This is a genomic window from Marinomonas sp. UCMA 3892, from assembly GCF_012726345.1.
Lineage (GTDB): Bacteria > Pseudomonadota > Gammaproteobacteria > Pseudomonadales > Marinomonadaceae > Marinomonas.
On record NZ_PTXN01000001.1, the window covers coordinates 226,303 to 339,670 of the forward strand.

Sequence of the window (113,368 nt, forward strand, 5' to 3'; positions counted from 1 at the left end):
AGGAGCGCCATTATGTTTTTCTTTGATGCTTTTTGTTCGACAGAGTCAATTGATCATTTTTTTAACAAAAGAATTGCTCAATGGGTTGGCTTATGGGAAAATGCGCGCCGCTATATCCTCGGTATGGGATTTTTTTGATTCATAAGGAATCATGCTCCGCCTGAGGAAGTGAAACACTTCCAATAATCTTTCTGGATAGCAAAAGGTATTTAATTATGTCTCGCGTATGTCAAGTTACTGGGAAACGTCCTATTACAGGTAACAACGTTTCTCACTCAAAACGCCGTACTAAGCGTCGTTTTCTTCCTAACCTTCATTGGCACCGTTTTTGGGTCGAAGGTGAAAACCGCTACATCCGTTTACGTGTATCTTCTAAAGGTATGCGTATTATCGATAAAAAAGGTATTGAATCAGTTCTTGCTGAAATTCGTGCCAACGGCGAAAAAGTATAAGGATCTGAATCATGGCTTCTAAAGGCGCTCGCGATCTAATTCGCATGGTATCTTCTGCTGGTACTGGTCACTTTTACACAACTGACAAGAACAAGCGAAATACTCCTGACAAACTTGAAATGAAAAAGTTTGATCCAGTTGTACGTAAGCACGTTATGTACAAAGAAGCGAAAATTAAATAATTTTCTTTCTTTGTCAAAAGGAACCGACTCAATGAGTCGGTTTTTTTGTATCTAATAGAAACACTTTGTTCGTTTGGTCAATATTGCTTGTGTATTTACATGAAACTGAATCCCATGAGATGGTGAGATGATCTTTTTTAAGGTTTTACAGGAGATTACTTATGCCTGAGTTACCAGAAGTAGAAACCACCTTACGTGGCATCGAACCCAAATTAGTTGGGCGCTCTCTCGCTAGGGTCGATATCCGTCAGCCAAAGCTGCGCTGGTTAATCACCCCTGAGTTAAGCTCAGAAATGGTAGGTGAGGAAATTACTCATCTTTCTCGTCGTGGTAAATACATTGGCATTCATACGTCAAAAGGCACCTTGATTGTTCATCTTGGTATGTCTGGTAGCTTATATTTTGTGCCAGCCGAGACGCCGCCATTGTTCCATGATCATGTGGATTTTTGTTTTGCGGATGATGATGTGTGGTTGCGGTATACAGATCCTCGTCGCTTTGGTGCCATTCTGTGGACAACGGAAGATTGGCATGAGCATGAGCTAATCAAACACTTAGGCCCAGAGCCTTTGTCTGACATGTTCAATGCGGATATGTTGTATGTCCGAGCGAAAGGTCGCAAGGTTCCAATTAAGACCTTTATTATGGATAGTAAAGTGGTAGTGGGTGTAGGGAATATTTATGCCAATGAAGCCTTATTTAAGGCGGGGATTCGTCCCGATCGTTTGGCGGGTAACATTAGCAAAGCACGTTTGGCTCGCTTAGTTGAGTGCATTAAAGTAGTGCTAGCGGCTGCCATTAAACAGGGCGGAACGACGCTAAAAGACTTTGTTGGCGGTGATGGAAAACCTGGCTATTTTAAACAGGAGTTGGCAGTTTATGGTCGAGCTAATAAAGCTTGTGTCATATGTAGTAAACCACTTAAAGAGATTCGCCAAGCTCAGCGTAGTACTGTTTTTTGTATTAATTGCCAATCTTGACCGATTGTTTAGGTTAGGCATGAGAATTGCTACTCAGTTTGTTGGTTAAGTAAATACTCAGAAAAATTATTTTCGAGTGGGCTTTTTGTAAATACGTAAAAATGTTGCTTAAAATGTGCAGATTACATTGCGGTATTTTGCTAATCGGTTTATTTTTGACCAGTTAGGCAGGGTTTATGGTTGCCTAGATTAAATTACATATATAAGAGGAATTGGAATGAAAGCTGTCTTTCTTGCGTCCGTAACAGCGCTTGCTATCTCATCAACCATGGCTCACGCTGCGACAGAGCCAGCGGTTGTGTATGACCAAGCAGGTAAATTTGATAAGTCTTTTAACGAAGGCGTTTACAATGGCGTGAAAGAATACACGGCTGAGACGGGCATTCAGGTTCGAGAATTTGAACCTAAGAACGAAGCTCAGGTAGAGCAAGGGCTACGCCGCCTTGCTAAACGTGGTTATTCTCCTATCGTTACCGTTGGTTTCAACATGACTTCTGCGGTTGAGAAAGTCGCGAAAGATTTTCCTGAAGTCAACTTCACTATTATAGATGGCGTTATTGATCTTCCAAATGTTCAGTCTGTTGTTTTTAAAGAATACGAAGGCTCGTTCCTTGTTGGTGCTTTGGCTGCAATGGCTTCTAAAACTAATACTGTAAGCTTTGTCGGTGGTATGGATATTCCTCTGATTCGTAAGTTTGCTTGCGGATATGAGCAAGGCGTTAAATACCAATCTTCTAATGCCACTGTTTTGCAGAATATGACAGGCTCTACTGGTGCGGCGTTTAATGACCCAACAAAAGGTTCTGAATTGGCGAAGAGCCAGTTCTCTAAAGGCTCAGATGTTGTGTTTGCGGCTGCAGGTGGTACAGGTATCGGTGTATACCAAGCTGCAAAAGATGAAGGTAAATTGGCAATTGGTGTAGATTCAAACCAAAACCATGTTCAGCCAGGCACCATGCTAACGTCTATGGTTAAGCGCGTAGATCAAGCGGCTTACAAAACGTACAAAGATGCGGCAGCTGGTACTTGGAAACCTGGTTTGGTTGTTTTAGGTTTGGCTGACGGTGGTGTTGATTGGGCTCTAGATGACAACAACGCAAGCTTAATTACAGATGATATGAAAGCGAAAATGAAAGAAATTCGTGCAAAAATCATCAGTGGTGAAATTAAAGTTCACGATTATATGTCAGATAACACTTGTAACTACTAAGTTACATCATAAGACAGTTACTTGCATTGAGCAGGTAACTGTCTTTTTTGTTCTAGTGTGTTCCATTTTAAGCAGATGAATTACTTTTAGATATGACGAATAAAACAATGCCATACGCAATTGAATTGCGAGACATCAGTAAACGTTTTGGTGCGGTTCAGGCCAATAAAGACATTTGCTTACAAGTTCCAGCTGGCACGATTCACGGTATTATCGGTGAAAACGGCGCGGGAAAGTCTACTTTGATGAGTATCATTTATGGCTTTTATGAAGCCGATACGGGTCACATTGAAGTGGATGGTAAGCGCGTTGATATTCGTAGCTCTCAAGATGCTATTAATGCTGGCATAGGTATGGTGCATCAGCATTTTATGCTGGTAGAAAATTTTAGTGTTCTTGAGAACGTGATTCTAGGTGCAGAAGGTGGCGCGGTACTGAAGAATGGTATCGGTCAAGCGCGCGTAGAATTGCAGCGACTAGCTCATGAATACAGTTTGGATATTGATGTAGATGCAATCGTAGAGGAACTTCCGGTTGGTTTACAGCAACGAGTTGAGATCTTAAAAGCGCTATATCGTGGCGCGCGCATCCTTATATTGGATGAGCCCACAGGCGTATTGACACCACAAGAAGCAGATCACCTGTTTCGCATTCTAAAAGCCCTAAAAGATCAGGGCGTTACCGTATTGTTAATCACCCACAAATTACGTGAAATAATGGCTTCCACCGACAATGTGTCGGTGATGCGCCAAGGCGAAATGGTTGCTCATCGAGAAACCGCTCACACCAGTAAGGAAGATCTTGCCGAATTGATGGTGGGCAAAAAAGTCCGTTTAACAGTCGATAAAGATGAAGCTCAACCCAGTGAAGTGCTGTTGTCTGCGCAAAACTTGTCGCAGTTTGACAGCCAAGGCGTTAAACGCTTAAAGAATGTAAGTCTAGAGCTGCGTGCTGGTGAAATTCTGGGTATTGCTGGCGTATCTGGCAATGGGCAGAGTGAATTATTGAATGTCCTATCTGGTATCACACCTATGGACGAGGGCGAGATTCACTTTGCTGGTCAAGTTATCACTGCGAAAGCGCCAAAAAATGCTGCACAAATGCGTGATTTGAAGATGGCTCATGTGCCAGAAGATCGCCACAAAATGGGGTTGGTCACTGGTTTTGAAGCGTATGAAGCTGCTGTGTTGGGCTATCATAATTCGCCTGTTTATAATGGCAAAATTCTAATGAATCGCAAGGTAATGCTCGATGAATGCAATGAGCGCATGGCGGCTTGGGATGTGCGTCCACCGAATCCTCATTTGAAAACGGCGAATTTTTCCGGTGGTAACCAGCAAAAAATAGTTATTGCCCGTGAAGTTGAGCAAAACCCTGAAGTATTATTGATTGGCCAGCCAACTCGTGGCGTTGATATTGGTGCAATTGAAAATATTCACGAACAAATCGTTAAATTAAGAGACTCAGGTAAAGCCATTTTACTTGTGTCCGTTGAGTTGGATGAAATTATGGCACTGAGTGATCGCATCATTGTGATGTTTGACGGTGCGGTTGTCGGTGAGCTTGATGCAAAAGATGCCGATGAACGAACCCTTGGCCTGATGATGGCTAATGCTTTCAATGAAGAGCAAGAAGGGGTGTCCGCATGAGTCAGGCGAAAGTCCCTACTTGGGTAAATATTGCCCTTATTCCTGTGCTAAATATTATGTTGGCTTTCTTGGTTTCTGGATTGGTGATTCTTGCCATTGGTGAAAACCCAATTGAAGCTGCTGGATATCTTATTTATGGCGCTTTTGGTTACGACGAAGGTATTGGTTACACGCTTTACTACGCAACAAACCTTATTTTTACAGGCTTAGCTGTGTCTGTAGCCTTTAAAGGTGGTTTGTTCAATATCGGTGGTGAAGGGCAAGCTTATATTGGTGGTCTAGGTGTTGGTTTGATCTGTTTGTCACTGGATCACACCATGCCATTATATGTGATTGCGCCTTTGGCTGTAATTGGTGCGGCAGTTTTTGGGGCTGCATGGGCCTACATTCCAGCTTATTTACAAGCTCGTCGCGGTAGCCACATTGTTATCACCACTATCATGTTTAACTTTATTGCTTCTTCTTTGATGGTTTACTTGATCGTAAACTGGTTAAAAGAAGATGGCCGTATGGCGCCAAATAGCCGAACTTTTGAAGAAAGTGCTTGGTTGCCTTATTTACATGAACTGCTTTCTCCATTGGGGATCGAAATTGGTGACTCACCGCTGAACCTTGCTTTCATTTGGGCTTTGTTGTGTTGCGTGTTTGTGTGGGGATTGATTTGGCACACCCGTTGGGGTTATCAGCTGCGTACGCTAGGAACTAACCCTACGGCCGCACGTTACGCTGGTATTGATACTGCAAAAGTGACTATTTGGGCTATGTTGATTTCTGGTGGCTTGGCAGGTTTTGTTGGGCTTAACGAAATTATGGGTGTTAACCATAACTTATTGCTTAACTTTACGGCAGGTTACGGTTTTGCTGGTATTGCTGTAGCCTTGATGGGACGTAATCATCCGATTGGTATTATTCTTGCGGCTATTCTATTTGGTGCCTTGTACCAAGGAGGCGCTGAGTTAGCATTTGAAATCCCAACCATTACGCCTGAGATTGTCGTTGTTATTCAAGGTTTAGTGATTCTATTCTCTGGTGCGCTTGAGCATATGTTCAAGGATCGTATCGAAGGCTTTTTTATTCGCAGAGCGGTCGCGTAGGGGAAAACTATGTTTGAAACATTAATACTCATGTTAGACGCGACAATGCGCGTATCCACCCCGCTTATCTTTGCTGCGTTAGCTGGCTTGTATTCTGAACGTGCGGGTATTGTTGATATCGGTCTAGAAGGTAAGATTTTAGGTAGTGCCTTTGCTGCAGCAGCCGCAGCCGCTGTTTTTGGTTCGGCTTGGATAGGTTTGTGCTTTGGCATATTGGCCTCTGTTAGCTTAGCTATGATCCACGGCTTCGCTTGTATTACTCACCGCGGCGATCACATCGTTTCTGGTGTGGCGATTAATACTATTGTGGCGGGCTTGACGGTTACTTTGTCTATGCACTGGTTTGGTATGGGCGGACAAACACCGGCACTGGTTGGTGATGCGCGCTTCTTAGACATTACTTTCCCATTTGCTGATGCAATGGAGAGTGTGCCTGTGATCGGACAAATCTATTCGAATTTGCTTAGCGGTCATAACATTTTGGTTTATTTGGCCTTTGTTATGGTGCCAGTGACCTATTGGATAATTTACAAAACTCGCTTTGGCTTGCGCCTTCGTGCGGTGGGGGAGAACCCTCATGCGGTTGATACGGCTGGCATTTCAGTGTCTTTCATTCGCTACCGCGCTTTGATTATTTGTGGCATTTTATGTGGCCTTGCTGGCGCGTATTTGTCTACAGCCCATAACGCGGGTTTCTTGAAAGACATGAGCGCGGGTAAAGGCTACATGGCATTGGCTGCGCTTATCTTTGGTAAATGGCGTCCAGTTCCAGTATTACTTGCTTGTTTGTTGTTTGGTTTCTTAGACGCTGTTGCGGTTCGTATGCAGGGTGTGGTGATTCCAGGTATTGGTGAAGTACCAGTGCAAGCAATCGAAGTATTGCCTTATGTGTTGACTGTCTTGTTATTGGCAGGTTTCATCGGCAAAGCTGTTGGGCCAAAAGCTATCGGTCGCCCTTACGTGAAAGAACGAGCCTAACATGCCAAATAAGGAGCAAAGCGCTGAATTATTTGCATTGGCTAAAGAAGCGATGAATAAAGCCTATGTGCCTTATTCTCGCTTTCATGTGGGCGCGGCGATTTTAACGGCTGGTGGCAGGATTTATTCTGGTTGCAACGTGGAAAACGCTGCGTTTCCAGAAGGAACCTGTGCGGAAGCGGGCGCGATTGCGTCTATGGTGCTGGGTGGCGATACGCTGATCAAAGATATCTTTGTGATTGGTAAAGGTGAGGAATTGGTAACTCCTTGTGGTGGCTGCCGTCAGAAGATTCGAGAGTTTTCTTCTGTGGATACCATGATTCATATTTGTGGCGCAGAAGGTGTGAGAAAATCCCTCACTATGAACGAGCTGTTACCCTTCTCCTTTGGTCCAGAAAATCTTGACCAGCAAGCCAGTTAGATGTCAGAGCTAAATCATGATTAACAAACCACCTTCGGGTGGTTTTTTCGTTTAGGCGGTCTTATTTGTTGAAAGCCAGCGAGCAAGCATTGGTCCTGCAATTAGTACCAATAGAAAGCGAGCAACCTGCATGGCCATAACAAACGAAACATCGGCATTAGTCGATGCGGCAATAATAGCAACAGAATCAGCCCCGCCTGGGCTGGTGGCAAGGAAAGCCGTGAGCGGGTCGATATCGGCAAAAGTAATCAAAAGCATGGCCAAGCAAGCATTAATCGCAATCAACGCCAGAATTGCACCTAATACATGAGGAAAGACATGCCAAGCGTGCTGCAACACTTGTCGAGTGAAGCGAAAGCCAATCCCCCAACCCAGCATTGCAAAGCTAATCGCCAAGCACCAATGGGGCAGAACAATCGGTAAAATACCGGAGAACTTGATCACCAACCCTACTGCAAGAGAAAGCAGCAAAGGCCCACTTGGTAAGCGCAGTTTTACACCCGCAATGCTCGCTACCAAAATGACTGATAGCGTAATGCCAAAACCAGACCATGACGACACGCCAAGCCAGTCAATCGGTTCAGCTGCAACACCATCGACGTGAAATATCGCCGCAACAATCGTTGCTGCGATAGCGCAGCAAGCCACACGTAAATACTGCATAAAAGCGACCAGTCGCATGTCCGCTCCGTAAGACTCAGACATAATAGTCATTGCGGATGCCGCGCCGGGAGAAGAACCCCAAATGGCAGTGGTGCCGGGCAATAATCCGCTACGACTAAGCAGCCAGCCCAAAAAGCTGGATGCGACAATCGTCGAGACAGTGCCAATTAGAAACAATGGCCATTCCATGGATATTTTCGCAAAGACTGTCAGTGGAAGGCTGTTAGCTATCATCATACCCAAAACACCTTGAGCCATTAAAAACATTGGCTTTGGTAGTTTCATGCCTGCACCGCAGGTGGCTAAAATAATCGCTGTAATCATCGGGCCAAGTAGCAGAGCAGCGGGCAAATTAGCGTATTCAAAACAAACCACTAAAACAAAAGATACCGCTAATAATACGGTTAATCGCCAGGTTGTTGGCCAACGAGAAGGCGTTTTACAAAGTGATAAAAAGCGAGAAGTCATGTCTATCTGTCGAAAAAATCAGTGAGTATTAATGGCGCGAAGCATACCTTAAATGAGCAGATATTATTGGCGTCTCTGGTGATGTTAGCCATACTTGCAACTTATGTTGGTGCATTGCCACGTTGAGAGTTGCTGTAAGCATTCAGACAAAGAATAGAAATATACACCAAAAACCTGACAAGAAGCTGACTGATGTTTCGCAAGGTTGAGTTTGCTAGATGGACGTATCTGTTACTATGGGTTAATAGCATAGCATCTAAAAATCAAAGCGACTTAAAGGAAAAGAAAAAACAATGCGAAAAATTAGCACCTTATGTTGGGTAATCTTGTCTCTTGTTTTAACCGCATGCGCAAGTGGCCCAATCAGTCGCTCCGATTCAGTAGGGTTTGAAGAAAGCGGCGGAGCCAGTTATTACGCCATGAAGTATCAAGGGCGCAAAACGGCTAGCGGAGAATTGTTTGATCAAAAAGCCATGACTGCCGCTCATAAACGATTGCCTTTTGGCTCTAAAGTAAAAGTCACCAATGTCGCCAATGGCAAAAGTGTCGTAGTGCGAGTTAATGACCGTGGACCATTCGTTCGTGGCCGCATTATTGACCTGAGTAAATCGGCTTTTCAGCGCATCGGTAATACTCGAGATGGTGTTATTGAGGTAGAAATAGAAGTACTTCGCTAGGAAGCTTCGTTTCGGCACTTCTCAAGCAAACTCGGTGTCAGCTTAATGCTGGCAATCATTTGACCAAAATCATCTGGATCTCGCTGGATGGTGAATCCTAGATGACGACAGAAGTCGATCATGCGTTTGTTTTCGGCTAAGACAATTCCCTTCATTATGCGAATGCCTTTGTCTGCGGCGACTTGTATTAGTCGTCGCATGAGGTATGAAGCTAAGCCCAAACCTTGGAATTCATCGCCAAGTACCACGGCAAACTCACAACTTTGATCGTCGAAGTTATCTATGTATCGCGCGGTGCCGATCAATAAATCTTGGTCGTCTCGCTGAATCACCGCGAGTAAGGCCATTTCTCGGTCATAGTCGATGTGAGACATGCTGGCAAGCATACGCGGCGTCAGTTCTTCGATATTGGAGATAAAACGAAAGTAGCGAGTCTCGTGAGACATGCTGCGAACAAAATCGGCTAAAATGCCAGAATCTCTCGGTAAAACTGGTCTAACGGTGGCGATCTCGTCATTTTTCAATACTCGCTCCGACACCCATTGTCTTGGGTATGGGTGAATGGCGAGATGTTCATAACGACGCCAATTTTTGCAAAGACGAAGATTGGCCGAGACGTCAGCGTAAACACTCCCACTGTCATGGAGCCTCACATCGGCCATTTCTAGGCTTTCAATTTCAGGTAATTCACACACCATAGAGGATAAGTTGCGCAGTAAACTTTCTAGCTCAAATGACTCTTCACCAGGAAAGGCGCGTTGAATTAAATCTTTCGCCAAAATAGTATTAAGTGGCGGCAAGGCAACGGCTTCAGCTTGTTTGTGTTGCTGGGCACCTTCTAATGACAAACCAATGGCAGGGCCAAATACTTTATCCTGAAATACTCGTAAATGGATTGGCGCGGATAGCTGATTTGAGGCCTGACGGCGAGTAATTAAGCGAATATGAAACAGCTCAAAAATATCTCGTAATGAATCCGTATAAGGTGTTTTTTCAATCTGTTTGAGTTCTTGTTTACGTTCTTGTTTAAAAAGACGATTGAGCGTTTTTGTAGCTTCAGATACATCAATTTTAAAACGAAATGCGTGACTGTCAGGCGATTGTTTGGCGAGTAATTGGTTACGCTGGAATTGCACCAAGAACTGAAAGCCTTCAATCGCTGTTTCTGGGGTACGGAAGGTAGGAATACCGGCTTCGTTAATACGCGTACGCATTTTGGTCATGTTGCCGCCGCCCAGCAAGCACACCATGACGAGCTTTTTCTGCGTGCGATGCAACTTAATGATGAGATCATATAATGAGTCTATGTCGATGAGTGCCGTTGGGCTTAGTGTTAGTAACACAGCACCACAATCTTCACTGTGCAAGGCATCGGCGGCGAGATCGATGAATAGATCTGTGGCGCAACTTGCCCAAACCGTTGTCACCGGGCCAATTCCACCACGACCCGCCATGGTGGATTCCAATCTATTGTGCAGCTCGCCTTGTGGCGTGAGTAGATCAATGCCTAATTCCATTGCGCGCTGCGCTGCGAGTTCCCCCGGCCCCGCGCCGTTTCCAATAATTAACAACGAGCCATCTTTGACCCGACGGGCGTTTGTCATTACCGAGGCGGCCGCAATTAAATCATTCAAGCGTCGTCCACGTACTGCACCGGTTCGGCTGAGTGCTGCGTCGAGGACTCGCTCATCGGCACCGACGGAATGCTCAGTCACGACAGCAACCGGTTTGCTTCGCCCCGTGGCGCGTAAGCTGCTGAGGAAACGTGTCGGGCGACCAATTTTTTGCAAATACATCAAAATAGCCTGACTATCAAAATCAGTGGATAAATAATCCAACACTTGCGACGGCATTACATCGACAGGCGACCCCATAGAAACTACTTGGGAAAATCCGATGCCTTGCCATGTTGCCCAGTCAACAAGGGCACTGGCGACCGTACCAGATTGCGACATTAAGGCTAAACGTCCCGATAATGGTTGAGTTAAACCAAGCCAAGCAAACACGCCTTGTTTCGGCCGACAAATACCAAAACTGTTCGGGCCAAGTAGTCGAACATTGTGTTTGCGCAGCGCTTCAACCAAGGATTCTTGACTGTCACCTGTCCAAGACAACATGAGTAAAGAACCAATGTTTGCAGCGCCACAGGCGGCAATAATGTCTTCCATGGAAGGTTGACATTCTTTTGCAGAATAAGAGCCAACTAACACGGCAAGATCAGGGCTTGTGGTTAATTCGCCGAGCGTTGAAAAAAGCGGGAAAGAGAACTCTGTCGCAGGCTGAACACCAACAAGACTAACCGGACAGGACTTTTTTGTATGAGATAAGGACGTTAACAGTGCCAGCATGAGAGGGTCGTGCGCATCATCGCCAGTGAGCACCACCATCGACTTTGGGGCGAGTAGAGATTGTAATGCGTGTTGGCTCACTTAATTTTCTCCAAAATTTAATTTTGAGGCAGTAGCAACGACTTGAGACTGTATCATAGTCTTGTTAATACGAATTGTAGACCATGGTAGGGTAGACTGTCCTCGTCGTGTATGGCTTGATATCAAACAGTTAAACGTCAGAATAGACAAAAAATAAAAATCGTCAAAAATAAAAAACACTGGAATAAAGATGACAACGGCTTACATCACACACACTTATTGCGACAAGCATGATATGGGAGAAGATCATCCTGAGTCTCCATTGCGCCTTGGTGCGATTCAAAATCGTTTGATCATGGGGCAGTTGATGGATTTTCTACGTCGTTTAGAGTCCGATCCAGCAACTCGAGAGCAATTGCTGCTGGCTCATGATGAAGCCTATGTGGACTCTATTTTTGCGCGAGCGCCGGAAGAAGGTCATGTGGAACTAGAACCAGAAACCTTGATGATGCCACACACGCTAGATGCTGCGCTCTATGCAGCAGGTTCGGTGATTAAAGCAGTAGACTTAGTAATGACTGGCGAAATGGACAACGCCTTTTGCGCGATTCGCCCACCGGGTCATCATGCAGAGTACGACAAAGCTATGGGCTTTTGTTTGTTCAATAACATTGCTGTTGGAACACGTTATGCCATTGAAAAATACGGTTTAGAGCGTGTGGCGATCGTAGATTTTGATGTTCATCACGGTAACGGCACCGAAGACATTTTTAAAGCTGATCCGAAAGTGCTTTATGCTTCCAGCTACCAACATCCGTTTTATCCCTACAGTGATCCTGGTGCTTCCCACGATAATATATTACACATGCCTCTGGAAGCAGGCTCTGGTAGCGAAGCTTTTCAAACCATCATGACTGAGCAGCTGTTGCCAGCGCTGGACACATTCAAGCCGCAGTTGATTATGATTTCAGCAGGCTTTGATGCTCACAAAGAAGACCCAATGGGGCAGCTAAGATTAAGCGAGTCTGATTTTACTTGGATTACCGATCTTTTAATGGACGTGGCTGATCGTTATTGTGGTGGAAACGTAGTATCGGTGTTAGAAGGTGGTTATAACGTAGATGCGTTGGGGCGCGCTGCATTTTGTCATATCAAAAGCTTAATGAGGCTTTGAGGTTTTTGGTTTGATCTTAGGATTGAGTCAAAAGCGCTTTGCCTAGTTGGTGGTTGAACTCGGATAAATTCTTGAGCTTGTGTGCTGCTAGATCAAATTTTTCATGATCAAATTCGTTTGCATGGGGCACTGCAATTGCTTTAATGCCAGCAGCTGATGCAGCTTTTATACCGCCGAGTGAATCCTCAAAAGCAATACACTGATGAGCTTCAATACCAAGTTTCTCCAGTGTTAGCTGGTAAACATCAGGAGCGGGTTTGCCTTGGCTTACTTCATCAGCTGAGCTGTAAGCCATAAAATAGTCTGCAATATTAAGGCGCTGTAACACGCTAGGAATAATATCTTTTGGTGAGTTGGTGGCAAGGCCAATTTTTACTTTGGCTTGTTGTAGTGAGTCGAGTAGGTTATGAACGCCATGCATGGCTTGCCCTTGAGTCTCGATCAAATATTTGACTTGCTCAACGACACGGTTTTCGACTTCCTCAAGAGAGGCATCTTGCCAAGGCTGTTTTGCAAACCAAAATTCAGTAACTTCTCTTGTCGTCATTGCCGCAGTTAGTGTCGCTAACTCGGCCGTAACTTCAACACCAACCGATGAGAACACATCGTATTCCGCTTGCTTCCAGAAAGGTTCAGAATCAATCAGTAATCCATCCATGTCAAAAATGACTGCTTGCATAATTGTTTATCACTTTGCTTTTTTCTTGGTGCTTTATTAAACATGGATAAAGCCTAATTTGAAAGTGCATTAGGCAGCCATAAAGCAATTTCTGGAACTAGGCAAAGTATGAATGCAGCTAAGCACATCAGAAGAAAGAATGGGAAAGCGGCTTTTGCGACTTTGCCTATTTTTTCTCCGGTAAGACCTTGTAGAACAAAGAGGTTAAAGCCAACTGGTGGTGTGATTTGCCCAAGCTCTATGAGTATGACAAGAAATACGCCAAACCAAATGGGATCAAAGCCAGCTTGAATAACTATGGGTAAGGTTATAGGTAAGCTCATTACCGTGATGGAAATACCGTCTAGAAATAAGCCAAGTATTATGTAAAAAATTGCCAGTGCTAAAAGTAAAAAAGCAGGCGTAAGATCCAGGCTTGCAATGTAGCCAGCTAGTTCGGAAGGCAGGTGTAGGAAGCCCATAGCGGTAGATAAAAGCGCAGCAGAAACCAATATGCTGCATACCATGGTAGAGCTTAACAAGGTGGCAATCATTGCCTCTTGTATCATTTTAAAAGATAGCTGACGTTCTTTTATTAAAATAATGACGGTTGCAAATACACCGACAGCGGCGGCTTCTGATGGTGTGGCAATACCTGTATAAATTGCTCCCATTACGATAACTATCAGTGAAATTACGGGTAAAAGCAGAACCAAACTTTCAAGTTTACTGGCGGTATGGGATTGTTCTGGTGGACATAATGAAGGGTTTAATATTGCTCGAAAGATGATGTATCCAGAATAAAGGGCGGCAATCAAAACCCCAGGTAATACACCAGCCATAAAAAGTTTACTGATTGATACCTCTGACTGAATACCATAAACGATCATCACAAGAGACGGCGGAATTAATAGCCCTAAGCTTCCCGCTCCAGCTAAGGAGCCGACGGATAAATTTCTATCATAACCACGTTTTTTAAGTTCCGTCGTGGTTATTTTTCCCACCGTTGCGGTGGTGGCAGCACTTGAACCACTTACCGCAGCAAAAAGAGCACAGCCGAAAACATTCGTGTGAAGTATGCCGCCAGGGATCTTTTTCGTCCAAGGCTCTAATCCGCGAAATAATCTATCTGAGATATCAGACCGAAAGATAAGCTCGCCCATCAGTATAAAAAGCGGGATAGCAGATAGCTCCCAAGAGTTTGCAGATCTAAAAATAATACGACTGAGTATAGCTCCGGAGCGATCTAAACTGACATCGCCAATTAAAATTAGGGATAACAAGGCGACGATAGCTAATCCAGAGAATACCCAAACCCCAAGTCCGAGTACCAAGAGAATTAAAGTAATAACGCCAACGGCAGATAATAGAATTTCCATCTTATTTATTGCTCTCGATATGTGGGACTTGGCGTGTAGATACGAGTACAAGTATTCTGACAAATAGGGTTAAGCACAAAAGAGCTAAGCCAATTAATACCATACCTTCGGGAATCCAAAGAGGTGTTTCTGCTATGGATTCGCTGGTGACATTGCGTTTAAAGCTTCTGGCGACATTGATGTACCAGTAATAGGAAACCCAAAAAAACATAGCGAAAGAAACGAGAGAAATAAGAGAATCTAATATCCAGTGATATTTTTCAGGCAGACGGTCACTTAAAATATTTACCTTTATTAAACCATTTCGTTCTAAGCTATAGCCTAAGCCAAGAAAAGTAATAGTGGCTATAGCGTAACCAACAAATTCATCCAAAACATACGTTGATGTTCCAAATAGTCGTAAGACAATTTCCAACAGTATATGGCACAATAGATAAGCTATAAGTAACATTGCCAAGGCTCCAGACAGCTGATTAAGCCGTCTGGAAATACTGACTAATAGACGGATGATCATTTGTTTTTCTCAAAATCCGCCATGATATCGTTACCTGATTTTCCAGTATCTTTTAGCCATTCTTTTAAAGATGGTTTCGCTGATTCTTGTAGCCAACTAATAAAAGTTTTTGAAAGGTTTTGATGAATAGTTACATTGTTCGCAGCAAGTTCTTTGTAATTATCTGCAACGCGAGTTCTTACAGTTTGCCAGTTGTGTTCATCTGTTAATGCCGCCGCTTTTAAAATAGCGCTTTGTTCCTCACTAGATAAATCATCAAACGCATCTTTGTTCATGTGAACCATGTTCAGAGGGATTGCATATTGAATGGCGCTATAATTATCTAGATGTTCCCAAAATTTACCGCTCGCACCAGCATCGGCTGAGGTAAGTACCGCTTTAATCCCTCCTGTAGACAGTTGAGGAACGACATCTCCCCATGAAAGGCTAATTGGTTCTGCGCCTGCTTCACGTAATGTCAAAGTGCCATTTTTGTCATAGGTACGGATTTTTAAATTGGCGAGTTCTTCTTTTGTAGTAACAGGTTTTTGAGACCAAATGCCGCTCGCTGGCCAAGGGGACGCGTAAAGCAGGATTTGTCCATTTTGAGCAAATACTTTCTGGTAATAAGGTTTGGCAATTTTATAAAGTTGTTCGGCCTGATCTTCATTTTCAACAATAAAAGGCAACGAAGACAATAAAAATATAGGATCAATACCTGCCATACTGCCGGCTAAGGTGTCTGCAATTTGGATCGCGTTATCGGCAACCGCGTAAAAGTTATCCGTAGATTTGAAACCTAAAGATCCCCCCGTATGAAGTGTGATATCTATGTCACCTTTACTAAGCTTAGTGACTTGATCAATGAAATATTTATCACCTTCTGCGTGGATTGAGGTTGCGTTGTACTCATTAGAGAAGTCAAATTTAGCAGCAGCTAATGTGAATGGTGTTTGGGATAAAGCAATAGAAACTAACAATAGACTAGGGTAGCGCATACGACTTTTTCCTTTGAGAAGATTTGTATTTCTACGATCCTAGGCCGCTTACCTATTATTGATGTTTCTTATTGCGGCGAAAGGTTGACGGAAAGCGACAAGATTAACTTAAATGTAAGCTCATTTAAGTATGAGTGGTCTTTATTATCATAATAATACTTCTCTTTCCAACTGTAATATCTAGATTTTTTGTTGCGTCTTTGAATTGCCTTTTATGATATATTTTGATTATCGACCGTATTTATTATTTATCATTTTTACACTTTTCTTGTCGTATATAGTCAATATATTGCCGCAACCAGTCCTCTTACGTTTAGACCTGTCTTTACTATGAAAATGACCAAATTATTTATAAGTAATTTTTCTTAACTTATTTTTTATCTGTTTTATAACGTTTATTTCAGTAAAAAGAAATATAGGCTATGAAAGTTATTTATAAGTGATTTTTCTTAATTCATATGTTTTATAACGTTCAATGAGGTAAGGGAAAATATGAAATCTACAAATTATTTTTTTGTGGTTGTTTTAACTTTTTTGGGGTGGTGTATTTCTTTTCAGGCTCAAGCTGATACAAGAGTGTTGAAGTTTCATAGCGGGTTAGCCCAAACAAGACCGGAAGCTCAATATATAGAAGAGTTCGCCACTCTAGTTAATGAAAAATCTAATGGTTCTCTTCAAGTAGATGTTTATCACTCTGGGTCACTTGGTTTAAAAGAAGCAGATATGCTTCGAATAATGAAGGGTGGCATGGTTGATTTAGCCTTGATGTATGGTGAATATTATAAACGAGATGCGCCAGCTCTAGCATCTGTGTATGCACAAGGGGCTATTACAAAAGCAGAGCAGCATTTAGCATTACTGCCAACTTTGCGCTCAATTTATAGAGATGCCTATGCTAAGTGGGATATTCATACTGTTGGTGGGGTTGTTGCTCCTGTTTTTGATGTGGGTTTGCACTGTAAGGCACCAGTTAACTCTTTAGCAGAATTGAAAGATAAAAAGGTTCGTGTTTGGTCTGGTCATCTTGTTGATACGTTCAAAAAACTAGGGATATCCGCGCAAGTTATTGGCCAGAACGATATGTATCTTGCATTGCAAACAGGTGTTGTTGACTGTGCTTATTACCTTTCAACGGTAGCTAAAACAGTCTCTTTACAGGAAGTGACTAAGTACGAATCTTACCTACATCCTTGGGCAGCGTCTCCATGGATGTTTGGAGTGAGTGATAGAACATGGAAGTCTTTAACTGCAGATCAACAAAAAGCGTTGACCGATGCTGGTGAAGAAATTTGGAAGAAAACCAAATTGCTTGCTGTCGATCCACAACGAGAAGCGGCTGCACGAGAAGAACGTAAATCTTTAGGCATCACAGTTTTAGAGCCATTTAGTGAAAATGATGTGCAAACCTTTGTGGATGCAGCCATGAGTGCTTGGAAAGATATGGCGGAAGCTTCTGGGCCTGAGGGAATGAAGTATTATGAAACTGTCTCTACATTAGCAAAAGAGCAGCAAAAATAATCATTTGAAAGAGGGCACAAATGTGCCCTTTTTTTTTGTATTTACTTAGTACCTTTTGTTGGGAGATACGATGTCTTTTATTTCCAATGTATTTGATCGATTGATACGAGCTATTTTCTATATCGGGGTTATTTCCGGCGGCATTATGGCTGCCTTAATACTTGTTAGTTCGTTACTTCGCTATGTCGTAGGGACGCCTATTTCGTTTTCTGATGAGTTGGCAGGTCTGCTCTTTGTTACTTTGGCTTTTACTACCTTTCCTTTGGTAATGGAGCGTTCAGAACATATACAGCTGTCAATACTAACTGAAAGGTTAAATCATGGCACTCAGCGTGTCTGTCGTATATTCGCTTCATTAATTTTGTTTACTTTCGCAACTGTTTTCATTTATCAGTCTTGGGCGTTCATGGATTTTTCTCGCATGATTACATCACGAACGGATGTCAGCGGCATTCTACTTTGGCCTTGGATGGCTTTAATGCCTATATCAATGGGGCTTTGTATTCTGGTTGAGCTACGGGCTATTTTCCGAATTGTTATTGATAGCCCTATTTCGGAGCATTCACTATGAGTTGGTTGATTTTAGGTTCCAGTTTAGCTGTTTTGTTGGGAAGTGGTGCTATTTTAGGGGCAGCGCTCGGATTAACTGGATTTATTTTGTTGCACTTTCAAGCGGGTGGAGCGAGTGCATTAGCAATTAATTCAGCTTGGAATTTGTTATCAGATTTTACTTTGAGTGCAGTTCCGCTATTCATTATTTTAGGTGATATTTTATTAGCCAGCGGGGTATCTACCCGAGTATATAATGGTTTAGTTCCTTTATTTCGCAATGTGCCTGGGAAGTTACTGCACACAAATATTGCCGTATGTACTTTATTTGGTGCAGTCAGTGGGTCGAGTACATCTACCGCGGCGGCTATAGGATCTGTGAGTTATCCAGAGCTTAGTAAGCGTGGTTATAACTCTAATATGGTGGTAGGAACCCTCGCTGCAGGCGGAACGCTTGGTTTACTTATACCTCCTAGTTTGTCTTTGCTGATTTATGGCGCAACACAAGATGTATCGATTGGCCGTCTTTTTATGGCTGGGTTGATTCCTGGGGCTTTAATCTCATTTGGTTTTTTTGCTTGGATCTATTTTCGATCTAAGTTTGGCAGCCCTGTTACGCCAGAAGAAAAAGAAGAGTTTAGTTGGGGGGATGCTATAAGAGGTTTAGCTCAAGTCTGGCCTTTACCTATACTGATATTTTTTGTTTTGGGGACTATTTATATGGGTATCACAACGCCAACTGAGTCCGCTGCAATGGGCGTTGGTGTTGCCATTATTTTAGGTTTTTTTTGGGGCGATTTAACCGCAAAAAAACTTTGGGAAGCGTTGTGTCGAGCATCAATGATGTTTAGTGCAGTTGCCTTAATATTAGTTGGGACCGTTATTTTAGCCCAAGCGGTTAGCCTACTAGGCTTACCTAGATCTGCGGTTGAAGCGATAAATGATCTAGGGCTGGATAGATATGGCGTACTCGTTATGGTTGTCGTCGTTTATCTTGTTCTTGGGTGTTTTTTTGATGGTATTTCTCTGCTTCTAATGACGCTACCGATTACTTTCCCAATGGTTACTAGTATGGGTTTTGATCCTGTCTGGTTTGGTGTCATTGTTACCTTATTAATGGAGGTGGGTATGATTACCCCTCCTGTTGGACTGAACTTATTTGTTCTGAGTTCCATTACTAAAGGTGAGGTAAGTGTAACCAGTGCCGCAAAAGCCTCTTTACCATATTGGCTTATACTTCTAGTTGCCGTATTTGTATTTACATTATTTCCAAATATTGTCTTGTGGTTACCTAATGCATTGAATTAATTGCATACAAGCTAGCTCACTTGAGACGTACGACGAGAGTCCATTGGCGATTGGCCAAAGAATTTATGAAAAGTACGGCTGAAGTGGGCTGAGCTTACAAAACCGCAAGCGATAGAAATTTCAAAAATACTCAGGTTGGACTGCTGTATTAGTTGACGGGCATGGGTCAACCTGAATTCCATATAATATCGCGCTGGTGTGACACCAACGTTAATTTTAAATAGTCTTTCTATTTGTCGACGAGAGATGCCAATCAGCTTAATAAGTTCATCGATGCTTAATGGATCTTCAATATTATTTTCCATTAATTTTATGGCTTCTTTAATACAATCGGGAGTATGAGTTTCGGACCGCAAAAAGCGGTTAATCGTTTTTTTGTCTGCCTCGCTGGTTCGATCAGAACCAATAACTTCCGCTACGGCTTGTGAGTAATCTGTTCCATAAGAGTCTTTTATAAAGTGGAGCATCATATCTAAGGCTGTATTTGGGCCACAGCATGTGAATAGCAGGCCATTGTCTTCGGTAAAAGAAGAGGTTGATAAATTCAATGTCGGAAAACGTTCTTCCATAATTGCTTTATTGTCTTGGTGTATAGAGAGTGTTCCTCCAGTTTTTATTTGGCTGTCTGCAATATAAAAACTTCCGTTCCATATACCAATGATGGTTGTATGCGACTGGGCGGCCTTGACTAATATTTTGTTCAGCAATGGTTCTGGTCTTAGCGAATTACGAAAGCCACCACAAATCACTAAAATAGACTCTTTGCTTACTTCAATATCTCGTATGTTACCATCTGTTGTTATTTCTATAGAGACATCAGACAGTGCTTTGTTGCTATTTACACCGTATGTTTTGCATTCGTAAATAGGATTGTCATGCACTAGATTTAAGGTCACTAGAGTATCTAAGACAACGGAAAAGGAAGACATGGAAAAGTGGTCTAGTAGTACAAAGTTTGCTTTTTTGGGTTGTATTGAAGACGCTTTAGAGAGGGGAGGGTGAGTAAAAGCAAGATTAGAGCGTTTCAAATGGCTTTGAAAATAGGATGTATTTGTCTTGCTACTTGTTTCTAACATACTTCGATCCCCTTTTGATTTTTTTTATGAACACGATACATTATTTTTTATGCAAATAAAATGCCGTAATTTTTAGGGAGAATTGTTAGTTTTGAGCCATGAATATGGAGAGCGGAGCAGCGAAGGATTGTTATTTTCAATGCGATTGATATAAAAAAGCGACGCAATGTGCATCGCTCTTTTACTTGTTTAAACTACGATTTTTCAGTCAATTTGGTTTTCTCTGTTTCCCAATTCAATAGCACAGGTTGCTGTGCATCATGGGCAAAGAAGTAACCTGCTTTTGGCGTGACGTATAAGGTTTGTCCTTTTTCGAAGCAGTTCTTATCGAACGCCTTGTGAGGCAGATCGATTTCCCATACGTCGTTGCTTTGCCAATCAATCGGAGTCAGTTCTAGGCGAACTTCGGCCCCAATTGGGTTGATGGCAATGACACGCAAAGGCAAGTTGGCTTGAGCGGTTGGCTCTGTAGACACAAAGAATTCATGGGAGCGAATGTACAGTTGGCCGTCTTTCTGTTCTGTACCATTTGGCAGAGCGATACTGGCTTGCTGATTTTGCCATTTGCCGTTTTCCACTTTGCCTTCAAAGACATTGGCATTGCCTAGGAAGTCGAAGACAAATCGGCTGTTAGGTGAGGCATAAAGTGCACCTGGTTGGTCGATCTGTTCTATATGGCCATTACTCATTACGACAACGCGATCAGACAGTTCCAAGGCTTCTTCTTGGTCATGGGTAACGAAGACACTGGTGAAGCCCAGTTCATCGTGCAATCCGCGCAACCAGCGACGCAGCTCTTTACGAACCTTAGCATCCAAAGCACCGAAGGGTTCGTCTAGTAGCAAGACTTCTGGCTGAGTCGCCAAGGCACGTGCCAAAGCAATACGCTGTTTTTGACCACCAGAAAGCTGTGACGGGAAACGGCTGGCAAGATGTTCAAGCTGCACCATTTCCAATAAATGCATGACGCGATTTTTTATTTCAGTCGGGCTTGGGCGTTCCTTACGAGGTAAGACTTCTAAGCCAAAGGCCACATTGTCAGCCACTGTCATGTGACGGAATAAGGCGTAGTTTTGGAACACGAAGCCCACGCGACGATCTCGCACATGCAGGTTAGTCACGTCTCGGTCGCCAAATTGAATGCGGCCAGTGTCTGCGCCTTCAAGCCCTGCGATAATACGTAATAGGGTGGTTTTTCCTGAGCCTGATGGACCAAGCAGACCAATCATTTCGCCTTCGTTGATATCCAATGACAAAGGTGACAAGGCTTGAAACTGCCCAAAGTGTTTGGAAATGTTTTCAATCAAAATGCTCATTGTGTCACCTGTCTTTCTTTTTCAGCTTCAATTTTTAAACTACGTTCCTGACGCCATTCGATGAAGGCTTTCAACAACAAGGTAAGTAGGGCAATCATTGCCAATAGCGAGGCGCTGGCGAACGCCGCAGCGGCTTGGTAATCCTCATATTGCAGCTGAACGTGCAGCGGCAAGGTGTTGGTTTCGCCACGAATATTTCCAGATACCACAGATACCGCGCCAAATTCACCCACAGCACGAGCATTGGTAAGGATGACACCATAAATCAGCGCCCATTTGATATTGGGCAAGGTCACGCGACGGAATAATTGCCAGCCAGAAGCACCCAGAATCACTGCGGCTTCTTCGTCTTCTCGTCCTTGTTGTTGCATCAAGGGAATCAATTCACGGGCGACAAATGGACAAGTAACAAACACGGTGACCATAACGATACCCGGCCAAGCGAACATCAACTGGATATCTTGATCGTACAACCAAGAGCCAATCCAGCCGTTATTGCCGTACAACAATAGATACAATAAACCCGCGACCACAGGGGAAACAGCAAACGGGATATCCATCAGGGTCATCAATATTTTGCGGCCAGGAAACTCAAATCGGGTCACTGCCCACGCTAACATCACGCCGAAGACCAAGTTGATTGGCACGGTTAACGCGGCAACCACAAGCGTTAGACCAATGGCGTGCAAGGTATCGGCTTCAATTAAGCTGTTAAAGTAGTGCGCTGCGCCTTCGACAAAAGCCTGTTGGAAAATGGCAATCAGCGGCACAACTAATAAAATTGCGGTCAAAAATAAGGTAATACCGATTAACAGGCCTTTTACCCAAGGACTGTCGCCAACTCTTAGCTGGTGGCGCTGCCCAGATGATGTTTTAGAAGATGACATAATATTTTCCTAACTGCGTCCATGAAGGCGGCGTAAATAACGCGCTTGCCAGATGTTGATGGCGAACAAGAGGATCAGCGACGCCATCAGCACAACAGACGCAATGGCGCTGGCGGCAGGGAAATCGAACTCTTGTAAGCTAACGAATATCATCAAGGACGTAATTTCGCTGACGTAAGGCATGTTACCCGCGATAAAAATGACCGCGCCAAATTCACCCAAACTACGGGTGAACGACAAGGCAACGCCCGTCATCAATGCTGGCCACAAGGCCGGAAAAATGACGCGACGAAATACCGACCAATCGGAAGCGCCTAATGTCATACCGGCTTCTTCCTCCTCTGGAGATAACTCTTCTAATACTGGTTGAACGGTTCTGACCACAAAAGGAATACTGGTAAATGCCATGGCAAGCACGATACCCCAAGGTGTGTAAGCAACCTTGAGCCCAAGACTTTCGAGTATTTCCCCATACCAGCCGTTTTGCGCATATAAAGTAGCTAAAGTGATACCGGCAACCGCGGTTGGCAAGGCAAAAGGTAAATCTACTAACGCGTCTAGTATACGGCGTCCGGGGAATTCATAACGTACTAATACCCAAGCGAGCAATAAGCCAAAAAAACCGTTAAAAATCGAAGCAAGCAAAGCCGCCCAAAGCGTTACTTTGTAACTGGCAACTACGCGTTCGTCGCTGATTACCTGCCAATATCTGTCCCAGCCCATATCAACGGATTGCATGACTAATCCGCTCATTGGGAGTAACAGAATCAAGCTGATAAACAGCAGGGAGGTTCCCAAGCTTAAACTGAGTCCGGGCAAGACTCGCTTATGGCGAGGTCTGGTATCGGCCGCGCTTAAATGTGTTGCCATGTGTTTGCCTGTATTTTAATAAAATTGTTTCAATGAGCGTTTTGTAGTGAGTACCGAAATCAAGCAATAAACTTATTGCTCAGAGACAGAAAAGCCGGAAACGCAAGCGTATCCGGCTAGTTGTTATCTATTCTGATATTAGCGGCGCTGAAGTTGGTCTAGTTTACCACCATTTGTGAATATTTCTTTAGTAGCTTGTGGCCAACCACCTGCAATATTTTCTACTGTTAATAAGTCCACTTCAGGGAATTTGTCAGCGAACTCTTTTTTCACAACATCGTTGTGTACGCGGTAGTTAAAGCCTGCCAATAAACGTTGAGATTCTTCGCTGTACAAGTAGCTTAGGTATTCACGAGAAACTTCCTCTGTACCGTTTTTCTTCGCGTTTTTTTCTACCACGGCGACTGGGAATTCTGCCAAGATAGAGGTTTTTGGAACAACTACTTCGTATTTGTCTGCGCCATATTGGTTACGAATGTTGTTCACTTCAGATTCGAAAGTAATCAACACATCACCAATACCACGCTCAACGAAAGTTGTGGTCGCACCACGGCCGCCAGTATCAAATACTGAGACGTTTTTTAGAAAAGTACCTAAGAAGTCATCGATCTTAGTTTCGTTGTCTTTACCAAAGGTTTTTTGTGCATAACCGTAAGCTGCTAGAAAGGTGTAACGACCGTTGCCTGATGTTTTAGGGTTTGGGAACACCAATGCCACATTATTACCTGCTAAATCGCCCCAGCTATGAATATTTTTCGGATTACCTTTACGAACTAGGAAGGCAATCGTTGAGTAATAAGGCGAGCTGGCATTTGGAAATTCGTTTTTCCAGTCAGCTGGGATTAACTTGCCTTTGTCATGCAAAACTTGTACGTCGGTGACTTGGTTGAACGTTACTACATCGGCAGATAAGCCATTCATGATGGCATTGGCTTGTTTTGAAGAACCAGCATGAGACTGTTTAATCTCAATGGTTTTGCCCGTTTTTTCTAACCAATGTTTCTCAAAGGTCGGGTTGTAAGTGGCGAACAACTCACGAGCAATATCGTAAGATGTGTTAAGAATAGTTTGATCTGCTGCAGACGCTTGAACGGCTCCGCTCAACAATAATGTACCAATAATAGATTTCAAAAAATGCTGTTTAGATTTCATAGTGCCCTCGTGTGGGAAGCAGTGAATTATATTGACAGCGAGATTACTTAAAAGATTTAGTTATTACAATGTCTGTAAATAAACTTTTTTGGAATATAGATAAGGCGTTTTTTAAAACAGATGTTTTTCAATAACTTGACGAAATGCGTTGTGACTTTTATTACGTTGCTAGAGTTATTGATTGCAGCCAATCCATAAAGACCGTAAGGCGTTTGGTTGGTTGTCTGCGTGATGGATAGAGCAAGGATACCGGCATTGGCTCTGCTTCAGACTTGTCTATCATTACTTACCTTTATTCGTTTAAATAGAACAAAATTATCGATCTTCATTACACTTTTGTTCTGGTGACTTTCTACCTGTGTGAGCCATAATATGAGCACGATTTTATTTGATAATTATTATTACGTTTATTCTTGGAGAGATAATGCTTCTATCACAGTTGCCGAAAGGTACGGTTGCTGAAATTCATTCTGTGTCTCATCCACAAGAAGATATGCAACGTCAGCTTCTAGCATTAGGTTTTGATCCAGGTGAAACCGTGCAGCTGATGACAAAAGCACCATTTGGCCATTCTTTGCAAATAAAGGTTGGCTCTACTTTGGTCGCCATTCATTCTGAAGACGCAAGCTATATTCACCTCTGCGATTAATATTTAGCTTCAACAAGAGATCACCACAAGTATGACATTCCACATCACTTTAGTCGGTAATCCAAATACAGGGAAAACGACTTTATTTAATAAGCTGGCAGGAACTCGGCAAAAAGTAGGCAATTGGGCCGGCGTTACAGTGGATTGTAAGACAGGTTTTTTTAATAGCTCGGATCAGCGTGTAGACATGACAGACTTGCCGGGCATTTACAGTTTGAATAATCAGACTGGCGGTATGGATGAGGTTATTGCGCGACGCTTTTTAACCGAGAGTGATTACGACGTTATTGTCAATGTGGTGGATGCGACCAACTTAAAACGTAACCTTAAATTGACGCAAGAACTTGTCGCCTTGGGGCGTCCAATGTTGATCGTTCTCACCATGACAGATTTGGCTCGCAAGCTGAATATTATGCCGAATCTAGAGATATTATCGAAGAATATCGGCGTGCCAGTCGTTGATGGCCATCAGTTGTCGGTAACAGATTTACAACGCCAACTATTAGTACATTTTCATGCTTTGCCAACGGATCGTGAATTGGCCATGCAACGAAGCCTCAGTGATGAGTATTCCGATTCTTTAAGGGTTCCGAGTGTTGCGCTTTGGTTGTCTAACGTGACCAAAGGACGGGCGCAGGCGAAAAATTTCACTGACAGAATAGATCAAATCGTGCTGCATCCTTGGTTTGGTATTCCGATCTTTTTGTTTGCCATGTACGCCATGTTTGCGGTGGCTATTGGTGTTGGTACCTTATTTATCGACCCCATCGATATGTTTGCAGGCTATTGGTTTGTGACCTTTCCAAGCTACTGGCTAGCGCAGTTAGGCATTCCTCAGTGGATCATTGTCATACTTGCCAATGGCTTAGGCGGTGGTATTCAGCTGGTGGCGAGTTTTATCCCTGTCATTGGTTTCCTCTATTTATGTTTAAGTATCTTGGAAGACAGCGGATACATGGCGCGAGCGGCGTTTATTGTTGATCGTATTATGTCGTCGATTGGTCTGCCCGGTCAGGCGTTTATTCCGTTGCTATTAGGTTTTGGCTGTAATGTGCCGTCTATTATGGCGACGCGAAGTTTGACTAATGTTCGACAACGGATGTTGACCATGGCGATGGCGCCTTTTATGTCTTGTGGTGCGCGTTTGGCCGTGTACGTAATGTTTGTGTCGGTGTTTTTCCGCGAGTACGGTGGACTGCTGGTGTTCGGTTTATACCTGTTTGGTATCATCATGGCAGTTGGCACGGCGTGGATTTTCAGAAAACAACTATTTCGTAATGTACGAGTGAGTGTTTTGATGGAAATGCCCCATTATCATCGTCCACGTTGGAGCAATGTCGGTTTGTCGAGTTGGCATAAAGTGCGCAGCTTTATTCTGCGTGCCGGCAAAACCATAGTGCTTGTTTCAGCGATTCTAACCATTTTGAATTCAGTGCCATCTTGGCGCGCCGCAGACGAAGGCGGCAAGCCTTCCGCCTTGGCTGAAATCGGCCAAGTCATCACGCCTGTGTTTTCTCCGATTGGCATGGGCGATGATAATTGGCCTGCTGCCGTTGGTGTGTTTACTGGCATCTTAGCGAAAGAAGCTGTAGTCGGCACTATGGATGCCTTGTATTCCAATGCCGCAAATAAGCCGAGCAACATTGAATATGAATCTCCAATAAGCAATATCGTCGGCGCTATAACATTGTTAGGTAGTAATCTTGCGGGCATTGTAACGACATTAACTGATCCGCTAGGTTTGACCAGCGTCAGTGAAGCCAAAGGCCAAGCTATGACGCCTGGGCATCGCAACATGATATCTTTATTTGAAGGTTGGAAAGGCGCGTTTTCGTATCTGGTCTTTGTACTACTTTATACACCTTGTGCCGCGACCATTGGCGCCTTGGTAAAAGAAGGCGGAATGCTGTGGTCGAGCGTGGTGGTTGCATGGAGTACCACAGTGGCTTACGTTGCTGCGGTATTCAGCTTTCAGCTATTAACTTTTGGTGATCATCCGGTTAGTTCGTTGGTTACCATTGGTATCGCAGCAGTCTGCTTAATCCTTTTTATTATAGGATTAAAAGTCTGGGTGAAGCCGAGGATAGAAAGCAACATCATAGCTGTTGGATGATTTGATTACTGCTTAAGATAGAGCTTGAGAAAGAGCCCAATAAAGAGCTTAGGTATTAGTGAGGTTGGGTGTGAAGACAACCGCGCAGCTTTTACCTGCTTGCTTGGCAAAGTACATGGCTGTGTCGGCGTCTTTAATAGCCGTTTCTGTATCTAGTTTTTCAAACCCTAAAATGCGGATGCCAATGCTCGCGCCCACATGAAGTTGCTTGTTTTTGAACTTTATGGGCTGCTTGATGATGTGACAAAGTTTGTTGGCGACCTGCATGGCAGAGGCACGTGAAATTTGTTCCTGATTGTCTAAATTGGTTAGCAGAACCATAAACTCATCGCCACCTAAACGCCCAGCACTGTCTTCAGTGCGAACATTATCATTTAAGCGCCGTGCTATTTCGATAAGTACTTCGTCCCCCGCAGCATGTCCTTCAATATCGTTGATTACTTTAAAACCATCTAAATCAATAATTAACACAGCCCCTGATGCTCCGTGACGCTGTGTCTGCGCGATTAATTTTTCTAAAAACAAAGACAAACCACGGCGATTGGCTAATTGCGTGAGAGGATCGGTATGAGCAAGGTGATGGATCTGCGTAATCGCTTGATCGCGAGCCAGAGTAAAAGGGCGTATTACCCAGCAATAAATACACGGTGTAGATAGTATTGATAATAACAAAATATCCAGAAACGCTAACCAATAAAGGCCAATATCTACCTTTAATATGCCCAGCGCTAGCATGATGACAAATTCCCACACCATAATAATCGCAGCAATACGAACGATCACCTGAGTAGTGCTAAGGGAAGGGTATGCACTGTAATCAGAAGGCGGTGGAAGATTCATAAGCGAACATCATATAAAATTTATTAATTCACAGTAATTGAATCTATTGTCTAAATCAGTGGCTCTTCTGTAAGAAAATGTGAAAATAAACAACAAGATAGTGAAGGAGATAAACACATGACTTTAAACACTGCCTTCTTTTTCGATTACTAAAATGCGCGCCTCACCAATGGGGTGCGCAACATGTTCAGTGCCAATTGCAGCATAAAAAATATCGCCTACCGTCATCAGCTGAATATGCTCTTTTCCATCGACTCGATAATGCATATTCACCTTACCATCTAACACCACAAATACTTCTTCACCATCGTTGATGTGCCATTTGTACGGCTGATCTGTCCAGTGCAAGCGGGTGGTAATACCATTCATATTGGCAATGTCCAACGCGCCCCAAGCGCGCTCGGCAGTGAAGTCTTTGGCTTTGATGAATGTCATGAGTTGACCTTGCTGAAGTTGATAAATTGTTTGATAAGTAAAAAGTACAAGCTAGTTAATCGTTAGACAATCGAGAAAGCGATAAAACGTCACTTTGACGATGAAGGTGACGTTTTATCAGGGAGTAGAGGGAATGTGTTGTGAACTTAAGTAATTCAAAGTTTATTCGGGTTTAGCTAAGATTGTCTTTTTATGGTTTTATTAGATAGAAACATTGAATATTAGTCGCCGTCATTTAACAGGATTCTAATTGGAAGCATATCAGACACTGTATCAACCTTTTCAGCCGACATTAACGAGTGTGGGGCAAGGTCACTTTGGCTTGAATCTACAAGTCCATAAGCCTTGCTTGGCATTGTCGGACGATGTTTATGCTTTTGTTGAGGTAAATACGGATCATCCTACTATGTATCCGATTGTTCCAGATGGAACCAATATCCTGTTTTTCTCCATGTGTTCAGAATCATTCGGAGGCACTCAATCCTCTATTTTGGATGTGTCTCTAAATTCTGGAGGAGGACCCTATTTTGGTATTTGGTTCCAACCCGGAAGGTTGCGTCGCTTCTTTAATGTCGATGTTTCAGAAGTCGCCGATCAATTAGTGGGATTGGATTTTTTGGCAAACAGGGTGTTTTTATCATTACAAGAAGGCTTGTATGAGAAAGCGTCTTTTAAAGAGAGAATCGCTTATTGCGAGGGGTTATTGTTAAAGCATACGGCACCTAGAAGCTTCCCTGATAAATTGAAGTACGCCCAGTCTCTTATCTATCGGGAGAGCGGTGTCATCAACATAGCTCAACTAGCAAACGAGGTAGATTGGAGTCATCGACACTTAAATCGACAGTTTTTATTACATACAGGCCTTACTAGCAAAGCGTTCGCCCAGACTGTTCGTATCAATCATTTTCTAAAACGATGCTATCAAGGCACTGGTTCTTATCTACATCATGGGCTAGATCTTGGGTTTTATGATCAGTCGCATATACTGAAAGCCACGGCTCAGCACAGCGTAAAACTGCTTTCTCCAATTTCTCAGCAATTCATGTCCAATTTTTACAATCCTCAACCTTAAGTCACATTCATACTCGCTAAAACTGATTTTTCAAAGTGTGAGGTGACTATGACATTTTCTAATGCCGATATTATTGCTATGTCTAAAGGGCATTTCTTTGGCGAGGGCAACGCGCAACTGCCCAGTGATCAAATGCTAATGATCGATGAGATTTCGCACATTGATGACAAGGGTGGCAAATACAATAAAGGCCTATTAAAGGCGAGTTTGGCGATTCGGCCTGATCATTGGTTTTTTGCCTGTCATTTTCAAGGTGATCCAGTTATGCCGGGATGTTTAGGGTTAGATGCACTTTGGCAACTGTTGGGGGTGTTTTTGGGTTGGTCAGGTTTGCCGGGAAAAGGTCGTGCTTTGGGTGTTGGGAAAGTTCGCTTTACCGGACAGATCTATCCTGATGCAAAGGCTATTGAATACCAAGTGCATATCAAACGCATTATTAAAAAGCCCTTGGGAATGGGTATTGCGGACGGTTTTGTTCTGCTTAATGGTGAAGTGATTTATGAGGCAACGGATTTGAAGGTTGGATTAATAAAAAACTAGGTTAAGTGCGCTGGTATTTAGTATTGACGTTTCTAATCATTTTTTCTCGCGCCTCTTGGCTTGAAACGCCTTTGCCTTCAGTAAACTGTTGCTCTGCTATTTCTATTTCCTCAACAAGTTGCCGTTCATTCTGGATGGCAACAGCTTGTTCTAGCGATTCTTTTAAATCTTCATAGAAGTTCATTTTTAATAATCCTTGATAGCGCTAGTCTTAAACTTGATGCGGGTGTGTTTTTGTCATGGTTGATGATCTTTTAAGCGTTATGCGACATCTTTTGCGGTGTTAAGCTTAGCTCAAATCCACAAGCATGGGCGTATTTTAGTAGCGTCGTCCAGCTTGGGTTGGCGTTGCCGCGTTCCAATCGGCTGATGTTGCTTTTTTGGGTGTGCATGCGTATTGCGAGTTGTTCTTGGGTTAATCCCGCTTGGACGCGCATAGAAAGCAATTGATCGATAAACGCGAACTCATTTTCAAGCAGATCATATTCCGCACGAACCTCTGTGTTGCTCAATGCCCGTTGTTTTAAGTGTTGTAGACTCATGATGACTTAACCTCTCGTTGTCTTGATTTAGCGAGTTCTAGCTCTCTTCTTGGTGTTTTCTGTGACTTTTTCACAAAAGCATGCAATACAAATATTCGTTGGCCTTTTAAGTAGCAGAATAAGCTCCGGCCAATACCTTCCTGCGCTTTGGCTCGAATCTCAAACAAACCATCACCCATTGCCTCTGTATGAGGTGGGCCAAGATGAGCGCCATGTTTTTCCATTAGTTCTAAAAGTTTAATCATCCGTGCTTGGATCTTTGGTGGCATGCTAAGAATAGAGTCCTCTACGCCATCATAAAACTGTATTTTCCAGCTCATGGTTCCCTCCTGGCTGTTATCTTATATGATAACTTCGGTTTTATATTCTTGCCACTAGTTTTTAAATATTGATTTAGGCATTAAAATCAAATACTGTACTAGTACATGAATACAAACCTTCTTGTGAGAGTTGAATCCTATGAAGGACTTGATCCAGTTTTTAACCGAAGTAGACGATGAATCTGTGTTGGAGAAGCGTTTAAAAGTGCTGCTGACACCGAATGAAATCAGTGAAATGGTGAGTCGTTTGAAGATTATTGCCTTGTTAGACGAAGGCGTGCCGCAGCGAGATATTGCGAAACAGTTGGGTGTGGGTATTGCCACTGTGACCCGTGGTTCCCGTGCATTGAAGGAATTAAAAGAGATATGAGTTCATATAATAAAAAGCCGCAGCGCATCACGCTGCCGCGTAAACCTAAGTATGTCACTATCAGTTCCGATTGCGATTTTTTCGATTTGTTTAAAAAGGTCGAGAAGCGTTTTGATAACTGTTTTATGTTGGAATCCCTTGGTGAAGAGAGTTTTATTTCCCGCCATTCGATTATCGGTTTTGATCCTGAGAAATTGATCTGGGCGGAAGGCAAACAGTTGTTTATCCAAGAGCGTGACGGCAGCACTGAGTCTTATGAGTCTGATAATCCGTATTATTTGTTGCGCGAGATTGTGCCGCAAAATATTTTGTCACGAGGATTTGCTGGTGGTTTAACGGGTTATATCGGTTACGACAGCATGAATTATTTCGAGCCAACCTTGGATCTGCAGTCGAGTGAGATGTTCGATGCGTTTCGTTTTGGTTTGTACAAAGATGGCCTGATTCTGGACAAGATGACCGGCGAGGTTTTTTACTTCTATTACGACGACCATTCCACGGGTAATCGTTTGGAATTAGTGAACAATATGATGGCCGAGCCGACGCCAGAAAATGGTCCACTTGTGGTGACGCCTGCGGGCGAGTCCATGACTAAGAGCGATCATGCGGATGCGGTTGCTAAAGTGAAGCAAGATATCATTGAAGGTAAGATCTTTCAGTGCGAAGTGGGCTTTAAAAAATGGTTTGATATGGAAGGTGACACCATTAATTTGTATGAGCAGTTGCGCGAAGTGAACCCATCGCCGCAAATGTATTACATCAAGTTTGGTGAGCAAAAAGTCATTGGCGCTAGCCCTGAGTTGTTGTTCCGTGTACGCCAAGGCGAAATGGAAACCTTCCCTCTCGCAGGTACAGCGAAGCGTGGTAAAGACGCTGCCGAAGATACAGCCTTTGCGCGTGCTTTGTTGAACGATCCAAAAGAAATTGCCGAACACAATATGATTGTCGATCTTCATCGTAACGACATTGGCCGAGTGGCGCGTTTTGGTACAGTGAAAGTGCGTAGTTTGATGGACATTAAACGCTTTAGTCACGTTCAGCACATTTCCAGCGAGATTGTCGGCATCATGGCAGAAGATCACGACATGTTCTCAGCCTTGGCGAGTAACTTCCCCGCAGGAACCTTGACGGGCGCGCCAAAAATCGAAGCCATGAAGATCATCGATGATTTAGAAAACGATGGTCGTGGGCCATACGGTGGTGCGGTTGGACAGTTCTCTTTTAACGGCGATTGTATGTTTGCGATTCCGATTCGTACTGTGTTTGCCAAGGGCAACAAAGCCTATGTGCAAACCTGTGGTGGTAATGTATATGACTCAAACGCCGAAGACGAATACGAAGAAATCCAACGTAAATTTGCTGGCACCAAACGTGTGTTAGACAGCTTCGCACCAAAAGCGAATCAGGAGTAAGGGAAGCATGAAAGTTTATATTATCGACAATTACGATTCCTTCACTTACAACCTGTATCAGTTTATTGGTGAAGTGTTAGAAACTGAGAAAAGCCGTGGCGAGATCGACGCGTTTGAAGTGATCGTAAAACGTAACGACGAAGTGACATTAGACGACATTCGTGCCGCTGCGCCAGATCGCATTATTATTTCTCCAGGACCAGGTTCTCCAGACGACAAGGCGTACTTCGGCGTATGTGCCGACGTCATTCTAGAGTTCGGTAAAACCATTCCATTAATGGGCGTTTGCTTGGGAATGCAGGGAATTTGTCATGTATTTGGTGGCAAAGTCGTGAAAGCGCCCTTGCCAATGCATGGTAAAACTAGCCCGATTACTCACAATGGCGAAGGTATTTTCCATGATATCCCAGACCAACTAGAAGTCATGCGTTATCACTCACTTATTGCCGAAGCAGAAAGTTTCCCAGATGTGCTGGAAGTTACCGCTTCTGTTGGTGAGCTAAAAGAAGCGGACTTCAAAGACATTACCACGATTCATAAAGGCGGCAAGTTTGAACTGATGGGCGTTCGACACAAAGAATACCCAATCCAAGGCATTCAGTTTCACCCAGAGTCTTTCGCTACCGAAGGTGGCAAAGACCTGATCAAAAACTTCTTGTTTCAGGTTTGATGAGTTCGAAAAGACTCGACTCTTGAAGTAATAGAAAAGCAGTGCTCAGTGATGGGCGCTGCTTTTTTTGTTTACAAAATATATTTGTCTCTTTTGAGAGACTGCTCTATAGTTTTACCTATATAAATATCGAGGGGTAAGGATGCCTGAAATCGATGCGTTATTAGGATTGTCGTTTTGCTTATATTTTTTTGATAATCAACAGCACAAGCTACCGCATTTACACGTGAAATATGGTGGTTACGAATTGATTATTGCCATAGAAACCGGTGAATGTTTAGAAGGGTATTTACCTAATAAACAGCGTAAACGTGCTAAAACTCATATCAGTATGTATAGAGAGCAATTTTATGCAGATGTGGAATAAAGCTGTGAAGGGTCAGAATCCGGGGAAATTGGAGGATTTATGTTAAAAATTATTGATGTTGATTGGGTTAAAGATCACACCTTAGCATTAACCTTTAGTGACGGATTTGAAGGTGAGGCAGACTTATCGGATTACTTTTCAAAACCACCATTTGCTAACGTGAAAGACTTTAAACGCTTTGCTTTAACTGCAGATGGAGCCTTGAATTGGAGTGGTAATGAACTGACTGCGAGCACATTACGAAGCATCGTAAAAGGAGCTTATCAAGCTGCTGCTATGCGGTTTGATGTAGAGCAAATGGAAGAGGTGATTAAACAGGCGTCATGGGACTCCATGACAGAAGGTCGCCCAGATATTTTACAGGCCGCTATTCGTTCCTATGTTGAGTTATTTGGGCATGGCGTTGTGATCGCAAGAGCGGGTATTAAAAGCCGAACCAGTGCTTATCGCTCTCTTAAACCTGAAACTAAGCCCAACTTCGCCACCTTGGTACAACTTGCTCATGCAGTGATTGAAATTGCCAAAGAGAGAGTTGGGGAATCGTTGCCAAACTCGGTTACTGTTTCGCATTAATATATTGGCTTCGATAATTTCAGCTTATGAATGAAGGATAAGCAGTGCTCATAGGTGGGTGCTGTTTTTTTTTGAATTGAAAACATAGCTTTAAGCCTATAAATTTGTGGAAGTTAGCCAATCAAAAAAGTCGAGGTGAGTAATGGCTAGAACACTTGATAAATTAATTTCAGATCAGAAGCCTGAAATAGTAAAAAATGCCCGTAAAAAAGCGGATGACATGGTACTTGGTATTCATCTCGCCCAGTTGCGTGAACGCATGCAAATCACTCAAGAGGATATAGCAAACACGCTAGGCGTGAAGCAACCAACGATTGCAGGTATGGAGCGTAAAGGACGAGATGTAAAGCTATCTACCTTAAAACGTTATGTAGAAGGTGCTGGTGGCAAACTAACGTTGGATGTTGAGTTACCAGATGGCAGCCATTATGGTTTTAATTTATAAGACACTGTAACTATAAAGGATTATTTTTAGCATGAATTTTCCTTTTAAACTCAGCCATCTGAACATTGGCTTCTTCGTTCGACACAAATACAGCAAGGCCGTTTTCCATGCGATCGAAAGCTGCGTTAACTTGCTGCATCAACCAAGTATCGTGAGATATTTGGTTATCTTTTTCATCAAGGTCGTATGAGATTATAGAGTTCATTCTTTAGCCTTATAAGGTCCTTTGTCGTATAAATGCTAGTAGGAGACATGACGTATAACAATCAACTCTACTGAATCATTTTTCCATCCATTTAACGACCTATATCAATAAATTCTCTTCAATTGCTGGAGTAACAGATCATCTGTGCTTTAATTTATATATTAGTATTTTCTAATATTTGTTATTGAACTGGCATTGTTGCTGGATAGGAGAGTGAAATGAAGAGTGTTAAATTATGGTTGGGTGGTGTACTTGTCTCTTGGGTGATGGTTTGTTTTCCGTCTATTGCTTCAGCTGAAAGCTATGGTGCTGCTGGCGCGCAGAATGAAGCTGATGATGTGTTGACGTTGGAGTCCATGCTGAGTTATGCCTTGGAAGATGAATATTTAGCGCGAGGAGAATACCAAGAGGTGATTCGTACTTTTGGTGGACAGAAACCTTTTACTAATATCATTAAGGCCGAAGAAAGACATATTTCTTGGTTAGAGCCTTTGTTTCAACGGTATGGCTTCGCCTTGCCAGTGGATCGTGGCGTGGAAAGCGCGGTGATGCCTGCGAGCTATGCCGAGACATTTGCTGTTGGTGTTGCAGCTGAAATCGCGAATATCGAGATGTATGAACGCTTTTTAAAACAAGATTTACCAAGTGATGTGAGAGACGTGTTTATTCGCTTACATGATGCTTCAGAGAATCACTTAGCTGCTTTCCAAAAGTGGCAAAATAAGTTTTAGCCTTTAATCCATTGCCAAGTACGACCAAGCCATTCGTAAAAGGCGCGTTGGCTTTTGTAGGCGGCGGTGGCGTCGATTTGCCAGTCGCTCTTTTCGGAACCCAGATACATGGCGGGAGCCGGAATAATCTTGATGCCAGCTTGTTCGAAGAAGATAGACGCACGTTTTAGATGTGAGGCTTCCGTTACCAAGGCGGCATTTTTCCCTTCTAAATAAGGTTTCATGCTGTTGGCTTCCTCTTCGGTATCTTTTGGTTTTGGAAATATTTTGATCCTTTGTGCTTTTACACCTAGCTCAATTGCCGCGTCTCGCATTTTTTGTGCGTGGCCACCGAAACCAGAAACAAAGAGTTGGGCTGTTGGGTTCGCATTTAATATGCGTATTCCTTCTTCTAATCGGTAAATTGCACTTCTACCAAGTTGCATAACGGCAGGCGTATTAGGAAGGTTTTGATGTCCACTACCAAGAACGACGATCACATCAACCGCTTGCTGGGTATCAAAAATGTGATAGCCGTGTTCTACCGTTGCGATAAGCCGGTCAGCAACAGGATTCCAGCTGGTCAAGCCTAATAAAAGAATGCCGCAGAATAGTAGTAGCTTGGCGAACTTCGGGCATTTCTTCATCAATAACAAGGCTAGACACATGGCCAGCAAAGTGAGGGGAATGGGCATAAGTATCATGCCGATGGTTTTTTTTAGGTAAAAAAGAGCAATGCCCACTGTGTTATATCTCTTTAATCGTGTCATTTTAGAATGCAGCGATGATAAAGGAGTATGGTTTTGCCTTAAAGCTTTAAAGGAATCTATTAAGCTTTGTTTTTTAGATTGTTTTGTCTGTATTATTTTGGCTATCAAAGTTCAAGGTAAGGACACAAGATGTTTTCCATTCGCTCTGCCAATTTTTCACAAGATAATGCACGTGTATTAGCCATTTTTCGTGAATATATCGCGTCGGCACCAGTAAGCTTGGAATATCAGCAGAATGAACAAGAGTTTGTTGCTTTAGACGGTAAATACTCGCTTCCTAATGGTGTGGTTTTACTTATCTGGAAAGATAACGAAGTTGTCGGATGCGGGGCTTTTCGCCGAGTTGATGCGAAAGTTTGCGAAATGAAGCGAGTCTATGTTCGTCCAACAGAACGTGGTCATCAATTAGGCGAGAAATTGGTGAATAAGTTAATGGAGATAGCGAAGGAAAATGGCTATCAGCGCATGTGCCTTGATGTTTTGGCGGACTTTGAAACCGCGAGACGTCTGTACGTTCGTTTGGGTTTTGAACCTTGTGATCCGGTGAGTTACAACCCAATTCCTGGCACGCACTTTTTAGGATGTAATTTATGATGGAAAAGCAAACTAGCCAGTTAAAACCTTTGTCGGTTACGGCATCGCCACAAGAAACCATTTGGTGGTTGCCTCGTCATGAGGAAAAGCTCGCCGAAAAAAATGCTATGGAGCGAGTGGATTTAGTATTCCTTGGGGATTCCATCACGCAAGCTTGGGAGAAAGAAGGCGCGGATGTTTGGCAGGCTTTTTATCAACCAAGGAATGCACTGAATTTGGGGTTCAATGGCGATAAGACCGAGAACGTTTTATGGCGACTTGCCCATGGGGAAGTCGATAATATTCAGCCTAAGTTATTGGTTTTATTAGTTGGTACGAATAACGCAGGTCATTGCATGGACAAAGCAGAAGACACAGCGTTGGGTATTAAGCAGATTTTGTCTGTATTGGCAGAAAAGTTACCGCAGACAAAAGTTCTGCTCTTGGCTATTTTCCCTCGTAGTGCGAAACCAACGCAGAAACTGCGTATGTTGAACAACGAAGTGAATCAGATTATTTGCAGCTATGCAGATGATAAAAAGGTATTTTTCCACGACATTAATCACGTTTTTCTGGATGAAAAAGGTCGCCTAACCAGTAATATCATGAGTGATTTTTTACACCCCAACGCTAGCCAGTATAAAATTTTTGCTGATGCTATAGAGCCTTATATTGTTGAGTTAATGGCAGAAAATTAATTTTATGGTGAAGGTTCTTCGTTTAATTCTACGTATTAATACTGAGACTAGTACGTAGTTTCCGCTTTATAAAGTCGGTATTCGTACGAATTGTTTGCACTTTCTATACGCGCGATTATTAATCCTGCTCGATCTTAAATTATAAAAAATAAGACTACAGGATGATAAAAACAATGAAATCCTTAAAACTCACAACTCTTGTTGCTGCAACCGCAGTAGCATTAAGTGCTTTCTCTTTACCTGCTTTCGCAGCAGAAAAAGTCTACAAATTAAAAATGGCCGAGACTTGGGCAACTAACTTTCCTATCTTTGGTGATGCACCAAGGAACATGGTTCGTATTGCAGAAGAAATGTCTGGTGGCCGTCTTAAAATCACCATCGATTCTGCTAACAAACATAAAGCGCCTTTGGGTGTGTTTGATATGGTGCGTTCTGGTCAGTATGACTTAGGTCACTCCGCGTCTTATTATTGGAAAGGTAAAGTTCCTAATACTGTTTATTTCACCACTATGCCTTTTGGTATGACTGCGCCAGAGCAATACGGCTGGTTCTATTATGGTGATGGTATGAAGTTGATGGAAAAAGTGTATCAACCATTCGGTTTGCTTTCTTTCCCAGGTGGTAATACTGGCGTACAGATGGGCGGTTGGTTCAGAAAAGAGATCAATTCCGTTGAGGACCTACAAGGTCTGAAAATGCGTATTCCAGGTTTTGCCGGTGAAGTGTTAGCAAAACTAGGCGCAAAACCAACCAATATTCCACCAGGCGAGTTATACACAGCACTTGAGCGTAACACGATTGATGCGCTTGAATGGGTAGGGCCATCACTTGATTTGCGTATGGGCTTCCACAAAATTGCGCCTTATTACTACACAGGTTGGCATGAGCCTGCAACGGAACTTCAGTTCCTTGTGAACGAACGGACGTGGAAAAAGTTACCAGACGATCTTCGTGAAATTCTACGCGTAGCGATGAAGGTTTCAGCCTATGATATGTATATTCAGAGCTACCATGAAAGTGGTGTGAACTGGGCGACGATGAAGTCTGAGTACCCAGATATTCAAGTTAAAACCTTTCCTCAACCTGTTTTGAATGCGATGAAAAAAGCCAACGACGAACTTTTGACGGAAGAAGCCGCGAAAGATCCATTAGCGAAAGAAATTATCGATTCTCAGGCTGCGTACATGAAAACAGCACGTGTTTGGTCGAATATCTCCGATCGCGCTTATCTTGAAAGCGTTGACCGTCTAGATCAATAAAACCTCTGACAGGGTGAGTGAGTACTTAGTATGACCTCGCCCTTTGTCTTTTCTAGGAGTTTGTTATGTGGTTAATCGGCCTAGAACGGGGTATCACTCGTTTTTCGAATCTACTGGGTATTATTTCTACCATCTTATTTATTGGCTTGTTGTTTAATGTTTTTTACGACGTTTTGATGCGTTATGCCTTTAACGATGTGTCGATCGGTATGCAGGAGCTGGAGTGGCATTTATATGCTGCGATTTTCTTATTAGGCATTCCTTACGGTATTCAGCATGGTGGTCATGTACGTGTGGATTTGATCTATGAAAATCTATCGATTCGCGGAAAAGCTTGGATCGATTTGTTTGGTTGTGTTGTGTTTCTAATGCCTTTCACCATATTGGTTGGTTATTACGGTGTAGGCTTTTCTTATGAGGCTTTTTCCCTTGGTGAAACCAGTGGCGATCCAGGTGGTTTGCCTTATCGTTGGATCATTAAAGCGGTTATTCCTGTTGCTTTTTTCTCTATGGCAATCAGTGGATTAGGAATGATTATTCGCTGCATCAATGTGCTGCGCGGCGTAAGTGAAGAAGGTTTTTCACATCCGCCTATTCAACATTAATTCTTGTCTCCATTTTAAGCTTGTAGGTTATTTATGATTGGAATAATCATGTTTTTTGTTGCCCTAGTATTGCTTTTACTGGGGTTTCCTGTGGCCTTTACCTTTGGTGGTGTGGCCTTGATTTTCGGTGTCTTTGCCGAAGGTTTTGATATGTTTGCTTTTATGCCGTTCCGCATTCAAAGCTACATGGAAAATACGGTAATGATGGCGGTGCCTTTGTTTGTGTTTATGGGCATCGTGTTGCAAAAGACCAAGCTAGCAGAGCAATTGCTGGAAGCCATGGGTAAACTGTTTGGTGGAGTACGCGGCGGCTTGGCGATTTCTACTATTCTTGTTGGGGCTTTATTAGCGGCATCGACTGGTGTGGTTGGGGCGAGTGTGGTGGCAATGGGGCTGATTTCTTTGCCAGTAATGCTGAAATACAACTACAGCAAGTCTTTAGCCTGCGGCACAATTTGTGCGTCTGGTACCTTGGGGCAAATCATTCCACCATCGATTATTTTGATCATCTTGGGGGATGTTTTGGGTATTCCCGTAGGCGATCTTTTTCATGCGGCTTTGTTTCCCGGCATGATTTTAATTGCTTGCTATATTGTTTATATCTTGATCCTTACCTTTTTAAAACCCGAGCTAGCGCCAGCTATGCCGCAGGATTTAGATAATGAAACACGCGCACAACAAATCCGCAGCGCACTAAAAGCGATTATCCCGCCTTTGGCTTTGGTGTTGATTGTGTTGGGCTCGATCTTTACAGGGATTGCCACACCAACCGAGTCTTCTGCGTTAGGTGGCATGGGCGCGATAGTATTAGCGCTTATTTATCGTCAATTTAGCTGGAAAATGCTCTACGACAGTGGACTGGAAACAGTAAAAGTTACGGCCATGGTATTTGCTATTCTGATGGGCGCAACCGCCTTCTCTATGGCGTTTAGTTACACGGGTGGCGATGCGATTGTCGAAGAGGTTTTACTGAATCTTCCTGGTGAAAAATGGGGCTTTATTATCTTAGCCATGATTGCCATTTTGATCTTAGGTTTCTTTATCGACTTTGTTGAAATCGCATTTATTATTGTGCCTATTTTGGCCCCTGTTGCCGAAGCATTGGGTATCAATATGGTGTGGTTCGCGATTTTGATTGCGATGAATCTACAGACATCCTTTTTAACACCGCCGTTTGGTTTTAGTCTATTCTATTTAAAAGGAGTGGCGCCCAGTTCGATTAGAACAATGGATATTTATAAAGGTGTCATGCCGTTTATATTGATCCAGATCCTCGTTTTGGTCAGTATTATGGTTTTTCCTGAGTTATATGGAATGGACTGATTCTAAGATGGTTTAGACTCTAGTTTAAAAGCGGGTATTGCCCGCTTTTTTGCTATTTTAGGAATACTAAGAACGAGTTAAATATATGATCTTGACAGTATAAAATAATAAAAAAGGTCTTTATCCGTGGGATTAAAAAGTAAAATTATTCTCCTTGCCGTTGCGCCTTTAATTGTCGCGACAGCCATCATTACCTATCTGGGCTTTCAATCTGCTCGCGAATTAGCTTCGCAAGAGCTGTCTATTTATGAATTCAATTTAGTAAATGCTAAAAAGTTGGCGTTGAAGAATCACGTTAATATTGCTATGTCAGCTATTCGTCCAATATTGGAGGATGATCAGCTAAGTGATGCTGAAGCACAAAGTAGAGTGAAAAAAATTCTGGAAGGGTTAAGTTACGAAGATGACGGTTATTTCTTCGCCTATGAAATGTCTGGGATAAATTTAGTCCATCCAACTCAGCCGAATTTTGTCGGTAAAAATTTATGGAACTTCCAGGATCGCACTGGAAACTACTTAATCCAAGGCCTAATTCGCGCGGCTCAGGCGGGTGGTGGTTATCACAGATACATTTGGGAAAAGCCGCCATTAATGAAGCAAGAAGATAAGTTGGGCTATGTAGTCGCTATTGATCGGTGGCATTGGATAATGGGCACCGGACTGTATCTTGATGATATTTACGCAGAGCTAGCCAAAACCAAAGCCACCATGAATGACAATATTCAGCGCAGCTTTTTTACTGTGATTGCTGTGGTTGTAGTAACTGTGGTTTTGGTTATTTTGTTAGGCTTGGCGATTAATCTTCATGAGCACAAATTAGCGGACTCAAGACTAAAAGAACTCGCTCAACGTTTCATGCGTCTGCAAGTTAATGAAAGACGAGGTTTTTCTCGTGAACTTCATGATGGTATTAATCAATTATTGGTAAGCTGTAAGTTTCGTATTGAGTTAGCGGAAAATAAATTAAAGCGCGGGCATGAAAAAGAAGTGATTCATCAGGAATTGGCGAAAGCAGGAGATCTGATTAATCAGACCATCAGTGAGGTGCGACAGATTTCCCATAATTTACGACCAACCTTATTGGATGATTTAGGTTTGGATACGGCGCTTAAAGCCTTGATTGATCAATTTATGGAACGCACTGAAATTCAGGTCACATATAGTTTTGATGTGTCTACTAAGTTACCTGATGAAATAGAGATTGCGGTTTATCGTCTAACTCAAGAGTCGTTAACCAATATTGAAAAGCACGCTCAAGCCAAAAATATTTCACTGCAAGTTTTGCTATCTCATCGACATGTGATGTTTGAGTGTTTGGACGACGGCAAAGGCATCTCGAAAAAATCAGATCTGTGTTCAGGGATTGGTTTGATCAATATGCGCGAGCGGCTTGAACTCATTGGTGGAGACTTCCTTATTGAGTCACAAAAAGACAAGGGCACACGAATTTATGCAATATTGCCAATTTAATAAAAGTGCCTTTTTTAGATACACGTATTGTAGAAAAATTAAGCTAAGTTGAGTTTATTGTGGTGGCAGGATAAACGGTAGTTTAGGTGTATCACCTTTTACTGGACTGAGATAATAGTTTATTGTCACAGGCCATGATCTTAGCTACTAATTGATAAAAATCCATATGACTAATGAACCATTTCGTACGATTTTACTTATTGAAGATGACCTTAAGCTTGCTGAATTAATAACAAGTTATTTAGGTCAGCAAGGTTTTGTCGTTCATCATGCCGATGATGGCCAGAAAGGGCTGGAATTGGCCGAAATAATACAGCTTCAACTCATTATTCTTGACTTGATGTTACCTAATCTTGATGGCTTAACAGTCTGCAGGCGGTTGCAAACTTGGTATCAAGGGGCGCTCTTGATTTTGACAGCCAGCGGGGATGATATGGATCAGGTCGCAGCATTAGAGATGGGGGCTGATGATTTTGTTAATAAGCCTATTCATCCACGGGTATTGCTGGCTAGAGTCAGAGCTCTGTTACGCCGTGATGAAAAAAGAGCAAATCCTTTATCTCAAGCTTCCACAATCAATAATGATCAACTAATTTTCGATAGCCTTAAAATTAATATTGGGCGCAGACAAGTTGAGCTGGCAGGAGAGTTAATCAAACTAACGGAAACAGAGTTTGAGTTATTGTGGTTACTTGCTAGTAACCCTGAGAAAACAGTGTCACGAGATGAAATAAGCCAGTCGTTACGTGGAATTGAATATGATGGTTTAGACCGTTCAATTGATAACAAAATTGTTTCATTGAGAAAAAAGCTAGGTGATACCAATGGGTTACCTCGTAGAATAATTACTGTACGCGGTAAAGGTTATCTTTTTATTACTGATCAGTGGCAAACGAATGACTAAAGACGATCAATTAATACAGACCCATGACAGTGTTATACGGCCTAAGTCTTCTAAACTGGCATCATCTGAATCTAATTTTTTTGGTAAAACCTTACTAAAACAGTTTATTGGCATGTACTTGGCGTTAATAGTTTTGTTTTTTGTTTGTACAACAGGAAACGAAATGTTTTTCAATAGGATTTTTCATGAGGAGCTGAAAGAGGATAAAACTCGTGATTATCAAACTGATTTCATGTTAGTGAAAGCACTTTACCACACTCTTTCTAGTGAAGAGTTGAAAACTTTGCTACAAGATATAAATACCTCTTCGAATATCCCAATAGAAATCATTCCTTTGGAGCAGTTGATACTGACTGAAACTCAGCTTAGCGACCTTCAGCAGGGCATTCCTGTTTGGCCTTCTTCCTCTAAGGATCTTCATTTTCGTCTCATTGCGCCTAATATGGTTGTAAAAATTGGCCCAATGCAAGAGAGCGAAATGGCTAAGTTTATATTGCTGGCTTTTGAATATTTTCCACTGTTTATATTTTTTGGCTTTGCTTTGTTTTGGGTGTTGGGTATGCAATATCGATTAGTGAAGCTAGAGCATGTTGCCAATTCATTTAGTCAGGGGAACTTTGATATTCGGGCACCAGAAGGGGCTTTAGCATTGGGTAACCTTAATGCAACATTTAACTTGATGTCTGAGCGGCTGAAGCGGCTTTTTGAAAGCCAAAGAAATTTAATAAATGCCGTTTCACATGAGCTACGTTCTCCTATTGGGCGCCTTAGATTTCAATTAGAAATGGTTGCTGATACATCGGATAGAAATCTAATAAATCAACACTTGTTAGGCATGAGTGCTGACATAGATGATATGGATCAGATGGTTCATGAACTACTGAGTTATACCAAACTTGAGAATTCAGAGCCGCTACTGAAGCTCGAAAAAATTGATATTGCCGACTGGTTACTGAAACAACAGCGACATCTCGCGACAGAAATTAATACAGAAATAAGCTTGAGCTTGCCAACTAAAGGCTTACTAGTGGAGATGGAGCCACAATTAATGTCGCGATTATTACGTAACTTAGTGAGTAATGCGGACAAATATACTCAAACGACTATAGCAATTGGGGTCAGCATAGAGGATCTACAATATAAGTTATGGGTCGATGATGATGGTCATGGCATTACTGAGGAGCAGGCCGTACACATATTTGAACCTTTTACTCGACTTGACGTGAGTCGTAATCGAGAAACTGGAGGGTATGGTTTAGGTTTGGCTATTGTCGCACAGATAGCCCGCCAGCATAGTGGTAGGGTGAGTGTCCTTCGTAGTGAGTATGGTGGTACCAGAATGTTAGTGACTTGGCCTGTAGGATAGTTTTATTAATCGCTATTGAAATTATGTTATTAAACGTTTTCTAAACATCAAGCTGTGATGAACCTTTGTGAACTCTAAAATGAGTTTTCAAAGATCTGACGACTGGTGCTTATTGTTAGGCTTTATCTACTATTTTGTTATGTCTCGTTGTTCTAATACATAGCGACGACACTGCATTACAATGGAGGGACATTCATAGGACATTAACACGACATAACTAAGGCAACGAATCAGGCATATTTCTATCCATTAAAATGGATATAGAGAAGAGATATGTTAGCCAGTTGTAAATACGTCAGTCAGTTTTTTTTCTTTGCAGTCAGGCTCATGCGGAAGTGGCCATTAGTTGTATTACAACTTCCGAAAAAAATAACTTTAAGTGCCAGTGTTTTTAGTCTTATTTTAGCAGCTATACTGGTGCTATTTTATAATTTTTCACTATGGAAAAATGTATTTAACCTACCTTATTCTATGTCTTTATGGAATATTAGTTTTTTCTTTTCGTTATTTATTCTGCTCGTTGCTTTTATTAACCTGTTGCTGCTTGTTACAACATTTCCATATATTCAAAAGCCTATTGCACTTGTTGTTTTATATTTGGCCGCAGGTGCCAGTTATTTTATGGATACTTATGGTATTTTGATTGACAGGGATATGGTTCAGAATACATTTGAAACTGATGTGTCTGAAGCATCTGAGTTACTATCAATTAGATTCTTCGCCTATATATTTCTTTTTGGCATAGTGCCGTCAGTTATTGTCTGGCAGGTTAGAATTAAACAGAGCTCTGTATCAAAAGAGTTACTTAGCCGGCTAATTAGTGGTGTTTCTAGCCTGTTGGTGATAATTTTGATACTCATGACTTTTTATCAAGATTACTCTTCTTTTTTTCGTAATAATCGTCATTTTAGGCATTTGATAAATCCTATTAATTTTATTTATGCAACGGCGTCTTATGCTTCTAGCGTATTCGGTTCCGAAAAAAATCCGCCAAAAGCCATTGCTTTAGACGCTGAAAAATTAACAATGCTAGCAGCTAACGGAAAGCATAATTTGACTGTCTTGGTCGTTGGTGAAACCGCTCGTGCTGCTAATTTCTCACTCAATGGCTATAGTCGCGAGACTAATCCAAAGCTCGAAAAGCGTGATGTTATCAATTTTACCAATGTATCTTCTTGCGGAACATCAACAGCAGTCTCTGTGCCTTGTATGTTTTCTAAGTTTGAGAGAACAGACTATAGCCCGTCAAAATCAAAAGAATTTGAAGGATTATTAGATGTGCTTGTGCGAGTAGGTGTTTCTGTTTTATGGCGGGAGAATAATTCCGGTTGTAAAGGCGTATGCGATCGGGTTCCAACAGATGAGTTGAGTAAAGAAAATAACGAATTTTGGTGTAATAGTAAGGAGTGTTTCGACGAGATTCTTCTAAATAAACTAGATGAAAAAGTCGCAAGTTTTAATCAAGATGTTTTTATTGTATTACATCAAAAAGGAAGTCATGGACCTGCTTATTATCAACGCTACCCACAAGAATTTGAAAAATTTACCCCCGTATGTAAAACCAATCAATTGCAAACCTGTACACAACAGGAGATTACAAATGCTTATGACAATTCTCTTTTATACACAGATCACTTTTTAAATGAAGTTATTGAGTTTTTAATTAGACAGTCGAAAACTTACAATACATCAATGATATATCTTTCAGATCATGGTGAATCTTTAGGTGAGAATAATATGTATTTGCATGGTGCGCCTTACTTTATAGCACCTTCTGAACAGACACATATTCCATTCCTACTTTGGTTTTCTGAAGAATATCAAGCTGCTAATCGAGTAAGTGTTTCATGTTTGATAGAAAAAAGCGAACAACCTATTTCCCAGGATAATTTGTTTCACTCTGTTTTGGGTATTAACAATATAGAGACGAAAATATATAAGAAAGAGCTAGATATATTTAGCTCTTGCCGTGAGAACTAATTTATGAAATTTAATACGAAAGGAAATGAAGAGATGGAAAATAATGTTCTTAAGTCTAATGGTAGTGGTATAGGAAGAATTATTAAGGCTGGGCGATGTTCTATGCAAGGGTTTAAGGCGGTATACAAATATGAGGCTGCTTTCCGACAGGAATTATTACTAGCCGTCGTTATGTTTCCTGTCAGTTTTTTTGTTGCAACAGACCTCATTCAATTAGCTTTACTTAATGGTGCTATATTGATAGTGCTATTAGTTGAAATAATAAATTCTGCGCTAGAAGCTGTAGTTGATCGAATTGGTTTCGAGTGGCATGAGCTGTCAGGTAGAGCGAAAGATTTAGGTTCTTCGGCCGTTCTTCTTTCATTGGTGTTATATGGCCTTATTTGGATTAGTATTATTTATAAGAACTTTCTAGTAGGAAATTAACAGCTTAATAGTGAGCTAGTATTCAAAGAAATCGGGTGTTTTTCATATCCCGATTTTTTGTTTTTGTGGGTTTTCAGAGTAAAGTGGCGCATTATATTAAGTCTTGAAAAGGCAGAAACTTCGAACATATGCAGTTTTACCTATCAGATAATCGATTATCCTTTCATATTGAAATAATAAAAAGAGTTAACGTATGACAATGTTGCCATCTCTATTACGTGTTTTGCTGGTTGATGATCACACCCTTGTTTTGGATGGTTTGCAGGCTCGTTTGGAGTTGGAAGGCAATATTGACATTATTGCCACTGCATCTAATGGATTGGAAGCGCTGGAAAAAGCTAAGGAAACTGCGATTAAGTCCCCAATATGAGACAATGCCGATCTGACCATTACCTCAAGACCGAATGACATGAATCAGCTTTCCTTCGCCGATACCGAATTTACCAGCAAACGCCGCAAGACTCGCAAAGAGCTCTTCCTTGGTCGGATGAATGAGCTGATTCCATGGCTACAGCTCGAAGCTCAGATTGAGCCGTTTTACCCAAAAGCTGGCAATGGTCGGCGTCCATACCCTCTCGCTACCATGCTACGCATTCACTTTATGCAGAACTGGTACAACATGAGTGATCCAGCGATGGAAGATGCCCTTTACGAGATCACCTCTATGCGGCTGTTTGCTGGCCTATCATTAGAAGGTGCGATCCCAGACCACACGACCATCATGAATTTCCGTCACCTGCTTGAGAAGCATAAGCTGGGTCGTAAACTCTTCAAAGAAGTAAACAAATGGCTGTCTGATTCTGGYACCTACTTTAAAGAAGGGACAATCGTTGATGCGACGATTATTGAGGCAGCAAGTTCCACCAAAAATAAATCTAATGCACGCGATCCCGAAATGCACCAAACGCAAAAGGGAAAACAATGGTTCTTTGGCATGAAAGCTCACATCGGTGTTGATGCAAAGCGTGGGTTAGTTCACAGCTTCACCACGACGCCTGCCAATGATCACGATTTAAACCAGTTGACGGAACTTCTTCATGGCAATGAGTCATTTGTATCGGCGGACTCTGGCTACCGTGGCGTAGAAAAGCGCACAGAAACAAAAGATAAGAATGTCGATTGGTTAGTAGCTGAGATGCCCAGCAAGATACGTGCTTGGAAAAAGCACCCCCGCCTCAACAAGCAGCTGATCMGAACGGAATACTTAAAGGCGAGTATCCGAGCGAAAGTCGAGCACCCGTTTAGAATACTGAAATGCCAGTTTGGGTTCCGCAAAGTCGTCTACAAAGGCCTGTCTAAAAATGACAACAAACTCGCCGTGCTGTTTGCACTTGGAAATTTGTTACGAGTAGATCAGATGATACGTTCTGCACGGGGTTAATCCGTCCAAATAACGGTTGTAAGGTGCTTGAAGTACCTTACAAGTGGGTTAAGTGGTGATTAAATGTCGCTTCTGAGGAAATACTGTCACAAGCTGAAAGTCAGCTAAAAATTGTCTTACTTGTTCGTATGTTCCCTAAAGAGCTGCAACCCGATCTGGTTCTGATGGATGTTTCTATGCCGATATTAAATGGACTAGAAGCCACTAAACGGTTTAAAGCAGAGCAGCCCAATGTCAAAATTTTGATGCTTAGTATGCATAATGACAAAGAGTATATCTTGTCATTAATTCAGTCAGGTGCGAATGGCTATGTATTAAAAGATGTGTCGTCAGAGGAATTGGTGCAAGCGATTAATACAGTCTGCCAAGGTGGCACGTATTTTAGCTCAGGAGCGTCTGATTCGCTGTTTTCATTGGCGGCTTCTCCTAAACAGTCTGATGACTTAACTAAACGAGAAGTGGCTGTGTTGAAAGCACTAGCGGCAGGGTTATCTAATAAAGAAATTGCTCAATTATTGAATATCAGTGTGAGAACTGTTGAAACACATCGACAAAATCTTAAAAACAAGTTGGATATTCATACATCTGCAGGCTTGATAAAATACGCTTTAGCCAATCAGTTAATTGAATAATCAGAGGAATAAGGCAATGGATTTTCGTAAGTATCATGCGCTAGGTAATGTGTATTTAGTCGTGTCGCCAGATGAGTTTCCTGATGAGCCTGCCGCCTTGATCATTAAAAACATTTGCCATAAACATTATGGCGTGGCGTCAGATGGTGTGTTGATTGGTCCATTTTCTTCTAATGTCGCTGACTTTGGTTTACGTATATTTAATCCCGATGCCAGCGAAGCGGAGAAAAGCGGTAACGGCTTGCGGATATTTTGTCGTTCTCTATGGGATCAAGGTTTGGTGAAAGATAAACCTTTTACCATTGAAACCAAAGGTGGTGTGGTCAGGGCACAAGTGTCTGACAATGGACAGCGGGTGGATGTGGAAATGGGTAAGGTGTCTTTTCTTAGCCAAGACATTCCAGTTTGGGGTGAACCTCGCGAAGTCTTGTTAGAAAATCTTAATGTAATGAGCCTGAATCATATTTACAGCGCTGTCACTATTGGCAATCCTCATTGCGTGATTTTGGCCGAGTCGCCAACCGAAATCATGGCAAAAGAATTTGGCCCCTTGATTGAAACACATCCCAACTTTCCTAATCGAACCAATGTGCAATTTATGCAAGTTATTGATCGTAATCATATTGTGATCGAAATCTGGGAGCGAGGAGCAGGTTATACCTTAGCATCTGGCAGTAGCAGTTGCGCCGCTGCCGCAGTGGCGTATAAGTTAGGTTTATGTGACTCGTCTATCAAGGTGATGATGCCAGGTGGTCAGATTGATATTGAAATCAGCGAGGATTTTCGTGTCAGCATGAGCGGCGGTGTCACATCCGTTTGTCACGGCAGCATCTCTACAGAATGCCTGTCTCAGATATTCCACTAGAATCTAAGCCATTAGATTGAGAGCCTTTCACGTCATAACAGAGTAGAGTGGGGGCTTGCGGCAAGACCTGTCGCGGGCTTTTTAGCCTTTTGAGCATATGGGGTTCACTATGCGCGTTCTACTTTTTCCAGCCAGTGTGTTGTATATACTGCTGTCATCTCTTTTTTCCCCTCTTTATGCGGCGGATGATTGGTATCGCCCACCGGTTTCTGTGACTTGGCAGTGGCAACTTGATGGTGTTGTTAATGAAGATTACGACGTAGATTTATATGACATTGATTTGTTTGATTCGCCTGTTGAGCTGATTCAACGTCTACAAGCGTCCGGTAAAAAAGTCATTTGTTATTTTTCAGCGGGTTCATACGAAGATTGGCGGCCTGACGCAGCCAATTTTGCTGCCAAAGATTTGGGGAAAACCTTGAGTGGTTGGGACAATGAGCGCTGGTTAGATATTCGTTCTAGCCAAGTGCGTGATGTCATGATTCGTCGTCTTGATCTAGCCGTCTCAAAAGGATGTGATGGGGTCGAGCCAGATAACGTCGACAGTTACCGAACTAATACCGGTTTTTCATTCCGAGCCAATGATCAATTAGATTACAATCGCTTTTTAGCCGCGCAAGCCCACGCTAGAGGTTTGGCGATAGGTTTGAAAAACGATCCTGATCAGGCACGGGCACTGAGCAGTGACTTTGATTTTGCCATTACAGAGCAATGCTTTGAATATTCCGAATGCCGTTCATATTCAAGTTTTATTAAAGCCGGTAAGCCTGTATTGAATGCGGAATATCGTCGCATTTATGTGGATGATGAATCAGAGCGTAATAGCGTGTGCAAACAATCAGAACGCTTACAGTTCAGTACCTTGGTGCTGCCTAAAGCGCTGGATGACAAGTTTCGTATGAGCTGTTTACCGTAAAAGCTTTGAGCCGTACCTGTATTGTTTGCACTATTGAACAAAATTGACCTTTTAAGAATTGTGTACCTTTCGCATGTTTTTAGCGGGAAGAGCAGAGTATGATTTTGCTAAATAATTTTACCTAAACAGGATTCTTTATGATTCGTCATGTGTTGTTTATTCAATATAAAGCGCAAGCCAGCGAAGCGGATATTGGCACGTCTTTGGCTAACTTCGAAAAAATTAAGAGCAAAATCGATGGCATTGAGTCTGTTGAATGGGGGCTAAATAATAGTCCAGAAGGGCGCAATAAAGAGTATACCCATTGTGTGTTTATGACCTTTGTGGACGAAGCTGCACGTGATGCCTACATTCCTCACCCAGAACACGAAGTATTAAAAGCACAACTAGGGCCGATCTTAGAAGACATTATTGTTTTCGATTACGCGTTATAACGCCTTAGTTTTACTGGCGATAAAACAGAAAAACCGCCTCAAGTAACCTTGAGACGGTTTTTTTATACTTTCACCAACTGGCTAGTAGGGCTTATTTATTTAAGTGAGCCAATAGTTTTTCCGCAACCAATTCTGAGCTGGCAGGGTTTTGACCTGTGATCATCAAACCGTCTTGAACGGCAAATGGTGTCCAGTCTGCTGTGTTTTTGTAATCTGCACCGCGTTTTTTCATTTCATCTTCTAACAAGAAAGGCACAACTTCTGTTAATTGAACCGCTGCTTCTTCGCTGTTAGTGAAGCCTGTCACGGTTTTACCCTTGATGAAGTACTCTCCGTCGGTGTCTTTGATGTTCAAGAACGCGCTTGGTGCGTGGCAAACAGAAGAGATTGGCTTATTCGCTGCGATGAAGCTTTCGATCAAGGCAATGGATTCTTCGTTTTCAGTTAGATCCCAAAGTGGACCGTGGCCGCCTGGATAGAAGATAGCGTCGAAATCGTCTTGTTTCACATCGCTAAGCTTTTGCGTGTTAGCAATAACATCTTGTGCTGCTTGATCTTTGTAGAAGCGTTCAGTTGCTTCGGTTTGCGCATCTGGCGCAGTGCTGTTTGGATCGATTGGCGCTTGTCCGCCTTTTGGTGTAACCACGGTTACTTCTGCGCCAGCATCAAGGAAAGCATAATAAGGTGCGGCGAATTCTTCTACCCAAAAACCTGTTTTGTGACCTGTATCGCCTAAATCTGAATGCGATGTTAGAACGACTAGAATTTTTTTGCTGCTCATAAGAGGCTCCTAAATGTTTGAATGAGTTGTGTTATTAACTTGTGATTAGTCTATCTAATTAATCGAATGAGCATAATGGGGTGAATTTTGACTTCATTAGTCAAATAATTGATACAATAAAAATCTATTCTTATTTACCTTTAGAAAAGAGTCGTCACTATGGAAGTCTCCTTTGAGCAGTTAAAAAGTATGGTGGTGTTTGCCCAAGTGGTGGAGCAAGGCAGTTTGACCGCGGCAGCTAAATTCATGGGGATTTCCCGTGGTGTGGTGAGTTATCACCTGAAAAAGTTAGAAGAGCAGCTTGGCGTAAAACTACTGAATCGTACTACTCGTTCTTTGTCATTGACTGAAACAGGCGAAGCCTATTATCAGCGTTGCCGAGCCATTGCTTTTCAAGCTCATGAAGCGAACCTACAGATAGAAAAAGCCAAGCAAGAGCCAGAAGGGAAATTGAAGATCTCTTGTCCGGTGAATTTGGGCTTGCAGGTGATTGTGCCGGCGCTGAATGAATTTCGAAGGCTTTATCCTTTAATCGAACTGAATGTTTCCCTAAGTGATGAAGTGGTCAATATCATCAAAGACGGTGTTGATCTCGCGATTCGTGGTGCGCCCTTATTAGACTCTGGGTTGCAAGCCAGTAAGCTAAAGACCTTCGAAACTTGTTTATGTGGCTCGCCAGAATATTTTCGTCGTCGCGGCAGGCCAACTAAGCCCGAAGAACTTTATGACCATGATTGGGTGGTGTATACACCAGCGGCAAATACTGTGCATCTTAGCCAAGGTGATAAGTCCTTTAGCTTGTCTGTTCATGGTGGTGTTAGTACCAACAACGCAGCAGCGAGGACGATCTTTTTAGAAGGCGGTAATGGTATAGGGCGCATTCCTATGTACGATGCGCTACCTCGTATCGCCAATGGCAGTTTAGAGCGAATTTTGTCGGATTATAAATGTACGGGAATTGATGTTTACGCGGTTTTTCCTCCAGGAACAGCGGAGTCTAAAAAGTTACGTTTATTGCTGGATTTTCTAAAAGCGTCTTTTGCTCGGTTTTGATGTGCGATGTTTTTCTGTAACAAACCTTGGTCCCCTTTGTTATTTCCTGTGACGTTTATTATGGAATTGTGCGAATCGAGGATCTTCTGTTTTTTATGAATTATCATATAGATAGATGGAATTATTTTAGTGTAAGTAAGGGATCGTTTTTTTTGAATGACAGGAGCCAATTGTGCTCATTAAACATAAATTAATTTTAAATACCGTATTATTGGTTGTGGCGCTTGTCGCCATGTTGGGGCTTTTTTATAGTACGCAGAGTAACCTTGAAAAGCTGAACTATGCCAAGAATCTTGTCGTACACCAACAAGTGAATATGCTGACCTTACGTCGTAATGAAAAAGATTTTCTAGCTCGTCTTGACCTTTCTTATGAAACAAAATTCAACGAGACAATGACTTCTCTTTTTGCGGATCAAACATTACTTGAAAACGTGATGAGTGACTTTGCCATCGATACTGATACTTTGCTGGAGCTCACCGACGATTTTAAAGAATATCAGACAGATTTTACCTCTGTTGTAACGGCATCTAAAGTATTGGGCCTAACACCAGAGACAGGATTACAGGGGGAGCTTCGTGGAGCGGTTCATAATATTGAGAGTGAATTATCTGCTCTGAACCAAGATGCGTTACTTGTGACTATGTTGCAGCTTCGTCGACATGAAAAAGACTTTATGCTGCGTAGTAATCCTAAATATATTGCCTCTTTTAATAAAACCTTAGACCAGTTAGAAAGCAACTTACGCAGTGCTTCATTGCCAGCGGATAAGGTTCAGCTATTAGTGTCTCTTTCTGATCAATATCGAAAAGGTTTTAACCAATATGCGGATGGAAAAAAAGCCTTAGGTTTGAGCAGTAAGGAAGGAAAACTACTGGCCATGCGTGAGTCTATCCATAAAACTGAAACCGCGCTCGATTCATTAGAAGCTCAGCTAACGTCGGTTATTCAAGCTAAAACATCTTTCGCCATGATGATGACAACTATTCTTTGTGGCGTCATCATTGTTGTTGGAGTATTTGTGGCATGGATTATTAATCGTACGATCAATTCGGCATTGAATACTATCCAAACGACGATGCGAGACATTCAAACGACTCACAATATAGGTTTACGCGTCGATTTGCCGGCGAAAGATGAGATTGGTTTTGTGGCTTCCAGTATTAACGACATGTTGACGGATTTTAGTCGTGTCATTGCGAATGCAAATCTTACTGTACAAGAGATGAATACCACCACAATGCAGTTGTCGCAGAACGCAGCCAGAACCTCAGACGATGCACAGAAACAGCGAGCAGAGACCGATATGGTTGCTGTATCGGTCACTGAAATGGTGGGCACAGTGGAAGATATTTCCCGTAGCATGGACATGGCTGCGGCGAAGGCTCATTCAACGCAAGAAAATGCACGACAAGGGCAGTCTAAAGTGAACTCTGCGATTGATCGTATTCGCCAGCTTTCAGACAGACTTGAAGGCTCTGTCGAAACCGTCAGTGCATTAGCAAAAGAAAGCGAAAGCATTGGAACTGTTTTGAACGTTATCCAAGGTATTGCCGAACAGACTAATTTGCTGGCGCTTAATGCCGCGATTGAAGCCGCAAGAGCAGGTGAGCAAGGTCGAGGCTTTGCTGTTGTTGCTGATGAAGTACGTGCCTTAGCAAGTCGAACTCATTCCGCGACAGAAGAGATTTCTGACATCATTGTTACCTTGCAAGAGCGCACCAAGGGCATTGTAGTTCTAATGGAAAATTGCCGTCAGGATGGTGTTCTAAGCCGCGATGAAGCGGCTACTACAGGAACTGTACTTGAGCAGATTATTCTTGATGTAGAAGAAATCTCGGCAATGGCGGGTTCTGTATCAACCGCGATTGAACAGCAGACTATCGCGGCAAACGAAATTAGTAAGAACGTCGACACAATACGTGAAATCACCGAAGACACGTCAGAATCTGTGGCGTTGAACTCTAAGGCGAGTCAGGCTATTGCAGATCAAGCTGAATCGTTGAACCGTAGTATTTCGATTTTTAAAGTGTGATGTAGGTTGCGTTAAGGTAGAAATAGACGAAAAAATAACTAGAAGATTTAGATTAAAGTCTTTAGGTTAAGGAGCTTAGATATAGCCAAACATTCAACTAAAAGAGCTTGGTTAGAATGTTTGGCTGATTGCATGTTAAATCGAGAATCTCTGTACGCTGATTATTAGGCTTTGTGCAATATCCTTAAGGTGATGGGCGGCAGTAGAAACCTCATTGACCGCTTCACTATTTGATTTATTAAGCTGAGCACTTTCCTCGACACTTTGTGCCACTTCGTTACTCGCTTTGCTCTGTTCTGCTAGTATCATGGTTATTTGGTCTAGCGAGTCTAGAACTTGTCTCGTGCCATTTTCTATTTCACGCATGGCAATGCCAGTAGCATCGACACCATCTATGACAGGCTGCATTTGGCTTGCACTGTTTTCCATAACACCAATCGCAATTTTGGTATCTCTTTGGATCATGTTGATAGTGTCAGAAATCTCTGCGGTGGATTTGCCGGTTTTTTCAGCAAGCGTTCGCACTTCATCAGCAACGACAGCGAAACCTCGTCCTGTTTCTCCTGCTCTCGCGGCCTCTATGGCAGCATTTAATGCGAGTAAATTGGTTTGATCTGCTATTTCTTGAATGACACCGATAACACTGTAGATTTTTTCCGATTGAGATCCCAGTTTGTGCATGGACTGAGTGGCTTCTTGAATGGATTGAGCAATGTTTTGATGTCGGTGATGTTTTTTTGCATCTGTATAGCACCACTTGATGAAGCATCACGAGCATTACTCGATAACTGATGAGCTTCATCTGCGCTGCCTGAGACTTGGCTGATACCGTAAGTGAGCTCTTCTACTGACGCGGCAATAGTAGCTGAAGTATCACTTTGTAGGGTGCTGCTAACCGCAACCTGATGGGATGAAGCCGCTAATTGCTGAGATGAACTGACAAGGGAATGACTAGCATCTCGGATTTGTTCTATGACGCCCCTGAGGGCTATTTGCATGGTGTGCATTTGAGCGAGCAAGCTAGTTTTATCGTCTGATTTTAGAGTGATTGCAGTGGTCAGATTACCTTCTGAAATACTTTTAACAATGCCTGCCGCATAGGCCGGATCGCCACCAAGCTGGCTCATTACATTACGATTAATCCAAAGTGCCATTACAATAATCAGTAAAACGATGGTAAAGCAAATGGCTAGTGATTGGCTTAACGCGCTTTGGCTTGTCTCATCAAGAAAGCTTATTTGCTCTGTAATTAAGGTGCCGTATTCTTTTTCGGATGTTTCTACAAGTGTATCCATGGCTGCTAAAGCTGGGCGATCAATTCCTTTCACCATTAAGTCTATTTTTTGACCAGAATTACTATCTTTTGTATCGAATTTATCTAATGCCGATTGATATCTATCACTCAGTTGATTGTGAAGTAATGCCAATTCATCGATCTTTTCTGATCCTATATTAAGTTCCTTCATTAATGCTTTGGCCTCAACCAGATCTTCATGAACTGCTTCGCGATGTTGTTTGAATTCTGCGTTATATTTCGTATAGTTTTGCGGGTCGTTTCCTCTAATTAAAGCATCTTTAAAGGCTTTTACTTGCAAAAGTAAGTTCATTTTTGCATTTTCAATCGCAAGTAGGTTCTTGCTTTTAAGCTGAATTGTCTCAAGGTTGTTGTGGGTGGTTTTACTACTAGAGGAAATAGTTAATACTCCGTTTACTCCTATCGAGGCAGCTCCAAGGATAGCAATAATAGCAAAAAGCCAAAGTCGGTTAGCGGTCGTTAGATTTGTGCGCATGGAGTTACATCCTTATGTTTGAGTTGTGTTCTTATTATGTCGATGCAAAATAAAAGTGTAGTTCAGGGATTTTTGTTTGTTTTGTTATTTGCTTTGAGTAATGTACTTTGTCGTAAATAGATATTTTTATTTATAGGGTAAAGGCAGCATTACGCTGAAGAAGTAGATAGAGTATGTATACCAAGTGACTAATTCATGCTTTCGTGCGTGTTATACAGAGGGAATGTTATGTTATATCGATTGTTGTTGTGTTTGCTTCTTGGAAGCTTTGTCTCGGTTTCTATGGCCGCCAATAATGTTTCAGAAGACCAGCAGAAGCTAACTCAAACTGTCTTTGAGTTAGAGCGAAGCGTGGCTATTTTGCAATTGTCCACTGCGTCTTTAGGTGATTACCAATCGCTTGCTACAAAAATGGCCCACGTTAAATCATTAGAATATCGAGTGAATTTTCTTGGTAACTTAACCTTCCTGCTGTGCATGGCGTTAGTGGTCTTCTTTTTTAAACTGCGTAATCAGCAAAAGCGGTTGTTAGCGCTTGAAAGCCGAGAGGCTGAAAAAGTCAGTGAGCAGCAAAAGAAAGACGTTTAAATACAAACACTAAAATCAAAGGGAAGGGTAATGTCTAAGTCGATTGTTTTGGTGATCATTGATATGCAGCAAGGCATGTCTTGGCCACAAGCTGGTGAACGTAATAATCCAAATGCTGAGCAGGAAATTGCTGAGTTATTAGCGCATTGGCGAGCTAGTCATGCCCCGATTGTTCATGTACGTCATTTGTCGACAGAGCCTGAATCTTTGTTTTGGCCAGAACAAGAAGGTGTGTTGTTTCAAGACGCTTTTCAGCCATTAGCCGATGAAAAAATTATTGAAAAATCGGTTCCTGATGCTTTTACCTATTCTGATTTGAATGTTTGGCTACGGGAACAAGATGCGCAAGCCTTAGTCGTCGTTGGCGTCAGCACGAATAATTCTGTGGAATCAACTGTGAGAAGTGCTGGTAATTTAGGTTTTAAGACCTATGTGGTTAGCAGTGCTTGTTTTGCTTTTGAAAAAGACGATTTTTTTGGTCAATCGCGTAGTGCCGATGAAGTACATGCTATGTCACTTGCCAATCTACATGGCGAATACGCTACCGTAATAAGCCAAGATGAAGCGTTTGCTCTGCTTTCTTGAATTAAGCAGATAATTAAAGGTGTTGTTGTAAAAAAGAACGCGATAGTGTCGATTGAAGGGGATTTAAGTTGATTAATTCCGTTTCAATCGAAAAAATCGCGAGCAATGGGAGTAACGCGTTAAGCAGGATTAAAGCGCGCTTGAAAGGCATTTAATCGTGTTTCAAGATCCGCTAGTTGTTCATCTTTTACCTGAGAAACACAAGCGCGTGCGCCTTCTACTCTTTCGGAACCTGTATTTAGCAGGGATATGGCGCTAATTCCATGGTACAGCAGGGCTTCCAGTAAGCTATCACTATCCATTCCTGGATAAGAGAAAGTAAAATAGAAACCATCGCTTAGGGCCTTGCCGTTATCTTCGGCATACACTATTTCAAAACCATGGTCGATGAATAGCTTTTTCATGATGGCTGCGCGTTTCTCATAAACCTTAGTTAGGTTTAAAAAAGGCAATTCCCCATCATTGGCGGCTTTCAACATGGCGGCTAAACCATATTGTGCCGAATGCGTAACGCCAGCGGATAATCCTCCCATAGCACCGAAGGTGATGGCTTTGCCGAACTGTGTTTGCCCAAAATTAGTTTTTAAGGTTGTAAACTCTTGTTTGTAAAGCGCATCTGAAATGACCAAACTTGCCACTCGTTGACCTGCATAGCTAAACACTTTTGAGCTTGAAATCAATAAAATGTACTGATCGGTGTAATGCGCAACACTAGGCTGATAAGGAGCTTGGCCGGGTGTTGCATAGTCTTCGCGGTAATCCATGCCAAAATAGGCTAGGTCTTCAATGACAATGACATCGTAGCGTCTAGCTACATCGGCAATGATTTGTAACTCTTCTTCGTTGAAACAAATCCAGGCAGGATTATTTGGATTTGAATACAGTAAAGTGGCGTATTTTCCTGAGGACAGATGTTTTTCTAGCTCTGGCTTCAGTGCTGCGCCACGATGATTGTACACATCAAAGCTGCCCCAAGATTGACCTATCATATCGAGCTGACGTTTTTGATTGGGAAAGCCTGGGTCAATAAATAATGTAGCGCCTTGCTCTTTCGTGCGGTTGCCGACTAAAAAAGCCGCCAAGGCTCCTTGAGCTGAACCAACGGTTGGAAAGCAACCTGTTGGGCTGACGTTGATATTCATAAACAAAGAACAGAAACGGCTGATTTCCTGTTTCAGCTGAGGAATACCTTCTAGCATTGGGTATTTAGAAGCTACGCCTTGATGCAGCGCTGCGATCTCTGCTTCTATGCCGACACTGGGTGCAGGCAGGCCAGGAACCCCCATTTCCATGCGGATGAATTGCTCACCTGTTGCGGATTCAATACGATTAACCAGCGCAACAAGCTCACGGATTGAGGCTCGTGCTAAAGAAGGGATTCCGGTTTCTTTTAACGTGTGAGTAACCTTGTCAAAATCAATTGGTGTTGCTGTATCTGTATAGGATAAGGTCATTATTATGCTCGGCTCTTAAAGTAGGTGAACTTCTCTAGTGAGAATATGTTACCTCATAAAAAACTGAGTTTTTGGACATTCAATGCGAGGATTTTTCGTCTAGTCATTTCAAAAAATAATGCGAGTTTTGAATGTCAGACGATTGTCTATTGGAGAATTTTTCTCTACTTGTTTTAGATTTACTCCACCACGCACATTGGTGTTTTGGCGATTGGATCTTGATGAATTTGCGCATTCAATGAAAAAACCTTTTTAAGTAGCTTCTGTGTGAGTACCGATTCTGGCGAGCCTTGGGTGATGATTTCCCCTTGTTTCATCACGATGAGATGGTCACAATATCGAGCGGCTTGGTTGATGTCATGTAGCACCGTGATGATGGTTTTGCCTTGCAAGTTTAACTTACGCAATAGGTGCATCAACTCTACTTGATGGCTTAAATCCATATAAGTGGTTGGTTCATCAAGCAGTAAATACGGCGTATCTTGTGCTAAGGTCATGGCGAGCCAAACACGTTGGCGTTGGCCGCCGGAGAGTTCGCTGACCAATTGATCCGCAAGCTCGGTAATGCCTGTCTCCTCCATCATCTTGTCTATTATTACTTGATCATCTTTGTTAATCCGTCCCCAAAATCCAGTATATGGGCTGCGTCCATAGGCGACCAAATCTTTGACTTTAATTCCTTCCGGGATAGGCTGAGTTTGCGGCAATAAGGCTAGCTGTTGAGCCAGTTTTTTGGACGCAATACTATGAAGGTTTTTACCTTGCCAGTGAACTTGTCCTTCCATCGGGGAAAGAATACGCGCCATGGCTTTTAGCAAAGTGGATTTGCCGCAGCCGTTTGGGCCGAGTAACGCGATGATTTTTCCTTCAGGAATGGTTAGGTCGACCTGTTTTACAATGGCTTTATCATGGTAGCCAACAGATAAATTATGAGTGCTAAGAGACATAAATCATTTCGTCCTAAGGAGTAGCCAAAGAAAATACGGCGCACCAATAATGGCGGTCATAATACCGGCGGGTAATTCAATAGGTGGATCAATGGTACGAGCCACGAGATCGGCAAGCAGCAATAAAATCGCGCCAACTAGCATGGTGGAAGGTAAGAGTATTTGATGGCGTCCACCGACCAATTTACGCGTTAAATGCGGGGCCACTAAGCCTAAAAATCCGATAGGACCACAAATCGCAACACAAGAAGCTGTCAGACCAACGGCAATCGCCAAAGACGCTAAACGCAGTTTGTTGGCCTTGATACCAAGACTAATGGCACTGTCGTCGCCGAGGTGGATTAGGTTCAGAGGTTTGGCCAGCCAAAGCGCAAAAGGAATGAGCAGCAACCAAGGCAATAACATAGAAAGCTGATTCCAACCGCGCCCCCATAAACTACCCGTTAACCACAACAGAGCGTTGTTTATTTCCAGCGGTTTAACTAGCATCAGAAAGTCTATACAGCTGGCGTATAACGCCGCCAATGCCACACCGGTAATCGCCAGTTTAATGGTGCTGCTATGTTGACCACACAGCCACCACAACATTAACGCAGCGATCAAACTCCCGATTAGCGCAACAGCTGGTAACCAGCGAATATCGGCATCAGGGAAAAATGTCATATAAAACACAGCTGCCAATCCAGCACCATGACTGACGCCAAGCACATCGGGTGATGCTAATGGATTGCGAATCACACCCTGCACCAAGGCGCCAGCAAGAGCCATCATAGCGCCAACTAACATGGCGAGAATGGTACGAGGAAAACGGTATTCATGAACGGTGAAGTAGTTGGCATTACCGACCTGAAACCCTTCAAGAATGCTTTTAAAGGGAATGGAAACGGCGCCAAACATCAGATTAGCGACCAACAATCCTAACAAGGCAAGTAGTAAAATAGGCAGCGAGCGCGTGGCCATTATAAGGTTCTCTTGCGGACGAGATAGATGAAAAACGGCGCGCCGATCAAGGCTAAAATAGCACCAGCGGGCGTTTCTGCCGGATAAATAATAGCTCGACTGATGGTATCGGATAGGACGACTAAGCAAGCGCCCAGCATCATAGCAATGGGTAAAAATTTCCGATGGTCTTGCCCTGCGAGCATTCTTGCCATATGAGGAACCAGTAGCCCGACAAAGCCAATCGCACCCACGCTGCTGATGGCGCTACCAACCAACAATAAAACTAAAAAGCTGCCACCTAATTTTACCCACATGAGCGAGACACCAAGGTTTCGCGCATTGTCGTCACCAAGTTGCAATAGATTGAGCGTTGGGGCAATCAGCATAGCGCCCAATAAACCAATCACACAAACTGGCCAGAAGGAATCAAAGGTTTGCCATCTAGCATCGGTCAAACTGCCAGCTAGCCAAGTAAGTACGCCTGCGGCTTGATCTTCCGCGATGATAATGACAGCTTTGGTTAAGGCCGCGCACAGAGCAGAAATAGCGACGCCAGCCAACACCAATCGGCCATGCTCATTGCCACCTCGCCATGCGCTGCCAAGCAACATGACGAACGCCCAAGCAATGCCGCCGCCAATGATGGCTGCGACCGAAGTACCAAGTAAACCAAACCAAGGTGCAATACTGGAAACTGTCGCCATGCCAAGCGCAGCGCCAGCGTTGATACCTAAAACAGAAGGTGAAGCGAGAGGGTTTTGTGTCAGTCCTTGCATGATGACGCCCGCAGCGGCGAGATTGGCACCCACCATAATCCCGATCAGGACTCTAGGCAGCCTTAAATCATGGACAATATGCTGAGCAATGCTTTCTGCGTTCATTTGGTACAAAGCGTGCAGAGCATCCATCGGCGTAATAGTAATGACGGACCAGCTAAATAGGCTGATCCATGAACAAATTAATAAAAGCAGCAACAATGCTAGGCATTGGCCGATAAAGGGTAGGCGTATTGAGATCATTTATTCGTGTTAAAGACTTTAATAAGATCTTGCCCCATGGTTTCGGCTGAAATAATGCCGCGGCAACGAGACCAAGTATTAGGGTTAACCGAATAAATATGATGATTCTTAGCGGCTTTTAAGACAGACCAAAGCGGTTCGTTTTTCCACTTGTCGACAATGCTTGGGGTGACGTAATTGCCGACAATAAAGTAGTCAGGATTCACCGCAAGAAACTGTTCTAAACTGGTTTGACGATAGGCATCGTCGCTTCGGCCTGTGTTAGCATTTTTTAAACCTAAGGCGCGAATGACTCCGCCAGCATAGGAATCGGCAGTATGCAGAAACAGCGCGTCATCACGGGCGACGCCAAATTGTACTTCTTTGCCTTCTGGTAATTGTTTGGCAAACTCAGCCATTATTTGAGCATGCTTCTTTAAGCGCGCTTGCATTTCTTTGTCTTTGCCAATGGCTTTGCCAATTATGGCCGTTGCGTGAAGGTTCTCTTCATAGGTAGCTCGGCGTGAAGGTAGGATTAATGTCGGTGCTATCTTTTGTAGATCTGCATAAACCCCTTCATGACGAGAAATATCAGCAATGATTAAATCTGGTTTTAGGGCGGCTATGGTTTCAAGGCTGGGTTGAGAGCGAGTGCCAACCGAAGTCCAATCGCTAATTTCTTTGCGAATTTCTTTTAGAATACGTTCTGGATCTTTGTCATCAGCAATACCAACAGGGCTGACGCCAACGGCCGCTAATGCATCCACAAAGGAAAGCTCCAAAACTACGATGCGTTTCGGAACGTAATTTATGCTAAACGTGCCTTTGCTGTCTTCTACACTATTTTTAATGCTGTCTTGTGCCGAAGAAACGGCTTGAACAGAAAGAGAGAAACTGAGTAAGAGAGTGGAGAGGGCAATCGACAGCAAGCGCTTCATAAAACAGCCTTTGAGAGGTTAAAAAAACGCGATAATGATAACACTTCTCAGTGTTATTTGAAGTAATTTCAACGTTTATTGCTGCTTTAAATAGCGTTCTTTATGCAGTATTGCAGACTTTTAGATACTTTCGCCCGCTTCTATTTTGAAAGGTAAATCAATGATTCTTTGTGAAACAGGATTCCCTTGTAAGCGAGACAGTAAATGTTCTGCTGCTAGACGCCCCATTTCTTCACGAGGTGTGATCACGGTAGTGAGTAAGGGAACCATGGCGCGAGAAATATCATGGCCATGAAAACCGGCGATGCCGATGTCTTGTGGCACGTTAATTCCCGCTTTTTGGCAGGCATAGAGAGCACCGATTGCCAAGTCATCGTTGGTGCAAAAGATGCCATCGGTGTCCGGCTGTTGCTGTAACGCGTCTTTTAGGAACGTCGCGCCAAGTGTAAAGGATGACGCGCTATTCGTTTTTAAGCACAAAGGCGTTAAGCCATTGTCGAGCATAGCAGTTTCGTAACCCTTGATTTTAAAGAGTGTCCGTTGGTCCATTCGGGCAGCGAAATAGACTATTTTTCGTCGGCCTTTTTTGATCATAAACTCTGTCATCGCATAAGCGGCGGCTTCGTTGTCTATGCCGATAGCTTGTTCGATTGGCGGCGAGACTGAGTCCATAATTTCGATCACAGGTATACCCGCGACAGCAAGCATTTTTCTCACACGTTCGGTGTGATAGCTTTCTGAGATGATTAAACCATCGACACTGTATGACAACAGAGTGGCAATGCGAGCTTCTTCGGCTTCTTTGCTGTAACCATAGTGAGCTAGCATGGTTTGATAACCAGCGGGTTCTACTACGGACTCGATGCCGCGGATGACTTCGGCGAATACTTGGTTGGTTAAAGAGGGCAGTAAAACGCCAATCGCATGGCTCTTTGATTTGGATAAAATATCAGGTGCTCTGTTTGGTATGTAACCTAGGTCTTCCAATGCTTCTGCTATTTTAGTTTGTAGCGGAGCTGAGACTTGATCGGGATTTCTTAGAAAACGACTCACGGTCATTTTAGTCACGCCAACTAAGTCAGCAACATCTTGAAGAGTAGGACGTTTGTTTTTCATGTTCGGACTTTTCATACCAGTGACGTATCCATGTTTTGTTACAAGTAACATTATCATAAGCCATTCATGGCTAGAAACAAAAATTAGCTGTTAGCAAAGCTGATGTTAATTAAAATATGATTTATGCTGAAAGTGAGTATTTACTTATTTATGAAAGAGGCACAACTTTATGGTTGTGCCTCTTGCTTGCATTTATTTATTGGCTAAAAGTGTAAGCGCTTCATTTAAGACAGCGTCGGCATCTTGGGAAATGTCGATTACCAACGCTTCGTCTTCTGTTGGTTCAATCAAGGTAGCAAACTGACTTTCTAGCATTTCTCGACCATTAAAATAATGACCGTCGCGCTTTTGGTGGCGCTGCCAAATAGTATCGATATTACCTTTTAGGTAGATCATGGTGACATCATCTAGACCATGACGCAGCATGGCGCGATATTCTGGTTTTAATCCAGAGCAGGCAATCACTGCCGTAGGGTTGTCCGTCAATATGCTATTAAGAGTCGCCAGCCAATCCTTGCGGTCTTCATCAGTGAGCGGCGTGCCTTGGCGCATCTTGTCTACATTGGCTTGACAGTGAAAGTCGTCACCATCAAAAAATTGATAGCCAAGTTTGTCCGCGATGCTTTTGCCTATCAAAGATTTACCTGACCCTGATACGCCTAATACTACAATTTTCTTTGTCATCTTCTTAAGTCCTTATCGCCTTGCTGTTGTCAGCAGGGCAGCAGTGTCGTTCAAAAAGCCGTGTTGAACGGCAGGTCTCAATGGGTTATTTCCACCAAAGGGCCAGCTCAGGGAAGAATATGACTAAGCCGAGCACAAGCACCTGTAAACCAATGAAAGGCATTAGAGAGCTAAAGATCTCACCAAGACTAATGTCTTTTGGCGCAACCGATTTCAGATAAAATGCCGCAGGGCCAAACGGTGGTGATAAGAAAGACACTTGCATATTTAGACAGAACACCACACCGAACCAGATTGGATCTAAACCAAGTCCGGTAATGATTGGCACGAAGATCGGCATGGTTAATAGCGCAACACCGACCCAATCTAAGAACATACCGAGGACAAGCAAGATGATCATCATGATCATGACGGTGCCCATCACGCTGCCACCGCTTAGGGCAAGAATGGTTTCTTCAACGAAGGAGATACCGCCCATCAGGTTGTATACACCAACTAGAGCAGTTGCTCCGATACCGATCCAAATGATCATGCCACAGGTACTCATGGTGGCTTTGGCGCTGTCTTTTAGCATGGCGAAATTCAGTTCACCACGAATCGCTGCACTAATGATGATGCCGACCACACCAAGCGCAGACGCTTCGGTAACAGAAGCCACACCAGTGTAAATACTGCCTAAAACCATCATTACAGTAAGTAATGGGAATAGCAGAGCTTTGAAATAGTTGACGTCTTTGTCCGCTGCTAGCTCTTCTTCGCTCGGCAATGGCGCATATTCTGGGTGAAGACGACTGATGATCAACACGTAAGCCATGTAAGCGAAGGCAAGAATAAACGCAGGTAAGAACGCCGCCTTAAATAAGTCACCGATGGAAACGCTGGCTGTTAATCCGTAGATAATCAATACGATACTTGGCGGTAGCATGGTACCTAATGCGCCACCCGCACAGGTCACACCTATGGCCAGTTTGCGGTTGTATCCAAGGCGCAACATTTGCGGTAACGCCAAGATACCAAGCAACACGGTTTCACCACCGATAACGCCAGACATAGATGCTAGAACGATAGCAACCAATAAAGTCTGTACAGCAACACCGCCGCGCAGTTTGCGGCCAAAGACTTTCATGGCATCGAACAAGTCTCGGGCGATACCGGATCGATCTAATAAGGCGGCCATCAAGACAAACATCGGCACAGCTAGAAATACATAGCTACCGACAAAACTGTACAAACGGCTAGTGATCAAAGGTAAGGCGCCAACGCCAAACCAACCGATTGCAAAAACAAGCGCTACTAACGCGGTAACAAAGGCTAATTGCATGCCCGTTAGCAGTAATAAAATCATCGAACCGAGCATGAGTAGGCTGCCGTAGCCTATGCCCATAGCGGATAAATCAAACATCTTTGCGTTTCCTTAAACCATTTAATTCTTGTATTAGGTGCAAGAAAAACTGCACAAACATGATACATAAGGTGGCGAAAATCATGCCTTTCACTAAGGCAGGGAAAACGGGATCCCAAGCGGATCCAGATGTTTCTAAGCGAAGTTCACCAAAGGGCGTGAACCATGAGTCCTGCACCATCTGATAAGCGGCCCAACTAAGTAAACTGGTAAAAACAAGCCCCATAATGTGATGAAAAACGTTCAACCAGCGACGCGTTGTGTCTGAGACAATGTCGTATATCAGCACCACACGAACGTGTTTGTTGATGGCCAAGGCATAAATGCCGCCATAAACGAACAAACATCCACCTAGAAATGAGGCGGTTTCGTGAACCCAAATGGTTGGTGCGTTGAATATGTAACGCATCAAAACTTCGTAAAAAGAAATGCCAACGGTAAAGATAAACAGCAAACTGATGAGATTACCGAACCAGTAGATCAGACGATCTAGGGCGTTTCTCGGCTGTTCAGAACTGTCCAGTGTCTGTGGATGAATTTCGTCTTTCATGATCATTATCCAATGAAAAATAAGCGCTATAACAATTCGAGGTGTATAGCGCCTATCTTGCAGGTTTAAAAGCAACTATAAGCATTGGGTTTGTTTTGATGTCATGCGATTCGACTCAGCGAACACATGACATCAAAAAGCTTATAGAAGGCCGTTTGCTTCTAGGTACGTTGTAATAGAGTCATAGACTTTCTGCGCATTGGCAGAACCTTTTGCGAACTCTTTCCATTGCGTACGAGCAATAGCACGGAATTTTTTACGTTCCTCTTCAGACCAGTCATGAATAGTGATGTTTGGATCTGCCTTGGCAGCTTTTACTGCCGCTTGGTCAGCAATACGTAGTTGCGTGGTCATGTCTTCTGCGAAATCACGAACTGAAACGGTTAGGATTGCTTGAATGTCAGCTGGCAATTTGTCCCATTTTTTCTTGTTCATTGAGATATCAATCAATGGCAAAGAATGGAAACCAGGTTGAACTGGATGTGTCGCAATATCGTTCATGCCTGCTTTCTGGTTAGTCGAGAAAACAGTGTAGTCAGCGGCATCGATAACGCCTTTGCTTAGACCTGTGAATACTTCAGAACCTGGCAGATTTACTGGTGCTGCGCCCGCTGCTGCGAATACGCGTTGTACCAAACCTTCAGGCGCACGAAGTTTAAGACCTTTTAAATCGGCAACGCTGTCTAGTGGAACACGAGAAACCAAAGATTCAACGCCAGTCGTAGAACCACCAATGAATTTCACGCCGTAAGGTGCGTAAAGTTCGTTCATTAGTTCGTAACCACCACCGTAGTTAACGTATTGCAGAAGTTGCTGAGTATTTGACCACGCGCCTACTGTGTTACCAATTAGGCCAAAAGCGGGATCTTTACCAGAGAAGAATTCAGTCGCAGTAATTTGGCCATCCAAGATGCCCATTTTGATACCGTCTAGTGTTTCTGTGTGTTTGAAGATACTGCCAACAGGAAGCAAGTCGATATGAACTCGGCCACCAGTCATTGTTTCGACGCGTTTTGTCCATTCTTTTTGAACTTGGAAGTTTTTGTCGCCAGCTGGGTCAGAAGATTGGAACTTAAAGTTGTAATCCGCTGCAATCGCTGAAGTCGATAGAATACCGGCCGTAGCGGCAGTCAATAACGTGGTAGTGAACTTGTTCATGGTATTGCTTCCCATTATTTTTTTTTGAAAGAACCGCTTTGTTAGTAGCAGCTTTTAGGAATAGTGCTTTTAGTTACGATAAATGTTACCGGTAACTAGAGCGTGATGTTACCGATAACATTTTGGGTTAGTCAAGCTTTTGTCGACAAAATTTCATTGAGAAATGATAGATGATTGATATACAAAGAAATCTTATTTAAGACGGGTGGAGACCTTTCCTAGATATTCAACATTTATATAAGCTTTATATAAACTCTAGGTTTATGTCCTAGACATTGGTCTAAGAGTGGTTTTGTTGTCTAAGTTAAAAGTGCACACTCTTGATAGGTAACTTCGGCTGCAAAAAACTTCGGCTGCAAAAAACTTCGTCTGAAAAAAAGAGAACAATAAAATGGCTGCGATAGATATTCCTGAAGTCCATAAGTTCATTGAAACGATTCCTCCCTTTTCGAGCTTAAGTTTGCCTGAGCGCAGGCAATTACTGATGGGCGTTTCTATGCTGTACGTTCGTCAGGGGCAAACTTTGACCTTAAAAGATGAAGCCGCGACCGTGCATTTGATTCGTCGTGGTGCTTGCGAGATCCGCACTCCCAAAGGTGGGCTGGTGGATCAAATTGCTGACGGTGAATGCTTTGGTATATCTAGCCTTATGGCGCAAAATCCAGATGGGTTGCAAGTAGTCGCCATGGAAGACAGCTTGGTGTACCGCTTCGATAAAATTAGTTTCAAGGAAACGCTGGAAAAGAGTGAAGCCTTTGAGCTCTTCTTTGAACACACTAGGCACAATCGTTTACGTAAACTTTCTCGTAGCCAAAGTAACGAATTAGCCTCCCCCGCATTGCAATTATCGACACCCGTTGCACACATAATGACGCGACAATTGATCCAAGCTTCCCCAGAAGAAAGTGTGCAAACTATTGCCATACGCATGACCGAAGCACGGGTCAGCTCTATTCTTGTGGTAGAAGATAAAAAGCTGTCTGGCATAGTCACGGATCGAGATTTACGTTCGCGTATTTTGGCTTTGGGCGGCTCGGCTGATTCTTTGGTAAAAGACGTAATGACACAAGATCCGGTGAATTTGCGTCCCGATGCGTTGGTCATGCAAGCGCAAACCTTAATGAGCGAAAGCAATATTCATCACTTGCCCATTGTCGATGAAGAGCAAAGAGCCGTTGGCATGCTCACGGCCGCGGATTTATTGCGACATCAAGAACTCAGCCCACTCTTGTTGATTAATCAGATTCACCGTCAGTCCTCCATTGAAGATTTGGCTCGTGTGTGCAAACAATGGCCCGCTTTGATCATGAACTTGATTGTGACCGATATGAAACCCGCCGACGTGGGCAAAGTCTTGGCAACCGTGAGCGACAATCTAACACGCCGAGTGATCGAATTGGCCTTGGAAAAATTTGGCCCAGCACCCATGACGTTTCAGTTTTTAGTGTTTGGTTCGCAAGCGCGACGCGATCAATCTTTGGGCAGCGACCAAGATAACGGCTTGATGTTAGAGCGGGAGCCAAGCACCAAAGAGAGCCAGTATTTTGCTGATTTAGCCGAGTTTATCTGCCAAGGTTTGGCGCAATGTGGTATTCGTCTTTGCCCTGGCAACATCATGGCAAGTAACCCTGAGTGGCGTCTCAGCCAAGACGGTTGGCGACAAGCGTTTGAAAAATGGATTAAAAGCAGTGCGCCCAGTGCATTGCTTCACGCCAGTATCTTTTTCGATATTCGTTGTGTGTATGACTCGGGAAGTAGGCAAGGTGATGCGGTTAACAATTTGATCGAAGCTATGCAGTTAGAGGTGAGCAAAAACAGCGTGTTTTTAGCTACCCTGACGCGCACCGCTTTGGCAAGCAAACCGCCATTGGGTTTCTTCCGTCATTTTGTATTGGAATCCTCTGGTGAACACAAAAATCAATTGGATTTGAAACACCAAGGTTTGGCCTTGATCAATGATTTAGCTCGCTTGTATGGCTTGTCATGCAAGACCTATCGAGCTGGTACCTTGGATCGATTAGAGCAAGCCATCCGAGAAAAACTCATCAGCGTCGATACCGCTCGAAACCTCATGGACGCATGGGACAAACTCAATGGCTTGCGCTTAGAGGCTCAAGGACGTCACTGGCAAGCAGCAGGCAAAGCCAGCGCTTACTTAGATCCGAAAGACTTGAGTTCGTTAGAACGCAAACATCTGAAAATGACGTTTAGCATCATCAGTGATGTACAAGACGTTGCACAGCAGCGGTTTTTAAGAGGATACAGCTAGATGTCGTTTGCGCTCATGCAAAAGCTCAGTGCGTGGCACGTGTCGCGACAATCCGTTAAACGTGCTTGGTCGGAATGGGATTATCTCGTATTGGATATCGAAACTTCAGGGTTAGATCCAAAGCAAGACCATATTGTCAGCTTTGGTTGGGTGTGTATTCACAAAGGTGTGATTGAACTGGATACAGCACGGCATATTGTGTTGGATAGCGCACAAATTGGTGACAGCGTTGGTATTCACATGATTACCGACTCGGATGTTCAGCAACAAGGCAAAAAACAAGAAAGCGTACTGCGTTACTTGCGGCATTTACTTCGCGAACGCGTCTTAGTTATGCATCACGCACCAATGGAACTGGGCTTTTTAAAACACGCTTGGCAAACCGAAGCCTTGCCCAGTTTTTCGGTCAGCTGGCTAGATACACTTGCCATTGAACGCACCAAAGCCAACCGATCCCAGCAACCTATTCAAGACGGTGGCTTTCGCCTTGGCGCCTGCCGAGAACGCTACGGATTACCTGATTATCAAGGACACGACGCCCTAACCGACGCCTTAGCCACCGCAGAATTACTACTCGCACAAATCGCCTACCAAGGCAGAGACTGCCGACTACATGACCTAAACCAAATGGGGGGAGGAAGAGTGCGGTTTACATCACGGTAGTCTGGTACGTCTTCTATTCCTGCTAACTTCTAGAAGGCAGCGGATATATGTGTTTTTCTAAATGTTGGCAGAAAATGACAATTTACAGGCATTGATTGCCAAGCAATTTATCACCTCAATTGTGTTTAATGACAAGTCATAATAAAAATGTAGGGGGTTAAAATGGTCCAAAAGATAACAGTCTGTTTTATAAAGCCTTGGTAATTATCATTATGATTTTCAACTAAAAGTCATAGTTTTAGATAACACTCCTATAAAATAATACAAAGGATTTGAACATGGATATTTCTTTGGTTAATTTGGTGAGCGATTCAGCGTTTGTTGCCATATTATTGTTAGTCGGTGTGGCATTACGCGCACATATCCTTTGGGTTCAAAAATTGTTTTTACCCGCAAGTATTATAGCTGGGCTACTTGCATTATTACTTGGTCCAAATGGCCTTTCTTGGTTACCTCTTTCGAGCAATATTGCACAGTACCCAGGTATTCTGATTACTTTTATTTTTGGCTCATTAGCTCTTAACTCAGGTAAGTTTAAATTCTCTACTGCGGTTAAACGTGCGGGGAATATGTGGTCTTACAGTGCCATAGGTATGATTGGTATGTATAGCGGTGGCGTGTTTTTAACCTTGCTGATCCTGCAACGTATTTGGCCAGATATACCAGATGGTTTTGGTTTGCTTTTAGGTGCTGGCTTTATTGGTGGACATGGTACTGCTGCCGCTGTTGGAGGGATCTTTGAAAGTAATGGTTGGGCTGGTGCGACATCACTAGCAATGACATCAGCCACGATTGGGGTTTTAGTTTCTATATTGGGTGGTGTTTGGATCATTCGTCAAAATGTTAAGCGTGGAAAAAGTAATTTTATAAGCGATTTCGACAGTTTGTCGGTGGAGCTACGGACAGGTTTAGTCCCTGATGAGAAACGTGTTAAAACAGACTTGGAAACTGTTTCCTCAATGACGATTGACCCTTTGTTATTCCATGGGGTTATGGTGCTGATTGTCTCTGGGCTGAGTTTCTGGTGCCAAGCGGCTATCAAGGAAGTGTTTGATTTTCCTGCTCCAACCTTTGCATTAGCATTCATAATTGGACTGGTTGTGAATTCATTGTTAAGTAAGTTAAAGGTGAAACCCTATATTAACCCTAGCGTGATTAATAGTATTGGGGGAGCATCCACGGATATGCTAGTGGTGTTTGGGATTGCCTCAATTAATCTGGCAGTTGCTGGGCAGTACTTCGCCCCATTGGCGTTACTTATGGTGTTTGGTGTGTGGTTCAGTTATGTCATGCTGAAATACATCTCACCAAAATTTTATGCTCAGTTCTGTTTTGAGAAAAGTATATTTGGTTGGGGGTGGTTTACTGGAACTGTGGCGATGGGCATTGCTTTACTGCGGATCGTTGACCCTAAATCAGAAAGCAAAACATTAGATGAGTTTGGTTTTGCATATATCATGACGGCTCCTTTGGAAATGATGGTTATTACTATGTCTCCATTAATTCTTCTATCTGGTGGGGGATGGTTATACGTCGGAGGATGCTTTTTAACATGCGCTATTATTTATGTTGTTTGTACTGTATTGAACAGAAAAACGCAGTGTTTAAAGAGGCAAGCAAGTAACGAATACTGTCTATAATTGTTAGGTGACTTTTAAACCCTGTAAATATAAGGCCAGATGAAAAACGTTTTTCATTTGGCTTTTCTGTCTTTGTATTAGTGAGATATTATTTTTATCATGGTCAATAGAATTCATAATATTGATAAAAATCGCTAAGCGAAAATCTGAAATCGATAAAGATAGTTCGTGGTATCAAGGCTCTTCTACCTATTTAGTTGAAATAAAAAAGAAGTTGATGAAGTGGTTGAAGAGATACCAAAAGATCGTTTGTGTTATCTCGAAGATGAATTAGGTGATGATATCGAAGAAATTAGTGAAAATTCCCAATCTTGGACAAGATGAAAATAAGTTTTAATACTCATCTTATCTTTTATTTATTATTAGGTGGGGTTGCTGCCTTAAGAATAAAGTTATCTGTCATTATCTTTTTATTTAACATCTGTACCTACTGCCTAAATAGAAATAGCATTACAGTCTTATTTTACGATACCTTGTTTTTTAGGATATATAATGACTATTATCATGCCTAAATTTAGTCTTGAAACCACGGCTAAAAGTATAAATGAGCTCTTTTCTGTAGCCAGTATATTACCACCAAATACGCCTGTGAATATCGCTTTTCTTGGCAATGAATCTCATGAACAGCGAGTCAATGCTGCTGCTTCTATCAGAGCATTAGGCCTAGAACCTACGCCTATTATTTCTTCCAGAAGGATTAAGTCGAAAGCAGACCTGGATTATTTCTTGGGTGAGCTTATGGCACATTCTAAAAATAAGCGAATAATGCTTGTAGGCGGAGATCCAGAGGTTCCTGAGGGGCCTTACGAAAGTTCATTAGAACTTCTTAAGAGCGACATATTAAAGACTTGCGATGTTGAGAGCGTTGTCATAGCAGGCTATCCGGAAGGGCACCCCAAAATAGCGTCTCATCAGTTAATTTCGTCTTTAAAATGGAAGGTCGACTATCTTAGGGAGCATCAGTTTAAGGTGGAGATCACGACCCAGCTGGCTTTTTGTGCTGCGAATATTATTCGCTGGGTTCAGGAAGTCAGAGCAATGGGAATAGTTGAGCCCATTAGGATCGGAGTGCCTTGCCCAACGAGGGTTAAAACCTTACGTCATTTCGCCAAACTTTTTGGTGTTCATATTTCTGAAGCTTCATTCGTTAAATACGAGATGAGTACTATTTATCAGCAGTTAGACGCACAAACCGATACTCTATACTTGGAGCTGGTTCAGCAGATTGAAAGTCTGGCTATCGAGAACATTTATTTTCATCTCTACACCTTAGATGGTTTAAGCAAAAATAAGTTATGGATCGAGAGCCATCTATAAACAAAATAGGGATAGATAAAAAATTAGCTCTTTAGACGGAAGCACTGGTTTCTCGTCTACGCAGAAATAGCAAAAGCGGCTGATTTTTCACAGAGTCTCTTTTGTTTTAGTTCCTAGCAGGAATCGGCGATACGTCCCAATTCTCTTCTTTTGGTTCTGTCGCCAAGACTCTTGGGTTTTCCGACCAATGTATCAGGCTCATTTCCCCTGCGGTGGATTCGGTTAATGCCGTGCAGTGTTCGACCCAATCTCCATCGTTACAATAGAGAATGTCATCTTTGATGCGAAACGAAGCAAAGTGAATATGGCCGCAGATGTAGCCATCGACTTTGTGGTTTTTTGCGGATTTTAGTGCAGCGGTTTCAAAGCGCTCGATAAACTCTTTTGCCTTGCTGATATGGCTTTTTAAGTAGCCCGCCAATGACCAGTAAGGCAAGCCAATAAGGCGTCTCACACCGTTGATCCATTGATTCAGCGACAACATGAGTCCGTGGGCTTTATCGCCAATGGCAAGCATGAGTGGGCTGATTTTTACCATTTGATCGAACTCATCCCCGTGGCTGATGTAAAAAGTACGACCGTTGGCAGTTTTGTGGCGAGCGTTGAGCTTAATCTCAATCCCTGAAAGCGTTTGTCCTGCAAACTGGCGAAAGAAGGCATCGTGATTACCGGGAATATAAATGACCTTGGTGCCGGATTTTGCCATGTCGAGAATACGTTCAACGACTTGATGGTGAGCATCAATAAAGTAGGCTTTATAGCGCATTTCCTGAAGATCGATAATATCTCCGACTAGATACAAGGTATCAGTTTTGATGCTTTGCAAAAAATCCAATAAATGCAACGCTTGGCAGGCTTTTGTGCCTAGATGAACGTCGGAAATAAATACGGATCGAAATGTGGTCTGCATAAGCGCCTCCTCAAGGGTATATCTCAAAGATAAAGCGCTTATGTGACAGGGTTGTGAAATGAACCCTAGTTCATTGTTTCAAGTGCGTGGGTTATTAGATAAGGCTGCAGATGGATATGGTTGCCGCCTTGTTGCTTGGCAGATTTTTTTGCTTGGGCCGCTAGTTCTGCCACTTGGTGATGGTTGGTACATTGTTTTGGGTTAGGGTGAACCACGCCAATAGCGAGGCTTAGAATTGGGTGGAACATGGTATCGCCTTGGCGGTTTTTCGTCCAAACACCACCTTCTTGTAAGATGTCTGTTGAATAAAAACTTCTAACTTGTTGTTCGAATATTTCTAAAATGTTGTCGCATTGTTGTCGCCAATCTTGGTCGCCAAAGATCACTACAAAATCATCGCCACCAATATGCCCAATAAAATTATTATCTGGATTAACCTGATTTTTGATTAAAGAACCAACCAGCTGAATCACTTCATCGCCTATCGAATAGCCGAAGAAGTCATTAAATGGTTTAAAGTCATTTAAATCAAAATACGCCACGTAGAAGTTTTCGTTGGCTAATAAACGACGGCTGACTTCTCGATGAATCGGGACATTACCGGGCAATAAGGTTAGTGGATTGGAGTAGGTGGCATTTTGTATTTTTAGCTCGGTAATACGTTTTAATAGATCTCTTAGATGACCTGTGCCGATAAACTTGCCTTCTCGAACCACAATAATTTCGTTGTTAAGTGTGTCGGCTTCTTGGTTGGTCATTAAGGTAGAAACACTCGATAAGCTGACATTACTTTCGACAATTAGTACATCACTGCTAAGTAAATTGGTAACCGGTTTGTGTTCGTATAAAGCGCGCCCATAAGGCGTTGAAAAAAGCTCGTGTAGCTGATGTCTGCGAACCACACCGACAGGCTCGTTGTTGTGGTTTAGCACGGGAATAGCCACTAAGTCTGGTTGCTTTTTAAAGCATTGGGATGCGTCTTCTAATAAGCTGTTTTCTTGCAAGCTTGGCGTAGGACGACACAGTGTTTGTACGGTTTCTGCGTGATCCACTTGGAATTGCGAACGTCGCTGAGCTTGTTTTACCAGATAGGGATGAGTCGAAAAAGCAGGGTTTTCCACAGGACGCCCAAGAAAATAGCCTTGTCCTAGTGTGACGCCAATCTCAATCAATTGATCGAGTTCTTGCTGTGTTTCAATACCTTCTGCAATGAGTATGCAATTAAGTCGCTGAGCAATGGTTAGAATCGAGCGGACAAACTCACGTTTGATTTCGTCTTTGTCGATACCTTTAATGAAATGTTTATCGACTTTGACTATGTCTGGTTGTAATTCAGACCACAGCTGAAGACCGGAATAACCGACACCAAGGTCATCAATGGCAACTTGAAAGCCCATTTTACGATAATGATCAACACTGCTGCGCGGTAAGCCATTGTGGTCGTAAGGGTGTTGTTCAGAAAGCTCGATGACAATGTCTTTTTGATCCAGTCCCAGTTCATTTAAAATAGCCAATGTCATACCAGATTGATGATCAGGCGACCCCAATAAAGAGGCGCTAACGTTCAAAAATAAACGGCCTTTTAATTCAAGTTTGGCGAACTTTGAGAGGGCTTTTTCACGGCAAAGTAACTCTAGTTTATGAAGTTTTCCTTCTTGCTGAGCCAGTGTAAATAATGGGTCTGGAGAAAAAAGCGTGGAATTCATTGGGCCACGAGAAAGTGCTTCATGCCCATATATTTCACCATTACTTAAATCGTAAATAGGTTGGAAGTATGGCGTGATTAATCCATTCGAAAGGATTTTCTCAAGTAGAGCTGTATTGTCAGTTTGGCTCATTTTCTCTCAGATACATCTAGGTTTAAAAAGTGGCTAGATCGATATTTTATGTCATATTTGTGACACTTTGATGACTAGATATGAGGCGAAAGTGTTTTGCTAAGGGGGGGGGGGGCTAGAGAAATTGAAGGTTTTAAGAATCTTTGGGGAGAGAAACCCGTTACCGGATCGATTTCTTATTCTTGCCTTTCGATCATCGGGAACATTGGGTTCTTTAGCGTCGCACTTTATTTGCTTTTATAACGGCTGTTGATTTCTGATAACAACAACGGAAATAAACCAGTCAAATATAGATGACGTAAAAGCTTTGCGTTGAAAATATTAGTGCTGAGGTTGAGCTGATTTTAATGTGCGGCCAGCAGTCAATTTTGCAAAGAATGCTTTAACGCTTGCTACAGCTTTTTTAGTTAATTCTGCGTAGTATGCACGGCGCAATTCGTACGCTTTTTCTACATAGAAATCAGCATCAAGGTTACCGAAAGCATCATATTTAAGATCGTTTTTCATAGTGATTCTCCTAAAAAAGTTCAGTCATATTTGACACTTGTTATTCTAGGTTCTGACCAATCATTCAGCAAACGATCAATTTTCAGCTAATAGATTAGATAAATTCACCTTATGACTTTTACATGACGACAACATGATAGTCATGGCTCAAAGACTTCATATTGAGGGCTGATTACTGAGGACTCTAAACTTTCCTGGTGGGATGCCTGTGGATCGTTTAAAGAAACGCGAAAAATACCCTGGATCTTTAAAGCCTAAGTCGTAACTGATCTCCTCTACAGACCGTGCTGTGTAGATAAGACTGCGCTTTGCTTCTAATAAAACGCGATCATGAATTAAGTCCAATATGCTTTGGTTAAAGGTGGTTTTACTGAGCCTATTTAAACGGCTGGTGGAGGTGCCTAATGCAGCGGCATATTGATTACTGCTCCAATGCTCTCGATAGTGTTTTTCGATCAGTTCTTTGAGTTGATGTGCATGACTGTTTTCTGTTTTGTTGGTGACATTGCTCTCGCCGTTAACGTGTTGGCGATGGAGCAGCAATAAAATAGCTTTAATGAGATATTCACTCATTAAAGCTCTGCCTTCGCGTATCAGTGAAGACTCACTTTCTAGCTGCTGAATTAGCGGCCAAAGTTCTGAAAACATATTGCGGTGGCCATTAAAGTCTATATAGCAAGCCTGACTGAGCAATGGCTGGATAAACTTTGCGGCCTTTTCTTTGTAGGCATCTTCAAGCAGAGGCTCAGCAATACTGATGACACGTCCATCAGTATCCGGTGCAAAACGAAAACCATGTACGACACCTGCGGGAACAATGATCGCCCATGCTCCTTGTAGCTTGTGTTGTTGTTCGTCGAGTTGAACTTTTGCCTCACCAGATTTTAAGATCAGAATTTGAAAAAGCTGTGCGTGCCGATGTGGGTTGATTTTCCAACCTAAGTCGCCGCTGCGAGATTCTATGTCTTCAATATGGAAAAACTCTGGGTCATTTATCCAGCTGGATTCGCCATAAAGTCCAAAGTGAGGGATAGTAGATTTCTGCATGTTACTCTTCATATTTTTATAAGTTACACAAATGTACTTTTTTAGTTATTTATTTCTATGAGGCTGAAATGTACAGATTGATGCATATTTATAGGTTTTTATAAGCTAAAAGTGCCATAAAGTCATTTTAAATTGTATTTTAATGGTCAGCGTGAAAAATCACTCATGATCAAAAAGTACAATTTTTTGATCATAAATTACCTAACGTATTTTCTATTTATCTTCCATTATGTTGTTACTAGCACGTTGATCACTGAATCAACGTCGAGAAAATAACAATAAATCGGAGAGAAAAATGAAAACACAAGTAGCGATTATTGGCGCAGGTCCATCGGGCCTATTACTTGGACAATTGTTGGCAAAACAAGGCATCGACAATGTCATTATTGAACGCGTTTCTGGTGAGTATATTCTTGGTCGAATTCGCGCCGGCGTGCTTGAACAAGGTATGACGGATTTATTGCGTGAAGCAGGTGTTGGTGAGCGCATGGATCGGGAAGGTCAAATACATCACGGTGTTGAGTTAGCGTTCAATAATAAACGTGTACAGATAGAGCTGGAAAAACTCACTGGTGGCAGTACTGTGATGGTGTATGGCCAAACAGAAGTGACGCGTGATTTGATGGAAGCCCGTGATGGAGCTGGTTTAACCACGTATTACGAATCGAGTAATGTGGCTTTACATGACGTGAAAAGCGACGCTCCCTACGTGACTTTTGAACACAACGGTGAAACACACAGGTTGGATTGCGATTACATTGCAGGCTGCGATGGTTTCCATGGTGTATCACGTCAGACCATTCCTGAATCTTCTCGCAAAGAGTTTGAGCGTGTTTATCCATTCGGTTGGTTAGGGGTTTTGTCTGACACGCCACCAGTAAACCCAGAGTTGATTTATTGTAAGACAGATCGTGGTTTTGCCATGACCAGTATGCGCTCTGAAACAAGATCGCGTTATTACCTTCAAGTGCCTTTGACTGATAAAGTCGAAGATTGGAGCGATGATGATTTCTGGACAGAGCTAAAACGCCGTCTTCCAGATGATGTGGCAGAAAAACTAGTGACAGGACCTAGTATCGAAAAGAGCATCGCGCCACTACGCTCGTTTGTTTGTGAGCCAATGCAATATGGTAATTTGTTTCTTGTTGGCGACGCCGCGCATATTGTTCCACCAACGGGGGCGAAAGGTTTGAATCTGGCGGCTTCTGACGTAGCAACTTTGTATAAAGTAATGACTCGTGTTTACAAAGAAGGTGATAAAGAGTGCATCTCTCAGTATTCCGACATTTGTTTACGTCGTGTTTGGCATGGAGAGCGTTTTTCATGGTGGATGACTAATATGTTGCACGACTTTGGTCAGGGCGATGAGCATGATAATGACGCTGCAACCCATGGCAAATTTATGAGTTCGGAGTTGAATTTTTACACGGATAATGAAGAAGGGCGCCGTATTATTGCGATGCAATATGTTGGTTTGCCGTATGAAGATCTGGTTTAAGTGATAAGCACGGTCTTGTAGTAAAAAATAGCGGCACGTAATCTTTATTACGGCCGCTTTTTCGTTTTGCTTTTTTCGCTTTATAAAGGGCTTGGCTAGCTTAGCCGCAACACTTTTTGTATTTCTTGGTACTTCCGCATGGGCATGGGTCGTTACGTTGAGGTGCTTTTTCCGCAATTTGCGGGGCAGGTTTGTTAAGCACTACGTCTAAAGACGTAATATCCTCAGGCATCTCACTGTCAATGCGAACTTCTGCAAATAAGCCGTTAGCGGTCAATATAGCGTTTATTTCATGCTCACGTTCAGCGCTTTGTACTTGCAAAATCAGTGGGTTTTCTTCGCTTCCAGGTTTCACTTTAGGCTTAGGCTGATAATTGCCTAGGTTATGCTTACCCATGATATCGGGTCTACCACGATAAAAGAATTTTGACACAGGTGTTCCTAATGATATGTAAAACCACTCACAGCGAGTGGCTTAATGCCGCGCAGTTTAACAGAATTAGGAGAGGTTAGTGCATATCTTTCATGCTGCTAAATAGTATGTTCTGGATATGATGATCTGGTAAAAAGTAGTGTCGCGTTGACAAGGACTGTACTTAAAACGTCTCTTCATTTATTCGAATATTGCTTTATGTGAAGCAAGGCCTGCATGTTTTTCGCTGCAGTGATTAGATAGGGTGAAAATAGCACTCTTAACACATGAAAATGAAATTTTTCTCACGAAAAATGAAAGGTGTGATTTTTTATTTTTATATGTTTTAAAAGATTTTTTATACTTAATTATCAATCGGTTAGATTTTTTTTGTGATATTTTTTTACATGTAAAAACGATTCCGCATCAAAAAAAATCAACGTTTCTATCTAATTTTTCAATACCTTACATTCATAATCAATTACCTTTCTGAACGGTAGATTGTTAATCTATTTTTTGATTATTCAGTTTTTAAAAACCGAACACAATAATAAATCTTTTTGGAGTTGAACATGATAAAAATAATAAAGCACGCTGCCATAACGGCCGTTGCTGCTTCCGCTATTGTTAGTGCTCAGGCAAATGCATCGGCAGAATATACCTTGCGTTTTAGCCATTTCTTTCCTGAAGTATCTGATCCAAGCCAAAAACTATTTATAAAATGGGCTGAGGCAGTTGAAGCAGAATCCAACGGACGTATCGACGTTCAGATGTATCCTTCTAGTACATTGGCAAAACCACCAGCTCAATATGATGCCGTGAAGAATAGCATTGCAGATGTGACCGTTACTGTTCAAGGCTACACAGCAAATCGTTTTCCGCTAACACAAATTGTTGAATTGCCTGGTGTGTCTCAGAATGCGGCTCAAGGCTCTTGTGTTGTGCAGTCTTTGTACGATGAAGGCCTTATTTCTAATGAATACAATCAAACCAAACCACTATTTTTATTTACTCATGGACCAGGTGGTCTTCATACCACAAATAAAGAAATCAAAGTTCCTCAAGATTTAGAAGGCTTACGTATCCGTCGTCCAACAGCGGTGGTTGCAAAGTTGCTTGAAGGTCTAGGTGCGCAACCTGTTGGTATGCCAGCGCCAGATGCTTATCAGTCCGCACAGCGCGGTGTAATTGATGGTGTTGCCTTGCCATGGGAAGGTGAATACACGTTCCGTCTAAATGAACTAACGCCTTATCACACTGAAGTTGGTGGTCTTTATACATTGGCTTTTGTCATGACGATAAATAAGTCTTTCTATAATCGTCTGCCTGCCGATCTTAAAAAAGTCATTGACCATAACTCTGGTATGGAATGGTCTAAAAAAGCCGCTACTGTATTTGATGATTTAGATGCGAAAGGCCGTGCGCAAGCGATCGAAATGGGTCACAAAATTACTGTAATCGAAGATGGTGCTGAGAATCCTTTGTGGAAGCCCGTTCTTTATCAAGCGACTGAAGAGTATTTGGATGAGCTGCAGAAGAAAGGCCTACCTTCTTACAAAGTCTATGCTCGTGCAGTTGAGCTGTCCAAGGCAGCGTGTAAATAAAAGCAGTTTAGATATTTAAGCCAAGTAGTGGTAGTTGGAGAGAGTTAATGAAAGCAATAGCTCGAATAATAGAGCGTATCACGCATGGAATGCACTTACTGGGCGGTTTTTTCTTAATCGCTATGATGGTGGTTACCTTGTTTGATGTTTTCACTCGAGGTTTGTTTACTATAACGGACGGTGCTGTGGATTGGACCATTCTTGGTGGTATTGAGATGGTGAAATACAGTCTGTTGTTTACAGTACTCTTCATTCTGCCGCATTCGGTCAGCCGTTCGCAGGTCATTGTTGACCTATTTACAGAGCGATTATCAAGCAAAGCAAAAAATAGATTAGAAGCGGTTTATATTCTTTGCTTTGGTTTAATAGGAGTTGGCATGAGCTATGGCTTTTACCATTTGGTGGAAGAGGCGGCGATGAGCTATGAAACGACCCAAGATCTATTGATTCCATTGACGTATTTTTATGCGGTGGCTTGTTTTGCGACTGCTATGTTGGCTGTTTCCGCAGTAGCGTACACGTCTCGATTATTATTTTGTGGGAAGGCTGAGTCATGAGTACTTCAATGATTGGTATGGTTTGCATTGCAGCCATGTTGCTGTTAATCGCGCTACGAGCGCCTGTTGCTTTAACTATGGCGTTAGCAGGTTTTGTCGGCTTTGGTTGGATTGTAGCTTTTGACCCAGCGGTTTCTATTCTTGCTAGTGGTCCGTTTGAAACATTATCAAATTACAGTTTCAGCCCTATTCCGATGTTTATTCTTATGGGGGTATTCGCTTCAAAGTCAGGGATGTCGCAAGAGCTATTCCAAGGCGCTCGAGCTATGTTTGGTAGTTGGCGTGGTGGGATGGGATTGGCTGCGGTAACTTCATGCGGTATTTTTTCAGCTATTTCTGGTTCCTCTATGGCAACTGCGGCGAGTATGTCGCGAGTGGCTTTACCTGAAATGGAAAAGAACGGTTATGCACCAACATTAGCAACAGGAGTGTTAGCGGCGGGTGGCACATTAGGTATCATGATTCCACCTTCCATCGCTCTGTTGTTATATGCTTTGATTACTGAGCAATCTGTTGGAGCTATGTTTATTGCCGGTGTGATTCCGGGGGTACTTGGATTGGTGATGTATGGACTTACAGTTGCTGTTTTGGTTACTGTTTTTCCAAATATAGCTCAACCAGGTAAGGCGACAACGTTAAAAGAAAAGCTCTTGGGGCTTAAAGGCTTAGTTCCTTTTACCGGTGTTTTTGTATTCATTATCGGTGGCATTTATACTGGGTGGTTTACGCCGACTGAAGCATCTGCAGTGGGGGCTGGGGCAACGTTGTCTATCGCTCTGGTACGAGGTATGCGCTTCGCACAATTTAAAGAAGCAGTTGGCGAAACCCTGATTATGTCTGCAATGATTTTCTTTATGATCATTGGTGCGGAGATTTTTGGCTACTTCCTTTCGGTGTCACGCATTTCTTTTGCTTTGGTTGAGTTTGTTGATAGTCTGCATTTAGGACCTTATATGGTTCTATTCTGTGTCTTGATTTTGTTTATGCTGCTAGGTTGCGTTATGGACAGTATTGCGATGCTGTTGTTGACTGTTCCAGTAGTGTATCCACTTATTGAAGCAGCAGGTTTTGATCCTATTTGGTTTGGTATCGTCGCTGTTATTACCGTGGAACTTGGCTTAATTACGCCGCCCGTTGGTATGAATGTCTTCGTTATTAAATCCGTTGCCCCGCATATTTCTATTGGAGATATGTACAAAGGGGTGATGCCATTTGTTATCTCTGACTTACTGCGTCTAGCGCTTATCGTAGCTTTCCCAGTATTAGCTGTTGGCTTGCTATAACACTAGTGTTTGAATAAAAAAACGGCTCAACTTTGAGCCGTTTTTTTTATGTCTTTTTAGTTGTCTTATTCAATATGAAAATCAACTAATCTAAACGCGTCAACCAAGTAAACATGGCTTCAATCGCTTGGTTTGACCAGTTATTAGTTGCCTGTTCTTGAGCCTTATTAAGGCTTTTAGCAATGCCTCTCGCACTAACTGTCCAAGAAGCAAGACGCGAACCTGTCGGGTCGATGAGTTCCAATGTGCCGTCTTCAAATACATAAAAACGTCCATCTTGGGTTTCATGGTGTTGCGCTGTTCTACTGTTCAGCTTGAATAAAGATCCTGCTTTTGGTGTTAGGCCAAAATGCGATAGAGCGCTTGCTAGGCTATCTGCTTGTTTGGTTGAGGAGACATCAAAGCCATAGCTACTCAGGGCCAGATTTAGCCGCTGCTCTACGTCTTGAATATCTGTGTCGGCTTTACCAGCTACTGTACGTGCGGTTGAATATAGGCTGAGCTCATCTTCGTAGGATTTGCGCTGAGCAAAATACGGGATAAGTTGCATATAGGTTTGCCAGTCTTGTGGTGCCGGATATTTATCTTTTATTTTAGTCAATGACGCTGCTTGCTTGCGGATTAAGTCATCCGTGTCATTAATAGCGATTTTTAGCTTGGCGACAATTCGACTACGATCAATAGATTGCAGCGCATAGACATAGTTTTTACCGGCAAAGCGTTGCTCGTTGATGGCTTGTTCTAGCTCAATAGGCGAAGTTGTTACTTGCGTATAGGCTGTTTGTGTTTTTGAAACTTGCTCTCCACCTTGCCCAGATCGCACTTGAGTGTCTTGTGTATTAATCTGACTTACTTGAGTACGAAGCTGCTGAGCAATTTGAACATTGCCGTTTTGTTCGGCTTGAGTAAACGCTAAGGCAATGTTTTCTATGCGCGCTGCGCTACCGACACCATACAAGTGTGTGCTGTCCTGCGGCGGAGATGATACCCAATCAGGCATACTTTCCGTCGTCTGACCTGGTTGGGTATTAGAGCCCAAACACCCAGTTAAACTGAGTAATAGACCTGTCACCATTATCCAGTTGAATGGTATAGGCAAAGCAGAGAGTTGCATGGTTAGAAAAAGCCTTTGTCTGCCAGTTTTTTGATTTTCTTCTGACCGTTCCACACTTCGCGGTTGGTGGTCATATCAATTAATTTAAGGTCGACTTGATAGAAACTTACACGTTGATCTCCATTAGAATCGACAATCGAGTTAATTGAACCAGATAGAGCGAAACCAGCGCCTTGCTCTAGGCCAAATTTAGCAACGGTATCTGGTGCTGCATTAAGTTCTTGTTCTTCTCGTTCACTACGGACGTCATCTCGTTCAGCACCTGAGACAACAAAATCGACTTTGCCCGCACGTAATAAGCTGCGTTTGATGTCATTAATAAAGGTATCGACGGGAATGTGCTCAGATGTCTTGTTACGGATGCTCTGCACAATAACGGTTGGATTGCCTTTCTTGTTGAAGTTGTAATCACGGAACCATGGGAAGGTCAGCATATCGCTCATCATTTCTTCTGCCACTAGACGTGAGTCGGTATCATTCCAACGGTCAGACAGCATGACGTCTTCGTTTGTGTCTAGGCGCTTGACGCTGCCTGAACAAGCCGTTAATAGCACGGCCATAAATAGAGTGAACATGCTCTTCCAAGATAGGGAAGCCCATTTAGACTGTGTTAGTTTATTAATGTGCATACTATTTTCCTTACGTCCGTTTTAGCTTGGCGCCAAGCTATATTAGTGTAATCAATTTAATAAGGGTTGCGTAGATTCCAAAGCTTAATTTTATTGGCTTCTAAGTTGACCTTGCCGAGAGAGAAAGTTTTGTTATTAACCGTGTAGTCAGGGGTGTATTCACCTGGTGCTAATGGTTCACGCGTTAGTCTGACTTGTGCTGGTAGCGTCAACCAATTACGTGTATCTGCAGCCGATGAGGCAAATACTGCAACTTGTCCAATTAGGTTTAAGATCAAAGCTGCATTTTGATCCTGTACATTTGATGATACTTGATACGCTAACCAGCTACGTAATAACTCTCTTACTAAACCTTCGTAAATATCTCGTTGCGCTTGCGCCAGTTGTTCCTGAAAGGCAATGTCAGCAAGGGATGTCATTCGTAGGCTGTTGTTGATAGTGGCTGTTGAGCTATTCATTTGCAGTGTTGGCTGATGTTGATCCAATGTGAAGCGGCCATAATAAGGTACAGTAACGCGGATGCTTTGTTCAGTTAGCAATTTGTCGATTTTGACGTCGCTAAGTTGTTTCCAAGCTGCTTTACCAAGAATGACTCGTTTGGTGAAAATGCCTGAGAAGGTTCCCCATGCGCCACCTGCTTTATAATTGGCAATTAGGTTGAGTGGGTTGATATCAGCATAAGTCATGGTAAACCAACGAAATGCATCGTTTTCTTCTGCGTTGCCGCCGCCATGAAGAGGCTGTAATACCAAGGAATAAGCGCGAGGGTCTGCGTATAACAATACTGTCATTTCTTTTTTGTCAGGAATGAAGCCCTGATGTTCTAAAACGACTAACTCCGCATCGCCTTTGTGATATTGCTTGAGTGTTTCTTGCATAGCTGGAGACAGTTTTGCTTTGATCTTTTCTTCTATCTCGCTCTGGCTAAAACCGCCTTTTTGCATCATGCGAATAGCATCTAACCAAGCACGATCCGCCGTCGTACTTGATAAATCATATTGTTTGGCATAACCGTCTTCATACAAGTTGGCCGCTTTTTCATAGCTGATACGAGCATCATCTATTTCGCCATTCATCTCGTATTGCAGCCCTTCCATGTAGCGTGCCCATGCATCATCGCGATAGAGGAACTTGTCAGTATCTCGCCCACCGCTATAAAAATCGCCTAACCAGCTTAGTGCTTTCATATAAAAGGCTTGGTTTTCTTTGGCATTAAGATCTTGGTAACTAGGCGTTTGCGCTCGGATTTCATTGAGTTTGATGTCAATACGCCGCATTTCAACTAAAGCCGCATCGTTAAGCTCGCGCTTTTTAATAGTATTGTTTTCTTTTTCTGCGAGGGCGATGTAGTTCATTGATTTGAGATAGCTGATGTAAACGCGTTCTATGCCGTTACCGCGGTAGTCGCTTTGCCTTGGGTTGCTTAGTAATGCCCAAGAGCGATTAGAAAAATTCTCCGGCAAGAAGGTATCGCTTAATCTTTCTGCTTGCTCCAGTAAGTCGTTACTGCGTTCGAACTCACCTTGATTCTGGGCAAGAGCCCCGATTTCCATATAATAAAGCAGCTTGTCTTGGGAGCTGTCTAAAGCGCCTTCTAGTTTGCCTTCAGCCTCTTTCCATTCGCCTTTTTTTGCCAAGCTTAAGCCAGCATCAATATCTTGTTTGTAAGTCGCACATCCCGCTAAAAAGCAGATACTTACCAAAATAACAGCCCACTTCACATCAGATTCCTTTTGCTAAAAACTGATTGGCAACAAGTATCGAGAGTAGGATGAAGCAGCCGAGATAAAGTATTAACCAGCGAGCTTTGAGACAATTCGGACAAGGCTTCTTTTTCTTTTTCATCACAGATTCCATATATTCTTGCGATACTAAAAGTACTGGTGATACAAGGGCGAACGATCTCTATTATGCAATAAAAAAAGGAAGCGCGTAGCCTCCTTTTTCGTAACTTTTAGTCGTTTTTGTCACTCAATGTTTTTACTGAGTTGTTTCCGCTTGTTGCTTTTGTAGGCTTTCGATATAAAGCGCATCAAAATTGATTGGAGCAAGCATGATAGCCGGGAAGCTGCCTTTTACTACAACCGCATCGATGTTTTCACGAGCGTATGGGAACAAGGTCGCAGGGCAGAAAGCGCCCAAAGCGTGGTGTAATTGCTGATCATCAAGACCAGAAATAACAAACAAACCGCCTTGTTGAACTTGGACTAAATAGCCAGTGTTGCCATTGTTTTTAACCGTTACCGTAATTTCCAAAACAACTTCGTAGACATTTTCACCTACTTGGCGGCTCTTAGTGTTTAGTTCTAAGCCAACTTCAGGTTTCCATTCTTCTTGGAATATCATTGGTGAACGAGGAGATTCAAAAGAAATATCTTTTAAAAACACGCGTTGCATAGAAAGTTGTGGTGTCTGCGCTTCTTGTGTTTGTGCTTCTTGTGTTTCAGCTGTATCGGACATCTTGGTTCCTTTTTTTAATAATTTCTATATAAGCGATGAATTCGTTGCTCATTTATGCCGTGTGCTTTATTAGAGTGCCTACTTTTATGCAAGTAAGGCATCCAATTTTTGTTCGCGCTCAAGGGCATAAAGATCGTCGCATCCACCAACGTGTTGTTCACCAATCCAAATTTGCGGAACGGTGTGGCGGCCACTTTTTTCCATCATTTCTTGTCGTAACTCTCGCTCTCCGTCCACGCGGATTTCATTAAAGGCAACACCTTTTGCCGTTAACAGTTGCTTTGCTCTTACGCAAAATGGACAGTAATCGCTCGAATAGATAGTGACGGTAGCCATAATTTTTTTCTCTTATCCTTTAACCAGTGGCAGATTAGATGATTGCCATTCTGCAATGCCACCTTGAAGTTTGTAAACTTTGCCAAAGCCAGCTTTTTTAAGGTCTTTCGCGCTTGCGCCAGACGTTACACCAGATTTGCAAACTATGATTATTGGGGCGTCTTTATGTTTCTCAAGGCGATTCATGTTGTCTTTCATCTTTGTCGCAGGAATATTTAGCGCGCCTGTGATGTGGCCTGTGCTGAATTCTTTCTCTGGACGGATATCGACAACGACTGCGTCTTCGCTGTTCATTAGGTTAGTCGCAGCAGAAGGGGTAAGCCCTTGCGCGCCGCCTTTGCTTTCAACGAAAAGTAGTGTGGCAAGAATCGCTAAAAAGACAGCGACCATTTCCCAGTGGTTGATAGAAAACTCAATAAGTTGATTTATCATAATCGTAAGGCCCATATTTAAACTGCGAGCATTATACACGGCCTGATGGATCGGTACAGACTCTCAGGCGACTACTTTTGCTCGTCACATCACACAAAGGTTTCTATCATAAAAACATGACAAGAATATAATGTGCTGATCATTAAATGGAATGGGAAAATAAAAAACGAGCCACTGGGGCTCGTTATATTACTAATTTACCGATTGGTTATTTAGCGCTGGTGGAATCAAAGATCTTGTCGGCGTTACCTTCGATGAAGCTATCGAATAACACACCGTCTGGCATGGTGTGGCGACGAGCAAACTCATAAAAGCAGCTAGGGATGGTTTTTTGTTTGCCATCAGCAAAGGTGTAGTCGACTTTGTCCGCCATGGTGGAAGACTGTTCCAAGAAAGACTCTGGTGAACCTTTGATCAAACCGCCAACTTGGTTTAACGCATAACCTTCGTTTTGAAGTAGTTCGTTTACTTTTTCAATTGTCGGGAATTTGCTCAAGTGATTGATGCTGACAGTGAAGTGGTTGGCTTGCAAGCCCATAGTCGATAACCAAGCCGCGTATTCACTGTGTTCTACTAAAGCAAGATATTCGGCTTCTGTAGGTGTTTCCCATAACTTCCCAGCCCAAAAAATAGCCGGTGTTTGCACAGCATCAGCTGGAATTTGTGCGATGAACTTGCCAATAATGTCTTGGCAGTTTGCTGGCAGCTCTTCCACTAAAAGTTCAGATAAAAACACCTTTGGAGAATCTGCATCCGTTTGGTGTTTGTAACAACGAGCTTTCAGATGTTTACTCTCGAAGCGAAACGCGCCGTAGGCTTTGTAGCCAATGGCTTCTAATTGCGGTTCCAATTTTTCTAATGAAATGGGCGAATTGTTAAAGGTACGGAAAGCTACATGATCATTAAGAACGTTTTCACCATGGCTTTTAAACAGTTCTTGGATGCGCTGAGCTTGTGGTGTTATGTCTGTATAGTGATCCCACAAAGACGCGAAAAAATCATTTGGTGTCATAAGGTTTCCTGCAATAGTGTTAGGTCGATGTAAGGTACTTTAGTGCAGTGATCAGCATTAAAGCAAAAGGTAAAAATGCACGTTGTGATGCGTAAAAGTTATGCGAGCCGTATTTCGGTCGTATTTTTGTTAATGAATAGTTGCTGTTTAGCCGTCAGAATCGTGTTGATCAGATGAGCGGGAAAACTGCGTTCTTTCTTGTGAGCCAAACCTACCACACGTTTTAATTTCACATCGTTTAAAGGGCGTAAGCACAGGTCGCTGCGACCTCGCGAAGAGTGTTCTGGAATGAGCGAAATCCCCAACCCAGCAGCAACCAAATCTAATGCGTACTCTTCCGTTTTCACTTGAGCGCGAACATCTGTGGTGAGTTCTTGTTTTTGCATCAAGTAGTTCCAAGATTCCAAAATGTCGCATGGCGTACGAGAAATGAAAGGTTGCTTGTCTATTTGTTTAATTGATAGCGAAGGGAAATCTGCTAGCCAATGATCTAATGGCATAGCGATCACATAGTCGTCTTCCCAAAGGGGATAAAACACATCCTCTTCCGATGTATAACGTTGGCAGGTAAAACGCAGATCGGCACTTTCTGATTCATCTACTAGCTTTAAGGTGAGCCCGTGAACTTCATCTAGCATGGTTTTGATGACTTGGCTGATTAGCGAACCAGATAAAAAAGGGGTCAAGGATATAGATAGAGCGAGCGGTGCGGGTGTGTCGGTAAATAAGCTGCGCATGGCACTGAGGTCGCTGACCATTTTGCAAGCATGTGGATAAAGTTGCGAGCCGCTATCGGTTGGAGACACGCCTTTTGAATGGCGAACAAAAAGCTTCGTACCTAGGTCATCTTCTAATTGTGCGACCGTTGTAGATATGGATGGTTGAGCCACAAAGCAACGTTTAGCGGCGGCGCTTAGACTGCGTTCTTCGTAAACGGCAATAAAGTAACGTAATGATCGAATATCCATCTGTATGCTCTTTTAAAAGGCGGCTCTTGTGAAGATTGTCTTTGGGTTCCTTTCTAATATACCTATAGGGTTGATATCTGGCTATAGGTAAAAGCTAGACCACTAGCAGGAAAACGGTATTTCTCATTCTAGCCTGAGCTGGTTATGGTGGTGGAAGTTAAATTTATACATAAATAAATCTTAGAGGTTCATATGTCACTTACTTGCTTAGAAACACTTGGTGTCAATACCCTAAAACAGGGCGATACTTTTTACAGCGTATTAACAGGTAATACGGTTGCTTTGGGTGAGGGGAGTACTTTTTCCGCTCATAGCCCAATCGATGGTGCGACGTTGTCTACCTTTAACAACGCGACACCTGCACAGCTAGATAAAGTAAATGCTGAATTAAAAGAAGCATTTAAAGTGCTACGTACTATTCCTGCGCCACGTCGCGGTGAATTGGTTCGCCGTATTGGTGAAGAAGCTCGAAAATACAAAAACGAATTGGCACAAGTGATTTCTTTGGAAGCAGGTAAAATTGTTCCTGAAGCCTTAGGTGAAGTGCAAGAATGGATTGACGTATGTGATTTCGCAGTTGGTCAATCTCGTATGCTACATGGTTTGTCTATCGTATCTGAGCGTCCTGGCCATCGCATGATGGAGCAATGGCATCCACTTGGCCCTGTTGCGGTTATCACAGCGTTTAACTTCCCTATGGCGGTTTGGGCTTGGAATGCGATGCTGGGTCTTGTTTGTGGTGATCCAATTCTATTAAAACCTTCTGAAAAAGCGCCATTGTGTGCCTTGGCTATGTACCAAATCGCACAAAATGTTATTACCGATATGCCTGATATCCCTAAAGCGGCAGTGTCTGTAATGATTGGTGATCGTGATCTTGGTGAAGCGATTGCGGCGAGCGAGACGTTCCCGCTGGTTTCTGCAACAGGTTCTACTGTAATGGGGCGTGCTGTGGCGAAAACAGTCGCGGGTCGTTTAGGTCGTTCTTTGTTAGAGCTTGGCGGTAACAACGCGATGATCGTTTCTGATACCGCGGATTTAGATCTTGCACTACGTGCTATTGTTTTCTCTGCGGCAGGCACAGCGGGTCAGCGTTGTACAACATTACGTCGTTTGATTACTCATGAATCTATTGTTGATGGTTTGGTTGAACGTTTGGCGAAATCTTATGGCTCGCTTCGCGTTGGTAGTCCAATCGTTGAAGGTAACTTGGTTGGTCCACTAATTGATGAAGGCAGCTTCAATCGTATGCAAGCGGCTCTAGAAACTGCGAAAAAACAAGGCGGCGAAATTGTCTGCGGTGGCGAGCGCGTTACTGAAGGCGTGCCTGCTGGTGGTTTCTATGTGCGTCCTGCGATTGTTCGTATTGCTCATGATGCGCCAATCGTTCATGAAGAAACTTTTGCGCCTATCATGTATGTTTTGACTTACAAAACGTTTGAAGAAGCGATTGAAATTCAAAACGAAGTGCCACAAGGTTTGTCTTCTGCTGTATTCACTGAAAGCATGCGTGAAGCGGAAATGTTTATGTCTCCGGCAGGTTCTGACTGTGGTATTGCTAACGTTAATATTGGTACGTCTGGTGCTGAGATTGGCGGCGCGTTTGGTGGTGAAAAAGAAACAGGTGGTGGTCGTGAGTCTGGTTCTGATGCGTGGAGAAACTACATGCGCCGTACTACAAATACAGTGAACTACGGTGGTGATTTGCCGTTGGCTCAAGGGATTGTCTTTGAATAAGAGTGTTCTTTTAGTTAAGTGTTCTTGAGGTAAGTAACAGGCGAGGTTTTCTCGCCTGTTTCGTTCTGGTTATAGGTTTTGGCCAATGTCTTATTAGGGTCGTCTTATGTCTGATAAAATCTGCAATTCTTTATGGCGTGCGAGTTCTCCTGATGCGCCAGTGTTAGCGCCTTTAGAAGGGCGTGTTGATGTTGAAGTTGTTATCGTTGGCGCGGGTTTTACAGGCCTTTCGGCAGCGTTGCATCTAGCTAAATTTGGTATTTCTGTTGCCGTAGTTGAAGCGCAAGAAGTTGGCTTTGGTGGATCTGGTCGAAATGTTGGTTTGGCGAATGCAGGTGTTTGGTTAGAACCGGATCAACTGGATAAAACAATTGGCGCTGAAGCCGGTAGTATTATGTACAAGGCTTTGGCGGCCGCTCCAGATTTTGTTTATGGCTTAATTAAAGAATACGACATTCAGTGCGAGCCAGTTCGTAATGGGACTTTGCATGCGGGGGTGGGGAAGACAGGTTTGGCTCAATTACAGCGCCGTTGTGAACAAATGCAGAAGCGCGGTGCGCCAGTGCAGTTGCTTGATGCGGCAGAAGCACAAGCTCGAATTGGTTCCAGTAAATTTAACTCTGCACTGTTTGATCCAAGAGCTGGCACTATTCAGCCTTTGGCTTATGCGCGTGGATTGGCTCACGCAGCGCTAAAAGAAGGCGCTAAACTTTTTGATCAATCGCCAGTGAACAAAATTGAACCTGCCGAAGGTGGTTGGGTTTTGCACACAGAAAAAGGTCAAGTGCATGCCGAAAAAGTGATTTTGGCGACCAACGCGTACAGTGAATTTGGCGTGAAAGAACAAGCACGTAAGTTTGTGCCAATCTTTTATTCTCAATTGGCGACCAAGCCGTTAAGTGATGAGCAATTGGCTAGCGTGTTACCAAATAAAGAAGGCGTTTGGGATACTTGTACTGTGATGAGTTCTTTCCGCTTGGACAAACAAGGCCGCTTAGTTTTTGGCGGTATGGGCGGCGAGGGCAGTGTGTTGTCGAACTGGGCAACCCAGCGTGTCACTGAATTGTTCCCGATTTTAAGTAAGGTTGAGTGGGATTATTGCTGGACCGGAAAAATTGCTTACAGCGAAGATCATTTGCCCCATTGCCAACAGTTACAAAAAGGCTTGTTTAGTGTGGCAGGCTACAGCGGCCGAGGTATTGGGCCAGGAACTGTGGTTGGTGCGGAGCTAGCAGAATGGCTATCAGGTCGAAGAGAAAGCTTATCTATTCCCACCACAGTTTTAAGAGATATCTCCTTTCGTGAACTGAAGCGATTGTTCTATGAAGTGGGTGCTCATACCTATCATCTTGGTCAGCAGTCACATGCTTTGGATTAGAATGGTGACAGTGCCTCGGCAATGCTTGGTTAAAAATGGTCTAGGCTTCGCTCGCGACATCGAGCTCTGGTCTCGTTAGTTTGACAGGCGAGTAAGTTTACGGCGATTAATGATTACGTCAAAACGCATCGTTATGGTGCGTTTTTTATTTTACTGGTTGGGAATGAGAGTGATATAGGATACAGTTATCGCCTTCCAGTTTTTTGCTAATGAGTAACGTCTACATGCGCCGTTATATCCCATCGTCAACCGCGTTAAAATGTTTCGAGGCCTCGGTAAGGCATCTAAGTTTTACCAAGGCGGCGGAAGAGCTACATCTTACCCAAAGTGCCGTTAGTCGGCAGATTCGTAATCTAGAAGAATTCTTGTCGCGAGATTTATTTATCCGGCTAAATAAGCGCTTAGTGTTAACTGGAACGGGAGCAGCTTATTACAAAGAGGTTGTACCGCTTTTAGATGGCATGGAAAACGCGTGCTTGCGGATGCTACATAGGGAAGATGAAAAAACTACGCTGACTATTTCGGCTTTACCTACTTTAGCTTCTTATTGGCTGATGCCGCTTCTTGCTCAATTTCAAGCAGAACATCCACAGTTTCAAATCAAAGTTCGTTCTCTAGATGATGCCGCGAAGATAGATCCTGAAAGTATTGATATTATCTTGCATTATGGTGGCGACCATTGGCCTAGGGCGGTTTCCTATCAGTTGATGAAGGAAAGTGTTGTGGCTGTGTGCTCACCAGAGCTATTGTCTCGGGTGGGTGACAAAGCAGTGGATGCGTGGACGGTCAAAGATGTGACAGCATTTCCATTTTTGCATTTGTCATCCCGAATTAATGCATGGCCAGATTGGATGGTGGCGCAGGGGTTGGAAAGTGGTTCTTTTGCGGGGGCTTCTTTTGCGCACTTTCATATGTTGCTAGAAGCTGCGAAAAACAGCATGGGCATTGCTATCATGCCAACCATACTGGCAGAGCGAAGTCTTCGAAATGGCGAGCTGGTGGCACCATTTGGTAAAGCAGTCTCAACGCCTCATGAATATCTTTTGTCTTATCCTATCGACAAGGCCGATCTTGAACAGGTGGTGATTTTTAGAGATTGGTTGTTGGCAAAACGTAATGAGTCATTAGCTTCTTGTTAGATCCTTTTTAGGGCGGTACCAACAAGTAAAATAGTCGTAAAAAGCTATCTATTAGTGAAATTAATAGCCTGAATAGACAAGCTACTCTGTAATTAAATTACAAGCTTGTGATAGTATCGAGGCATTATCATGATCAATTTACGGGATAGATTAACATGAACAAAAAAACCACAGCCCTCTTTATCCTTGATGGGTGGGGATACAGCGAAACGTCTAAATCTAATGCCATTACTGCAGCAAATACGCCCAACTGGGACGCGCTTTGGAATAATCAACCTCATACTTTAATTAAAACGTCTGGGCTTGCGGTGGGCTTACCCGAAGGTCAAATGGGTAATTCTGAAGTAGGTCATATGAATTTAGGTGCAGGTCGTGTGGTTTATCAAAATTTCACTCGTATCGGCAAAGCGATTGAAGATGGTTCGTTCTTTGAAAACGAAGCCCTTGTTCGTGCGGTTGATAAAGCTGTTAGCGCGGGTAAAGCGGTGCATATTTTAGGTTTATTGTCTGATGGTGGCGTTCATAGTCATCATGAGCAAATAATGGCGATGTGCGAATTAGCTGCTAAACGTGGTGCAAAAGCCGTTTATGTGCATGGATTTACCGATGGGCGTGATACACCACCTCGTTCTGCCAAAACACCAACAGCTGAATTGGAAGCTAAGCTTGCTGAACTTGGTGTTGGTAAAATAGCTACCTTGACTGGTCGTTATTATGCGATGGACCGTGATAATCGTTGGGATCGTGTGCAAACCGCTTACGATGCTATTGTTCTTGGTAAAGGTGAGTTCCAATCAGATACCGCCGAAGCGGCTATCCAAGCGGCCTATGATCGTGACGAAAATGACGAATTTGTAAAAGCTACTATTGTTGGTGAATCTGCACCTGTTCAAGATGGCGATGCGATTATTTTTGCCAACTTCCGTCCAGATCGTGCGCGTCAATTAACTCGTGCTTTCACCGATGCTGACTTTGATGGTTTTACACGCTCTGTTTATCCAAAACTGGCGTCTTTTGTTACTTTCACTGAGTTTGCTTCTGATATTAAAGCTGATGTGGCATTCCCACCTGTTGCCCTAACCAATACCTTGGGTGAAGTGTTAGCTAAACATGGTAAGAAACAACTACGTATTGCTGAAACAGAAAAATATGCACATGTTACCTTTTTCTTTAATGGTGGCGAAGAGGCTTTGTTTGATGGGGAGGAGCGTGAGCTAATTCCATCACCAAATGTGGCAACTTACGACTTGAAACCAGAAATGAGCGCGCCAGAAGTGACTGACAAGCTAGTGGAAGTGATCGAAGCAGGTAAATACGACACGATTATCTGTAATTTTGCCAACGGCGACATGGTCGGTCACAGTGGTATTTTTGAAGCAGCGGTTAAAGCAGTTGAAGCGGTTGATGCTTGTCTAGGTCGAATCATTGAAGCGCTTAAAGTGAATGGTGGCCAATGCTTGATTACTGCCGATCATGGTAACGTCGAACAAATGTTAAGCGATGATGGTGCTCAGCCTTTAACGTCTCATACTATTGGGCCTGTGCCTTTGGTTTTGTTCTCTCCGACTCAAGGTTTAGGCATTAAAGAAGGTGCATTGTGCGACCTTGCTCCTACCTTGCTAGACATGATGGGAATGGATAAACCTGCTGAGATGACAGGTGTGAGCTTGCTTACGCGAGCATGAGGCAAGAATGATCTTATTATCCCGCTGTCTTTTCTTTAGTTTGTTTTTGCTGTCCAGCTTTGGCTGGGCGGCAGGTGAACCGCAAACTCCGGAGGAGGCTAAACAGCAGATTCAGGCTTTACAGAAAGACCTGCAAAAGCTTAATAGCTGGTTGAAAGATATTAAGTCTGAGCGATCTGATGTGGAAAAGCAGCTTGAAGTCAAAGAGAAAGACATTCAAGAGTTGCTTAAAAAAATTCAGAATATTCAGGAAAGCTTAAAAAAAGGTGAAAAGCAGCTGGGAGAATTGAGAGTACAGCAGCGGACACTTCAATTAAGTATTCAACAACAAAATGAACAAATAGCCGCCCAATTAAGGGCGGTTTATCGTTCCGGCAATGAAGAAAGCATCAAGTTATTATTAAATGGTGACAGCTCCGAAGAAGCCCAACGTTTGGTACAGTATAATCGTTATTTTTCCAATGCTAGGCAGTCGCTTATTAATGGTTTTGTGACGGAAGTAAGTGATTTGAACTTGGTCGAAAAGAGCATTCGCAGTCACCGAGCGCAGCAAGCCAAAGAAGAAATCGAATTAAAAGCAGAACGCAGTCGTTTGACTGGACAACAAGCCGATCGACGTAATTTATTAGCTAAATTAGACAGTGATTTGGCCAAGGGTGATAAACGCTCTAAACAATTAGCTCAGGATCAAAAAAATCTACAGGATATGTTAAAACGTCTTGAAGAGGCGCTTGCTGACATACAGATTCCAGATCAAGATGTACCTTTTTCATCGCAGCGCGGTAAGTTGGTTCGTCCGTTAAAAACGCTCTCCGAATTATCGTCTAATGGCAGCATCAATTTAGGTGGTGTTACATTACGTGCCAAAGAAGGCGAACCTGTGCATGCTATATTCTCTGGTCGAGTGGTGTTTTCTGACTGGATGCGTGGTTTCGGTTTTTTACTTATTTTAGACCATGGTGATGGTTACATGTCATTATACGGTTATAACCAAAGTTTACTTAAAGAAGTTGGTGAATGGGTGGGGGCAAACGATACAGTTGCCATGGTTGGCAGCACAGGTGGTCGTCCTGATCCAGCGCTGTTTTTTGCAATTAGGCATAATGGTACGCCATTAAAACCACTTTCTTGGGTGAACGCTGGGTAATTTATATTACAAACTTAGTCTGCAGCCAGTAAAAAAGTCATAGGAAGAAACATGATCAATATTTTGCGTCAACGAATCCCCTTTTTATTTATGGTGTTATTGGTTCAGCCTGCTTTTTCTGCACAGCTTCCTGCCGATACTAAAGAACAGCCTAAGTTACCTACTGCTGAAATTCAGTCATTTGTTGAAACCTTTGAGACCATTCGGGAGGGTTATGTTGAGGTGATGTCTGATCAAGACATTCTTCACAAAGCATTGAAAGGCATGGTATCGGGTCTTGATCCGCATTCTGAATATTTTACTAAAGAAGAATTAGTCGATTTTAACGAGCTTACTTCTGGAAATTATGCCGGTATTGGCGTTGAAGTTGAGATGAAAGATAAACGTCTTACGATCGTAACACCTGTTGATGGTTCTGCTGCGGCTGAAGCAGGGATTTTACCTGGTGATGTGATTGTTAAAATTGATAATACCTTGATTACAGATTTAGGTATGAAAGATATTGTGACACTGATGCGTGGTGAAATTGGCTCTACTGTGACACTCGATATAGAGCGGGGTGGTGAGCTAAAGCATTATGAGTTAACGCGCCGTTTAGTAGAAGACGCAAGTGTTACTGATAAATGGTTAGGTGATGGGATTGCGTATTTTCGGATTAGTCAATTCCAAGGTGATAGTGCGTCAGAATTTTATCAAGCCATTGATAAGCTAAATAAAGAAGGTAAAATTCAAGGGGTCGTTTTAGACCTTCGAAATAATCCCGGTGGCGTTTTACAAAGTGCTGTTGGGGTGGTGGATGCTTTTATAGATAAAGGCATGATTGTTTATACAAATGGTCGCCATGAATTGTCTAAAACCCAGTTTACCGCGACAGAGAAAAATACCAAATTTGGTAATGTGCCTGTTGTAGTGTTGGTTAATGAAGGTTCGGCATCAGCCTCAGAGATTGTTGCTGGCGCTTTGCAAGATCATCAACGCGCAGTGATTTTAGGTGCAGAAACCTTTGGTAAAGGTTCTGTTCAAACGGTCGTTCCTCTGTCTAATGGCGATGCCGTCAAGTTAACAACTGCCTTATATTACACACCTAATGGTCGCTCTATCCAAGCTCAAGGTATTACACCTGATCTGGTGGTACCTCAGGCGACTCTGACTTTTGAAAAGGGACAATTTTTTGTCAAAGAGGCAGAGTTAAAAGGGCACTTAGGTAATGGAACGGGTGGTGAGGAGCGTACCAGCGCAGATGTAAAATCTGATATTGGCGAGTTAGCAAAAACGGATTTTCAGCTATTTCAAGCGGTTACTATTCTGAAAACGCTGCCTAAGCTAGCACAGAAATAGTAAAAATTTTTGATGAACATATATTTTGGTAAAAGCTCGCTTGTTTGATTTTAAGAAATTCGTAGTGTTTGTATTTTGTCTGCACGCCCTTCTAGGGTGCGCAGATGAATTAAGTCGTACTCTTGATCGTTCAGAAGATGTTGTCACAAGTAATGTTGAGATAGCTGCTCTTGAGGATGATCAAGTTACAGAGAAAGATAACGAGACTTTTTTTGAAGAGCCCGTAGTCCTCCCAGTGCATTTGGGGCCTCTTTTAGCTCCGCAAAAAAAAGAAGCTACAAATGCATCCAGCTATTCAATAGGGTCCTATTTTCCTGTTTTGTCTGATGATGCAGTAGCTTCTGATAGCGCTGTATCTGCCAGTTCCTCACAATCCCAACCCCAACCCCTGTTGGAAAAAGCTGAACCATGGTCTCCTGCGATTGTGCCTTTTTTAGATGCTCCAATCGAATCTAAGCCTGCAGGGGGATTTCCTAAGCCAGATGCATTGTCTAAATCGTCTAAAAAAGAGGTAGTACCAGCTAAAATATTAGCGGTTGATGTTCATCCAAAAATGCCACGAATTGCCATATTGATTGATGATTTGGGATATAACCGTCATGGTATGGATTCGTCTTTAATGTTGCCTGTTGAAGTTGCGCTAGCGATTTTGCCTAGTACACCTTTTGCTATGGAGACGGCACTAACCGCGCAGAAACAAAAACGTATTACCCTATTACATGCCCCGATGGAAAATCAACGGGAATTGAAGCTTGGTCCAGGTGGCTTGTACGCCAAAATGACCGAGCATGAATTAAAAGCGACATTGAGCAAAGACTTAGATGGTTTGCCAGGCATACAAGGTGTAAACAATCATATGGGGAGTTTGCTAACGACTAAAGCTGACTCGATGAAATGGGTAATGGAAACACTTAAAGGGCGTTCACTCTTTTTTATCGATAGTCTTACTAGTCCCAAAAGTGTGGCTAAAAAGACAGCGCAAGAATACGGTTTAGAAACAGTTAGCCGAGATGTATTTTTGGATAACATTCGTACCGAACAAGCGATAGATAAACAGTTCTCGCGTTTGTTAAAGCTGGCAAGATTGCATGGAAGTGCTTTGGCTATTGGGCATCCTTATCCAGAAACTATGGCTTATCTTAAAAAGCGTCTTAATCATTTGGAACAGGATGGCGTTCGCTTAGTCCGTCTTTCTGATCTGTTAACTGCCTCCCCTTCAGTACTTGCTCCTAGCGAGCAATAAAGTTGAAAACTCTGGTTTTTTAATAAAACCAGAGTTTTTTGATAAAAAAACCGACTTTTTAACAATTCATTTTCTGGTTTTTTGTACTAAATTATAAATTGCTTATCACTCTTCATAATGGCTTTAGCATGACCATTATGCCCACTGAGACTCATCTTTTAGTATTTTGCTCCTGCTTAGTGCAGAGAATTTACTGTGTCAGTACAAAAAACTACATAAATAAAAATTTATAGTGATTAATTTTGCTATTTTTTGGAAGTGCAGGTTTTTATCTAGGTTAATTACATTATTTATACGCACTACTATTGACCAAAGTTTAGTCTGATATTAATGTGTAGCATTATAAGTGTGCACATTTTTTGAATAATTGCTGTGAAAGTTCCATTATTAATGCCTTTTCTTTGGGTTTTAATTATTGGAACGCTTCTTGCTTTTGAATAATAACGATAAAACACAAAACGAGTAGAGGCTTTTCTTATGTCAAATGCGGTTGTTAGAAAAACATTAATTTCTCTTGCTATTGCTAGTGCTGCGACACTTGCTCAAGCAGATGTGGTCATCGGTGTTGCAGGTCCCCACACCGGAGCTTATGCGGCGTTCGGTGAGCAATTATGGAAAGGGGCTGAAAAAGCGGCTGCGGACATCAATGCTGCAGGCGGTGTTAATGGCGAAATGATTAAACTGGTAAAAGCAGATGATGCCTGTGAGCCAAAACAAGCCGTATCTGTTGCCAACCGTTTGGTAGACTCTGATGGCGCTCTTGCTGTTGTTGGTCACTTCTGTTCATCTTCTTCTATTCCTGCTTCAAAAATCTACGAAGAAGCGGGCGTTATCATGGTAACACCGGCATCAACTAATCCAACTCTTACTGATCAAGGTCTTCCAAACGTTTTCCGCGTATGTGGTCGTGATGATCAGCAAGGTGATGTGGCAGCAAGCTATATTGTGGATAAATTAAAGGCGAAACGTATCGCTGTTATTCATGATAAAGACACTTATGGTAAAGGTCTTGCTGATGCTATGAAGTCAACTCTTAACTCTTATGGAGTTAAAGAAGTAATGTACGAAGGTTTGACTCGTGGCGAGAAAGATTTTAACGCCTTGATTACAAAAATTCGTTCTGTAGATGCGGATGTTGTGTATTTCGGTGGTCTTCATTCTGAAGCTGGTCCACTTGTTCGTCAGTTGCGTGAGCAGGGTTCTAAAGCAATCTTCATCTCAGGTGACGGTATCGTATCTGATGAGTTTGTTTCTGTTGCCGGCTCTCCTAAATATGTAGATGGTGTATTGATGACATTTGGTGCGCCACCAACGTCTTACCCATCAGGTAAAAAAGTTATTCAAGAATTCCGTGATAGCGGCTATGAGCCTGAAGGTTACACTCTGTACTCTTATACTGCGATGCAAGTTGCTGTTGCTGCTTTAGCTAATAATAATTTAGATCCTATAAAAGGTGCTAAGTGGTTGAAGACTCATTCTGTTGATACGGTAATGGGTAAGAAAGATTTCGATGATAAGGGTGACTTGACCGTTTCTGATTACGTTATGTACGAGTGGGATGCTCAAGGTAAATATCACGTAGTAGAATAATTTTCTTTTACTTCTGACATTTCTGTAATAACCAACACATATTTACCAGCCAAGGATTGCGCTGGTAAATATGTTCTCTCTACTAAAAAATTCCCACGAGGTCTTACGATGGATATCGTTCTCCAGCAGCTGGTAAACGGTCTTACCCTTGGTTCTGTTTATGGACTCATTGCGATCGGTTACACCATGGTGTATGGCATTATTGGCATGATTAACTTCGCTCATGGTGATGTTTACATGGTGTCAGCTTATATCACCGCTATTGCTCTAGCTCTTTTAACTTTTTTCGGTATCGAATCTTTTCCTATTATTCTTGTCGGCACACTATTTCTTACTGTTGCCGTCACTGGTGCATATGGGTGGGTTATTGAACGTATCGCATACCGCCCATTGCGAAGCTCTAGTCGCTTGTCTGTATTGATTTCTGCAATTGGTATGTCGCTGATTTTGCAAAACTATGTACAGCTTAGTCAGGGCGCTAACCAACAAGGCGTACCAACTCTATTAACTGGTGCATTGCGTTTTCACGTAGGTGATGGATTTGTGCAGATCACTTATATGAAATTGTTAATTTTGTTTATTTCCATTTTAGGCATGGGTGTACTTACCTATGTTATTCAAAAAACAAAACTGGGTCGTATGTGTCGAGCGACTCAGCAAGACCGAAAAATGGCCTCTATTTTGGGTATAGATACTGACAAGGTTATCTCAACCGTTTTCGTTATTGGTGCTGTTATGGCGGCATTGGCTGGTGTACTGGTTACTCTAGATTACGGCGCATTTGATTTTTATGTTGGTTTTATTATTGGTATTAAAGCCTTTACTGCAGCCGTGTTGGGTGGTATCGGGTCTTTACCTGGAGCCATGTTAGGTGGGCTGATTCTTGGATTGTCCGAGGCTTTGTTTGCTGGGTTGATTAGTTCTGATTATAAAGATGTATTTTCATTCTCTTTATTAGTTCTCATTTTGATTGTTCGCCCAAGTGGCCTTCTCGGCAAACCTGAAGTGGAGAAAGTATAAATGAGCCAAGCTGTAGGAATAAATTTTAAGAAAAGTAGTATCGATGCTCTGATTGCTGGTTTTATGGCGCTGATCTTGTTTGGCCCAATCGTTGGTGTTGTGCTAGATGGTTATGGTTTCAATGCCGAATTTGGTCGTGTTGCCTGGATGGTCGGCATAGTGGTGGTTGGCCGTTTTATTATGTCGAGTTTCTTTCAGACAGAAAAAGGCAAGGCGCTGGCTTTTCGTTACGCCAATAACAACGAAGGGGTAGAAGTACTTCCACCAGGACATAAGTCTAAAATGGTGTGGATAATTCCTTTGGTGATTGTCATTGGTTTGGTGCTACCCTTTATTGCCTCTAAGTACATACTGACAGTCGTTATCTTGGGTCTAATTTATGTGTTGCTAGGTTTGGGGCTCAACATTGTTGTGGGTCTAGCTGGCCTATTAGATCTAGGGTTTGTTGGTTTTTATGCGATCGGCGCTTATGGTTTGGCTCTGGGGTATGAAAACTTAGGTTTAGGTTTTTGGTCTATGTTGCCTATTGCCGCGATTATGGCTGCGGTCGCTGGGGCGATATTGGGCTTCCCTGTGTTGCGAATGCACGGCGACTATTTGGCGATTGTCACCTTGGGTTTTGGTGAAATAATTCGCTTAATCCTAACTAACTGGGCATCATTCACTCACGGTCCTAATGGAGTTTCAGCTCCTCTACCGACTTTATTTGGCTTGGAGTTCAAACGTCGATCCAGTGATGGTCAAACCTTCCATGAGTTTTTCAATCTTCCTTACGACTCAGCGTATAAATACATGTTTGTGTATTTGATCCTTTTCGTAGTGGTATGGGCGGTACTTTTTATCAAACATCGTTTAGTAAAAATGCCGATTGGTCGCGCTTGGGAAGCGCTTCGTGAAGACGAAATAGCATGTCGTTCACTAGGTCTGAATCATGTATTAGTCAAACTGTCTGCTTTCATGCTTGGTGCATCAACTGGTGGTTTGGCTGGTGTGTTCTTTGCTTCTTATCAAGGCTTTGTTAACCCTTCTTCCTTTACCTTCTTTGAGTCAGCGCTGATTTTGGCGATTGTGGTATTGGGTGGCATGGGATCGACACTAGGTGTTGTTATCGCTGCCTTCTGTTTGACCGTGTTGCCTGAAGTGTTAAGGGAATTCGCAGAATACCGTGTATTGATGTTTGGTATTCTGATGGTGGTGATGATGATTTGGAAGCCTCGAGGTATTGTTCGTGTTACTCGAACTGGTTTTGCTGCGAGAAAAGGGGTGGTTAAATGAACCAAGAAAATATTTTAGCTGTTGAAAACTTGGTGATGCACTTTGGTGGTATTAAAGCGCTGAATGATGTGACTTTTGATATTAAACGCGGTTCTGTTTCGGCTTTGATTGGGCCAAATGGTGCTGGTAAAACCACAGTGTTTAACTGTCTGACAGGATTTTATAAAGCGACTGGTGGCAAGATTCTCTTATCGGCTGGCGGCAAAGAGACCAGTATTATTAAAGTGCTTGGCGAACCATTCCAAGTGACTGATTTTTTCTCTCCATTCGCATTTTTTGCTCGTCTTAAGTACAAAATGTTTGGTGGGTCACATCTTGTAAATCGTGCTGGTTTATCTCGAACATTTCAGAACATTCGTTTATTCAAAGAAATGTCTGTGGTTGAGAACTTATTGGTTGCTCAGCATATGCGCGTTAACCGTAGCTTGATTGCTGGCATTTTGAACACGAAGGCTTATAGAAAAGCTGAAGAAGAAGCCTTAGAACGCGTTTTTTATTGGTTGGGTGTTGTGGATCTAGTGGATTCCGCTAACCGCTTAGCTGGGGAGCTTTCTTATGGTCAGCAGCGTCGCTTAGAAATTGCTCGCGCTATGTGTACTAATCCTGAGATCGTTTGCTTAGATGAGCCTGCAGCAGGTTTAAACCCCTCTGAAACAGAAGCTTTGACCAAGATGATTCGTGTATTGCGTGATGAGCATAATACGACAGTGTTATTGATCGAGCATGATATGGGGATGGTTATGGATATCTCCGACTACATCGTTGTGTTGGATCACGGTGAAGTTATAGCAAAAGGTGGTCCAGATGACATCAAGAGTAATCCTAAGGTTATTGCGGCTTACCTTGGTGCAGAAGAAGGTGAGGAGGTAACGCTATGACTACATTGATGGAATTTAAAAACGTTGACGTGCATTACGGACCTATTCAGGCGCTCAAAAAAGTTTCTCTAACCGTTGATGAAGGTGAAATTGTTACCTTAATCGGTGCCAATGGCGCAGGTAAATCTACCTTGTTGATGTCTATTTTTGGGCAGCCGCGTATCTCTTCTGGTGAAATCATTTATCGAGGCGAAGATATTTCGCAAAAATCGGCTCACTATGTGGCGTCTCATGGCTTGGCTCAATCGCCAGAAGGTCGCCGTATCTTCCCAAGCATGTCAGTAGAAGAGAACTTGCTGATGGGGACGATTCCAATCGGTATGGATCATGCTGAAGAAGATATGCAGCATATGTTCGAGTTATTCCCTCGACTGTTAGAACGACGTAATCAACGCGCTTCAACTATGTCTGGTGGCGAGCAGCAAATGCTTGCTATTGCGCGTGCTTTGATGAGTCGTCCAAAATTGCTTTTATTGGATGAGCCTAGTTTGGGGCTAGCCCCCATCATTGTTAAGCAAATTTTTCAGATTCTGAAAGATGTGGCAAGTACAGGGATGACGATTTTCTTGGTTGAGCAGAATGCTAATCATGCTCTTAAGCTGGCTAATCGTGGCTATGTTATGGTGAATGGAGAGATTCGCATGACAGGCACTGGTGAAGAGTTATTGGTTAACCCAGAAGTGCGCGAAGCGTATTTAGGTGGCCATTAATTGTAGCGTTTAAAAGCTTGCTATAAAGGTTAAGCCAAAATAAAAACGGTGTCTTATTTATACATTAAATGAGACACCGTTTTTTTTATTTCTGTGGATAAAAAAGATGCTTTTGCACAGAAAGTGTGTGGTAAAGCGGTTTTTATTGATGTTTTATCAAGTAACTGCTTTTAGGCTCTAAACAAATTATCGGTCAAAATGTCGCGCACTTGGGAAGGCTGGGAAGCATCGCCAAGAGGGGCATCAAAAATGGCATCAATGTTACTGCCAAAATACTGATGAACTTCTTTTGCGCTCATGGCAGGCTCTAAACCAGCTGGATTGGCTGAGGTAGAAACAATGACACCTTGAAAGGCTGCACATAGTCGTTGCACGGGTTGATGTTGAGACAGACGTATTGCTACGCTTTGGTGTTCGCCTCTAACCCAGCTTGGAGTGATAGTCGTATCAGGAACCACCCAAGAGGTTGGTGTCTCGTTTAGGCTTATCAGGCGCTGTGCTGCTTTATCATCTAATAGATTCAGCCAAGGCGATAATTCCTCTTGAGCACCAGCGACAAGAATGAGGCCTTTGGATTCTGGGCGGGACTTGAGCGTTAAAATACGTCTTACCGCAGATTCATTAAATGGATCGCAACCTAATCCCCAAACTGCTTCAGTTGGATAAGCAATAACGCCGCCTTGACGTATGATGTCGGCCAGCTCTTCAACGGATGTTACAAGATGCATATTAATAAGCTTATAAAAAGTATATGGAAGGTGAGTAAGGAGGATTGTAGCGATATTTTTGTGAGGGAGCCAGCAGGTATGCCTTTCGATTAATGATCTAAATGTTTAGTCTTGATCGCTAGAAAGGCGTTCCTGCTAGTGAGTCTATAAATAGACTGTCATTACTCTGTTATTGCATAGAATCAATTTTTTCTTTGATCTCATTGATCTTGCTGTTCACTACTTTTTCTAGGTGTTCTAGCTCTTTGATCAAGTCTTCTTTCGTTGCTTTGGTTTCGTGCTGTCTACCGACGATTTGTTCTAGCTCTTCCATTGCTCGTAAAACGATCAAAGAGGGCTCTTGAACTTGGCGGTAAGTTTGTTGGCCGCCATCAGCTAAAACGGTTTTGGTTGAGCGACCAAATTTGAATTTTTTGCTTTTTGGAAGCAATGAGCCTTTTTCGCGACGATAATAAATTTTTAGTACGTCATGCCCGCCTTCGTAACGCAAAGTAAACTTTTCAATGTCCTGTATGCTGGTGATACCCATGGACTGGAGTGTTGGATACATAACTAGTTTCCCGTTTATTAATGACCAATTAGTTGTCTTTAATTAGTAGGGGATTGTGTCCGTAAAAGCAAGTCAAAAATGGTAGAAAGCTGAGATAATGCAGGCAAATTGCATATAGTTTTGCCTGCATTCATTTTCTTACACTTGGTTAGTTTTAATCTTCATCTTGCTCAGCGTGATCAATATTCAACTCTTTAATTTTACGAGTTAAAGTGTTGCGTCCCCAGCCTAGCAGCAATGAAGCATCACGACGGCGTCCGCCAGTATGCGCAAGCGCTGTTTCTATCATAATGCGTTCAAACTTTGGAACGGCTTGATCAAGAATACCTTTCTGACCTGTGGCTAAAGTGCTGTCCACCCAGTTTTTAAGCGCTTCTTCCCAAGAGGCAAAAGGTTGTTCATGAGGAACGGCCGCTAATAATTCTGGCGGTAAATCTTCTACCAAAACCTCGCGGCCTGATGCCATGACAATCAACCAACGGCAGGTATTTTCTAATTGACGAACGTTACCTGGCCACTCTAATTGTGTTAGATAATTTTCAGTTTCTTTGGTCAGTATTTTGGGTTCAACAGAAAGCTCATCTGCAGCACGGCTTAAAAAGTGACGAGCAAGTTTTGGGATGTCTTCGCGACGCTCTGCTAACTTAGGTAAATGGATACGGATGACGTTTAGGCGATGAAATAAGTCTTCACGGAACGAACCTTTTTTAACCAAGTTTTCTAGATTTTGATGTGTAGCGGCAATGATACGAACGTCAACTTTGACAGGAGTATGGCCGCCAACGCGATAAAATTCACCATCAGCTAAAACGCGCAACAAACGAGTTTGTGTTTCAGCAGGCATATCACCAATTTCGTCTAAGAAAAGTGTACCACCGTTGGCTTGTTCGAAGCGGCCGCGGCGTTGAGTGTTTGCACCTGTGAATGCGCCTTTCTCATGGCCAAATAATTCCGACTCGATTAAGTCGTGTGGAATGGCTGCCATGTTTAAAGCGATAAATGGGTTGGCGGCTCTTGGGCTATGAGTATGCAATGCTTGAGCAACCAACTCTTTGCCTGTACCTGACTCACCGTTTATTAATACGGTAATGTTCGAGTTTGCAAGGCGACCGATCGCACGGAAAACTTCCTGCATCGCAGGGGCTTCGCCAATGATTTCTTTATCAACTTGTGGCTCTTCCGCTACGTCCATATTGTCTGTGCTTGGTCTTGCGTTGCGGTGATGCAGCATAGCGCGTTTTACTAGACTAACAGCTTCTTCGACATCAAATGGCTTAGGCAAATATTCAAAAGCACCACCTTGATAAGAAGCGACAGCGCTTTCAAGGTCAGAGTGTGCTGTCATAATAATAACAGGTAAATAAGGGTGGTCTTTCTGCAGTTTTTCGAGCAGTTTTAAGCCGTCCATGCCTGGCATACGGATATCACTAATAATGGCACTTGGTTGCTCTTTATCAATAATGTTGACTAGATTTTCAGCAGAGTCAAACAAGCGACATTGGATTCCCTCTTGCTCTAAAGTCTTCTCTAGTACCCAGCGAATAGAGCGATCGTCGTCAACAATCCATACGGTTTCTTCTGGTGTCATGAGTGTTTCTCCTGGTCTTGGACTGTCGTCTCAATGGGAATTAATATATTAAATTCGGTTTTTTTCGGATAACTGTTGCATTCAATAATGCCGTGGTGTTGATGGATTACGGACTGTGCGATGGATAGCCCTAGGCCTGTGCCATCAGCCCGACCACTTACCATGGGGTAGAATAGAGTTTTAAGAATGCCTTCCGGTATGCCGGGTCCATTGTCAATAATGCTGATCTTGCATACCAAACGGTGGCGTTTGGAGCCAATGGTGAATTGTCTTAATGCACGAGTCACCATATGAATAGTTTTATGGTGATTGTCTACATCGTCCATTAAGGCTTGCATAGCATTTCGTGTGACATTAAGTAACGCTTGAATCAATTGAGACTCATCGCCGATTAATTCGGGGATGCTGGGGTCATAATCTCGAATCAATTCAATTTGGTTATCTGTTTCGACAGAAATTAGCTGTCTTACCCGTTCAATGACTTTATGAATATTGAGCGGTTTGTTTTTGGGTAGTTGTCTTGGGCCTAATAAGCGGTCGACAAGATCCCGTAAGCGATCTGATTCTTCAATGATGACCTGTGTATAGTCATTCAATGCTTCATCAGTAAACGCACGACTGATTAATTGTGCAGCCCCACGAATGCCACCTAAAGGGTTTTTAATTTCATGGGCTAAGCCGCGAACCAATTCTTTGCTGCTCTCGTGGTTTGCAATAATTTCGTCTTCTTGCGAGATTCGCTTCATTCTATCGCGCGGATAAAGTTCTATGATGAGGCTTTCTGTATCATTTGATGTGCCCATCACAGGGGTTACGGTATAGTCACAAAAAAGCTTTTTGCTGTTACTGCATTCTATTTCTGCTTCGCGCTTGGTAAACGGATGACCAGATTCTATGGCTGCGTACAAAGCTTGAATGCTCTCTTCGTTTTCACGAAATGCAGCACCGATGTCGTTGCCATAAATTCGGCGTCTGCTCACCGCCAACAACATTTCGGCAGCAGGGTTTAGGTATTCGATCTCAAGGTTGTCGTTCAATTGAACAACCGCAGTGGATAAATGGTCGATTAATAAGCTATACACAGACAGTGCCTCTCTATTGACTCCTGCTTTTATGGTTTCCTTTAATAATAGTTGCAAAAAGCGAACCAACATTGGGCAGTCCGAAATGGCTTATTTATTAAGGTCTTTGTATTAACTAAAAAAGTTTAATGCACAATTATAGTGCATGTTGATAGTGGTGTTTAATGTTGTGCATTAAAAAGCCGTGCAAAAAACTCTATAAATGCCGAGCAATAAAACATGGTTAAAACGTTAGTGAAAAAAAAGCCCCGAACTAGGTCGAGGCTTTCGTGTTTACTTAGCAGTTTAAATATTAAGCGCTGTAGTAAAGTTCGAACTCAAGTGGGTGAGTCGTCATAGATACACGACGAGCTTCAGCAGTCTTAAGTTCGATGTAAGCGTTGATCATGTCATCAGAGAAAACGCCACCTTGAGTCAAGAATGCGCGATCTTCGTCTAGGCACTTAAGCGCTTCTTCTAGGCTAGCAGCAACTTGTGGAATTGCATGAGCTTCTTCAGCTGGAAGGTCGTACAAATCTTTATCAGCTGCATCGCCAGGGTGAATCTTGTTTTTGATACCGTCGATACCAGCCATCAACATAGCAGCGAAAGCTAGGTATGGGTTAGCGGTTGGATCAGGGAAACGAGCTTCAATACGTTTGCCTTTAGGGCTAGCAACGTATGGGATACGGATAGAAGCAGAACGGTTACGAGCAGAGTATGCAAGCATTACTGGAGCTTCGAAGTGAGGTACAAGACGCTTGTAAGAGTTAGTTGAAGCGTTAGTGAACGCGTTCAATGCTTTAGCGTGCTTGATGATACCACCGATGTAGTAAAGCGCCATTTCAGATAGGCCAGCGTATTGGTCGCCAGCGAATTGGTTTTCGCCGTTTTTCCAGAAAGACTGGTGAACGTGCATACCAGAACCGTTGTCACCAACGATTGGTTTAGGCATGAAAGTCGCTGTTTTACCGTAAGCGTGAGCTACGTTGTGTACGCAGTACTTAAGGATTTGAACTTCGTCTGCTTTTTTAACTAGAGTGTTGAATTTAACACCGATTTCGTTTTGTCCAGCAGTTGCCACTTCGTGGTGGTGAACTTCAATTACAAGACCCATACTTTCCATAGCGTTACACATAGCGCCACGAAGATCGTGATGAGAATCAACTGGTGGTACTGGGAAATAACCGCCTTTTACGAAAGGACGGTGGCCCATGTTGCCGCCTTCAAATTTCTTGTTAGAAGACCAAGCAGCTTCTTCAGAGTTGATCTCTACAGAACAACCTGACATGTCAGTTTTCCATTTTACATCATCAAAGATGAAGAATTCTGGCTCTGGACCAAAGAAAGCTGTATCACCAAGACCTGTTGACTTAAGGAACTCTTCTGCGCGAAGAGCAACAGAGCGTGGGTCACGATCGTAGCCTTGCATAGTAGAAGGTTCAATAACGTTACAGCGAACAATAACGGTAGACTCTTCAGTGAAAGGATCCATTACAGCGGTATCATCTTGAGGCATCATGATCATGTCAGACTCGTTGATGCCTTTCCAGCCAGAAATGGATGAACCATCAAACATCTGACCGTTTTCAAAAAACTCTTCATCTACCGTAATAGCTGGAATAGTTACGTGTTGTTCTTTACCTTTAAAATCGGTAAAGCGAAGGTCAACCCACTTCGCGTCATGCTCAGCAATCAAGGCAAGGGTCTTGTTTGACATAGTTGTTCTCCAGTCGTAGTTAAAGCGAAATTAATTTTCGTTTACAGGGTGCTTCAATATAAAGCGCCATTTGACGAATATAAAGCATAACTTGTGCCAGAATTTTGTGCGGCCTAATAATTCCCTATATTACAATGGGATAAGCATTATTAGTTAAATTCCGCACTCAATGGTGGCTAAATATAGCCTTTAAAAAAGTTAATATGCACCATTTTAGATCATTTGTTTGGTGTTTTGTTCCATGTTGGTGCGAATTTAGCGTTTTCGTATCTACGGGCTTTTCTTTATACTATGCACCTCTCAAATATCCGGTATAAATCGCAACCCCTATGAAATTTATTGTTAAGTTTTTTGCAGAAATCACCATTAAAAGTCGTCCAGTTAGAAAGGCTTTTATTAAACAGCTTAGACACAATGTGAAGTTGGTTCTTAAAAAGTACGATGCCGAAGTTGATGTTTCCGGTAACTGGGACTTTATTGAAGTGTTTTCTGATAGGGATGAATTACGAGAAGAGTTTATCCAGGCTCTTTCTAACATCGCGGGCATTGCTCATTTTCAATTTGTTCGTGAATTTCCTTTGGTCGACCTTGATGACATTGTTGAACAAGCCATCGTTTCTTATGGTGATGTTATTAAAGATGCCGTGTTTGCTGTTCGCGTTAAACGTGTTGGTCATCATGACTTTACGTCAGTTGATGCAGAGCGTCATATAGGCGGCTGTCTAAAGGCTCGTTGTGGTGCATTGGCTGTTCGCTTAAAAAATCCTGAAGTGTTGGTGCCGATAGATATTCGTGATGACCGAGTATGGATGATCGAACAACGTGTAGAAGGTCTTGGTGGTTATCCACTTGGGTCGCAAGATTCTGTGTTGTCATTAATGTCTGGTGGATACGATTCTACTGTTAGTTCTTTTTTAACCATGAGCCGAGGATTAAAAACGCACTTTTGCTTTTTTAATCTTGGTGGTGATGCTCATGAAATCGGCGTAAAACAAGTTTCCAACTTCATTTGGGAAAAATATGGTTCGGCGTTAAATGTTAAATTTATCACAGTGCCTTTCGAAGCGGTTGTTGGCGAAATTTTAACCAAGGTTGATAACGCAGAGATGGGCGTGATTCTAAAACGCATGATGTTACGTGCGGCGTCTCAACTTATGACTGAAGTTGGAGCAAAAGCTTTAGTTACCGGTGAGAGTGTGGCGCAAGTATCTAGCCAAACCTTGATGAATTTAAAGGTAATCGACCAGGTGACAGAAGAGTTAGTGCTTCGACCTTTGATCACCACAAATAAGCAGGTCATAATAGATAAGGCTATAGAAATCGGTACTGCACCTTTTGCGGCCAGTATGCCTGAATTCTGTGGTGTAATTTCTGTTAAGCCAACTACCCGCGCTAAAATGCACCGTGTTGAGAAACAAGAGTCTAATTTTGATTTTGCGGTATTAGAGCACGCGATTGAAAACGCTCAAGTAATGTCTATTCAAAATGTGATGGACGATGTGGCGAAGCAGTATCAGGGTGAAGTGCCTGTTGTGCGTATGCCAGTGGGTGATGAAGTGATTATTGATATTCGTCATCCCGATGAAGCTAGCAACCGTCCTTTAAAAGTGAGTGGTCGTCCAGTCAAAGTCATTCCATTTTTTGCGCTAGAATCCAATTGGGCTGAATTGGATAAAGA

116 protein-coding genes (1 of these 116 cut by a window edge) are annotated in these 113,368 nt (G+C 42.8%); 66 read left to right on the forward strand and 50 right to left on the reverse strand.

Going from position 1 to position 113,368, the window contains the following annotated elements:
• Positions 1-215 precede the first annotated feature (215 nt).
• From rpmB to cdd, 8 genes are all read left to right on the forward strand, one after another.
• On the forward strand, positions 216-452 hold the full coding sequence (rpmB, locus tag B6N13_RS01170) for a 50S ribosomal protein L28 (RefSeq protein WP_011978458.1): 237 nt from the start codon (positions 216-218) through the stop codon (positions 450-452).
• Positions 453-463: 11 nt separating this feature from the next.
• Positions 464-634, forward strand: a complete 171-nt coding sequence (rpmG, locus tag B6N13_RS01175) for a 50S ribosomal protein L33 (protein ID WP_011978459.1) — start codon at positions 464-466, stop codon at positions 632-634.
• 161 nt (positions 635-795) lie between these two features.
• Positions 796-1,614: a bifunctional DNA-formamidopyrimidine glycosylase/DNA-(apurinic or apyrimidinic site) lyase gene (gene mutM / locus B6N13_RS01180; protein ID WP_011978460.1), complete on the forward strand. Its 819-nt coding sequence runs from the start codon at positions 796-798 to the stop codon at positions 1,612-1,614.
• 217 nt (positions 1,615-1,831) lie between these two features.
• Positions 1,832-2,824, forward strand: a complete 993-nt coding sequence (locus tag B6N13_RS01185; protein WP_011978461.1) for a BMP family ABC transporter substrate-binding protein — start codon at positions 1,832-1,834, stop codon at positions 2,822-2,824.
• 92 nt (positions 2,825-2,916) lie between these two features.
• Entirely contained in the window at positions 2,917-4,473 is a 1,557-nt protein-coding gene (locus tag B6N13_RS01190) for an ABC transporter ATP-binding protein (RefSeq protein WP_011978462.1), read from the forward strand.
• Positions 4,470-5,567, forward strand: coding sequence for an ABC transporter permease (locus B6N13_RS01195; RefSeq protein ID WP_011978463.1), 1,098 nt, complete (start codon positions 4,470-4,472; stop codon positions 5,565-5,567). Before B6N13_RS01190 ends, B6N13_RS01195 begins: the two co-directional genes overlap by 4 nt.
• A 9-nt stretch (positions 5,568-5,576) precedes the next feature.
• Complete coding sequence (locus B6N13_RS01200; protein ID WP_169458196.1) at positions 5,577-6,545, forward strand: ABC transporter permease; 969 nt, start codon at positions 5,577-5,579, stop codon at positions 6,543-6,545.
• Between the two features lies 1 nt (position 6,546).
• A complete protein-coding gene (cdd, locus tag B6N13_RS01205) occupies positions 6,547-6,966 on the forward strand; it encodes a cytidine deaminase (RefSeq protein ID WP_011978465.1) in 420 nt (139 codons plus the stop codon).
• A 51-nt stretch (positions 6,967-7,017) separates the two neighbouring features.
• Here cdd and B6N13_RS01210 read toward each other — a convergent pair whose 3' ends face one another.
• The gene (locus B6N13_RS01210; RefSeq protein ID WP_169458197.1) at positions 7,018-8,097 is read right to left on the reverse strand and encodes an AbrB family transcriptional regulator; all 1,080 of its coding nucleotides are present in this window, start codon (positions 8,095-8,097) and stop codon (positions 7,018-7,020) included.
• Between the two features lie 293 nt (positions 8,098-8,390).
• Between B6N13_RS01210 and B6N13_RS01215 the strand changes: the two genes are divergently transcribed.
• The gene (locus B6N13_RS01215) at positions 8,391-8,774 is read left to right on the forward strand and encodes a septal ring lytic transglycosylase RlpA family protein (protein ID WP_169458198.1); all 384 of its coding nucleotides are present in this window, start codon (positions 8,391-8,393) and stop codon (positions 8,772-8,774) included.
• Here the strand turns inward: B6N13_RS01215 and B6N13_RS01220 are convergent.
• Positions 8,771-11,203 carry a GNAT family N-acetyltransferase gene (locus B6N13_RS01220; protein WP_169458199.1) on the reverse strand — a complete coding sequence of 811 codons (2,433 nt, stop codon included), beginning with the start codon at positions 11,201-11,203 and terminating at the stop codon, positions 8,771-8,773. The two genes, B6N13_RS01215 and B6N13_RS01220, sit on opposite strands and share 4 nt — an antisense overlap.
• A 190-nt stretch (positions 11,204-11,393) precedes the next feature.
• Here B6N13_RS01220 and B6N13_RS01225 point away from each other — a divergent pair, with 190 nt between their 5' ends.
• A complete protein-coding gene (locus B6N13_RS01225; RefSeq protein ID WP_169458200.1) occupies positions 11,394-12,317 on the forward strand; it encodes a histone deacetylase family protein in 924 nt (307 codons plus the stop codon).
• A gap of 16 nt (positions 12,318-12,333) precedes the next feature.
• Here B6N13_RS01225 and hxpB read toward each other — a convergent pair whose 3' ends face one another.
• From hxpB to B6N13_RS01245, 4 genes are read right to left on the reverse strand one after another with little or no spacing between them, the layout of a single operon-like run.
• Complete coding sequence (gene hxpB / locus B6N13_RS01230; protein ID WP_169458201.1) at positions 12,334-12,996, reverse strand: hexitol phosphatase HxpB; 663 nt, start codon at positions 12,994-12,996, stop codon at positions 12,334-12,336.
• 53 nt (positions 12,997-13,049) lie between these two features.
• Positions 13,050-14,354 (reverse strand): TRAP transporter large permease subunit, encoded by a 1,305-nt coding sequence (locus B6N13_RS01235; protein ID WP_169458202.1) that lies wholly within the window; start codon positions 14,352-14,354, stop codon positions 13,050-13,052.
• Position 14,355: 1 nt separating this feature from the next.
• Positions 14,356-14,868 (reverse strand): TRAP transporter small permease, encoded by a 513-nt coding sequence (locus tag B6N13_RS01240; protein WP_169458203.1) that lies wholly within the window; start codon positions 14,866-14,868, stop codon positions 14,356-14,358.
• Complete coding sequence (locus tag B6N13_RS01245) at positions 14,865-15,845, reverse strand: TRAP transporter substrate-binding protein (protein ID WP_169458204.1); 981 nt, start codon at positions 15,843-15,845, stop codon at positions 14,865-14,867. The genes B6N13_RS01240 and B6N13_RS01245 overlap by 4 nt, the downstream gene beginning before the upstream one ends.
• A 492-nt stretch (positions 15,846-16,337) precedes the next feature.
• Between B6N13_RS01245 and B6N13_RS01250 the strand changes: the two genes are divergently transcribed.
• The 3 genes from B6N13_RS01250 (at position 16,338) to B6N13_RS01260 (ending at position 19,220) form a co-directional block, all read left to right on the forward strand.
• Positions 16,338-17,363 carry a TRAP transporter substrate-binding protein gene (locus B6N13_RS01250; protein WP_169458205.1) on the forward strand — a complete coding sequence of 342 codons (1,026 nt, stop codon included), beginning with the start codon at positions 16,338-16,340 and terminating at the stop codon, positions 17,361-17,363.
• Between the two features lie 70 nt (positions 17,364-17,433).
• The gene (locus tag B6N13_RS01255) at positions 17,434-17,934 is read left to right on the forward strand and encodes a TRAP transporter small permease (protein ID WP_248280185.1); all 501 of its coding nucleotides are present in this window, start codon (positions 17,434-17,436) and stop codon (positions 17,932-17,934) included.
• A complete protein-coding gene (locus tag B6N13_RS01260) occupies positions 17,931-19,220 on the forward strand; it encodes a TRAP transporter large permease subunit (protein ID WP_169458207.1) in 1,290 nt (429 codons plus the stop codon). The genes B6N13_RS01255 and B6N13_RS01260 overlap by 4 nt, the downstream gene beginning before the upstream one ends.
• A gap of 11 nt (positions 19,221-19,231) precedes the next feature.
• Here B6N13_RS01260 and B6N13_RS01265 read toward each other — a convergent pair whose 3' ends face one another.
• The 6 genes from B6N13_RS01265 to B6N13_RS23495 form a co-directional block, all read right to left on the reverse strand.
• A complete protein-coding gene (locus B6N13_RS01265) occupies positions 19,232-20,296 on the reverse strand; it encodes a helix-turn-helix domain-containing protein (RefSeq protein ID WP_169458208.1) in 1,065 nt (354 codons plus the stop codon).
• Between the two features lie 194 nt (positions 20,297-20,490).
• The gene (locus tag B6N13_RS01270; RefSeq protein WP_169458209.1) at positions 20,491-21,612 is read right to left on the reverse strand and encodes a TOBE-like domain-containing protein; all 1,122 of its coding nucleotides are present in this window, start codon (positions 21,610-21,612) and stop codon (positions 20,491-20,493) included.
• A complete protein-coding gene (cysW, locus tag B6N13_RS01275) occupies positions 21,609-22,499 on the reverse strand; it encodes a sulfate ABC transporter permease subunit CysW (protein ID WP_011978479.1) in 891 nt (296 codons plus the stop codon). Before cysW ends, B6N13_RS01270 begins: the two co-directional genes overlap by 4 nt.
• 9 nt (positions 22,500-22,508) lie before the next feature.
• Entirely contained in the window at positions 22,509-23,369 is an 861-nt protein-coding gene (cysT, locus tag B6N13_RS01280; RefSeq protein ID WP_169458210.1) for a sulfate/thiosulfate ABC transporter permease CysT, read from the reverse strand.
• A gap of 138 nt (positions 23,370-23,507) precedes the next feature.
• The gene (gene cysP / locus B6N13_RS01285; protein WP_011978481.1) at positions 23,508-24,521 is read right to left on the reverse strand and encodes a thiosulfate ABC transporter substrate-binding protein CysP; all 1,014 of its coding nucleotides are present in this window, start codon (positions 24,519-24,521) and stop codon (positions 23,508-23,510) included.
• Between the two features lie 160 nt (positions 24,522-24,681).
• Complete coding sequence (locus tag B6N13_RS23495) at positions 24,682-24,804, reverse strand: hypothetical protein (RefSeq protein WP_282434048.1); 123 nt, start codon at positions 24,802-24,804, stop codon at positions 24,682-24,684.
• A gap of 141 nt (positions 24,805-24,945) precedes the next feature.
• On the opposite strand from B6N13_RS23495, the gene B6N13_RS01290 reads away from it, so the two are divergent.
• Together B6N13_RS01290 and feoB are read left to right on the forward strand one after the other, a co-directional pair.
• On the forward strand, positions 24,946-25,170 hold the full coding sequence (locus B6N13_RS01290; RefSeq protein ID WP_011978482.1) for a FeoA family protein: 225 nt from the start codon (positions 24,946-24,948) through the stop codon (positions 25,168-25,170).
• A gap of 31 nt (positions 25,171-25,201) precedes the next feature.
• Entirely contained in the window at positions 25,202-27,283 is a 2,082-nt protein-coding gene (gene feoB, locus B6N13_RS01295; RefSeq protein WP_169458211.1) for a ferrous iron transport protein B, read from the forward strand.
• A 48-nt stretch (positions 27,284-27,331) separates the two neighbouring features.
• Here the strand turns inward: feoB and B6N13_RS01300 are convergent, their stop codons facing one another.
• Together B6N13_RS01300 and B6N13_RS01305 are read right to left on the reverse strand one after the other, a co-directional pair.
• Positions 27,332-28,123: a GGDEF domain-containing protein gene (locus tag B6N13_RS01300; protein WP_169458212.1), complete on the reverse strand. Its 792-nt coding sequence runs from the start codon at positions 28,121-28,123 to the stop codon at positions 27,332-27,334.
• Positions 28,124-28,246: 123 nt separating this feature from the next.
• Entirely contained in the window at positions 28,247-28,558 is a 312-nt protein-coding gene (locus tag B6N13_RS01305; RefSeq protein ID WP_169458213.1) for a cupin domain-containing protein, read from the reverse strand.
• 250 nt (positions 28,559-28,808) lie between these two features.
• On the opposite strand from B6N13_RS01305, the gene B6N13_RS01310 reads away from it, so the two are divergent.
• Positions 28,809-29,630 (forward strand): helix-turn-helix domain-containing protein, encoded by an 822-nt coding sequence (locus B6N13_RS01310; protein WP_169458214.1) that lies wholly within the window; start codon positions 28,809-28,811, stop codon positions 29,628-29,630.
• Positions 29,631-29,678: 48 nt separating this feature from the next.
• Positions 29,679-30,170 carry a bifunctional 3-hydroxydecanoyl-ACP dehydratase/trans-2-decenoyl-ACP isomerase gene (gene fabA / locus B6N13_RS01315; protein ID WP_169458215.1) on the forward strand — a complete coding sequence of 164 codons (492 nt, stop codon included), beginning with the start codon at positions 29,679-29,681 and terminating at the stop codon, positions 30,168-30,170.
• Position 30,171: 1 nt separating this feature from the next.
• Here fabA and B6N13_RS01320 read toward each other — a convergent pair whose 3' ends face one another.
• From B6N13_RS01320 to B6N13_RS01330, 3 genes are all read right to left on the reverse strand, one after another.
• On the reverse strand, positions 30,172-30,354 hold the full coding sequence (locus B6N13_RS01320) for a hypothetical protein (RefSeq protein ID WP_169458216.1): 183 nt from the start codon (positions 30,352-30,354) through the stop codon (positions 30,172-30,174).
• Positions 30,355-30,424: 70 nt separating this feature from the next.
• Positions 30,425-30,712: a helix-turn-helix transcriptional regulator gene (locus B6N13_RS01325; RefSeq protein ID WP_169458217.1), complete on the reverse strand. Its 288-nt coding sequence runs from the start codon at positions 30,710-30,712 to the stop codon at positions 30,425-30,427.
• The gene (locus B6N13_RS01330; protein WP_169458218.1) at positions 30,709-31,032 is read right to left on the reverse strand and encodes a type II toxin-antitoxin system RelE/ParE family toxin; all 324 of its coding nucleotides are present in this window, start codon (positions 31,030-31,032) and stop codon (positions 30,709-30,711) included. Before B6N13_RS01330 ends, B6N13_RS01325 begins: the two co-directional genes overlap by 4 nt.
• A gap of 139 nt (positions 31,033-31,171) precedes the next feature.
• Between B6N13_RS01330 and B6N13_RS01335 the strand changes: the two genes are divergently transcribed.
• The 6 genes from B6N13_RS01335 (at position 31,172) to B6N13_RS01360 (ending at position 34,869) form a co-directional block, all read left to right on the forward strand.
• Positions 31,172-31,402 (forward strand): Trp family transcriptional regulator, encoded by a 231-nt coding sequence (locus B6N13_RS01335; protein ID WP_169458219.1) that lies wholly within the window; start codon positions 31,172-31,174, stop codon positions 31,400-31,402.
• Complete coding sequence (locus B6N13_RS01340) at positions 31,399-32,814, forward strand: anthranilate synthase component I family protein (protein ID WP_169458220.1); 1,416 nt, start codon at positions 31,399-31,401, stop codon at positions 32,812-32,814. The genes B6N13_RS01335 and B6N13_RS01340 overlap by 4 nt, the downstream gene beginning before the upstream one ends.
• A gap of 7 nt (positions 32,815-32,821) precedes the next feature.
• Positions 32,822-33,484 carry an aminodeoxychorismate/anthranilate synthase component II gene (locus tag B6N13_RS01345; RefSeq protein WP_169458221.1) on the forward strand — a complete coding sequence of 221 codons (663 nt, stop codon included), beginning with the start codon at positions 32,822-32,824 and terminating at the stop codon, positions 33,482-33,484.
• 142 nt (positions 33,485-33,626) lie between these two features.
• On the forward strand, positions 33,627-33,851 hold the full coding sequence (locus B6N13_RS01350; RefSeq protein WP_248280186.1) for a DUF4160 domain-containing protein: 225 nt from the start codon (positions 33,627-33,629) through the stop codon (positions 33,849-33,851).
• Between the two features lie 39 nt (positions 33,852-33,890).
• A complete protein-coding gene (locus tag B6N13_RS01355; RefSeq protein ID WP_169458222.1) occupies positions 33,891-34,424 on the forward strand; it encodes a DUF2442 domain-containing protein in 534 nt (177 codons plus the stop codon).
• Positions 34,425-34,566: 142 nt separating this feature from the next.
• Positions 34,567-34,869, forward strand: a complete 303-nt coding sequence (locus B6N13_RS01360; RefSeq protein ID WP_011978494.1) for a helix-turn-helix domain-containing protein — start codon at positions 34,567-34,569, stop codon at positions 34,867-34,869.
• 10 nt (positions 34,870-34,879) lie between these two features.
• Here the strand turns inward: B6N13_RS01360 and B6N13_RS01365 are convergent, their stop codons facing one another.
• Complete coding sequence (locus B6N13_RS01365; RefSeq protein WP_011978495.1) at positions 34,880-35,074, reverse strand: hypothetical protein; 195 nt, start codon at positions 35,072-35,074, stop codon at positions 34,880-34,882.
• Between the two features lie 218 nt (positions 35,075-35,292).
• Here B6N13_RS01365 and B6N13_RS01370 point away from each other — a divergent pair, with 218 nt between their 5' ends.
• Entirely contained in the window at positions 35,293-35,805 is a 513-nt protein-coding gene (locus B6N13_RS01370) for a DUF2202 domain-containing protein (RefSeq protein WP_011978496.1), read from the forward strand.
• Here the strand turns inward: B6N13_RS01370 and B6N13_RS01375 are convergent.
• Entirely contained in the window at positions 35,802-36,479 is a 678-nt protein-coding gene (locus tag B6N13_RS01375; protein ID WP_248280187.1) for an ElyC/SanA/YdcF family protein, read from the reverse strand. The genes B6N13_RS01370 and B6N13_RS01375 overlap by 4 nt on opposite strands.
• Positions 36,480-36,683: 204 nt before the next feature.
• Between B6N13_RS01375 and B6N13_RS01380 the strand changes: the two genes are divergently transcribed.
• The 16 genes from B6N13_RS01380 (at position 36,684) to B6N13_RS01455 (ending at position 51,386) form a co-directional block, all read left to right on the forward strand.
• Entirely contained in the window at positions 36,684-37,148 is a 465-nt protein-coding gene (locus B6N13_RS01380) for a GNAT family N-acetyltransferase (protein ID WP_169458224.1), read from the forward strand.
• A complete protein-coding gene (locus B6N13_RS01385; protein ID WP_169458225.1) occupies positions 37,145-37,825 on the forward strand; it encodes a GDSL-type esterase/lipase family protein in 681 nt (226 codons plus the stop codon). Before B6N13_RS01380 ends, B6N13_RS01385 begins: the two co-directional genes overlap by 4 nt.
• A 173-nt stretch (positions 37,826-37,998) precedes the next feature.
• Positions 37,999-39,084 (forward strand): TRAP transporter substrate-binding protein, encoded by a 1,086-nt coding sequence (locus tag B6N13_RS01390; RefSeq protein ID WP_011978500.1) that lies wholly within the window; start codon positions 37,999-38,001, stop codon positions 39,082-39,084.
• A gap of 65 nt (positions 39,085-39,149) precedes the next feature.
• On the forward strand, positions 39,150-39,689 hold the full coding sequence (locus B6N13_RS01395; RefSeq protein WP_011978501.1) for a TRAP transporter small permease subunit: 540 nt from the start codon (positions 39,150-39,152) through the stop codon (positions 39,687-39,689).
• A 33-nt stretch (positions 39,690-39,722) separates the two neighbouring features.
• Complete coding sequence (locus B6N13_RS01400; RefSeq protein ID WP_169458226.1) at positions 39,723-41,012, forward strand: TRAP transporter large permease subunit; 1,290 nt, start codon at positions 39,723-39,725, stop codon at positions 41,010-41,012.
• A gap of 126 nt (positions 41,013-41,138) precedes the next feature.
• Positions 41,139-42,482: a cache domain-containing protein gene (locus tag B6N13_RS01405; RefSeq protein WP_169458227.1), complete on the forward strand. Its 1,344-nt coding sequence runs from the start codon at positions 41,139-41,141 to the stop codon at positions 42,480-42,482.
• 166 nt (positions 42,483-42,648) lie between these two features.
• A complete protein-coding gene (locus tag B6N13_RS01410) occupies positions 42,649-43,386 on the forward strand; it encodes a response regulator transcription factor (RefSeq protein WP_169458228.1) in 738 nt (245 codons plus the stop codon).
• Entirely contained in the window at positions 43,379-44,752 is a 1,374-nt protein-coding gene (locus tag B6N13_RS01415) for an ATP-binding protein (protein ID WP_169458229.1), read from the forward strand. The genes B6N13_RS01410 and B6N13_RS01415 overlap by 8 nt, the downstream gene beginning before the upstream one ends.
• Positions 44,753-45,025: 273 nt before the next feature.
• Positions 45,026-46,732, forward strand: a complete 1,707-nt coding sequence (locus B6N13_RS01420; RefSeq protein WP_211172726.1) for a phosphoethanolamine--lipid A transferase — start codon at positions 45,026-45,028, stop codon at positions 46,730-46,732.
• Positions 46,733-46,735: 3 nt separating this feature from the next.
• Complete coding sequence (locus B6N13_RS01425; protein WP_169458230.1) at positions 46,736-47,158, forward strand: diacylglycerol kinase; 423 nt, start codon at positions 46,736-46,738, stop codon at positions 47,156-47,158.
• Between the two features lie 193 nt (positions 47,159-47,351).
• Positions 47,352-47,528, forward strand: a complete 177-nt coding sequence (locus B6N13_RS01430; RefSeq protein WP_248280188.1) for a hypothetical protein — start codon at positions 47,352-47,354, stop codon at positions 47,526-47,528.
• A 39-nt stretch (positions 47,529-47,567) separates the two neighbouring features.
• A complete protein-coding gene (locus tag B6N13_RS01435) occupies positions 47,568-48,539 on the forward strand; it encodes an IS5 family transposase (RefSeq protein WP_067038543.1) in 972 nt (323 codons plus the stop codon).
• Positions 48,540-48,667: 128 nt separating this feature from the next.
• On the forward strand, positions 48,668-49,171 hold the full coding sequence (locus tag B6N13_RS01440; protein WP_169458231.1) for a response regulator transcription factor: 504 nt from the start codon (positions 48,668-48,670) through the stop codon (positions 49,169-49,171).
• Between the two features lie 16 nt (positions 49,172-49,187).
• A complete protein-coding gene (gene dapF, locus B6N13_RS01445; RefSeq protein ID WP_169458232.1) occupies positions 49,188-50,036 on the forward strand; it encodes a diaminopimelate epimerase in 849 nt (282 codons plus the stop codon).
• 109 nt (positions 50,037-50,145) lie between these two features.
• The gene (locus tag B6N13_RS01450) at positions 50,146-50,952 is read left to right on the forward strand and encodes an endo alpha-1,4 polygalactosaminidase (RefSeq protein WP_169458233.1); all 807 of its coding nucleotides are present in this window, start codon (positions 50,146-50,148) and stop codon (positions 50,950-50,952) included.
• Positions 50,953-51,089: 137 nt separating this feature from the next.
• Positions 51,090-51,386, forward strand: a complete 297-nt coding sequence (locus B6N13_RS01455) for a Dabb family protein (RefSeq protein ID WP_169458234.1) — start codon at positions 51,090-51,092, stop codon at positions 51,384-51,386.
• A gap of 91 nt (positions 51,387-51,477) precedes the next feature.
• Here the strand turns inward: B6N13_RS01455 and B6N13_RS01460 are convergent, their stop codons facing one another.
• Entirely contained in the window at positions 51,478-52,167 is a 690-nt protein-coding gene (locus B6N13_RS01460) for a type 1 glutamine amidotransferase domain-containing protein (protein ID WP_169458235.1), read from the reverse strand.
• Positions 52,168-52,326: 159 nt separating this feature from the next.
• Here B6N13_RS01460 and B6N13_RS01465 point away from each other — a divergent pair, with 159 nt between their 5' ends.
• Together B6N13_RS01465 and B6N13_RS23635 are read left to right on the forward strand one after the other, a co-directional pair.
• Positions 52,327-53,220 (forward strand): LysR family transcriptional regulator, encoded by an 894-nt coding sequence (locus tag B6N13_RS01465; protein WP_169458236.1) that lies wholly within the window; start codon positions 52,327-52,329, stop codon positions 53,218-53,220.
• A 172-nt stretch (positions 53,221-53,392) separates the two neighbouring features.
• Positions 53,393-55,255, forward strand: a complete 1,863-nt coding sequence (locus B6N13_RS23635; protein WP_169458237.1) for a methyl-accepting chemotaxis protein — start codon at positions 53,393-53,395, stop codon at positions 55,253-55,255.
• Between the two features lie 135 nt (positions 55,256-55,390).
• On the opposite strand, the gene B6N13_RS01475 is transcribed toward B6N13_RS23635, so the two are convergent.
• Positions 55,391-55,936 (reverse strand): methyl-accepting chemotaxis protein, encoded by a 546-nt coding sequence (locus B6N13_RS01475; protein ID WP_282434050.1) that lies wholly within the window; start codon positions 55,934-55,936, stop codon positions 55,391-55,393.
• Entirely contained in the window at positions 55,873-57,045 is a 1,173-nt protein-coding gene (locus B6N13_RS01480; RefSeq protein ID WP_169458238.1) for a methyl-accepting chemotaxis protein, read from the reverse strand. The genes B6N13_RS01475 and B6N13_RS01480 overlap by 64 nt, the downstream gene beginning before the upstream one ends.
• 228 nt (positions 57,046-57,273) lie before the next feature.
• Between B6N13_RS01480 and B6N13_RS01485 the strand changes: the two genes are divergently transcribed.
• Together B6N13_RS01485 and B6N13_RS01490 are read left to right on the forward strand one after the other, a co-directional pair.
• Positions 57,274-57,633: a hypothetical protein gene (locus tag B6N13_RS01485; protein WP_048813901.1), complete on the forward strand. Its 360-nt coding sequence runs from the start codon at positions 57,274-57,276 to the stop codon at positions 57,631-57,633.
• Between the two features lie 30 nt (positions 57,634-57,663).
• On the forward strand, positions 57,664-58,218 hold the full coding sequence (locus B6N13_RS01490; RefSeq protein WP_072838903.1) for a cysteine hydrolase family protein: 555 nt from the start codon (positions 57,664-57,666) through the stop codon (positions 58,216-58,218).
• A 119-nt stretch (positions 58,219-58,337) separates the two neighbouring features.
• Here the strand turns inward: B6N13_RS01490 and B6N13_RS01495 are convergent, their stop codons facing one another.
• From B6N13_RS01495 to B6N13_RS01540, 10 genes are all read right to left on the reverse strand, one after another.
• A complete protein-coding gene (locus B6N13_RS01495) occupies positions 58,338-59,672 on the reverse strand; it encodes a pyridoxal phosphate-dependent aminotransferase (RefSeq protein WP_169458239.1) in 1,335 nt (444 codons plus the stop codon).
• A gap of 179 nt (positions 59,673-59,851) precedes the next feature.
• Positions 59,852-60,619 (reverse strand): Fe(3+) dicitrate ABC transporter ATP-binding protein FecE, encoded by a 768-nt coding sequence (fecE, locus tag B6N13_RS01500; RefSeq protein ID WP_169458240.1) that lies wholly within the window; start codon positions 60,617-60,619, stop codon positions 59,852-59,854.
• A 3-nt stretch (positions 60,620-60,622) separates the two neighbouring features.
• On the reverse strand, positions 60,623-61,579 hold the full coding sequence (gene fecD / locus B6N13_RS01505; protein WP_011978520.1) for a Fe(3+) dicitrate ABC transporter permease subunit FecD: 957 nt from the start codon (positions 61,577-61,579) through the stop codon (positions 60,623-60,625).
• Entirely contained in the window at positions 61,579-62,580 is a 1,002-nt protein-coding gene (locus tag B6N13_RS01510) for an iron chelate uptake ABC transporter family permease subunit (protein WP_169458241.1), read from the reverse strand. The genes fecD and B6N13_RS01510 overlap by 1 nt, the downstream gene beginning before the upstream one ends.
• On the reverse strand, positions 62,577-63,497 hold the full coding sequence (locus B6N13_RS01515) for a Fe(3+)-dicitrate ABC transporter substrate-binding protein FecB (protein WP_011978522.1): 921 nt from the start codon (positions 63,495-63,497) through the stop codon (positions 62,577-62,579). The genes B6N13_RS01510 and B6N13_RS01515 overlap by 4 nt, the downstream gene beginning before the upstream one ends.
• Positions 63,498-63,617: 120 nt before the next feature.
• Positions 63,618-64,613: a gluconate operon transcriptional repressor GntR gene (gene gntR / locus B6N13_RS01520; protein WP_048814214.1), complete on the reverse strand. Its 996-nt coding sequence runs from the start codon at positions 64,611-64,613 to the stop codon at positions 63,618-63,620.
• A 192-nt stretch (positions 64,614-64,805) separates the two neighbouring features.
• A complete protein-coding gene (locus B6N13_RS01525; protein WP_011978524.1) occupies positions 64,806-65,297 on the reverse strand; it encodes a gluconokinase in 492 nt (163 codons plus the stop codon).
• A gap of 85 nt (positions 65,298-65,382) precedes the next feature.
• On the reverse strand, positions 65,383-66,699 hold the full coding sequence (locus B6N13_RS01530; protein ID WP_169458242.1) for a TRAP transporter large permease subunit: 1,317 nt from the start codon (positions 66,697-66,699) through the stop codon (positions 65,383-65,385).
• Entirely contained in the window at positions 66,692-67,249 is a 558-nt protein-coding gene (locus B6N13_RS01535) for a TRAP transporter small permease subunit (protein WP_169458243.1), read from the reverse strand. Before B6N13_RS01535 ends, B6N13_RS01530 begins: the two co-directional genes overlap by 8 nt.
• A gap of 141 nt (positions 67,250-67,390) precedes the next feature.
• Positions 67,391-68,407, reverse strand: coding sequence for a TRAP transporter substrate-binding protein (locus tag B6N13_RS01540; protein ID WP_011978527.1), 1,017 nt, complete (start codon positions 68,405-68,407; stop codon positions 67,391-67,393).
• A 391-nt stretch (positions 68,408-68,798) separates the two neighbouring features.
• Between B6N13_RS01540 and B6N13_RS01545 the strand changes: the two genes are divergently transcribed.
• The 5 genes from B6N13_RS01545 (at position 68,799) to B6N13_RS01565 (ending at position 74,296) form a co-directional block, all read left to right on the forward strand.
• A complete protein-coding gene (locus tag B6N13_RS01545) occupies positions 68,799-70,676 on the forward strand; it encodes a DUF294 nucleotidyltransferase-like domain-containing protein (RefSeq protein ID WP_169458244.1) in 1,878 nt (625 codons plus the stop codon).
• Positions 70,677-71,339: a 3'-5' exonuclease gene (locus tag B6N13_RS01550; protein ID WP_011978529.1), complete on the forward strand. Its 663-nt coding sequence runs from the start codon at positions 70,677-70,679 to the stop codon at positions 71,337-71,339.
• Between the two features lie 278 nt (positions 71,340-71,617).
• Entirely contained in the window at positions 71,618-72,979 is a 1,362-nt protein-coding gene (locus B6N13_RS01555) for a sodium/glutamate symporter (protein WP_169458245.1), read from the forward strand.
• A 222-nt stretch (positions 72,980-73,201) separates the two neighbouring features.
• Positions 73,202-73,303, forward strand: coding sequence for a hypothetical protein (locus tag B6N13_RS23255; RefSeq protein WP_011978531.1), 102 nt, complete (start codon positions 73,202-73,204; stop codon positions 73,301-73,303).
• Positions 73,304-73,471: 168 nt separating this feature from the next.
• Positions 73,472-74,296 carry a methylenetetrahydrofolate reductase gene (locus B6N13_RS01565; RefSeq protein WP_169458246.1) on the forward strand — a complete coding sequence of 275 codons (825 nt, stop codon included), beginning with the start codon at positions 73,472-73,474 and terminating at the stop codon, positions 74,294-74,296.
• 106 nt (positions 74,297-74,402) lie between these two features.
• Here B6N13_RS01565 and B6N13_RS01570 read toward each other — a convergent pair whose 3' ends face one another.
• The 4 genes from B6N13_RS01570 to B6N13_RS01585 form a co-directional block, all read right to left on the reverse strand.
• Positions 74,403-75,206: a UDP-2,3-diacylglucosamine diphosphatase gene (locus B6N13_RS01570; RefSeq protein ID WP_169458247.1), complete on the reverse strand. Its 804-nt coding sequence runs from the start codon at positions 75,204-75,206 to the stop codon at positions 74,403-74,405.
• Positions 75,207-75,271: 65 nt separating this feature from the next.
• Positions 75,272-77,044, reverse strand: a complete 1,773-nt coding sequence (locus B6N13_RS01575) for a GGDEF domain-containing protein (RefSeq protein ID WP_011978534.1) — start codon at positions 77,042-77,044, stop codon at positions 75,272-75,274.
• Between the two features lie 321 nt (positions 77,045-77,365).
• Positions 77,366-77,551: a hypothetical protein gene (locus tag B6N13_RS01580; protein WP_048813903.1), complete on the reverse strand. Its 186-nt coding sequence runs from the start codon at positions 77,549-77,551 to the stop codon at positions 77,366-77,368.
• Between the two features lie 156 nt (positions 77,552-77,707).
• Positions 77,708-78,598: a helix-turn-helix domain-containing protein gene (locus B6N13_RS01585; protein ID WP_248280190.1), complete on the reverse strand. Its 891-nt coding sequence runs from the start codon at positions 78,596-78,598 to the stop codon at positions 77,708-77,710.
• Positions 78,599-78,893: 295 nt separating this feature from the next.
• Between B6N13_RS01585 and pobA the strand changes: the two genes are divergently transcribed.
• The gene (gene pobA / locus B6N13_RS01590) at positions 78,894-80,096 is read left to right on the forward strand and encodes a 4-hydroxybenzoate 3-monooxygenase (RefSeq protein ID WP_169458249.1); all 1,203 of its coding nucleotides are present in this window, start codon (positions 78,894-78,896) and stop codon (positions 80,094-80,096) included.
• Between the two features lie 100 nt (positions 80,097-80,196).
• On the opposite strand, the gene B6N13_RS01595 is transcribed toward pobA, so the two are convergent.
• Positions 80,197-80,529, reverse strand: a complete 333-nt coding sequence (locus tag B6N13_RS01595; protein ID WP_011978537.1) for a PBPRA1643 family SWIM/SEC-C metal-binding motif protein — start codon at positions 80,527-80,529, stop codon at positions 80,197-80,199.
• 551 nt (positions 80,530-81,080) lie between these two features.
• On the opposite strand from B6N13_RS01595, the gene B6N13_RS01600 reads away from it, so the two are divergent.
• Genes B6N13_RS01600 through B6N13_RS01610 form a run of 3 tightly spaced genes read left to right on the forward strand, consistent with a single transcriptional unit; the run spans position 81,081 to position 83,952 of the window.
• Positions 81,081-82,112: a TRAP transporter substrate-binding protein gene (locus tag B6N13_RS01600; protein ID WP_011978538.1), complete on the forward strand. Its 1,032-nt coding sequence runs from the start codon at positions 81,081-81,083 to the stop codon at positions 82,110-82,112.
• 47 nt (positions 82,113-82,159) lie between these two features.
• Positions 82,160-82,669, forward strand: coding sequence for a TRAP transporter small permease subunit (locus B6N13_RS01605; RefSeq protein WP_169458250.1), 510 nt, complete (start codon positions 82,160-82,162; stop codon positions 82,667-82,669).
• Positions 82,666-83,952, forward strand: coding sequence for a TRAP transporter large permease (locus tag B6N13_RS01610; RefSeq protein ID WP_169458251.1), 1,287 nt, complete (start codon positions 82,666-82,668; stop codon positions 83,950-83,952). The genes B6N13_RS01605 and B6N13_RS01610 overlap by 4 nt, the downstream gene beginning before the upstream one ends.
• Before the next feature lie 85 nt (positions 83,953-84,037).
• Here the strand turns inward: B6N13_RS01610 and B6N13_RS01615 are convergent, their stop codons facing one another.
• The 8 genes from B6N13_RS01615 to B6N13_RS01650 all read right to left on the reverse strand — a co-directional run bounded on the left by B6N13_RS01615 (position 84,038) and on the right by B6N13_RS01650 (position 90,903).
• Complete coding sequence (locus B6N13_RS01615) at positions 84,038-85,066, reverse strand: LPP20 family lipoprotein (protein WP_169458252.1); 1,029 nt, start codon at positions 85,064-85,066, stop codon at positions 84,038-84,040.
• A 2-nt stretch (positions 85,067-85,068) separates the two neighbouring features.
• Positions 85,069-85,695: a penicillin-binding protein activator LpoB gene (locus tag B6N13_RS01620; protein WP_011978542.1), complete on the reverse strand. Its 627-nt coding sequence runs from the start codon at positions 85,693-85,695 to the stop codon at positions 85,069-85,071.
• 56 nt (positions 85,696-85,751) lie between these two features.
• On the reverse strand, positions 85,752-87,416 hold the full coding sequence (locus tag B6N13_RS01625; protein ID WP_169458253.1) for a hypothetical protein: 1,665 nt from the start codon (positions 87,414-87,416) through the stop codon (positions 85,752-85,754).
• A 259-nt stretch (positions 87,417-87,675) separates the two neighbouring features.
• Positions 87,676-88,155: a protein-export chaperone SecB gene (gene secB, locus B6N13_RS01630; protein ID WP_011978544.1), complete on the reverse strand. Its 480-nt coding sequence runs from the start codon at positions 88,153-88,155 to the stop codon at positions 87,676-87,678.
• An 84-nt stretch (positions 88,156-88,239) separates the two neighbouring features.
• Complete coding sequence (gene grxC / locus B6N13_RS01635; RefSeq protein WP_011978545.1) at positions 88,240-88,491, reverse strand: glutaredoxin 3; 252 nt, start codon at positions 88,489-88,491, stop codon at positions 88,240-88,242.
• A 12-nt stretch (positions 88,492-88,503) separates the two neighbouring features.
• Positions 88,504-88,923 carry a rhodanese-like domain-containing protein gene (locus tag B6N13_RS01640; RefSeq protein WP_072838931.1) on the reverse strand — a complete coding sequence of 140 codons (420 nt, stop codon included), beginning with the start codon at positions 88,921-88,923 and terminating at the stop codon, positions 88,504-88,506.
• A gap of 208 nt (positions 88,924-89,131) precedes the next feature.
• Positions 89,132-89,935, reverse strand: a complete 804-nt coding sequence (locus tag B6N13_RS01645; protein ID WP_011978547.1) for a DUF1338 domain-containing protein — start codon at positions 89,933-89,935, stop codon at positions 89,132-89,134.
• A 98-nt stretch (positions 89,936-90,033) separates the two neighbouring features.
• A complete protein-coding gene (locus B6N13_RS01650; RefSeq protein WP_011978548.1) occupies positions 90,034-90,903 on the reverse strand; it encodes a LysR family transcriptional regulator in 870 nt (289 codons plus the stop codon).
• A 192-nt stretch (positions 90,904-91,095) separates the two neighbouring features.
• On the opposite strand from B6N13_RS01650, the gene B6N13_RS01655 reads away from it, so the two are divergent.
• From B6N13_RS01655 to B6N13_RS01710, 12 genes are all read left to right on the forward strand, one after another.
• A complete protein-coding gene (locus B6N13_RS01655; RefSeq protein ID WP_169458254.1) occupies positions 91,096-92,640 on the forward strand; it encodes an aldehyde dehydrogenase family protein in 1,545 nt (514 codons plus the stop codon).
• 106 nt (positions 92,641-92,746) lie between these two features.
• Positions 92,747-94,018 carry an FAD-binding oxidoreductase gene (locus B6N13_RS01660; RefSeq protein ID WP_169458255.1) on the forward strand — a complete coding sequence of 424 codons (1,272 nt, stop codon included), beginning with the start codon at positions 92,747-92,749 and terminating at the stop codon, positions 94,016-94,018.
• Positions 94,019-94,242: 224 nt separating this feature from the next.
• Positions 94,243-95,157, forward strand: coding sequence for a LysR substrate-binding domain-containing protein (locus B6N13_RS01665; RefSeq protein WP_048813905.1), 915 nt, complete (start codon positions 94,243-94,245; stop codon positions 95,155-95,157).
• A gap of 155 nt (positions 95,158-95,312) precedes the next feature.
• Positions 95,313-96,842 (forward strand): 2,3-bisphosphoglycerate-independent phosphoglycerate mutase, encoded by a 1,530-nt coding sequence (gene gpmI, locus B6N13_RS01670; RefSeq protein ID WP_011978552.1) that lies wholly within the window; start codon positions 95,313-95,315, stop codon positions 96,840-96,842.
• 7 nt (positions 96,843-96,849) lie between these two features.
• Positions 96,850-97,989, forward strand: a complete 1,140-nt coding sequence (locus B6N13_RS01675; RefSeq protein WP_011978553.1) for a peptidoglycan DD-metalloendopeptidase family protein — start codon at positions 96,850-96,852, stop codon at positions 97,987-97,989.
• A 51-nt stretch (positions 97,990-98,040) separates the two neighbouring features.
• Positions 98,041-99,327 carry a S41 family peptidase gene (locus B6N13_RS01680; protein WP_169458256.1) on the forward strand — a complete coding sequence of 429 codons (1,287 nt, stop codon included), beginning with the start codon at positions 98,041-98,043 and terminating at the stop codon, positions 99,325-99,327.
• 64 nt (positions 99,328-99,391) lie between these two features.
• Positions 99,392-100,570 carry a divergent polysaccharide deacetylase family protein gene (locus B6N13_RS23260; protein ID WP_348981512.1) on the forward strand — a complete coding sequence of 393 codons (1,179 nt, stop codon included), beginning with the start codon at positions 99,392-99,394 and terminating at the stop codon, positions 100,568-100,570.
• Between the two features lie 477 nt (positions 100,571-101,047).
• Positions 101,048-102,160, forward strand: coding sequence for a branched-chain amino acid ABC transporter substrate-binding protein (locus tag B6N13_RS01690; RefSeq protein ID WP_011978556.1), 1,113 nt, complete (start codon positions 101,048-101,050; stop codon positions 102,158-102,160).
• A gap of 108 nt (positions 102,161-102,268) precedes the next feature.
• On the forward strand, positions 102,269-103,180 hold the full coding sequence (locus B6N13_RS01695; RefSeq protein ID WP_011978557.1) for a branched-chain amino acid ABC transporter permease: 912 nt from the start codon (positions 102,269-102,271) through the stop codon (positions 103,178-103,180).
• On the forward strand, positions 103,181-104,455 hold the full coding sequence (gene livM / locus B6N13_RS01700) for a high-affinity branched-chain amino acid ABC transporter permease LivM (RefSeq protein ID WP_169458257.1): 1,275 nt from the start codon (positions 103,181-103,183) through the stop codon (positions 104,453-104,455).
• Entirely contained in the window at positions 104,452-105,333 is an 882-nt protein-coding gene (locus B6N13_RS01705; RefSeq protein WP_169458258.1) for an ATP-binding cassette domain-containing protein, read from the forward strand. The genes livM and B6N13_RS01705 overlap by 4 nt, the downstream gene beginning before the upstream one ends.
• Positions 105,330-106,043 carry an ABC transporter ATP-binding protein gene (locus tag B6N13_RS01710; RefSeq protein WP_169458259.1) on the forward strand — a complete coding sequence of 238 codons (714 nt, stop codon included), beginning with the start codon at positions 105,330-105,332 and terminating at the stop codon, positions 106,041-106,043. The genes B6N13_RS01705 and B6N13_RS01710 overlap by 4 nt, the downstream gene beginning before the upstream one ends.
• Positions 106,044-106,213: 170 nt before the next feature.
• On the opposite strand, the gene B6N13_RS01715 is transcribed toward B6N13_RS01710, so the two are convergent.
• From B6N13_RS01715 to glnA, 5 genes are all read right to left on the reverse strand, one after another.
• Positions 106,214-106,771: a Sua5/YciO/YrdC/YwlC family protein gene (locus B6N13_RS01715; RefSeq protein WP_169458260.1), complete on the reverse strand. Its 558-nt coding sequence runs from the start codon at positions 106,769-106,771 to the stop codon at positions 106,214-106,216.
• Positions 106,772-106,940: 169 nt separating this feature from the next.
• Positions 106,941-107,321: a DUF3461 family protein gene (locus B6N13_RS01720; protein WP_011978562.1), complete on the reverse strand. Its 381-nt coding sequence runs from the start codon at positions 107,319-107,321 to the stop codon at positions 106,941-106,943.
• Positions 107,322-107,475: 154 nt separating this feature from the next.
• Positions 107,476-108,909 (reverse strand): nitrogen regulation protein NR(I), encoded by a 1,434-nt coding sequence (gene ntrC / locus B6N13_RS01725; RefSeq protein ID WP_011978563.1) that lies wholly within the window; start codon positions 108,907-108,909, stop codon positions 107,476-107,478.
• Positions 108,906-109,991: a nitrogen regulation protein NR(II) gene (gene glnL / locus B6N13_RS01730; RefSeq protein WP_169458440.1), complete on the reverse strand. Its 1,086-nt coding sequence runs from the start codon at positions 109,989-109,991 to the stop codon at positions 108,906-108,908. The genes ntrC and glnL overlap by 4 nt, the downstream gene beginning before the upstream one ends.
• A 292-nt stretch (positions 109,992-110,283) precedes the next feature.
• The gene (glnA, locus tag B6N13_RS01735; protein WP_011978565.1) at positions 110,284-111,690 is read right to left on the reverse strand and encodes a glutamate--ammonia ligase; all 1,407 of its coding nucleotides are present in this window, start codon (positions 111,688-111,690) and stop codon (positions 110,284-110,286) included.
• A gap of 329 nt (positions 111,691-112,019) precedes the next feature.
• Here glnA and thiI point away from each other — a divergent pair, with 329 nt between their 5' ends.
• Positions 112,020-113,368 carry the 5' portion of a tRNA uracil 4-sulfurtransferase ThiI gene (thiI, locus tag B6N13_RS01740; protein WP_169458261.1) on the forward strand. Its footprint extends 103 nt past the window's final position, so only the first 1,349 of its 1,452 coding nucleotides appear in the window; the start codon lies at positions 112,020-112,022; its stop codon lies off the right edge, out of view.

What these genes read in the sequence shown, in the direction of transcription:
- rpmB (WP_011978458.1), top strand. Translation starts at nt 216, where the DNA reads ATGTCTCGCGTATGTCAAGTTACTGGGAAACGTCCTATTACAGGTAAC.
- rpmG (WP_011978459.1), top strand. Translation starts at nt 464, where the DNA reads ATGGCTTCTAAAGGCGCTCGCGATCTAATTCGCATGGTATCTTCTGCT.
- mutM (WP_011978460.1), top strand. Translation starts at nt 796, where the DNA reads ATGCCTGAGTTACCAGAAGTAGAAACCACCTTACGTGGCATCGAACCC.
- B6N13_RS01185 (WP_011978461.1), top strand. Translation starts at nt 1,832, where the DNA reads ATGAAAGCTGTCTTTCTTGCGTCCGTAACAGCGCTTGCTATCTCATCA.
- B6N13_RS01190 (WP_011978462.1), top strand. Translation starts at nt 2,917, where the DNA reads ATGACGAATAAAACAATGCCATACGCAATTGAATTGCGAGACATCAGT.
- B6N13_RS01195 (WP_011978463.1), top strand. Translation starts at nt 4,470, where the DNA reads ATGAGTCAGGCGAAAGTCCCTACTTGGGTAAATATTGCCCTTATTCCT.
- B6N13_RS01200 (WP_169458196.1), top strand. Translation starts at nt 5,577, where the DNA reads ATGTTTGAAACATTAATACTCATGTTAGACGCGACAATGCGCGTATCC.
- cdd (WP_011978465.1), top strand. Translation starts at nt 6,547, where the DNA reads ATGCCAAATAAGGAGCAAAGCGCTGAATTATTTGCATTGGCTAAAGAA.
- B6N13_RS01210 (WP_169458197.1), bottom strand. Translation starts at nt 8,097, where the DNA reads ATGACTTCTCGCTTTTTATCACTTTGTAAAACGCCTTCTCGTTGGCCA.
- B6N13_RS01215 (WP_169458198.1), top strand. Translation starts at nt 8,391, where the DNA reads ATGCGAAAAATTAGCACCTTATGTTGGGTAATCTTGTCTCTTGTTTTA.
- B6N13_RS01225 (WP_169458200.1), top strand. Translation starts at nt 11,394, where the DNA reads ATGACAACGGCTTACATCACACACACTTATTGCGACAAGCATGATATG.
- hxpB (WP_169458201.1), bottom strand. Translation starts at nt 12,996, where the DNA reads ATGCAAGCAGTCATTTTTGACATGGATGGATTACTGATTGATTCTGAA.
- B6N13_RS01235 (WP_169458202.1), bottom strand. Translation starts at nt 14,354, where the DNA reads ATGGAAATTCTATTATCTGCCGTTGGCGTTATTACTTTAATTCTCTTG.
- B6N13_RS01240 (WP_169458203.1), bottom strand. Translation starts at nt 14,868, where the DNA reads ATGATCATCCGTCTATTAGTCAGTATTTCCAGACGGCTTAATCAGCTG.
- B6N13_RS01245 (WP_169458204.1), bottom strand. Translation starts at nt 15,845, where the DNA reads ATGCGCTACCCTAGTCTATTGTTAGTTTCTATTGCTTTATCCCAAACA.
- B6N13_RS01250 (WP_169458205.1), top strand. Translation starts at nt 16,338, where the DNA reads ATGAAATCTACAAATTATTTTTTTGTGGTTGTTTTAACTTTTTTGGGG.
- B6N13_RS01255 (WP_248280185.1), top strand. Translation starts at nt 17,434, where the DNA reads ATGTCTTTTATTTCCAATGTATTTGATCGATTGATACGAGCTATTTTC.
- B6N13_RS01260 (WP_169458207.1), top strand. Translation starts at nt 17,931, where the DNA reads ATGAGTTGGTTGATTTTAGGTTCCAGTTTAGCTGTTTTGTTGGGAAGT.
- B6N13_RS01265 (WP_169458208.1), bottom strand. Translation starts at nt 20,296, where the DNA reads ATGTTAGAAACAAGTAGCAAGACAAATACATCCTATTTTCAAAGCCAT.
- B6N13_RS01270 (WP_169458209.1), bottom strand. Translation starts at nt 21,612, where the DNA reads ATGAGCATTTTGATTGAAAACATTTCCAAACACTTTGGGCAGTTTCAA.
- cysW (WP_011978479.1), bottom strand. Translation starts at nt 22,499, where the DNA reads ATGTCATCTTCTAAAACATCATCTGGGCAGCGCCACCAGCTAAGAGTT.
- cysT (WP_169458210.1), bottom strand. Translation starts at nt 23,369, where the DNA reads ATGGCAACACATTTAAGCGCGGCCGATACCAGACCTCGCCATAAGCGA.
- cysP (WP_011978481.1), bottom strand. Translation starts at nt 24,521, where the DNA reads ATGAAATCTAAACAGCATTTTTTGAAATCTATTATTGGTACATTATTG.
- B6N13_RS23495 (WP_282434048.1), bottom strand. Translation starts at nt 24,804, where the DNA reads ATGATAGACAAGTCTGAAGCAGAGCCAATGCCGGTATCCTTGCTCTAT.
- B6N13_RS01290 (WP_011978482.1), top strand. Translation starts at nt 24,946, where the DNA reads ATGCTTCTATCACAGTTGCCGAAAGGTACGGTTGCTGAAATTCATTCT.
- feoB (WP_169458211.1), top strand. Translation starts at nt 25,202, where the DNA reads ATGACATTCCACATCACTTTAGTCGGTAATCCAAATACAGGGAAAACG.
- B6N13_RS01300 (WP_169458212.1), bottom strand. Translation starts at nt 28,123, where the DNA reads ATGAATCTTCCACCGCCTTCTGATTACAGTGCATACCCTTCCCTTAGC.
- B6N13_RS01305 (WP_169458213.1), bottom strand. Translation starts at nt 28,558, where the DNA reads ATGACATTCATCAAAGCCAAAGACTTCACTGCCGAGCGCGCTTGGGGC.
- fabA (WP_169458215.1), top strand. Translation starts at nt 29,679, where the DNA reads ATGACATTTTCTAATGCCGATATTATTGCTATGTCTAAAGGGCATTTC.
- B6N13_RS01320 (WP_169458216.1), bottom strand. Translation starts at nt 30,354, where the DNA reads ATGAACTTCTATGAAGATTTAAAAGAATCGCTAGAACAAGCTGTTGCC.
- B6N13_RS01325 (WP_169458217.1), bottom strand. Translation starts at nt 30,712, where the DNA reads ATGAGTCTACAACACTTAAAACAACGGGCATTGAGCAACACAGAGGTT.
- B6N13_RS01330 (WP_169458218.1), bottom strand. Translation starts at nt 31,032, where the DNA reads ATGAGCTGGAAAATACAGTTTTATGATGGCGTAGAGGACTCTATTCTT.
- B6N13_RS01335 (WP_169458219.1), top strand. Translation starts at nt 31,172, where the DNA reads ATGAAGGACTTGATCCAGTTTTTAACCGAAGTAGACGATGAATCTGTG.
- B6N13_RS01340 (WP_169458220.1), top strand. Translation starts at nt 31,399, where the DNA reads ATGAGTTCATATAATAAAAAGCCGCAGCGCATCACGCTGCCGCGTAAA.
- B6N13_RS01345 (WP_169458221.1), top strand. Translation starts at nt 32,822, where the DNA reads ATGAAAGTTTATATTATCGACAATTACGATTCCTTCACTTACAACCTG.
- B6N13_RS01350 (WP_248280186.1), top strand. Translation starts at nt 33,627, where the DNA reads ATGCCTGAAATCGATGCGTTATTAGGATTGTCGTTTTGCTTATATTTT.
- B6N13_RS01355 (WP_169458222.1), top strand. Translation starts at nt 33,891, where the DNA reads ATGTTAAAAATTATTGATGTTGATTGGGTTAAAGATCACACCTTAGCA.
- B6N13_RS01360 (WP_011978494.1), top strand. Translation starts at nt 34,567, where the DNA reads ATGGCTAGAACACTTGATAAATTAATTTCAGATCAGAAGCCTGAAATA.
- B6N13_RS01365 (WP_011978495.1), bottom strand. Translation starts at nt 35,074, where the DNA reads ATGAACTCTATAATCTCATACGACCTTGATGAAAAAGATAACCAAATA.
- B6N13_RS01370 (WP_011978496.1), top strand. Translation starts at nt 35,293, where the DNA reads ATGAAGAGTGTTAAATTATGGTTGGGTGGTGTACTTGTCTCTTGGGTG.
- B6N13_RS01375 (WP_248280187.1), bottom strand. Translation starts at nt 36,479, where the DNA reads ATGCCCATTCCCCTCACTTTGCTGGCCATGTGTCTAGCCTTGTTATTG.
- B6N13_RS01380 (WP_169458224.1), top strand. Translation starts at nt 36,684, where the DNA reads ATGTTTTCCATTCGCTCTGCCAATTTTTCACAAGATAATGCACGTGTA.
- B6N13_RS01385 (WP_169458225.1), top strand. Translation starts at nt 37,145, where the DNA reads ATGATGGAAAAGCAAACTAGCCAGTTAAAACCTTTGTCGGTTACGGCA.
- B6N13_RS01390 (WP_011978500.1), top strand. Translation starts at nt 37,999, where the DNA reads ATGAAATCCTTAAAACTCACAACTCTTGTTGCTGCAACCGCAGTAGCA.
- B6N13_RS01395 (WP_011978501.1), top strand. Translation starts at nt 39,150, where the DNA reads ATGTGGTTAATCGGCCTAGAACGGGGTATCACTCGTTTTTCGAATCTA.
- B6N13_RS01400 (WP_169458226.1), top strand. Translation starts at nt 39,723, where the DNA reads ATGATTGGAATAATCATGTTTTTTGTTGCCCTAGTATTGCTTTTACTG.
- B6N13_RS01410 (WP_169458228.1), top strand. Translation starts at nt 42,649, where the DNA reads ATGACTAATGAACCATTTCGTACGATTTTACTTATTGAAGATGACCTT.
- B6N13_RS01415 (WP_169458229.1), top strand. Translation starts at nt 43,379, where the DNA reads ATGACTAAAGACGATCAATTAATACAGACCCATGACAGTGTTATACGG.
- B6N13_RS01420 (WP_211172726.1), top strand. Translation starts at nt 45,026, where the DNA reads ATGTTAGCCAGTTGTAAATACGTCAGTCAGTTTTTTTTCTTTGCAGTC.
- B6N13_RS01425 (WP_169458230.1), top strand. Translation starts at nt 46,736, where the DNA reads ATGAAATTTAATACGAAAGGAAATGAAGAGATGGAAAATAATGTTCTT.
- B6N13_RS01430 (WP_248280188.1), top strand. Translation starts at nt 47,352, where the DNA reads ATGACAATGTTGCCATCTCTATTACGTGTTTTGCTGGTTGATGATCAC.
- B6N13_RS01440 (WP_169458231.1), top strand. Translation starts at nt 48,668, where the DNA reads ATGTTCCCTAAAGAGCTGCAACCCGATCTGGTTCTGATGGATGTTTCT.
- dapF (WP_169458232.1), top strand. Translation starts at nt 49,188, where the DNA reads ATGGATTTTCGTAAGTATCATGCGCTAGGTAATGTGTATTTAGTCGTG.
- B6N13_RS01450 (WP_169458233.1), top strand. Translation starts at nt 50,146, where the DNA reads ATGCGCGTTCTACTTTTTCCAGCCAGTGTGTTGTATATACTGCTGTCA.
- B6N13_RS01455 (WP_169458234.1), top strand. Translation starts at nt 51,090, where the DNA reads ATGATTCGTCATGTGTTGTTTATTCAATATAAAGCGCAAGCCAGCGAA.
- B6N13_RS01460 (WP_169458235.1), bottom strand. Translation starts at nt 52,167, where the DNA reads ATGAGCAGCAAAAAAATTCTAGTCGTTCTAACATCGCATTCAGATTTA.
- B6N13_RS01465 (WP_169458236.1), top strand. Translation starts at nt 52,327, where the DNA reads ATGGAAGTCTCCTTTGAGCAGTTAAAAAGTATGGTGGTGTTTGCCCAA.
- B6N13_RS01475 (WP_282434050.1), bottom strand. Translation starts at nt 55,936, where the DNA reads ATGCACAAACTGGGATCTCAATCGGAAAAAATCTACAGTGTTATCGGT.
- B6N13_RS01480 (WP_169458238.1), bottom strand. Translation starts at nt 57,045, where the DNA reads ATGCGCACAAATCTAACGACCGCTAACCGACTTTGGCTTTTTGCTATT.
- B6N13_RS01485 (WP_048813901.1), top strand. Translation starts at nt 57,274, where the DNA reads ATGTTATATCGATTGTTGTTGTGTTTGCTTCTTGGAAGCTTTGTCTCG.
- B6N13_RS01490 (WP_072838903.1), top strand. Translation starts at nt 57,664, where the DNA reads ATGTCTAAGTCGATTGTTTTGGTGATCATTGATATGCAGCAAGGCATG.
- B6N13_RS01495 (WP_169458239.1), bottom strand. Translation starts at nt 59,672, where the DNA reads ATGACCTTATCCTATACAGATACAGCAACACCAATTGATTTTGACAAG.
- fecE (WP_169458240.1), bottom strand. Translation starts at nt 60,619, where the DNA reads ATGTCTCTTAGCACTCATAATTTATCTGTTGGCTACCATGATAAAGCC.
- fecD (WP_011978520.1), bottom strand. Translation starts at nt 61,579, where the DNA reads ATGGCCACGCGCTCGCTGCCTATTTTACTACTTGCCTTGTTAGGATTG.
- B6N13_RS01510 (WP_169458241.1), bottom strand. Translation starts at nt 62,580, where the DNA reads ATGATCTCAATACGCCTACCCTTTATCGGCCAATGCCTAGCATTGTTG.
- B6N13_RS01515 (WP_011978522.1), bottom strand. Translation starts at nt 63,497, where the DNA reads ATGAAGCGCTTGCTGTCGATTGCCCTCTCCACTCTCTTACTCAGTTTC.
- gntR (WP_048814214.1), bottom strand. Translation starts at nt 64,613, where the DNA reads ATGAAAAACAAACGTCCTACTCTTCAAGATGTTGCTGACTTAGTTGGC.
- B6N13_RS01525 (WP_011978524.1), bottom strand. Translation starts at nt 65,297, where the DNA reads ATGACAAAGAAAATTGTAGTATTAGGCGTATCAGGGTCAGGTAAATCT.
- B6N13_RS01530 (WP_169458242.1), bottom strand. Translation starts at nt 66,699, where the DNA reads ATGTTTGATTTATCCGCTATGGGCATAGGCTACGGCAGCCTACTCATG.
- B6N13_RS01535 (WP_169458243.1), bottom strand. Translation starts at nt 67,249, where the DNA reads ATGAAAGACGAAATTCATCCACAGACACTGGACAGTTCTGAACAGCCG.
- B6N13_RS01540 (WP_011978527.1), bottom strand. Translation starts at nt 68,407, where the DNA reads ATGAACAAGTTCACTACCACGTTATTGACTGCCGCTACGGCCGGTATT.
- B6N13_RS01545 (WP_169458244.1), top strand. Translation starts at nt 68,799, where the DNA reads ATGGCTGCGATAGATATTCCTGAAGTCCATAAGTTCATTGAAACGATT.
- B6N13_RS01550 (WP_011978529.1), top strand. Translation starts at nt 70,677, where the DNA reads ATGTCGTTTGCGCTCATGCAAAAGCTCAGTGCGTGGCACGTGTCGCGA.
- B6N13_RS01555 (WP_169458245.1), top strand. Translation starts at nt 71,618, where the DNA reads ATGGATATTTCTTTGGTTAATTTGGTGAGCGATTCAGCGTTTGTTGCC.
- B6N13_RS01565 (WP_169458246.1), top strand. Translation starts at nt 73,472, where the DNA reads ATGACTATTATCATGCCTAAATTTAGTCTTGAAACCACGGCTAAAAGT.
- B6N13_RS01570 (WP_169458247.1), bottom strand. Translation starts at nt 75,206, where the DNA reads ATGCAGACCACATTTCGATCCGTATTTATTTCCGACGTTCATCTAGGC.
- B6N13_RS01575 (WP_011978534.1), bottom strand. Translation starts at nt 77,044, where the DNA reads ATGAGCCAAACTGACAATACAGCTCTACTTGAGAAAATCCTTTCGAAT.
- B6N13_RS01580 (WP_048813903.1), bottom strand. Translation starts at nt 77,551, where the DNA reads ATGAAAAACGATCTTAAATATGATGCTTTCGGTAACCTTGATGCTGAT.
- B6N13_RS01585 (WP_248280190.1), bottom strand. Translation starts at nt 78,598, where the DNA reads ATGCAGAAATCTACTATCCCTCACTTTGGACTTTATGGCGAATCCAGC.
- pobA (WP_169458249.1), top strand. Translation starts at nt 78,894, where the DNA reads ATGAAAACACAAGTAGCGATTATTGGCGCAGGTCCATCGGGCCTATTA.
- B6N13_RS01600 (WP_011978538.1), top strand. Translation starts at nt 81,081, where the DNA reads ATGATAAAAATAATAAAGCACGCTGCCATAACGGCCGTTGCTGCTTCC.
- B6N13_RS01605 (WP_169458250.1), top strand. Translation starts at nt 82,160, where the DNA reads ATGAAAGCAATAGCTCGAATAATAGAGCGTATCACGCATGGAATGCAC.
- B6N13_RS01610 (WP_169458251.1), top strand. Translation starts at nt 82,666, where the DNA reads ATGAGTACTTCAATGATTGGTATGGTTTGCATTGCAGCCATGTTGCTG.
- B6N13_RS01615 (WP_169458252.1), bottom strand. Translation starts at nt 85,066, where the DNA reads ATGCAACTCTCTGCTTTGCCTATACCATTCAACTGGATAATGGTGACA.
- B6N13_RS01620 (WP_011978542.1), bottom strand. Translation starts at nt 85,695, where the DNA reads ATGCACATTAATAAACTAACACAGTCTAAATGGGCTTCCCTATCTTGG.
- secB (WP_011978544.1), bottom strand. Translation starts at nt 88,155, where the DNA reads ATGTCCGATACAGCTGAAACACAAGAAGCACAAACACAAGAAGCGCAG.
- grxC (WP_011978545.1), bottom strand. Translation starts at nt 88,491, where the DNA reads ATGGCTACCGTCACTATCTATTCGAGCGATTACTGTCCATTTTGCGTA.
- B6N13_RS01640 (WP_072838931.1), bottom strand. Translation starts at nt 88,923, where the DNA reads ATGATAAATCAACTTATTGAGTTTTCTATCAACCACTGGGAAATGGTC.
- B6N13_RS01645 (WP_011978547.1), bottom strand. Translation starts at nt 89,935, where the DNA reads ATGACACCAAATGATTTTTTCGCGTCTTTGTGGGATCACTATACAGAC.
- B6N13_RS01650 (WP_011978548.1), bottom strand. Translation starts at nt 90,903, where the DNA reads ATGGATATTCGATCATTACGTTACTTTATTGCCGTTTACGAAGAACGC.
- B6N13_RS01655 (WP_169458254.1), top strand. Translation starts at nt 91,096, where the DNA reads ATGTCACTTACTTGCTTAGAAACACTTGGTGTCAATACCCTAAAACAG.
- B6N13_RS01660 (WP_169458255.1), top strand. Translation starts at nt 92,747, where the DNA reads ATGTCTGATAAAATCTGCAATTCTTTATGGCGTGCGAGTTCTCCTGAT.
- B6N13_RS01665 (WP_048813905.1), top strand. Translation starts at nt 94,243, where the DNA reads ATGCGCCGTTATATCCCATCGTCAACCGCGTTAAAATGTTTCGAGGCC.
- gpmI (WP_011978552.1), top strand. Translation starts at nt 95,313, where the DNA reads ATGAACAAAAAAACCACAGCCCTCTTTATCCTTGATGGGTGGGGATAC.
- B6N13_RS01675 (WP_011978553.1), top strand. Translation starts at nt 96,850, where the DNA reads ATGATCTTATTATCCCGCTGTCTTTTCTTTAGTTTGTTTTTGCTGTCC.
- B6N13_RS01680 (WP_169458256.1), top strand. Translation starts at nt 98,041, where the DNA reads ATGATCAATATTTTGCGTCAACGAATCCCCTTTTTATTTATGGTGTTA.
- B6N13_RS01690 (WP_011978556.1), top strand. Translation starts at nt 101,048, where the DNA reads ATGTCAAATGCGGTTGTTAGAAAAACATTAATTTCTCTTGCTATTGCT.
- B6N13_RS01695 (WP_011978557.1), top strand. Translation starts at nt 102,269, where the DNA reads ATGGATATCGTTCTCCAGCAGCTGGTAAACGGTCTTACCCTTGGTTCT.
- livM (WP_169458257.1), top strand. Translation starts at nt 103,181, where the DNA reads ATGAGCCAAGCTGTAGGAATAAATTTTAAGAAAAGTAGTATCGATGCT.
- B6N13_RS01705 (WP_169458258.1), top strand. Translation starts at nt 104,452, where the DNA reads ATGAACCAAGAAAATATTTTAGCTGTTGAAAACTTGGTGATGCACTTT.
- B6N13_RS01710 (WP_169458259.1), top strand. Translation starts at nt 105,330, where the DNA reads ATGACTACATTGATGGAATTTAAAAACGTTGACGTGCATTACGGACCT.
- B6N13_RS01715 (WP_169458260.1), bottom strand. Translation starts at nt 106,771, where the DNA reads ATGCATCTTGTAACATCCGTTGAAGAGCTGGCCGACATCATACGTCAA.
- B6N13_RS01720 (WP_011978562.1), bottom strand. Translation starts at nt 107,321, where the DNA reads ATGTATCCAACACTCCAGTCCATGGGTATCACCAGCATACAGGACATT.
- ntrC (WP_011978563.1), bottom strand. Translation starts at nt 108,909, where the DNA reads ATGACACCAGAAGAAACCGTATGGATTGTTGACGACGATCGCTCTATT.
- glnA (WP_011978565.1), bottom strand. Translation starts at nt 111,690, where the DNA reads ATGTCAAACAAGACCCTTGCCTTGATTGCTGAGCATGACGCGAAGTGG.